General features: G+C 26.3%; 87 protein-coding genes, 15 tRNA genes, 1 rRNA gene, 1 other RNA gene and 1 pseudogene (1 of these 105 running past the window's edge). 32 read left to right on the top strand and 73 right to left on the bottom strand.

Annotated features, from left to right (window positions below; genetic code table 4):
- A protein-coding gene (locus T388_RS0100555; protein ID WP_027120403.1) for a hypothetical protein crosses the window boundary here: on the top strand, positions 1–124 show its 3' portion. 308 nt of this gene lie to the left of the window's left edge; only the last 124 of its 432 coding nucleotides appear in the window; the start codon falls outside the window, past its left edge; its stop codon occupies positions 122–124.
- Positions 125–166: 42 nt separating this feature from the next.
- On the opposite strand, the gene lpdA is transcribed toward T388_RS0100555, so the two are convergent.
- The 10 genes from lpdA to parE all read right to left on the bottom strand — a co-directional run bounded on the left by lpdA (position 167) and on the right by parE (position 13,735).
- Positions 167–2,365: a dihydrolipoyl dehydrogenase gene (gene lpdA / locus T388_RS0100550; RefSeq protein ID WP_036456761.1), complete on the bottom strand. Its 2,199-nt coding sequence runs from the start codon at positions 2,363–2,365 to the stop codon at positions 167–169.
- Position 2,366: 1 nt separating this feature from the next.
- Complete coding sequence (locus tag T388_RS0100545; protein WP_027120401.1) at positions 2,367–3,281, bottom strand: 2-oxo acid dehydrogenase subunit E2; 915 nt, start codon at positions 3,279–3,281, stop codon at positions 2,367–2,369.
- A gap of 16 nt (positions 3,282–3,297) precedes the next feature.
- Positions 3,298–4,296, bottom strand: coding sequence for an alpha-ketoacid dehydrogenase subunit beta (locus T388_RS0100540; protein WP_027120400.1), 999 nt, complete (start codon positions 4,294–4,296; stop codon positions 3,298–3,300).
- A gap of 2 nt (positions 4,297–4,298) precedes the next feature.
- Complete coding sequence (gene pdhA, locus T388_RS0100535) at positions 4,299–5,402, bottom strand: pyruvate dehydrogenase (acetyl-transferring) E1 component subunit alpha (RefSeq protein WP_027120399.1); 1,104 nt, start codon at positions 5,400–5,402, stop codon at positions 4,299–4,301.
- A 245-nt stretch (positions 5,403–5,647) separates the two neighbouring features.
- Entirely contained in the window at positions 5,648–6,748 is a 1,101-nt protein-coding gene (locus tag T388_RS0100530) for a zinc-binding dehydrogenase (RefSeq protein ID WP_027120398.1), read from the bottom strand.
- Between the two features lie 154 nt (positions 6,749–6,902).
- The gene (locus tag T388_RS0100520; protein ID WP_027120397.1) at positions 6,903–7,622 is read right to left on the bottom strand and encodes a ribonuclease HIII; all 720 of its coding nucleotides are present in this window, start codon (positions 7,620–7,622) and stop codon (positions 6,903–6,905) included.
- A 6-nt stretch (positions 7,623–7,628) separates the two neighbouring features.
- Entirely contained in the window at positions 7,629–8,552 is a 924-nt protein-coding gene (locus T388_RS0100515) for a Cof-type HAD-IIB family hydrolase (protein WP_027120396.1), read from the bottom strand.
- A 17-nt stretch (positions 8,553–8,569) separates the two neighbouring features.
- Positions 8,570–9,133: a metallophosphoesterase family protein gene (locus T388_RS0100510; RefSeq protein ID WP_027120395.1), complete on the bottom strand. Its 564-nt coding sequence runs from the start codon at positions 9,131–9,133 to the stop codon at positions 8,570–8,572.
- Positions 9,134–9,226: 93 nt separating this feature from the next.
- The gene (gene parC / locus T388_RS0100505) at positions 9,227–11,806 is read right to left on the bottom strand and encodes a DNA topoisomerase IV subunit A (protein WP_027120394.1); all 2,580 of its coding nucleotides are present in this window, start codon (positions 11,804–11,806) and stop codon (positions 9,227–9,229) included.
- 9 nt (positions 11,807–11,815) lie between these two features.
- Positions 11,816–13,735 (bottom strand): DNA topoisomerase IV subunit B, encoded by a 1,920-nt coding sequence (parE, locus tag T388_RS0100500; RefSeq protein WP_027120393.1) that lies wholly within the window; start codon positions 13,733–13,735, stop codon positions 11,816–11,818.
- A 355-nt stretch (positions 13,736–14,090) separates the two neighbouring features.
- On the opposite strand from parE, the gene T388_RS0100495 reads away from it, so the two are divergent.
- Positions 14,091–17,393: a coiled-coil domain-containing protein gene (locus T388_RS0100495; RefSeq protein ID WP_027120392.1), complete on the top strand. Its 3,303-nt coding sequence runs from the start codon at positions 14,091–14,093 to the stop codon at positions 17,391–17,393.
- Between the two features lie 63 nt (positions 17,394–17,456).
- Here the strand turns inward: T388_RS0100495 and T388_RS0100490 are convergent, their stop codons facing one another.
- The gene (locus T388_RS0100490; protein ID WP_027120391.1) at positions 17,457–18,614 is read right to left on the bottom strand and encodes a CvpA family protein; all 1,158 of its coding nucleotides are present in this window, start codon (positions 18,612–18,614) and stop codon (positions 17,457–17,459) included.
- Positions 18,614–19,204 (bottom strand): peptide deformylase, encoded by a 591-nt coding sequence (def, locus tag T388_RS0100485; protein WP_027120390.1) that lies wholly within the window; start codon positions 19,202–19,204, stop codon positions 18,614–18,616. Before def ends, T388_RS0100490 begins: the two co-directional genes overlap by 1 nt.
- Before the next feature lie 75 nt (positions 19,205–19,279).
- Here def and rsmD point away from each other — a divergent pair, with 75 nt between their 5' ends.
- Positions 19,280–19,828 (top strand): 16S rRNA (guanine(966)-N(2))-methyltransferase RsmD, encoded by a 549-nt coding sequence (gene rsmD / locus T388_RS0100480; RefSeq protein ID WP_027120389.1) that lies wholly within the window; start codon positions 19,280–19,282, stop codon positions 19,826–19,828.
- 44 nt (positions 19,829–19,872) lie between these two features.
- Here rsmD and T388_RS0100475 read toward each other — a convergent pair whose 3' ends face one another.
- From T388_RS0100475 to T388_RS03800, 7 genes are all read right to left on the bottom strand, one after another.
- Complete coding sequence (locus T388_RS0100475) at positions 19,873–20,829, bottom strand: hypothetical protein (RefSeq protein WP_027120388.1); 957 nt, start codon at positions 20,827–20,829, stop codon at positions 19,873–19,875.
- A 53-nt stretch (positions 20,830–20,882) separates the two neighbouring features.
- Positions 20,883–21,971, bottom strand: coding sequence for a DUF3137 domain-containing protein (locus T388_RS0100470; RefSeq protein ID WP_027120387.1), 1,089 nt, complete (start codon positions 21,969–21,971; stop codon positions 20,883–20,885).
- 361 nt (positions 21,972–22,332) lie between these two features.
- Positions 22,333–25,254 carry a GmrSD restriction endonuclease domain-containing protein gene (locus T388_RS0100465; protein ID WP_027120386.1) on the bottom strand — a complete coding sequence of 974 codons (2,922 nt, stop codon included), beginning with the start codon at positions 25,252–25,254 and terminating at the stop codon, positions 22,333–22,335.
- Complete coding sequence (gene dcm, locus T388_RS0100460; RefSeq protein WP_027120385.1) at positions 25,244–26,500, bottom strand: DNA (cytosine-5-)-methyltransferase; 1,257 nt, start codon at positions 26,498–26,500, stop codon at positions 25,244–25,246. The genes T388_RS0100465 and dcm overlap by 11 nt, the downstream gene beginning before the upstream one ends.
- Positions 26,501–27,084: 584 nt before the next feature.
- On the bottom strand, positions 27,085–29,916 hold the full coding sequence (locus T388_RS0100455) for a DUF262 domain-containing protein (RefSeq protein WP_027120384.1): 2,832 nt from the start codon (positions 29,914–29,916) through the stop codon (positions 27,085–27,087).
- A 688-nt stretch (positions 29,917–30,604) separates the two neighbouring features.
- Positions 30,605–30,701, bottom strand: an RNA gene (ffs, locus tag T388_RS03830) — signal recognition particle sRNA small type.
- Positions 30,702–30,783: 82 nt separating this feature from the next.
- The gene (locus T388_RS03800; RefSeq protein ID WP_051586172.1) at positions 30,784–36,666 is read right to left on the bottom strand and encodes a glycoside hydrolase family 84 protein; all 5,883 of its coding nucleotides are present in this window, start codon (positions 36,664–36,666) and stop codon (positions 30,784–30,786) included.
- Positions 36,667–36,843: 177 nt separating this feature from the next.
- Here T388_RS03800 and T388_RS0100440 point away from each other — a divergent pair, with 177 nt between their 5' ends.
- Positions 36,844–37,791: a LacI family DNA-binding transcriptional regulator gene (locus T388_RS0100440; RefSeq protein ID WP_027120383.1), complete on the top strand. Its 948-nt coding sequence runs from the start codon at positions 36,844–36,846 to the stop codon at positions 37,789–37,791.
- Between the two features lie 32 nt (positions 37,792–37,823).
- Here T388_RS0100440 and smpB read toward each other — a convergent pair whose 3' ends face one another.
- The 3 genes from smpB to gyrB form a co-directional block, all read right to left on the bottom strand.
- On the bottom strand, positions 37,824–38,267 hold the full coding sequence (smpB, locus tag T388_RS0100435; protein ID WP_027120382.1) for an SsrA-binding protein: 444 nt from the start codon (positions 38,265–38,267) through the stop codon (positions 37,824–37,826).
- A gap of 78 nt (positions 38,268–38,345) precedes the next feature.
- A complete protein-coding gene (locus T388_RS0100430) occupies positions 38,346–38,660 on the bottom strand; it encodes a thioredoxin family protein (protein ID WP_027120381.1) in 315 nt (104 codons plus the stop codon).
- A gap of 56 nt (positions 38,661–38,716) precedes the next feature.
- Positions 38,717–40,642, bottom strand: a complete 1,926-nt coding sequence (gene gyrB / locus T388_RS0100425) for a DNA topoisomerase (ATP-hydrolyzing) subunit B (protein ID WP_027120380.1) — start codon at positions 40,640–40,642, stop codon at positions 38,717–38,719.
- A 317-nt stretch (positions 40,643–40,959) separates the two neighbouring features.
- Here gyrB and T388_RS0100420 point away from each other — a divergent pair, with 317 nt between their 5' ends.
- Genes T388_RS0100420 through T388_RS0100410 form a run of 3 tightly spaced genes read left to right on the top strand, consistent with a single transcriptional unit; the run spans position 40,960 to position 44,196 of the window.
- Positions 40,960–42,327: a DUF2179 domain-containing protein gene (locus T388_RS0100420; protein WP_027120379.1), complete on the top strand. Its 1,368-nt coding sequence runs from the start codon at positions 40,960–40,962 to the stop codon at positions 42,325–42,327.
- Between the two features lie 56 nt (positions 42,328–42,383).
- Positions 42,384–43,310: an alpha/beta hydrolase gene (locus T388_RS0100415; RefSeq protein WP_027120378.1), complete on the top strand. Its 927-nt coding sequence runs from the start codon at positions 42,384–42,386 to the stop codon at positions 43,308–43,310.
- Positions 43,300–44,196: an HpyAIV family type II restriction enzyme gene (locus tag T388_RS0100410; protein ID WP_027120377.1), complete on the top strand. Its 897-nt coding sequence runs from the start codon at positions 43,300–43,302 to the stop codon at positions 44,194–44,196. Before T388_RS0100415 ends, T388_RS0100410 begins: the two co-directional genes overlap by 11 nt.
- A 41-nt stretch (positions 44,197–44,237) precedes the next feature.
- Here T388_RS0100410 and T388_RS0100405 read toward each other — a convergent pair whose 3' ends face one another.
- Complete coding sequence (locus T388_RS0100405) at positions 44,238–45,182, bottom strand: ABC transporter ATP-binding protein (RefSeq protein ID WP_027120376.1); 945 nt, start codon at positions 45,180–45,182, stop codon at positions 44,238–44,240.
- 14 nt (positions 45,183–45,196) lie between these two features.
- A complete protein-coding gene (locus tag T388_RS0100400) occupies positions 45,197–46,885 on the bottom strand; it encodes an ABC transporter permease (RefSeq protein ID WP_027120375.1) in 1,689 nt (562 codons plus the stop codon).
- 128 nt (positions 46,886–47,013) lie between these two features.
- Between T388_RS0100400 and nadE the strand changes: the two genes are divergently transcribed.
- The 8 genes from nadE to T388_RS03870 all read left to right on the top strand — a co-directional run bounded on the left by nadE (position 47,014) and on the right by T388_RS03870 (position 52,679).
- Positions 47,014–47,787 carry an NAD(+) synthase gene (nadE, locus tag T388_RS0100395; RefSeq protein WP_027120374.1) on the top strand — a complete coding sequence of 258 codons (774 nt, stop codon included), beginning with the start codon at positions 47,014–47,016 and terminating at the stop codon, positions 47,785–47,787.
- A gap of 18 nt (positions 47,788–47,805) precedes the next feature.
- Entirely contained in the window at positions 47,806–48,543 is a 738-nt protein-coding gene (locus T388_RS0100390) for a YebC/PmpR family DNA-binding transcriptional regulator (RefSeq protein ID WP_027120373.1), read from the top strand.
- Positions 48,544–48,559: 16 nt separating this feature from the next.
- Complete coding sequence (locus T388_RS0100385) at positions 48,560–49,612, top strand: ZIP family metal transporter (protein ID WP_027120372.1); 1,053 nt, start codon at positions 48,560–48,562, stop codon at positions 49,610–49,612.
- A gap of 75 nt (positions 49,613–49,687) precedes the next feature.
- Entirely contained in the window at positions 49,688–50,599 is a 912-nt protein-coding gene (locus tag T388_RS0100380; protein ID WP_027120371.1) for an ROK family protein, read from the top strand.
- Between the two features lie 81 nt (positions 50,600–50,680).
- Positions 50,681–51,385, top strand: a complete 705-nt coding sequence (locus tag T388_RS0100375; RefSeq protein WP_169733520.1) for a type I phosphomannose isomerase catalytic subunit — start codon at positions 50,681–50,683, stop codon at positions 51,383–51,385.
- Between the two features lie 82 nt (positions 51,386–51,467).
- Entirely contained in the window at positions 51,468–51,869 is a 402-nt protein-coding gene (locus tag T388_RS0100370; RefSeq protein ID WP_027120369.1) for a hypothetical protein, read from the top strand.
- Between the two features lie 253 nt (positions 51,870–52,122).
- On the top strand, positions 52,123–52,545 hold the full coding sequence (locus tag T388_RS0100365; protein ID WP_027120368.1) for a hypothetical protein: 423 nt from the start codon (positions 52,123–52,125) through the stop codon (positions 52,543–52,545).
- The gene (locus T388_RS03870; protein WP_156930238.1) at positions 52,503–52,679 is read left to right on the top strand and encodes a hypothetical protein; all 177 of its coding nucleotides are present in this window, start codon (positions 52,503–52,505) and stop codon (positions 52,677–52,679) included. The genes T388_RS0100365 and T388_RS03870 overlap by 43 nt, the downstream gene beginning before the upstream one ends.
- Before the next feature lie 608 nt (positions 52,680–53,287).
- Here T388_RS03870 and T388_RS0100350 read toward each other — a convergent pair.
- From T388_RS0100350 to mgtA, 6 genes are all read right to left on the bottom strand, one after another.
- Complete coding sequence (locus tag T388_RS0100350; RefSeq protein ID WP_027120367.1) at positions 53,288–53,863, bottom strand: NAD(P)H-dependent oxidoreductase; 576 nt, start codon at positions 53,861–53,863, stop codon at positions 53,288–53,290.
- Between the two features lie 204 nt (positions 53,864–54,067).
- Positions 54,068–54,919, bottom strand: coding sequence for a MurR/RpiR family transcriptional regulator (locus T388_RS0100345; protein ID WP_027120366.1), 852 nt, complete (start codon positions 54,917–54,919; stop codon positions 54,068–54,070).
- Between the two features lie 199 nt (positions 54,920–55,118).
- A complete protein-coding gene (locus T388_RS0100340) occupies positions 55,119–55,718 on the bottom strand; it encodes a ribonuclease HII (RefSeq protein WP_027120365.1) in 600 nt (199 codons plus the stop codon).
- A gap of 31 nt (positions 55,719–55,749) precedes the next feature.
- Positions 55,750–56,706, bottom strand: a complete 957-nt coding sequence (locus T388_RS0100335) for an MFS transporter (RefSeq protein ID WP_027120364.1) — start codon at positions 56,704–56,706, stop codon at positions 55,750–55,752.
- A 22-nt stretch (positions 56,707–56,728) separates the two neighbouring features.
- A complete protein-coding gene (locus tag T388_RS0100330; RefSeq protein ID WP_027120363.1) occupies positions 56,729–57,643 on the bottom strand; it encodes an RluA family pseudouridine synthase in 915 nt (304 codons plus the stop codon).
- A gap of 72 nt (positions 57,644–57,715) precedes the next feature.
- Positions 57,716–60,415, bottom strand: coding sequence for a magnesium-translocating P-type ATPase (gene mgtA / locus T388_RS0100325; RefSeq protein WP_036456757.1), 2,700 nt, complete (start codon positions 60,413–60,415; stop codon positions 57,716–57,718).
- A 91-nt stretch (positions 60,416–60,506) separates the two neighbouring features.
- On the opposite strand from mgtA, the gene T388_RS0100320 reads away from it, so the two are divergent.
- Positions 60,507–61,592: a M42 family metallopeptidase gene (locus T388_RS0100320; protein WP_027120361.1), complete on the top strand. Its 1,086-nt coding sequence runs from the start codon at positions 60,507–60,509 to the stop codon at positions 61,590–61,592.
- A 50-nt stretch (positions 61,593–61,642) separates the two neighbouring features.
- On the opposite strand, the gene T388_RS0100315 is transcribed toward T388_RS0100320, so the two are convergent.
- The 12 genes from T388_RS0100315 to T388_RS0100260 all read right to left on the bottom strand — a co-directional run bounded on the left by T388_RS0100315 (position 61,643) and on the right by T388_RS0100260 (position 69,290).
- On the bottom strand, positions 61,643–62,179 hold the full coding sequence (locus tag T388_RS0100315; RefSeq protein WP_027120360.1) for a cysteine hydrolase family protein: 537 nt from the start codon (positions 62,177–62,179) through the stop codon (positions 61,643–61,645).
- Positions 62,167–63,000, bottom strand: a complete 834-nt coding sequence (locus T388_RS0100310) for a TIGR00282 family metallophosphoesterase (RefSeq protein WP_027120359.1) — start codon at positions 62,998–63,000, stop codon at positions 62,167–62,169. Before T388_RS0100310 ends, T388_RS0100315 begins: the two co-directional genes overlap by 13 nt.
- A gap of 83 nt (positions 63,001–63,083) precedes the next feature.
- A complete protein-coding gene (gene secDF, locus T388_RS0100305; RefSeq protein WP_036456755.1) occupies positions 63,084–65,669 on the bottom strand; it encodes a protein translocase subunit SecDF in 2,586 nt (861 codons plus the stop codon).
- A 54-nt stretch (positions 65,670–65,723) separates the two neighbouring features.
- Positions 65,724–66,698, bottom strand: coding sequence for a Holliday junction branch migration DNA helicase RuvB (gene ruvB, locus T388_RS0100300; protein WP_027120357.1), 975 nt, complete (start codon positions 66,696–66,698; stop codon positions 65,724–65,726).
- Complete coding sequence (gene ruvA, locus T388_RS0100295) at positions 66,679–67,272, bottom strand: Holliday junction branch migration protein RuvA (RefSeq protein WP_027120356.1); 594 nt, start codon at positions 67,270–67,272, stop codon at positions 66,679–66,681. The genes ruvB and ruvA overlap by 20 nt, the downstream gene beginning before the upstream one ends.
- A 131-nt stretch (positions 67,273–67,403) precedes the next feature.
- A tRNA-Leu gene (locus T388_RS0100290) sits at positions 67,404–67,488 on the bottom strand.
- A gap of 64 nt (positions 67,489–67,552) precedes the next feature.
- Positions 67,553–67,628, bottom strand: a tRNA-Thr gene (locus tag T388_RS0100285).
- Between the two features lie 125 nt (positions 67,629–67,753).
- Positions 67,754–67,829, bottom strand: a tRNA-Val gene (locus T388_RS0100280).
- Between the two features lie 2 nt (positions 67,830–67,831).
- Positions 67,832–67,907 (bottom strand) — tRNA-Glu (locus T388_RS0100275).
- A 7-nt stretch (positions 67,908–67,914) separates the two neighbouring features.
- A tRNA-Asn gene (locus T388_RS0100270) sits at positions 67,915–67,989 on the bottom strand.
- A gap of 107 nt (positions 67,990–68,096) precedes the next feature.
- Complete coding sequence (locus tag T388_RS03610; protein ID WP_051586171.1) at positions 68,097–69,128, bottom strand: glycosyltransferase family 2 protein; 1,032 nt, start codon at positions 69,126–69,128, stop codon at positions 68,097–68,099.
- Between the two features lie 88 nt (positions 69,129–69,216).
- Positions 69,217–69,290: transfer RNA gene (locus T388_RS0100260), tRNA-Gly, on the bottom strand.
- A gap of 126 nt (positions 69,291–69,416) precedes the next feature.
- Between T388_RS0100260 and dnaK the strand changes: the two genes are divergently transcribed.
- The 7 genes from dnaK (at position 69,417) to T388_RS0100205 (ending at position 79,532) form a co-directional block, all read left to right on the top strand.
- Entirely contained in the window at positions 69,417–71,201 is a 1,785-nt protein-coding gene (gene dnaK / locus T388_RS0100255) for a molecular chaperone DnaK (protein ID WP_027120355.1), read from the top strand.
- 1,234 nt (positions 71,202–72,435) lie between these two features.
- Positions 72,436–73,647, top strand: coding sequence for a replication-associated recombination protein A (locus T388_RS0100230; protein WP_027120351.1), 1,212 nt, complete (start codon positions 72,436–72,438; stop codon positions 73,645–73,647).
- A gap of 1 nt (position 73,648) precedes the next feature.
- Positions 73,649–74,608 (top strand): phenylalanine--tRNA ligase subunit alpha, encoded by a 960-nt coding sequence (gene pheS / locus T388_RS0100225; protein ID WP_027120350.1) that lies wholly within the window; start codon positions 73,649–73,651, stop codon positions 74,606–74,608.
- The gene (locus T388_RS0100220) at positions 74,598–75,281 is read left to right on the top strand and encodes a uracil-DNA glycosylase (protein ID WP_027120349.1); all 684 of its coding nucleotides are present in this window, start codon (positions 74,598–74,600) and stop codon (positions 75,279–75,281) included. The genes pheS and T388_RS0100220 overlap by 11 nt, the downstream gene beginning before the upstream one ends.
- Positions 75,281–77,455, top strand: a complete 2,175-nt coding sequence (locus tag T388_RS0100215) for a phenylalanine--tRNA ligase subunit beta (protein ID WP_027120348.1) — start codon at positions 75,281–75,283, stop codon at positions 77,453–77,455. The genes T388_RS0100220 and T388_RS0100215 overlap by 1 nt, the downstream gene beginning before the upstream one ends.
- A gap of 12 nt (positions 77,456–77,467) precedes the next feature.
- Positions 77,468–78,736: a serine hydroxymethyltransferase gene (glyA, locus tag T388_RS0100210; RefSeq protein ID WP_027120347.1), complete on the top strand. Its 1,269-nt coding sequence runs from the start codon at positions 77,468–77,470 to the stop codon at positions 78,734–78,736.
- A 607-nt stretch (positions 78,737–79,343) separates the two neighbouring features.
- On the top strand, positions 79,344–79,532 hold the full coding sequence (locus T388_RS0100205; protein WP_027120346.1) for a hypothetical protein: 189 nt from the start codon (positions 79,344–79,346) through the stop codon (positions 79,530–79,532).
- Between the two features lie 318 nt (positions 79,533–79,850).
- Here the strand turns inward: T388_RS0100205 and T388_RS0100200 are convergent, their stop codons facing one another.
- The 5 genes from T388_RS0100200 to T388_RS0100180 all read right to left on the bottom strand — a co-directional run bounded on the left by T388_RS0100200 (position 79,851) and on the right by T388_RS0100180 (position 84,531).
- The gene (locus T388_RS0100200) at positions 79,851–81,041 is read right to left on the bottom strand and encodes a phosphopentomutase (protein WP_027120345.1); all 1,191 of its coding nucleotides are present in this window, start codon (positions 81,039–81,041) and stop codon (positions 79,851–79,853) included.
- Between the two features lie 3 nt (positions 81,042–81,044).
- Positions 81,045–81,776, bottom strand: coding sequence for a nitroreductase family protein (locus T388_RS03605; RefSeq protein WP_051586170.1), 732 nt, complete (start codon positions 81,774–81,776; stop codon positions 81,045–81,047).
- 35 nt (positions 81,777–81,811) lie between these two features.
- Positions 81,812–82,783, bottom strand: a complete 972-nt coding sequence (locus T388_RS0100190; RefSeq protein ID WP_027120344.1) for a bifunctional oligoribonuclease/PAP phosphatase NrnA — start codon at positions 82,781–82,783, stop codon at positions 81,812–81,814.
- Positions 82,783–83,757 (bottom strand): bifunctional oligoribonuclease/PAP phosphatase NrnA, encoded by a 975-nt coding sequence (locus tag T388_RS0100185; RefSeq protein ID WP_027120343.1) that lies wholly within the window; start codon positions 83,755–83,757, stop codon positions 82,783–82,785. Before T388_RS0100185 ends, T388_RS0100190 begins: the two co-directional genes overlap by 1 nt.
- Before the next feature lie 78 nt (positions 83,758–83,835).
- Positions 83,836–84,531, bottom strand: a complete 696-nt coding sequence (locus tag T388_RS0100180) for a recombination protein O N-terminal domain-containing protein (RefSeq protein WP_027120342.1) — start codon at positions 84,529–84,531, stop codon at positions 83,836–83,838.
- 146 nt (positions 84,532–84,677) lie between these two features.
- Between T388_RS0100180 and T388_RS0100175 the strand changes: the two genes are divergently transcribed.
- From T388_RS0100175 to T388_RS0100155, 5 genes are read left to right on the top strand one after another with little or no spacing between them, the layout of a single operon-like run.
- A complete protein-coding gene (locus tag T388_RS0100175; RefSeq protein ID WP_027120341.1) occupies positions 84,678–84,974 on the top strand; it encodes a hypothetical protein in 297 nt (98 codons plus the stop codon).
- Positions 84,967–86,604 carry a DAK2 domain-containing protein gene (locus T388_RS0100170; protein WP_027120340.1) on the top strand — a complete coding sequence of 546 codons (1,638 nt, stop codon included), beginning with the start codon at positions 84,967–84,969 and terminating at the stop codon, positions 86,602–86,604. The genes T388_RS0100175 and T388_RS0100170 overlap by 8 nt, the downstream gene beginning before the upstream one ends.
- Positions 86,605–86,614: 10 nt before the next feature.
- The gene (plsX, locus tag T388_RS0100165) at positions 86,615–87,622 is read left to right on the top strand and encodes a phosphate acyltransferase PlsX (RefSeq protein WP_027120339.1); all 1,008 of its coding nucleotides are present in this window, start codon (positions 86,615–86,617) and stop codon (positions 87,620–87,622) included.
- Positions 87,613–88,323: a ribonuclease III gene (gene rnc / locus T388_RS0100160; RefSeq protein ID WP_245598346.1), complete on the top strand. Its 711-nt coding sequence runs from the start codon at positions 87,613–87,615 to the stop codon at positions 88,321–88,323. The genes plsX and rnc overlap by 10 nt, the downstream gene beginning before the upstream one ends.
- A gap of 52 nt (positions 88,324–88,375) precedes the next feature.
- Positions 88,376–91,339: an AAA family ATPase gene (locus tag T388_RS0100155; RefSeq protein WP_027120337.1), complete on the top strand. Its 2,964-nt coding sequence runs from the start codon at positions 88,376–88,378 to the stop codon at positions 91,337–91,339.
- A gap of 75 nt (positions 91,340–91,414) precedes the next feature.
- On the opposite strand, the gene T388_RS0100150 is transcribed toward T388_RS0100155, so the two are convergent.
- A complete protein-coding gene (locus tag T388_RS0100150; RefSeq protein ID WP_027120336.1) occupies positions 91,415–92,659 on the bottom strand; it encodes a YitT family protein in 1,245 nt (414 codons plus the stop codon).
- Positions 92,660–92,760: 101 nt separating this feature from the next.
- On the opposite strand from T388_RS0100150, the gene T388_RS0100145 reads away from it, so the two are divergent.
- Entirely contained in the window at positions 92,761–93,588 is an 828-nt protein-coding gene (locus T388_RS0100145) for an HAD-IIB family hydrolase (RefSeq protein ID WP_036456753.1), read from the top strand.
- Here the strand turns inward: T388_RS0100145 and T388_RS0100140 are convergent.
- Positions 93,585–94,316 carry a DNA-processing protein DprA gene (locus tag T388_RS0100140; protein ID WP_027120334.1) on the bottom strand — a complete coding sequence of 244 codons (732 nt, stop codon included), beginning with the start codon at positions 94,314–94,316 and terminating at the stop codon, positions 93,585–93,587. The genes T388_RS0100145 and T388_RS0100140 overlap by 4 nt on opposite strands.
- Positions 94,317–94,528: 212 nt before the next feature.
- On the opposite strand from T388_RS0100140, the gene T388_RS0100135 reads away from it, so the two are divergent.
- On the top strand, positions 94,529–95,569 hold the full coding sequence (locus T388_RS0100135) for a zinc-dependent alcohol dehydrogenase (RefSeq protein ID WP_027120333.1): 1,041 nt from the start codon (positions 94,529–94,531) through the stop codon (positions 95,567–95,569).
- A gap of 163 nt (positions 95,570–95,732) precedes the next feature.
- Here T388_RS0100135 and rpmA read toward each other — a convergent pair.
- The 12 genes and pseudogenes from rpmA to T388_RS0100075 form a co-directional block, all read right to left on the bottom strand.
- Positions 95,733–95,984, bottom strand: a pseudogene (gene rpmA / locus T388_RS0100130) (50S ribosomal protein L27); the annotation flags it as partial.
- A gap of 4 nt (positions 95,985–95,988) precedes the next feature.
- Entirely contained in the window at positions 95,989–96,288 is a 300-nt protein-coding gene (rplU, locus tag T388_RS0100125) for a 50S ribosomal protein L21 (RefSeq protein WP_027120331.1), read from the bottom strand.
- A 162-nt stretch (positions 96,289–96,450) separates the two neighbouring features.
- Complete coding sequence (locus T388_RS0100120; RefSeq protein ID WP_027120330.1) at positions 96,451–96,684, bottom strand: hypothetical protein; 234 nt, start codon at positions 96,682–96,684, stop codon at positions 96,451–96,453.
- 126 nt (positions 96,685–96,810) lie between these two features.
- Positions 96,811–97,227, bottom strand: coding sequence for a large conductance mechanosensitive channel protein MscL (locus T388_RS0100115; RefSeq protein ID WP_027120329.1), 417 nt, complete (start codon positions 97,225–97,227; stop codon positions 96,811–96,813).
- Between the two features lie 78 nt (positions 97,228–97,305).
- On the bottom strand, positions 97,306–97,518 hold the full coding sequence (locus tag T388_RS0100110) for a TM2 domain-containing protein (protein ID WP_027120328.1): 213 nt from the start codon (positions 97,516–97,518) through the stop codon (positions 97,306–97,308).
- 46 nt (positions 97,519–97,564) lie between these two features.
- A complete protein-coding gene (locus tag T388_RS0100105) occupies positions 97,565–98,011 on the bottom strand; it encodes a hypothetical protein (protein WP_027120327.1) in 447 nt (148 codons plus the stop codon).
- Between the two features lie 69 nt (positions 98,012–98,080).
- Positions 98,081–98,911, bottom strand: coding sequence for a nucleotide exchange factor GrpE (gene grpE / locus T388_RS0100100; protein ID WP_027120326.1), 831 nt, complete (start codon positions 98,909–98,911; stop codon positions 98,081–98,083).
- Complete coding sequence (gene hrcA / locus T388_RS0100095; RefSeq protein ID WP_051586169.1) at positions 98,911–99,936, bottom strand: heat-inducible transcriptional repressor HrcA; 1,026 nt, start codon at positions 99,934–99,936, stop codon at positions 98,911–98,913. The genes grpE and hrcA overlap by 1 nt, the downstream gene beginning before the upstream one ends.
- A gap of 173 nt (positions 99,937–100,109) precedes the next feature.
- A complete protein-coding gene (gene rpmE / locus T388_RS0100090) occupies positions 100,110–100,331 on the bottom strand; it encodes a 50S ribosomal protein L31 (RefSeq protein ID WP_027120324.1) in 222 nt (73 codons plus the stop codon).
- Positions 100,332–100,353: 22 nt separating this feature from the next.
- Positions 100,354–100,953: a 30S ribosomal protein S4 gene (gene rpsD / locus T388_RS0100085; protein ID WP_027120323.1), complete on the bottom strand. Its 600-nt coding sequence runs from the start codon at positions 100,951–100,953 to the stop codon at positions 100,354–100,356.
- Between the two features lie 208 nt (positions 100,954–101,161).
- Positions 101,162–101,253: transfer RNA gene (locus tag T388_RS0100080), tRNA-Ser, on the bottom strand.
- A 92-nt stretch (positions 101,254–101,345) separates the two neighbouring features.
- On the bottom strand, positions 101,346–104,084 hold the full coding sequence (locus tag T388_RS0100075) for a hypothetical protein (protein WP_027120322.1): 2,739 nt from the start codon (positions 104,082–104,084) through the stop codon (positions 101,346–101,348).
- Positions 104,085–104,300: 216 nt separating this feature from the next.
- Here T388_RS0100075 and aspS point away from each other — a divergent pair, with 216 nt between their 5' ends.
- On the top strand, positions 104,301–106,004 hold the full coding sequence (gene aspS / locus T388_RS0100070; RefSeq protein ID WP_027120321.1) for an aspartate--tRNA ligase: 1,704 nt from the start codon (positions 104,301–104,303) through the stop codon (positions 106,002–106,004).
- 39 nt (positions 106,005–106,043) lie between these two features.
- Here aspS and T388_RS03600 read toward each other — a convergent pair whose 3' ends face one another.
- From T388_RS03600 to T388_RS0100015, 11 genes are all read right to left on the bottom strand, one after another.
- Complete coding sequence (locus tag T388_RS03600) at positions 106,044–106,787, bottom strand: signal peptidase II (RefSeq protein WP_051586168.1); 744 nt, start codon at positions 106,785–106,787, stop codon at positions 106,044–106,046.
- Positions 106,787–109,456: an isoleucine--tRNA ligase gene (gene ileS / locus T388_RS0100060; RefSeq protein WP_027120320.1), complete on the bottom strand. Its 2,670-nt coding sequence runs from the start codon at positions 109,454–109,456 to the stop codon at positions 106,787–106,789. Before ileS ends, T388_RS03600 begins: the two co-directional genes overlap by 1 nt.
- A gap of 1 nt (position 109,457) precedes the next feature.
- Positions 109,458–111,080, bottom strand: a complete 1,623-nt coding sequence (locus T388_RS0100055) for a CTP synthase (protein WP_036456744.1) — start codon at positions 111,078–111,080, stop codon at positions 109,458–109,460.
- A 194-nt stretch (positions 111,081–111,274) separates the two neighbouring features.
- Positions 111,275–111,350 (bottom strand) — tRNA-Phe (locus T388_RS0100050).
- Between the two features lies 1 nt (position 111,351).
- Positions 111,352–111,428: transfer RNA gene (locus tag T388_RS0100045), tRNA-Asp, on the bottom strand.
- Between the two features lie 4 nt (positions 111,429–111,432).
- Positions 111,433–111,508, bottom strand: a tRNA-Met gene (locus tag T388_RS0100040).
- A 56-nt stretch (positions 111,509–111,564) separates the two neighbouring features.
- Positions 111,565–111,657, bottom strand: a tRNA-Ser gene (locus T388_RS0100035).
- A gap of 1 nt (position 111,658) precedes the next feature.
- Positions 111,659–111,734 (bottom strand) — tRNA-Ile (locus T388_RS0100030).
- Positions 111,735–111,761: 27 nt separating this feature from the next.
- Positions 111,762–111,838, bottom strand: a tRNA-Met gene (locus T388_RS0100025).
- Positions 111,839–111,841: 3 nt separating this feature from the next.
- A tRNA-Ala gene (locus T388_RS0100020) sits at positions 111,842–111,918 on the bottom strand.
- Positions 111,919–111,995, bottom strand: a tRNA-Pro gene (locus T388_RS0100015).
- A 207-nt stretch (positions 111,996–112,202) separates the two neighbouring features.
- Between T388_RS0100015 and T388_RS0100010 the strand changes: the two genes are divergently transcribed.
- On the top strand, positions 112,203–113,045 hold the full coding sequence (locus T388_RS0100010; protein WP_027120318.1) for a Cof-type HAD-IIB family hydrolase: 843 nt from the start codon (positions 112,203–112,205) through the stop codon (positions 113,043–113,045).
- Positions 113,046–113,195: 150 nt separating this feature from the next.
- Here the strand turns inward: T388_RS0100010 and T388_RS0100005 are convergent.
- Positions 113,196–115,343, bottom strand: a 23S ribosomal RNA gene (locus T388_RS0100005); the annotation flags it as partial.

Raw genomic sequence — 115,343 nt, 5'->3', positions numbered from 1 at the left:
TTATTTACTATTTATAAAACATGTAAATGTTATATTCATTGTTCTAGCACTTGTTAATTTATTTATCGTTATTATTTGAGGAACATTACTTTATTTCAATACTCAAAAAATTAAAAAAATATAATTAAAAATCACATTCGCAATGAATGTGATTTTATGATTTTAATTATTTTTTACGAGCTTCGTTTGAAAGTTTTAAACTTGCACTACGTGCAGCTTCTCAAATTATTTCATTATATGTAGGATGTGGATGAATTGTGTGAGCTAATTCATGAACTGTAACTTCTTGTTCCATTGCCAAAGCAATTTCTGCAATATAGTCAGTTGAATGTGGACCAACAATTGATGCACCTAAAATTTCACCATATTCTTTATCAACGATTAATTTAATGAAACCTTCTGTATGAGTTGTAGCAATAGATTTTCCTAAATATTCAAATGAGTATTTAGATGCAAATACATTCTTGCCTGCTTTTTTAGCTTCTTCTTCAGTTAAACCAATAAATGAAATTTCTGGATCTGTATAAATACATCCTGGTATTCCGGCTGGATGATAAGTACCTTTTTCTTTATCACCTAAAATATGGAAAACAGCTGCCAAAGCATGTCCATATGCAACATGGGCTAACATATTTTGTCCAGTTACATCACCAATGGCATACATGCCTTTAACATTAGTTCTTTGATGTGAATCAACTAGAACTACGCCTCTTTCGCCTAATTTAACACCAATTTCAGCTAAACCTTTTGAATGAGCGGTACGTCCTGTTGCAGTAAGAATAATATCTTGTTCTAATATTTGTTCTTTACCATCAACTTCTACATATAATTTTCCATCCTCATATTTTTTAGTATTAGCATTGTATAAAATTGTTGCATCTAATGATTTTAAAATCTTATCTGCTTCAGTTGAAACTTCTTTTTCATTAAATGGTAATAGTCTTTCAGTATTTTGAATAACTGTAACTTTCGCTCCACCATGAGCAAAAACAGTTGCAAATTCTAATCCAATTACACCACCACCTATGATTGTAACTTTTTTAGGTAATTTCTTATCATAATTAATAGCTTCTTCAGAAGTAATTATTGTTCCTTCATCATAACCTTTATCAAAACCAGGAATCATTCTTAATTGATTTGCAGTTGATCCAGTTGCAATAATCATATTTTTTGCACTATATACTTTATCATTAACTTTGATAGTACGAGCAGCAACAAATTCTGCTTCTCCAAATACTGAAGTAACTTTAGAACCCTTCATTAACATTTCAACAGATTTTGAAATTTTTTTAACAACTTCTGCTTTTCTAGCATGCATTGCTTTTCAAGTTTTATCTTCATTAATTTTTATAGAGTTTGCAATAATTCCATACTTTTCAGCATGTTTCATATCCTTAATAACTTCTGTTGTTTTTAACAATGCCTTAGTTGGAATACATCCTGTGTTTAGACATACACCACCTCAATATTTTTTTTCAACAATCATTGTCTTAAGACCTGATTTACCAGCTTCTTCAGCTGCTAAATAACCACCAGGACCTGAACCAACAACTATAACATCAAACTCTTCATCAATATTTCCTGAATATGATTTACCGTCTTCAGTAAATGAAACACCATCGTTTTCACAAGTTGATTCTTGTGAGCAAATTTCTTTTGTTTCTTTAACTTCAACATTATTATCTGGTTGTGAAGGACTTAAAAAATCTAAATTAATTAATTCACTTGAATTTGGGGCATCTCCCACCAAGCATTTTTCTTCCTCTTCAGCTCCTTCATTAGGTTGTGAAATATTTGCCTCTGAACTTGTAGGATTTTTATCTCCTGCATCAATAACGAATATATCTTGTCCAACGTGAATTACATCACCCTCTGACATTTTAATTTCTTTAATAATTCCATCTACTGGACAAGGTATTTCACTTGCAACTTTATCAGTTTCAACAGAGAATAATGTATCACCCTCTTTAACTTCTTGACCTACTTTAACACTAATTTCGCCAACTGTTCCTTCGTGAAGACCTTCACCTATATCTGCAAATTTAAATACATAAAATGATGTTGTTGAACTTGATGAAGTTTTTAAATCTTCATTTTTTATAGGTTCACTAGCAGGAACCGAATCTCCCGATCCATCATCAATAACGAATATATCTTGTCCGACGTGAATTACATCACCCTCTGACATTTTAATTTCTTTAATAATTCCATCTACTGGACAAGGTATTTCACTTGCAACTTTATCAGTTTCAACAGAGAATAATGTATCACCCTCTTTAACTTTTTGACCTACTTTAACACTAATTTCGCCAACTGTTCCTTCGTGAAGACCTTCACCTATATCTGCAAATTTAAATACATACATATTAGTACACTCCTAACACTTCTGGATTTTCTAATAATTCTTTAACACGTGAAGCAAAGCGACCAATTGTCGCACCATCTATTCAACGGTGATCTGCTGCTACTGTTAAATACATAACCTTGCCTGGGACAATTTGACCATTTTTAACAACTGGTTGATCTTCGATAGCACCAACACCAGCAATAGCTAATTCAGGATAATTTATAACTGGAACACCATATAATGAACCAACACTACCATAGTTAGTAATAGTAAATCCAGCACCTTTCATTTCTGAAGGTTTAATTGTTCTTTCTCTTGCTGCTTTAGCTAAACGGTTAATTTCACTCGCAATTGAAACAATGCTTGTGTTATCTGCATTGTTTACAACTGGAACCATTAGTCCAGCTTCAGTATCTACTGCGAAACCTAAATTAATTGAACCTGGATAATCTAAGGTTTGTTGTGCCTCATTATATTTTGCTAAAAATATTGGATAATCTCTTAATGCAATTGCCACAGCTTTTGCAATATAAGGTAAAAAAGTAATTTTTACATTTTCTGCTTTTAAAACAACATCTTTAACTCTTGAACGTAAATTTCATAAGTTAGTCATATCAATTTTATGAACTAAATTTGTATATGCAACATTATTTCAAGAATTTTTCATTGTTTTAGCAATAACTTTTCTAATAGGGCTAACAGGTTCAGAATGAGCGCTAATTACAGGTTTAGCTGAAACATTAATCATTTCATTATTAGCTACTGGTTGAGGAGCAAATGAATTGTGGGCAACTGTTGACCCTGATTTTTGAAAGTTTTGAATATCTGACATTAAAATTCTGCCATCTAATCCACTACCCGGAACAAGACTAATGTCTATACCAAGTTTTGCCGCCATTTTACGAGCAATTGGAGTTGATTTAATTTTTTTCATTTTCTATCAATCCTTTCTAAAATTTGAAGTCCATAACTTCTTTTATTTTTGTTAATATTTTTGATTCATCAACCATTTGAAACATTTCTCCTTTAGCGAGAGGAACTGTAATATCATAACCTGTACAACGTGTCATTGGAGCTTTTAAAAATTCGAAAGCGTGTTCATTAACTCTTGCCATAATTTCAGCTGAAACAGAATATGATTTAACAGCTTCATGTACTACTAGAAGTCTACCTGTTTTTTTAACACTTTCAACTATTGTTTTGTAATCTAAAGGTTTAATTGTTCTTAAATCAATTAATTCAATTGAAGCATTTGGATTTATTGATTTGTATGCTTTAATAGCGTTAATAGAATCAAATACTTGTGCACCATAAGTAACTAATGTTAAATCATTACCTGGAGCAACAATATTTGCTTTTCCAATTTCAACTGTATATTCTCCAGCTGGAATTTCTTGTTTACCAGCACGATAAATTTTTTTATTTTCTAAAAATACAACAGGATCTGGATCATTAATTGCTGCTAATAATAATCCTTTAACATCATATGGAAAGGCAGGTAAAACAACTTTAACACCTGGAACATGAGCATAAATAGCTTCAAGTGCTTCAGAGTGATGTTCCATCGCTTTAATTCCACCACCCATAGGCATTCTAATAACCATAGGAACTGTAAAACGACCTCTTGAACGATTTCTTCAACGCGCTGCATGTGTAAATAATTGTTGCATTGCTGGATAACTAAATCCTTGGAATTGAATCTCAGCAACAGGTTTGATTCCTGCAATAGCTGCTCCAATTGCCACACCACAAATAGCTGCCTCACTAATTGGTGTATCAAAAACTCTTAATTTACCATATTTTTTTTGAAGGTTTTCTGTTGCTCTGAAAACTCCACCTTCAACACCAGCATCTTCACCATAAACAACGATACGAGGATCTTTTGCCATTGCTAAATCAAGTGCATTATTAATTGCTTGAACATTATTAACTGTAATTTTATCAGCCATGATTATTTTCCTCCTTTATTTTTAAAGTGTTGAATTGCTTCTTCTTTTTGTGCTTTAAGATCATAATCTAATTCAGCAAATGTATAATCAAATACATCTTCTATTTTTGTATTGATTGTTTTTAATGATTCTTCATATGCAGCCTTAACTTCAGCCATTTTTCTTGTTCAAATTTCTTCTTTTTCAGCATCTGTTAATAATTTTTTGCTTTTTAGAAAAGCTTCTATTCTATGCATTGGTTCTCATTTTTCTTGTTCTTCTTCCAACTCTTTAGTTCTATAAAGTTTAGGATTATCACTTGTTGTATGTGGTCCTTGTCTTCAAGTTAAAAATTCTACAATAACAGGTTTACTTTCATTACGTGCATATTCAATAGCTTCTTTGATAACAGCATATGATGCTAAAAAGTCATTACCGTCAACTCTAACACCTGCACAACCAAATGCATGTGCTTTTGCTGCGATAGTTGAACTAATTGTTTCTTCACTATTTGGTGTAGAAATAGCTCATTGGTTGTTATTTACACAAAATACAGCTGGTCATTCTTGAACTGCTGCAAAGTTAACACCCTCTGCAAATTCTCCTTCTGTTGTACCTCCATTACCAATAAATGAAACCGCTACTGCTCCTGTTTTATTTACTTTATGAGCAAATGCAACACCTGCACATTGTGAAATTTGTGTTCCAATAACAATATTTACAGGTAAAACATTAACATCTTTTGGAAAGTTGTTTCCTTGTTCTTGTCCATTTCAATAGCTAATTAATTTAACCATTGGAACGCCTAAACGTAACATAGCAGCATTTGAACGGAAAGCAGGTAAAAACCAATCTTTTTTCTCCATTGCCATTGCTGTTGCAATTTGTAATGCTTCTTCACCTAAGTTTGGTGGAAATGTAAGCATTCTTCCTTGTCTTTGTAGTTGAAGCATATAGGTATCTTGTTGTCTTGATAATACCATTCATTCATACGCTTCTTTCAATTGTTCGTCACTAAGAGGACATTTATAATTTTTTTCAATTAATTTGCCATCAACGTCAAGATATCTAATAATTTTATTAGGATCATCCATAACTTTTGTAACATCAACGTATTTATATTTCATAAAATTCGACCTTTCTATAAATAATTTGAATAATAAATATTTTATATTTATTTCATACTAGAAACTAGTTAAAATATTAATATTATATATTTATTATATATTCAAAATTATACTTAATATTTCTTATATTAATGCTTATAAATAAAGTTTGTAAATATTTCCATATTTTTATTTATTTTTGTATACAAAAAAAATCAAAAAGTTACCTTTTTACAACTTTTTGATTTTTAATTATTTATTTGAAATTAACTAACTTTAATTGCAATTTTTAATACGCCATCTTTACGACTTTGGAATAAATCGTATGCTTCCACGATATCTTTGAATTCAAAATCATGTGTAACAAGTTTTGTAACGTCAATTCTTTTATCTTCAATTAATTTCATTAAACGACGCATTCTTTCGCTTCCACCTGGACATAATGATGTTTTAATTTGATGATCACCAAGACCTGCTGCAAAATGTTCTAAAGGAATTACTAAATCCTCTGAATAAACACCAATTGAAGATAATTTTCCACCTGGACGTAAAACTTTTAGACAGTTTTGGAATGTAGCATTTAAACCTAAACATTCAACTGATGCATCAGCCATTCTTCCATCTGTAATTCTTTTTACTGCTTCAACAACATCTTCTTTTGTGAAGTTAATTGTGTGTGTTGCACCAAATTCTCTAGCCATTTTTAGACGATTTTCATCACCATCAACAGCAATAATAGTTGATGCACCTAATAATTTAGCACCTATTGTTGCACATAAACCAATTGGTCCTTGAGCAACTAAAACAACTGTGTCACCTAACACAATATCAGCATTTTCTGAACCTTTAATTCCTGTTGAAAGAATATCAGGACACATTAAAACTTGTTTATCTGATAATGATGCTGGAATTTTTGCAACATTTGCCATAGCATTTTTAACTAAAACATACTCTGCTTGACATCCATCTTCAATGTTACCAAATTTTCAACCAGCTGTTGCTTTGTAACCATAGATTTCGCTATCGCCATCTTGTGATCCTTGACCATATTGACACGCTGCTGAATAACCAGAAGGAGTAATAGCACCTGCTAAAACTCTTTCGCCTAATTTAAAGCCTGTCACATTGTCACCAAAAGCAGCAACTGTACCAACTGATTCATGACCAATTGTTAAATCTTCAGCAACTGGGTATTCTCCCTTTCTAATGTGAATATCTGTACCACAAATTGTTGTTGTAGTAACTTTAATTAATAAGTCATTTGGTCCAACTTGAGGAACTGGTTTTTCCATAAGTTTAATTTTACCTTCAGCTTTAGAATTAAAAACTAAAGCTTTCATTGTTTTAGGTAATTTAATTGATTCCATAAATTTTCTCCTTAAAATATTTTTTATCTTTAATATTATAAAGCATTTTGATTATTATTTTACTAGTTGGATAGTATCAAAAATCATTTAATGATAACATTCTCATATTGCAAAAATAAATCAACTAGTAATCTAAAACTAGTTGATTAAATTATTAAAATAATGTTACTTGTTGAGTATCTTCTTCTAAATCCATTTTAAAACTTTTTTTACAAACATCATTTTTTTGAATATTAGGATGATTTTTAAAAAAAGTTTTTGCAAACTCTTTAACTTTATTTGATGCACCAAGAGGAAAAATAGTATTATATTGTTCATTCATTTTTTTCATAAAATTTAAAAAATATTCTCTAGCCAAAATTGAAGCACAGGCTATTTCTAAACTCACACTTTCACCTTTATAAGCTAACAATATATCGCCTTTGATTTCAGGAAATTTGGCTCAATTATTAGTTTTCATTAAATTTATAAAATATTTTTCAATACTTTTACTATTCGAATATTTATCAATAAAAACAAAATCAATTTGTGAAAGAGTTTTTTGCAATTGCGATATTGAAGATAAATGAGTAAACATTTTTAAATAATTTGCATTGTAGCTTTTATTTAAAACATTATAGCCTTTGGGGCTTAAATGATGAATTGCATATTTTGTTAATTGTTTGATTTTATATGCAATTTCTAAAATTTTAGTATCAGTAATTTTTTTACTATCTTTTACTCCTAAATCAATTAACTTTTGACGATTTTCTCTAGGAATAAAAACTGCAGCTGAAACTAACGGTCCAAAATAATCGCCAACTCCAACCTCATCTACTCCTATGACATTCTTATCATCTAATTTTATCGAAAAGTTATACTCTATAAACTTCATATTATCCTATTCATCAATGTCATCTTTTATATAACGGCGTTTCATCATTTTTTTATAATTATTTGCACTTCTTTGCATTTCTTTTTCTGGATTATCCAAAAATTTATTCATGTAATATCCAACTGCTCCGTCTTTATTAGTTTTTGTTAATCTAACAGTTGCATACTTCTTAATAGGTTCTTCAGCATTTCCCATTGCCACAGAAATTTTAGCAACTTTAAACATTGGAACATCATTAAATCCATCACCAAATGCAATCGTATGTTCCAAATCAATACCGTAATAACGAGATAACAATGACAATGCCCTTCCTTTATCAACTGCAACATTAGTTATATCAAAAACTGGTGTTAATCCCTCTCCTTTTGATCAATATGAAAATTCTCCTAAATCTCCAAATTTAGCTTTTAGATATCTTCTTAGTTCTTCAACATCAGTTGTTGGTTTAACATCAAAGATAATACCTGTTGGTCTCAAAGGTATTTTATTAAAATTTAAACCTACAACAAATTTTTGACTTTCTCGAAAACCAAAAACTCTTTCAAGATCCTTATCTCTTTTTTGAAGTTGTACTCATCCTGGTCCTTCAATAGCTATATTACTAATTTCTTTTTTAACTCTAGAATCTCCTAAAACATACAACATTTCATTAAGATTTAGATATTTTATATAAGGAATAAAATTTTCATCTTTCGGATTATGAATTTGTGCTCCATTGTAGTTACATACAACCGTATCCAAACCTAGTTCTTCATAAATTGGTTTTGTACTTCTTCATGGTCTACCAGTAATTGCACAAATTATATGTCCTTCTTTTTGTGCTCTTTTTATAGCATTAAAAGTTACATCATGAATTATTCCATCAGCACTATTTGCAAGCAAAGTACCATCCAAATCAATTGCAAATAAAAATTTTTGTTTTTTGTTCATTTAACCTACTTTCATATTTAGTCTAAAAATAAAGGATTAAAAAATTGAATATCAACTTTTTGACTTACCACATTATACTTCAAAACGCAATAACTATTATTTGAACCAAACCGAGGATAACTTATAGAACCGGGATTTATTACAAATTTATTCTTTGATAATTGATAACTTAATGGAAAATGCGAATGTCCAAATAGCAAAATCTGTTTTAGTTTGTTATCTTCATTTAAAATTAAACCTTTTTCATACAAATATTGCAATTTATTTTTATTAATTAGAACATCATAGTTACCAATTAAATGACCATGTTCAATGGATAATGATAAAACAGCTTTATTTTTATCTTTAGTTATCATTTCATTATTGTCAAAATAAATTTCATTTTTAGAATTAAACAAACTAAAAAAATCATTATTACCCTTTATATAAAAATCAAAATTAGCTTTTACCCAATCATCATTTAATTCAGTATCTCCTAATGATATAAAAAATGTTTTATAGTCATCTTCATATTCATGTTTTAAAATTTTTTCAGCCAATTCTTTATTACCATGAATATCACTAAGTATTACAAATTTCATTTTTCCTCTTTATTTTTAATAATTAGATTATAAAATATTTTTTAAATTAAAAAATAAAAAATAACTAATTAGACTACAAAATAGAATTATTAGTTATTTTATATTCAATTTTTTTAAAATTTCATCAACATCTAAATCAACTAATTCGTCAACTTGTTTTTCTGCATTTTTGAAAACAGTTTCTTCTTTTTCGCTTGTTTCATCATATTTTATATTTATTTTAATTTGTTCCTTCATTGTTATTTCACTTTTTTTTATTGAAGATCTTATTGCGTTAGGAACTTTTATTTTTGAAAAACCATCATCAGTTTTAGAAATCTTATAATTAACAATTCTTTCTAATATAATTTCATTATTTTCATTTCTTACAAAAACATAATCTTCAATTCCAGTTGATTCAATATCATGAACTAATCAAGGATTCGTTTTTCTTTGTGCAAAAATTTGTTTGCCTAGATTTTTTTTATTAACCTTTTTTATCGAATTAACATTCAATCTTTTAATATACAAATCATTAGCTAACATTGTTATACAATCACCTGGTTCAACTAATGCAAAGGCAGTGATTTCATCAATCGGTGGTAAAAAACAACTTTTGGTTCCGTTACTCTTTGTTCCATAAACCTGAACATCATTTTCTGAATATAGTGATGCCATACCGCGTTTAGTAATAAGTAAAATATCTTTATAACCATTAGACAATTTAGCTCCAATTAATTCATCCTCACCTTTGATTTTCATAGCAGTATATGTTTTATTTATTCTTGAAACTTCAAAATCTTTTAAAATAACTCTTTTTCCTTGGCCTTGCTTAGTAAATAAACACACATAATTCAATACATCGAAATCAGAAACGTTAATAACACCTACTAATTCTTCTCCACTTGCTAGTTCAACAAAATCAGATAAATGGGAACCGTAATCTTTTCACTTACTTTCTTCAATTTTATAAATAGGAACTAAAGCATAATTACCTAAATTAGTAAACAACAACAGATTGTGAATTACATTGGTTTTTGCATAAAAAAGCATCTTATCTTCTTCTTTAATTCCATATGTTAAAAAATCGTTAGATTCAGCTATTCTAGTTGTTAATCTTTTTAAATAGCCATGTTTAGTAACACCTAAATATACTTCTTCCTCTTTAATTAATTCGCTTTCGCTATAGGAAATTTTTATATTATTTTCATTAATAGTTGTTCTTCTAGGAATACTAAATTGTTTTTTTATGTCTTGCAAAATTTCTATTAATCATAAATCAAATTCACTTGAATTATTTAATAATAATTCACAACGTTGAATTTGATTTTCTAATTCTAGCTTTTCTTTTAAAAAAGCCTCTTTATCGGTTTTACTTAATTTATACAATCTCAATTCTGCAATAGCAGTAGCTTGATTTAAAGTAAAATCAAATGTTTTGATTAAATTTTGTATTACACCTTGCTTTGAATTTTCGCTTTGACGAATAATTTTAATAACTTCATCAGTAATTTCTGCTACTTTTAGAAATCCAAAAACAATTTCTAAACGCGCTTTGAATTTCATTAAATCAAATTTTAAAGTTTTAGTTTTAACATCACGTACATTTTTAATATATTCATCTAATAATTGATTCAAAGTTAAAAGTTGAGGTGAGTTATTTTGAATAGCAACATTATTATATGTATAATAAATTTGCATTTCTGTTTTTTGTAATAAATAATTCAAAATTGTATTTTCATTAGCGCTTTTATCAAGAGTAATTAATATACTTATTCCTTCTCTATCACTTTGATCTTTAACTTCTAATAGCCCGCTAATCGCCTCTTTTACAATAATTAAATCAATTGAATGAACTAACTTACTTTTTATAACACCGTATGGAATTTCAGTAATTTCAATATATTTATTTTTTTTGTCCTCATATGTTTTGTATCTACTTACAAGTGTTATTCTTCCTCTTCCGCGTTCGAATGCTTCTTGTATACCTTGTGTTCCATAAATTATTCCACCAGTTGGAAAATCCGGACCTTTAACATATTTAAGTATTTTGGATAAAGAAATATCAGGATTTTTAATTTTAGCAATTGAAGCATCTATTATCTCACCTAAATTATGAGGAGGCATTTCAGTAGCAAAACCTGATGCAATACCTTTTGCACCATTAATCAATAAATTAGGAATTAATGATGGTAATACAGTAGGCTCTTTTTCTGTATCATCGAAGTTAGGAGCAAATTTGACAGTATTTTTTTTCAAATCTCCTAATATAAATTCCGAAATTTGTGATAATCTAACCTCAGTATAACGCATAGCCGCTGCAGGATCATCATCAATTGAACCTACATTACCATGCATTTCTAATAGTGTGTGTCCCATTTTTCAATCTTGAGCCATTCTAACCATAGCTTCATAAATAGAACTATCGCCATGTGGGTGATATTTTCCCATAACTTCACCAACAACTTTTGCAGATTTTTTAAATGGCTTATTATATTGAAGTCCTATTTCAGACATTGAATATAAAATCCGTCTTTGAACAGGTTTTAAACCATCACGAACATCAGGTAAAGCTCTTTGTTGAATAATATATTTTGAATAACGGCTAAAACGATTTGCCATTATTGTATCTAAATTTTCTTTGACAATTTTAGAGACAATTTCATCAAATTTTTTTTCGATATCTTTTTTCATTATTGCCTCCTAATTAATTTGAAAATCATCTTCCATAGTAAATTCCACATTTTTATTTATTCATTCTTTTCTAGGTTCAACATTATCACCCATTAGTGTAGAAATTCTTCTTTCAGCTAATGCGGCATCTTCAATTTTTACTTGAATTAATGTTCTAGATGCAGGATTCATTGTTGTTTCCCAAAGTTGATCAGCATTCATCTCACCAAGACCTTTATAACGCTGAATATCAGCATTTTTGTAATTAGACATTGACATTATTTCATGTAATTCTTGTTCATCTCAAGCATACATAAAATCCTTTTTACTATTCTTTGGTGAAATTTTAAATAGTGGAGGTAAGGCAATATATACATGACCTTCTTCAACTAATTTACGCATATGTCTAAAGAAAAATGTGAGCAATAAAATTTGAATATGAGCACCATCTGTATCAGCATCTGTCATAATTACCACTTTACCATACTGAGATTTTTTAATATCAAAATCATCACCAACTCCAGCTCCTATAGTATTTATGATTGTTGCAATTTCTTCGTTTTTTAAAATTTCAAACAATCTTGCCTTTTCGGTATTAACAACTTTACCTCTTAATGGCAATATTGCTTGATATTTTCTATCTCTACCTAATTTCGCACTACCGCCAGCAGAATCCCCCTCTACTAAAAATAATTCTTTTTCTTCGGGTTTTTTACTTTGTGCTGGTGTTAACTTACCACTCAATATTTGCTTTTCTTTTAATGAATTTCTTGCACTCCTTGCTTCTTGCCTTGCTTTTCGAGCAGCTACACGAGACTCAGCCGCTCTTTTTACTTTATCCAATATTTTTTTTGCTAACGGTTTATTTTCTGTAATTCAAATTTTAAAGTTTTTTGAAACAATTTCATCGACAACGCTTTTAGCTTCTGGTGTTCCTAATTTATCTTTTGTTTGGCTCACAAATTCTAAATATTTTTCAGGTATTTTAACGCTTAAAATAACGGTTAAGCCTTCTCTAATATCGTCTCCGTCAAATGTATTTTTTCCTTTTAATGCCTTTTCTTCTAATGCAAATTCATTAAAAGTTTTTGTTCAAGCAGATTTAAAACCTGTTTCATGAGTACCGCCATCTTTAGTTTTTACATTATTTACAAATGACAATAATGTTTCATTGTAACTATCTGTATATTGAAATCCACATTCAACTTCAATATCTTTTCTAGTTTCTCTAAATGTTTTGATATCTCCAATAGTATTTTTACTATCATTAATAAAATCGACAAAAGCATATAAACCATCTTCATACATGAATTCGTCATATCTATTGTTAATTTCATCATTAAATTTGATTTTTAAACCGCCAATTAAAAAACAACTTTCTCTTAAACGTTCACTAATAGTTTCATAACTAAATTTAGCTCTTTTAAATACATCATAATTAGGTCAAAATTCTACAGTTGTTCCTCTTTTATTTGTATTTCCCACTTCTTCTGTTCTTTGTAAAATAGTTTCGCCACCGTTAATAAAAGTAGTTTCATAAATTTTATGATCTCTATAAACTGTTGCTTTTAATTTTGTACTTAATGCATTTACAACAGAACTACCAACACCATGTAGACCACCTGATGTTTTATATGCTCCTTCATTAAATTTACCACCTGCATGTAATTCCGTAAATACTAATTCCACTGCTGTTTTTCCAGAAGCTGTTTTGCCAACTGGAATACCTCTACCATTATCAGACACAATAACTGAATTATTTTTTGTTAAAGTTACACTTATTTCATTTGCAAAACCAGCAAGAGCTTCATCAATAGAATTATCTACAATTTCTCATATTAAATGATGCAAACCATTAACATCTGTACTCCCGATATACATACCTGGGCGTTTTCTTACTGCTTCCAAACCTTTAAGTTGTTGAATACTTGTTTCATCATATTTTTGCATATTAATATATTACTATTATTTATAGCATTATTAAACAAGAAATTCTAAAAGACCAAAAATTTAATTATTTAAAATTGTTTTTTATTAATTTTGTCATCTTTAGAAATATATTTTAAAATAGCTCTAACATATTCATATTTTATTTTTAAAAATTTATATATAACATGTTTTTATATTCTAGTGATATTACAATGAATATTCACAAACTTAAAGAACAATATTTAGTTTTTTTATAAAAAATAACTTTTTTGCCTAAAAATACAATATATTAGAATTTTTTAATCTTTTTAGTATAATCAAGTAAGTGTTTTATACACTAAAAAATAAAATTAATTTTTATTAAAAAAGGAGAAAAATGAAAAGTAAAAAATTATTACTACTTACATCAAGTATACTAACATCATTACCCATTGTTGTAAGTAGCTCATGTCAGCAGAAAAGTAAAGATAACAAAAAAGAAGAAATAAATAACGAAATAAATCACTTTGCTTCTCTTGTTAATGATATTAATAATATTGAAGAACTTCAAAGTATTTATACAGCTGCTAATAACACATTAATAGGTTTAAGAAATAAAGCCAAAATGAATAATGATGAAAAAACTTTAAAAGAAATTCAATTAGAATCTCTTAATCTTCTAAAAAACATTAAAGTTAAATTACTAGAAGAAATTAAGAAAAATGGTTCTAATAGCGATTCAGCAAATGCTGAAAAATTAAAAACCCTAGAATTAGCTTTAAAAGCAAAAGAAGTAGAATTAGCTGGAATTCAAAACGATTTAAATTCTGCGAATTCAAATTTGGAATTAAAAGATAACGAAATAGAAAGTTTAAATAAAAATATAACTAATAAAATTAAAGAATTAGAAGAATTAAATAATAGCTTTAACAAAATTAAAGAAGAAATCAATAAACTTACATTAAAAAGAAATAATATTAGTGCTAAGGATGCATTAGTTAAATTAATTAATTTTGCTAGCAAAGAATATTTTTCAGCATATAAAGAAGTAGCAAGTAAAGATGATTATGATAGTGCTCAATCACTAATTGGAAAATTAATTGATGGCAATGAAAAGACATTATCTGATATTGAACAATGAAAAGAAAATAATGAGAATTTTAAACACTTCCAACTACTCATTAGATACTATTTAAATAAAATTACAACATATGAAAAATATTTTGAAAATAAAGTAAATGTTGTTGTTAATCATCCAAAAGAAGAATTTATGGATGTATTAATAGATTGAAGAATTCAAGATTTAAATAGAAATATAGCAGAATTAGAAAAAAGAGATGAGACTGAATATCCAAATAAAACTCAAAATATTCAATTATTTAAAGAAGTTAGAGATAGTTATGTACAAATAAAAGAACAATCAACAGATTTTTATTCACAAATTAAAAACTTTTCGAAAGCGGAAGAATTAAACTTATACAAGCATATACTGGACCCATTAAGTTCATTATTAAAAGGATTTAGACAAGAATTTAGATTTGAAGAACCTTTCAATACAACTAGTGAATGACCACTTTATAAAAAAATTATTGACACCGAATTATTGGCAAAAGTAAATGTAGAGGCACAAAAAGTATTTCAGTTATATCAACAATTTTTTACCCTATACGGAAAAAACTTTATTAATTCAGTTTATTATTCTAAACAATATAATGTTTGAAAAGAAAATGTAAATTCTATATTGCACCTTGAAAGAGAAATAGATGCAAGAACTGAAAAAGAATTATTATATTATGTCGAAAAATCAAAAGCAATCTTGGTTGATATGAATAATTTAATTTTAAAAGCAGAACAAAATAAGGAACACTATACAAATTTAGTTACAGAAGAACTTAGAACAAATAAAAGACTTGATAATGGTGATAGAAACTTCTATGGTTATTATTTTGACGAAATTAGAAACAAGGCACTTGACGGTTATGGTGATCCAAAAGATAAAAATTATGAAGATTTCAATAATCAAACAAGTGAAAGAATAGGGAAAATAAGAAGAATGCCTACAAGCACATTCACAGAGGCATTTGATAGATATATTGCATTTCAATTATTGGTTAAAGAAACTAAAGCAATAAAATTCTTTTTTGATTTCTGAACAAATATGGGAGAAGATCCAAAAGAAAGTCCATTAAAAGAATTGTTGGGTATTGCAGGTGGTGCAGAAAAAATACAAAAAAGAATTCAACAACAAGAAGAATATATAATTACCGTTGAAGAATCTCTTAATTTTGTTAAAGATAAATTTAAATTATTAAAACCTGAGTTTACAGGTACTACTCAGCAAGATAAAATTGATTATTTAAAATCACTAGTATCATTATCAAACACATTTAAAACAACATTTTTAAATGCTTTAGAAGATGGTGGAAAGTTATTCTATGTCTTTAGTCCAAATCTAGAAAATTCAATTAAAGAAAAAATTAATAATTATGATGCTAAGGTGTTAGAAGTAAATAATGATGTTGATAATAAAAATGATGATGAATTAAATCAATTAATACAAAATGTAAATCAAAGTTATCAAGAATTAGTTAACGTTCTAGGACAACCTACTGATGGAGAATATATAAAATTATTTGAAAAATTAAATTATTACTTAGTTGATGAAAATTATGAACTTTATGGAGATGATTATGAAGCTAGAATAAATGCAATTAAAGAAAAAAGAGATGCTTTAAAACAATTTTATGTTCAAAATGTCTTCAATACAGTAGAAGAAGTTAGAGCAAAAATAGATTCACTAAAAACTATTAGTGAAGAATTAAATGAACAAGTATTAAGATTATTTGAATACAATGGTGTTTTAGGCGATATTGACGGGGGTAATGGTTTTAAAGATGATTTTAAATTAATTTATAGCACACTAAAAGACAAAATTATAGAAGCTTTTGATAATAAATCAGAAACAAAAGAACAATTAGAAAATAGATTAAAAGAAATTTCTGAATTTGCACAACAAAGTTACAACAGTTTTGGTATTGAAAACGCAGGAACTAAAAATGTTGGTATTGGATTTATTTACAACGATAAAAAAGATCAAGAAACACAATTAGAATCGCTAAATCAACAATTAAGAAATGCTAATAAATTATCTTACGTTGTACCAGGTCAAGAATTATATGTATTAATTCGTTACTTCAATGCTCACAAAAGTGAAGAATTAAAGAAACTTTACTTGGAAAAAAGTAGCCCTGATAAAATTGCATTGAATCTGCTTAATAAAGAAATGGATAAAATATTTGGAAGTGATAAATATGAATTTATCTCAAGACTTTCGGATAATGATATTTCAGTTGAAAATAATAGAAACCCTAGAGATGTTTTAGTTGAGTTATTAGGATTCGAATTTGAATATGGTAAAGCATTATATGAAATGTTTTTAGCAAAAATGAATAATCCTATTGAATTTGAAACCAAAAAGCAAAACCTTATAAGCAAAAGACAAAGTTATTATGAATATTTAAATAATCTAAAAAATCAAGAAATATATGTATCTAAAGGTTCATCTATTAAATTTAACATAGATAAATATAGTAAAAATTATGACACTAAATTTTTACCATTCCATTTAGCACAAATATTTGCAAAAACATATTCAATATATAATGTTTTAGACGATATAAATGAAAAATATATCAAATAAAAAATTAAATTTACGTAAGCAATATACGTAAATTTTTTTATTGAAAATATTAATTATTATTGTCTATTCAAACAATTGAACAAATAATTTAGAAAATATATACGACAATTTTTCTTTATCTGTTGCTGATTTTAAAGGTTTTTTATTTGTATATTCTAATCCAACTTTTTGTGCTGTTAATTTATTCAAACTATTTATTTGGCTCTCTGAAAATGAATTAAAAATTAGTTTTTGATTTGAGTTATTTTTATTCACATTATTTATTGAAAAATTGATGTCTAATATATCAATTATTTGTCCTGTTTGTGCAAAAATTTCCGCTTTAATCTGACTTAATTTATTATAAATTTCAGGATTGTCAAAGCTTATAAATTCATAGGCATTTATTATAATTGCTAATATATCAAACGATTCTTTCGTTTCAGAAAATAAGGATAAATTTTTTTGAAAATTAAGAAAACTCTTATATGATTCTGGTTCAAATATTTTACTTTCGCTTAAATTTAAATTAACATCATATTGATATCCATCATTGTTAGTTTGAATTTTTAAATCATAATTTTCATCATTTGACAATTCCTTAAAAATATCTCTATAAAAATTAGCTTCCGAAGTGTTCAAACTTAGCTTAGCAGCACCAAAAAACCCGGGTAAATATTTAGAAAATCCCTTTGCTGTATTTAAACTTGTAATCTTCATTAATTTATTATTAAAATTAATTGCTTCATTGTTATAAGAAGCAATGCCAATTAAATTGGTTGTTACGACAGCCAATGGAAAAGAAGCAATTGCGGATGTTAATGCACCCGTACCTCTATATAAAAACAATTTTTTTCCTTCTTTTTTTCTTCTTTTAACAATTCTTTTAGAAAAAGGTTTAACAAATAGATAAAATACATTGCTAATAGAAACTAAAGATAAAATAACAATAAACATAATTAAACCCGTTATAGCAGGTTTAACAATATCTACATCTATATTTAATTTGCTTGATATTTTTTTAACAACTAAATTTGAAAATAAAGGAGATACAATAAGAGCAACTATCAAAGATACAATGCTGATTAAAAGTGAGTAAATGCCACCTATTAAACCTCTAAAATATCCGATAATTGCAGAAAATAGAACAATAACTAAAAAAACTATAACTACTAAAAAAGTAGAAAAACTACTAGAAGAAAAATTGTTTCAAGAGTCTACTCTATTAACAAAAAAACTCATTAATTTTCACCCTCTTTAATAATTCTTGAATTATTTTTATCATATCATGGGTTTTTAGTATTAATGTGATCAACAAAAAGTTTTCCATCTAAATGGTCTAATTCATGTTGCGCAACAATTGCTAAATAACCTTGTAAATCAAATTTTTTTGTCTTTTTTTCTCGATAAGAATATGCTTCAAAAACAATTCTATTTTTACGATACACATACCCTTCTTGATTTGGCCATTTCATCGCAACACTTAAACAACCTTCACCATTATGCAATGCCACATTGTAATCACTAGTTGCAATAATTTTAGGATTAATTAAAACATCGTCTATATAATTTGTTTTACCATCTTTATTTGCATATTTTTCGCCTTCATTATAAGTTTTAATATAAAACATTCTTTTTAAAATTCCATATTGAACAGCTGCAACACCGACTCCTGGTTGAAATTGTGTATTAGGTTTTTGACTATCGGTTATATGTCATATCATTTTTTCAGCTAACTCAATATCTTCTTGTTTTAAAGGTATAGGAACTTCTTTAGATTTTTTTCTCAAAACTTTTAATGGTAATTTTACTAACTTAACATCATATTTCATAATATAAAATTATATATTAATAATAAATATATAATAAAATTAGATATATTTTACTAATTATTGAACGGAGAAATTATGTTAAGAATCATTTCAGGAAAATATAGAAGTAGAAAAATTGAACAACCAGATTTAGAATTCACAAGACCAACAACAGATAGAATAAGAGAAGCTATTTTTTCCTCAATAAGACAAAATATAGAAAATAAAATAATATTGGATTTATTTTCAGGAAGTGGAGCAATTTCTTTTGAGGCTATTAGTAATTATTGTATGAAAGCAATAGCTGTGGATAATAACAATAACGCAATAAATATTATTAAAAAAAATGCTTCTATTCTAAAAGCAAATAATATTGATATTGTTAAAATGGACGCATTACAATATTTACAAAATTCTACAGGTAGAAAATTTGATTATATTTTTCTAGATCCCCCCTATGATCAATATGAATTATTAAATAATGCATTGCAACAAATTAAAATAAACAAATATTTGAATAAAAACGGTTTAATAATAGTAGAAACTAATGACAAATCTAAAATTAAGATTCCTGATAAATTTTTGATTCAAAAAGAAAAGCAATATGGAAAAATATTTATTCTATTTATAAGTAAAAATAATTAAAAGTTCAAGAAATATAATTCTTGAACTTTTAATTTCATTCTAATTTAATTTTTTATTAATAAAAATGGAAATCCTTGAAGTAATTTAATTAAATAGATATGGTTTAATAACATATAAACAACATCACTTGTATTCTTAATGTTAAAAAGTGAATTATCTATTTTTATTCATTCATATATTTTTTGATTTTCTTTATCAATGATTAGACCAAATTTATTATTTCCAAGTTTATAATCCTCAAACAATTTTTCAATATCTGCAATATATTTAAATTTAATATTTTCATTTTCACTATAAATATTAAATTTTTCATCATTTTTATAGAAATTACAATTTTTCATCTTAAAAAATACTTCATTTAAACCTGTTTGTGAACCTAACATAAAACTTGAAGAAATATTTATATCATTTAACTTGCCTTCAAGTAAAAGAACTTGTTCTTTTTTATCGGTATTATTGAAACAATCAAATTGTTGTATTTTTCAACTCGCATTTTTATTTTTGTCATTATTAAATAGTGCTTTATGGTAGAAAGAATATTCTTTTTTATTGTCGTTCAATGATATAGAATCATATCATTGAATTTCCACATTATCACTTTCAAAACGAAAATCCAAATTCACTAATTTATACAATTCTTGATACAATTCATTTATTTGCAATTTTTTCAAACCATTTTCAATTTCCATAGCTTTATATTTTTTACTATTAGATGCTGCTAGACCGCTAACAAATAAGAATAAAAGACAAAACCCTAAAAGTATTCAATTTATAACATCTGTTTTTATTTTTCCTTTAAAAAAAGATGTATTTAAACTAACTAAAATCATTAATCCTGCTAAAACAATAGCTATAGTTAATGTAACATATGAAAGAAATTGAAAAGAACGATACAATTTTGAAATTTTATTATCTTTATCAATTTTTGTTAATTTGGCTAAAAGCAAATTGTTAACTTTGTTTGCATTTTCATAAACAAATTTTTTAAAATGTTCTTGCATTTTGCACTCCTTTATTTTTTAATATTATACAAAAATAAAACACAAACTGTGTTTTAAATAAAATATGGCGGAATAGTCATAAAAGAAAATACTCAATATACAGCATATGTATCTCTTATAACATCGTTTGTTACATAATTAATAATTGATGATTTACTAAATTGAATTTTAGGAAAATCTATTTCCATAACATTATTTTTAGGTTGAAATCATGATCTTACTGTTAATGCATCATAATTCATACCAAAATTTCTTACTCCACAATATTGAGATTGCTTAAAATGTTTAAGCATCAATTCCATTGATAAAGGAGTGTAAATCATTCTTGTTTTAATTTGATTATTTGTATACAATTTAAATTTTTTATTAAATTCCTTATTTTCTAATTCTGTATTGTATTTATCTTTACGATTCAAATCACATCTTGAACCTAGAGAAAATGTTAAATTAATATCATCTTTATGTGAATTTAGATATTGTCCTTCACAAAGAAATAATGGTGCATAATAATTTTCATAATGAACATTTCCATCTTTATCAGTTCTTCTTCTCACTCAATGAAAAATAACTTGTTGTACTCATCAACTATTGTTAAATTCATCATTTATAAATTTTGGCATAGAAGCTGAAGAAATATTTGCATCACTTGGAATAATACCTACTCCTGTAGCATAATTAGCTCAATCTAAAATTGGCACGCTTTTTCATTTTTTATAATTTTTTGACATTGCTCCTGCATCTTTTTCTGAATATGAATCTAACATTCTATATCCTAGAGTTTTTAAACAAATATCAAAAATTCCTGCATTATTCAAAGCTTCACTAATTGTTGATTGCATCTTTTTCTTTTTTGAAATAAACATTAAAACAAAAATAACACACAATAAACCCGAAAAAAATACAAACATTAATAGAATAAAAAAACTTTCTGCTGATTGTAAAACTAAAAGCAAAAAAATAATTCCTAATATTAATGCAATAATCCCAGATACAAGTGAAATAATAAAATAGATTTTCAACGATTTATATAATGAATTTTTACTCAAAACCTCGTTGCATTTTTGAGTAACTAGTTCTTTAACCTTAGATTCATTTTCATTTCTAAACTCTTCAAAAGTTTTCGATTCCTTTGTTCTTTTCATTTGTATTACTCCTCAATATTTAAATAATCATTATAAATAATTATATATACTAAAAAATTAAATTCATTAATTTTGTATAAAAAACAAGTGCAAATCAAAAGTGAGAACTTTTATAATTTTTTTGATATGAAAAAATATCAAATTAATTCAAGAACAAGTTGTTAACTGAAGAAGGAATTTTTAATAAAAAATAATTGAGGATTTTAATAAAAAATTGATTAATATTATTGTTTTACTAACCCACATACATTAGCTAAATCTATTTCTCTTCATAAAATTTATCATGATGAAATCGAATAAAAAAAATTCAAGTTTACATAAAAAAATGTGTTCTTGAATTTTTAATTATTTTTATTTGCTATTAATCTTCTTTTATTTTATACATTTTGTAAATTAGCTCTATTAGCTGTTCATTTCTATTTTTTATTTTTGGCTCATCAATAGATTCTCAATTGCAAACATTGTCTAATAAAGGTTCATTAGATTCATTATTTGAATATCCATAATATAAACAATTGTCTGATGTAAATGCCTTCTTATATTTATCATTTTTTTCTTTAAAGGTTTTTGCTCCTTGAGTTGAGTTGCCTTTCTTAGAAACTAGCATTCCATTTCCAATTAATTTGACATACTCAACACTAATGTTGTCTAAATCTTTTTTGGCTCTGTCTTTTGATTCCATATGTTCGTATGAGTATTGTATATCACCGAAGTAATCATTTTTGAATCTTTTTGCCTTGTGCAAATCTAATTCATATTTAGGTACCATTTTTAAATTATTATTTAAAAACCATTGAACTCTTAATAATATTTGTGTGTATTCGTTATTAGTTATTTTTACTGTGTCAATGTCTTTTGTATCATAACCATATTGTTTCATTAAGTCAATATACACTTGCTTGTTTGAACTTTGATCAAGGCGAACAATTTTTTGCATGTTGTTAATTTCGCGTCTTAAATTTTGGGCATTTTGAGTACAGTTGTTTTTATTTTCTAAAATAGCTTTAGCTAATTCAAACATTTTTAAAGATAGTGACTCACCACTAAAAAATGAGGTTTTTCAAAAGAAGTTAAATCTCTCTATTTCAAACAGTAATCCTTGAACCAAATTAAATACTTCACTAGTTTTGCCCCCTCTATAAGTGTTGCTAAATAAATTAAATCTTTCTAAAATTGCCATAACAACCGGAATAAAAATAGTTGTTTTACCATTATTTATAATAGCTTGTATATGTGGCATTAAAGATGATAATATTTCTTTGTTATTATAGTGTATATTTAGCTTTTCTAGTGTCTTATTAAATGTGAATTTACTTTTTGAATGATTTGGTTTAGTATACAATAGAGATACTTTTCTTGAGAAATTAATAAATGTATTTAAAATTTCCTCCGCTGAATAATCTTTTCTTTCAAAAGACTCTATTATTTCATTACACATTAAATATACTTTAGAAAATTTAGTTGCGACTGTTTTTGCTCCAACATAATATTTACCATTAAAGAAGAATGATAAATTTCTTGCAAAGTATTCTAATTGTTTTTCTCCTTTTTTTCCTTCAAATTCTAAAGCAAAATCATTTTCGAACTTATTCATTAAATCGCTAACTTTTTTGCTTGTTTTATCTTGTTCTTTGTATTTTTTATAAAACACATTGTAAAATCTACTTTTTAATAACTCAATATCTGTTAAAGGTTTTGAAAGTAAGTTTAATTTTTGGTAATACAAGAAATCTCGATCCGTTTGCATAATCGTAGTTACAATACAAAATCTAGTTAAAAAAGTTTCTGTGAATTTTTCTAATCACATTATCCCTTCTTCTTTGTTAGCATTAATTTTTTCTTTTAATGTGTCAATAATAAATATGTAATTTCTTTGTATTATTTTTTCTTTGTCATCTTTGACATTTTTAAACTCTTCAATAATTTTTTCTTTATCGTCAGAAAATAATAATTTTATTTTTTTGTAAGATACTGAATCTTCTAAACTTTGAAATTTAGATATAATTTTGCAAACACCATTATTGTTTTTTTCAAAAAGACTATATAAAAATTCTTCCCTTATTCCGTATTTAGCAAGTAATTTATATAAAGCAAAACAAATCAATAGAATAGTTGTGGTTCTTTGTTGACCATCAATAATTTTGTGAAAACCAGAATTTACATTTCTCTTTTCAAAAGAAAGTAAAATAGAACCTAAATAATAATAATTATCTTCATCTTTATCGATAAATTCATCTATATCATTAATTAGCGTCTCAATATATGCTTCATTTCAAACATAGTTTCTTTGGAAAATAGGAACATTAATTTCTCAAGTATCTCTAATCTTTTGAAGATATTCAAAAATTGAATATGCGATAGAACTAAAGCTTTCGCCTTTGTTTTTAAGAGATAGAAAGTTGAGATTAAGTTCTCTATTTATGTCATCACTTATAGCGTTATAAGCAATATCTCTGTTTTCAATTATTTCATCTTCTCTTAATAACTTTTTAAACCCTTCTAATTCGTTTTGGATATCGTGAACATTTTTATCATCTTCTAGTAAATATTCAACAAGTTTTTCAAAAAATGTAACTTGATCATCGATATTGCTTGCATCTGAATAATCAATAATCATGCTCATAAAGCTAGAATCTCCTAATTTTTTAGCAAACAAATACAATAATGATGCTGTTGTTTCGAATTCATTACCTGTCTCTTCTTCATCTAGTCTTTTTTCATTAATTACATTCTCATCATCATTATCATCAAAGTCATCATCATTCGTTTTTTTGATAATAAATTTAATAAATTGTTTAAATTTTTTAATCTTGTTTACAACTTCATCAACAATAGTTCTTTTAAGAATAGGGTGTCAAATTGATAAATCGTTTGGTTCAACAATGTTTAGAATTTTACCTTTATAATTTATTATGGCATTGAACATATCTCTTGATAGTGCATAATTGTTCTCACCTTCACTTTTTAATATTCCTAAATATTCATAAATTTCTAAAAATTGTCTTTTTGTGGCTAATGCTGTAGTGCTTGTTTCATAAACTTTCAAATTGCCATTATTAAAATTGTATTGAAATTCCATTTCTTTATTTGCTTCATTTTTAATAATTGGCTTATTAGGTGTGTATTTTTGGCTAATATATGTAACAAAATCTGAACTTTGCATTCATATATTTATACCCTTATCTATATAAGTTTTAACATTTGTTCCTATTTTTCAAAAATCAAAGACATTTGCATTTTTTACCATTTTTTTAAGTTTATCTACAGATATTTTATTTTCCATTTTTTACTCCTTCGTCTTGATTTACATCATTAATTTTTTTTATTGTTTCTAAAATACTTGTTAACACATTTACATCAATTGAGTTACCAGCTTGCCTATACAAATGCGTATTGTTTACTAAATTTTTCGATTTTAGAACTTTTACTTTTTCGTAATCTTCATCGTTGAATCCCATTATTTTATATGCTTCTCGAGCTGTTATGAAACGATGATTTAGCTTCCCTTCTATTGAGTTTTCAAATTGTATTACTCCACTATTTGGATTTCTATCTTGTTTAGTTGTAAGCGTATTAATTTTTCAATTTCTCTTTTGTTGTATATCTAATTTATACAAATGATTATTTTCATTTACCATTTTTATTCTAGATGGTGTGTTGTTCATTAAGGCATCAATTGATTCATCAACTCTTGCGTTTTTTATATCAAATATTCTTAGATACTCACTTTGTCTATCTTTTACAATGTGTTTTTTTCCTATTTGCTCTACAAAGTTAAAGAATTCTTGATCATTGGTAAATGGTGTTTTGATGTTCTTTAAAACACTGATTGCAAATACTCTTTCTCTTTCTTGCAATGAACCATGATGGCTTGCATTAAAAACAGCTGTAAAAGTTTTGTAGCCTTGCCTATCTAAAAATGATTTTCAAATTTCATATTCAGATTTATATTTTTTTACTAATGCTTTAACATTTTCAAGCAACAAATACTCAGGTTTATTATTCATATTTTCTAAAATTCGGCCTATTTCCCAAATTAAGTGACTAGTTGACTCAGAATTAATAATACCTTTTGATCTACCCATATTTGCCACGCTAAGTCCTTGACATGGAAATGAGTAAGTTATTAAATTTACACCTAATGATTCTATTTCTTTAGGATTTATTTTAGTTATATCACAATAATTATTCATAATTAGTTCACTAACTATTAAGTATTTTATTAACTCATTACTATACTTTGAAATATTTTTTACCGGTTTCTTAGAATCAACTGAATAAGTTTTATTTTTTAGAAATTCTAATTGTTGTTCTTTTGTTAATAAATTGTGTTTTGTGAGTATTTTTTGTATTTTTTCTACTGATAGGCCATGATGAATTGCCGAATATACAATATTTGCACGAATATCTCAATCACTTGTTGCTACTACTTTAAATATCTTTCTTTTTTCTCTTTTGTTAATATTATCGATGCTTCGTTTTTGTGCTCCAATTCCTGAAAATGCTTCAAATACCTTTATTGTCTTCATCTAGGCACGAAAAAAGGCACAAAATTTGTGTCATTTTGTGCGATAACTTTCTTTATTATTTTCTTTTAGGAATTTAGAACACTTTATATATATATATATATATATATATATAATTATAAATGCATCTAATTAAATTTCTATTATATGTTGTATTGCTCATATATCCTGCCTTCTTTAACAAATAATAAAATTAATCAAACATTGTGATTATTTATTCGTGTCTAAATTATAAACAATAAAATTTGAAGTAAAAGAATTTTTAAAAAATGCAAAAATATGTGTCAAGTGCAAATCAAAATATAAAATTTTTTTTACCTTGGTTTCATGCTTTACGATTAAATAAATTTATCTTATTTAAGGTTTTTGTCCATTTCTTTGAGAACCATAGATTTTTAACTTTCAGTTAGTTTAGAAAAACTTTTACCATCAAAATTGTTTTTTGAGAATTCATCAGCTCATGATTTTTGTTTCAATGAAAGTTTTTTATATTTATATAACTATTGCTACTATAAACGATAAAGTTCTCAAAATACTTATTAAAATATTTTGATTAATTCAAAATTTTAAATGTTTTATCCTTCTCCTTATTCATCACTATCTATGCCATACATATCTGATAATAATGTGATTATTTTATTAGTTCTAGTCATAATTTTTTTATTTGTTATATTTTTTCACTTTTGAATATTTACTAAACAATCTTTATAACCAACATAAAGAGGATTTTTAACAAGATTATTTTTATAATCTTCTTGCTTTCCGACAAAATCTTTATCTTTAATAGTTGCATTTAATTCTTTATCTATTGGCAAGCCATTACCTATTAAATTAATGTAGTTTAATGTCACATTTCCACCCTGCTTACCTCTGTTGGTAGCTTCCATATGTTCATAGGTATTAGATGTTGTATAGAAGGTATAATAATCTTCTAATTTACTACTTGAATCTAAATCAAGAGATTCAATGGATAAATCATTAGTTAGATATCACATAATCCTTTTTAATAATAAGTTGTACTTTTTATTTTGTGAATTATTTGATTCTGTGTCGTTAGCAACCTTATAAACTTTCTCAAGTTCCTTTTTCAAAGTTTCTTTAAAAGTTTTTTTTGGGATTTTATGAAAAACATTAAGTGTACTTTTAAACATCAATGTTTTTAATTCTTGAATTGACATATTAGGTTTTTTATAGAATATTTCTGCAAGTTTGAAAATTGCTTTACTATAGGATCTTGCATCAAAAGCTGTATGAAGTCAATTAAAATGTCATTTTTCTATTACAAAAAGTAAATTTGCAATATTTGAAAATACTTTTGTTGGTTTTGCATTTAAGGGTTCCTTATTAAACAAATTATGCTTATCTAAAATTGCATAAACCAATGGAATATAAGTTGTATACTTTCCATTTTGAACAATTATGTCTATATGAGGTATTAATCATTTTATGATGCGTTTTTTATCTTCATCAATCTTCAAAATATCTAACTTATTTTGAAGATTATTAATAACATTTTGCGTTGTGTGAAGTATCAAAATAATTGTTGCAAATTTAACAAGGTAATTTAATATGTCAGCAGCTTTTTTGCCCTCTTCCATTTTTTTATTTATTGCATCATCTATGTAAATAAATGTTTTAGATAATTTGCTATATTCCTTATCCGGAAGATCAAATTTAAACCCATTTGAAACAAAATGATAATTTCTAGCGAGACAATCCATGTATGAAGAAGTTTTTGCACTTTCAGATGAAAATTGTTTTTCGAATTTTTCCTTAAAAGTATTCATAAATTTTTCAATAGCATTTCTACTTAGGTTTTCATCGCAAGCAATACCATATAATTTACTTTTGAGTAATTCAATATCTTCTAAAGGCTTAGTTAATAGATTCATTTTTTGGTAATATAAGAAATCTTTTTGTGTTGTTGTTGTAATAAGAACAATTCTAAATTTTTCTAAAAAAATATTTGTATAGTTGATCAACCATTCATCATCATTTTTATTTATTTTAAGATATTCAGATAATTTTTCATATATAGATAACAAATTGTCGTAAATTATTTTTTGTTCTTTATTAGAACATTTTTTAAAAGTATTGGCTATCATTGTACTATCACCTGATAAAAGAACATCAAAATTTTTATAAGATTCAGAGTTTTTTATTCCGACAAACTTTTTGATAATTTTTGTAATTTTAACTCCATCACATTCTTGATCAATTTCAAACATATCACAAAGAATTTTTGGAACTTTTTGATTTTTATTTAAAAGAATTTTATACAAAACAAAAGAAACTAAAATTATAGTTGTTGTTCTTTGCTGACCATCAATAATTCTATATGCGTTAATATCAGAATCTACTGGTTTAGAGTGCAAAATTGTTCCAAAATAATAAAAATCATCTTGTTTGTTTTCAATATAATTTTTGATATCTTCTAAAAATGTGAATACGTATGAATCGCCTCATGTATATTTTCTTTGAAAAATAGGAATTTCTATTTCTCTTCTCTCTATAATTTCTTTTATATATTCATATATTGACAAATTTTTTACAGAAAATTTAATATTTGGATTTTCTTCTTTTTTATAAGGAATAATTAATTCTTTTGAAACTGTTTCGTTTTCAGAAAATAAAACACTTTTTGCCATTCTTACTAAATCTACATCTAAAAGTTGTTTTACATCATTTAGAATTGAATTAAATTTTGTTGTTGAAAGGCCTTTAGTTGCTTCTTCCATTTTATTTATAATTGTTCAAAAATTTGAATATGTAAATACTTTTTTAGTAAAAAATGAATTTATTTCTTCGATATAAACATTGTCTTTTGTTAATTTTGCATAGCTATATAAAAAAGAAGAAGAAATAGAAAACATTTCACTTTTACCATTTTCAATTTTAACTTCGTCTATTCTTTTATCATCAAAATCATCTTCTTTTGATACAAGTTTTTTTAAAAATTCAATCCACTCATTAAATCTGTTTTTCAAATTTTTAAAAACATTTATTAAAAATTTTTGTTCAAATTGATCACTATTTGTTTCATCAAATGAATTTTTTATTATTTCTAAAATTTCTTCTGAAAGAAGATAACGATCGTTATTATCGTTTAATTTATTTAAAACATTAAAATAGATGTAAGTTTTTAAAAACATTATTTTTGTTTTATTTCCATATCCTTTAGCTGTATAAACTTTTAAAGTTTCGTCTTCTCTTAATGTTGGATTTTCAAAAAATCAATTCTTACCATCAAAAACAACAATAATATTTTTTTCGTCCTTGTTAATTATTAAATCTAAAAAGTTGGGGTTTTTTACTCATTCAAAAATACCATTCGAAAAAAATGTATAAAGGTCAGTATGGATTATTGAAGGATTTAAAATTCTTGAATTTTCTATTCTTTTTTTATTTTTTTGATTCATATATTACTCCTTATTTTTTTATGAAAAATTTCATTTTTGTTTTAGATTCAAATGAATATGAAAAAAGAACTATTATTTCAAATAATAGTGCTATTAATAAATTATGTGGAATCAAAAAACAACTTACTAAAAAGTAAACTAGATTTATTACTTAGTATATATATATATATATATATATATATGTGTGTGTGTGTCTAATTAAACTTCTGTTATATGTTGTACATTTCATATGTTCTACTTTCTTTAACAAATAATAAAATTAATCAAACATCTCAATTATTTATTCGTGTTTAAATTATAAACAATAAGAATTTAAAGTAAAAGAATTTTTAAAAAATACAAAATAGAGGTGTGTCAAGTGTAAAACAAAAGTAAGAACTTTTATAATGTTTTTAATATAAAGAAATACCAAATTAATTCAAGAATAAGTTATCAATCAAAAAAGAAATTTAAATATAAAATAATTGCAAATAATTTGAACAAATCGATAAATAAAATAAGTAAAAAAATAATGAAAAAAGGATATAGAAAAAACCCATCTCGTAGAATTTTGAACCAAATGAGATGGGTGTATTAGAACTATGGTTCCTATGGAATTATAATTTTTTTATGTAAATTTTAAAAGTGAATTTAAATATAAAAAGTTCTTACTTTTGTTTTACACTTGACAAAATCAAATTCATTAATTTTATATAAAAAAGTCAGTAGACATAACACTTCTCGATGTGGCTGCTCCATTTCTGTCCTGACCAGATTACAAGGTTATTATTCTACTAACATTTAAAATTATAAACAAAATATGAAAAATAAATACCAATTAATTTATTTTGTAAAAATTTTGTGTCAAGTGCAAATTTAAATTAAAATTTATTTTTTCTTTTTAAAATACAAGAAAATTGTTACACCTAAAACAAATATTATAGCTACAGTAGTTCCTACAGCGATATAAATTGTTCTATTTTGAGATTTTTTTGCATTTTCGTATTCTTCTTTTTTAGTGTTCTTATTGTCAATTGCATCTCTTGTATCTTGAAGTGCTTTATTAATTTTTTGTTTTGCTGCTTCAATATTATTTGGATTGTAATTTTGATCAACAATTGCTTGTTGTTCAGCAATTAAAGTTGCAAGATTTTCAGCAAGTTGTAATTCTGTATCTTTAATTGATTCTTTATATGCAATGGCTTGCTCTTTTGCTAAAGCAAATTCATTCTTTTTATTATTAATATTTTCTTTAATTGAATTTAATAATTCTTGAAGGGCTTGCGTTGCACTTTTAACTTCTTGAGGTTCAACAGCGCTTTCATTTACTATTTGATTTTTTTGATTAATTAAATCAATAATTCTTTGCGCATCCTCTGAATTTGATGCCGCAATTATGTCTTTATAGGCTTCGGCTTCTGATTTTTTACTTTCATAAAGTGTTTTTTCAGAGCTGACAAGATTATTTTTAAATGAATTATTTTTCTCTACTAAAATGTTTTTAGCTTCTTCAATTTCATCAATTGTAACATTTGAAGAATTAACAACTTGGTCTTTTTGTGCAATTAATGTTTCAAGAGCCTGAACCTCTGTTGGGTAATCATTTTTATATTTATTAATCGTTGCATTTAGAGATTCTTTGGCATTTTCGTATTCTGTTTTTTTAGCATTTTTAATTTCACTAAATTTAGAATTGTATGCAACAACTAAATTTTGAAATTCAGATGGAATAATTCTATCGTCATTAGAATTCGCAATTTTATCATCATTTGCTTTGTTTTGAATTTCGTTAACTATTCCTTGTAATTCACTATATAAAGTCGAATCTAATATTGAAGAATTTAAAGTATTAAATTCTCTTACTTTAAGTTCTGCTTTTTCTCTTGATTGTGTTGAATATACTAAATTAGATTGTGTTGAAATTATTAGAGATTTTGCTTCTTCAATCTCTTCTGTAGTCAAATTATTTGCATCCTGCAATAATATTTCTGCATTTTTAATAGCTACATCATAAGAAGAATATGTAACGGTTGTATAATCATCTGAATTTGATTTTTTGGTATTAACAAGTTCACTAAGTTCTGCAATATTACCTTTAATTTTAGGATTATCTATAATAATTCTCAAAGCATTGGTTATTAAATCAATTGATTCTTTTGATATATATTGACTATCTCTAACTTCTTCTGCATATTGTTTAATTTTTTCATATTTTGTTTTATAACTATCTAATCATTGATCTGTATCAGGTGTTCTAGATATTTGATTTTCTAATTCATTTTTATCTCCTGGTAAATGATTAACTTTAGATAATACTATTTCAGATATTTCAGGAATTTTATTAGTTCATGAAATCTTTAATGATATTATTTTTTTATTAGTTGGAAGATCAAAACTATTTATAGTTTGAGAAAGTTTTCCTAAAACAATATTTTCTACATTGTTTGATGATTCATCAAACAATTCTGCAATAACTTCCGCAGAAGAGACATCACCATATTGAATTATTTTTACGACTTTAAGATCTTGTGAATCTTGGATTTTATATGAAATATGTCCATTAGCCGAACTGCCTTTATATGTTGTGTTAAAATCTTTATCAATCATATTTGAAGGTAATTTATTAGGTTCTTCTATGGTTCCAGAAAAGTAATTTGATGTTTCTTTTGAAATGTATTCTCCATTATTAATAACAATTTCATTGAACATAATTGCTCTATTTGGATAATTAGCTAATATTTCAAATTTAATGTATCTAGCATTTTGATTTAATTCATCAGAACCAACATATCTAACATTTGGATAGTTACTATCTACATTTCAAAGACCTAAACTTACTAGTGTTCCTTCTCTATTTGAATCAGTTGTTGAGTCTCCAACAACAAAAGCCTCGGTTCATATATTTCCATTTTCTGATAACAATACTTTTGCATCTCTTAAATAATCTGAATGATTATCATTTGAATATATTCTTAATGAGTTAATATTAATTGTTTTTCCAAGATCAAAAACAAATTCATCTCCTTTTTTTGGATTTCCACCAAATTTAATAGTGGTATTCATATTGCTATCAAAGGCAGCACCATTTTCTCTTGTATCACCTCAACCATTATTATTTTCTATTGTAGCATTAACTAATGTACCAAACGCAACATTTGAAGCAATAGTTAAATCAAATTTTGAAATATCAATTGTTTTTTGATCTGCCTCCTTATTTATTATTCTTAAATATCTGAAGCTCTTGTCTGCTAATTCATCCATTGAAGAAACATTATTTCACACTAATGAATTATCAGAATATTGAATTGTTAAACCACTAAATGATGAAGAGTTAAGTTCTACCTTTTCGACTGGTAAAATATCACCTAAATCGTAACCAAAATATTCGTCTTGATTTAAAATAATTCCATTTTGAGGTTCAAAACTAAAACCACTTGAAGATTTAGTAGCTTTTAATTCTTGAGAAGATTTGTTAGTATAAACATTTTTAGAACTAGTTCTAGTTTTTTCAATAACAGAAAGTTCTTTTATTTTTCATCATGTTCTAGCATTTGATGTACTTGTAACTCTTAAAGAATCAACATATGATATAGTTGAAGGAACATCAAACTCGACAACGCCTCCAGCTCCAGTAACAGTTTTTATTTCTTGTCAATTATTATTTCCGCCTAGTGAAACCTCAAATTTTAGATTACTCATTTTATCACCAGAATCTGCCTGTACAAATTTAATATGACTTAACTCTAAAACTTTATTGAAGTTTACTACTATTCCGTCTCCAGCACGTATATTTCCTTGACCACTTGTTCCACCTGCAATTCATGCATAAGTTGTTTCATCGCCGTCAGTTATATATCTAAAATTGTTGTTTTTGGCATTATCATTAATACTACTATGATTTGGGATATGTGAGTTGCTGCCTTTTGCCTTACCAATTACTGGTTCATTATTATAACCAGTTACTTTAATTTCTCCTACCCGTCATCAAATTCTTTTGTTTTCTTTATTTATAACTCTAATTTTATTTGTTAAAACTCTATTTAACACAGTTTGTTCTAAACTATTATCTAAATTACCAAATTTTTTTCATTGATTATCATTATTATCAAAATATTGAACTTCACCCTTATTAATGACATCACCATGTTGCGAATTACCTTGACTAAGATATACGGAAGTAACTTCTTTTATCTGATCTAAAATAAGTTCAAAACCCGCACCATTATTAGTACGTGAACCATCACTAGAAATTCAATACTCGGTACTGATATTATCATCAAGAAGATTACTTGTTGAACCATGATGAGAACGAGAACCATTACCAACTAAATTAATTTGTGAAATAGTAATTGTATCATCATCAGTGTTGATTGTATAATCTTTATTAATATGGAATGCATTTAAAGTAAATCAACTATCATCTCCATTGTCGGCTGTTGAAATTAATCTAACACCCAAAACCCCAGAAATATTAATATCTCTTTCATCTATTTCTCTAACTTGATCTCTAGGCATTTCATAATTTTTACCAGGAATATCATTTCAATTAGTTCCATCAGTTGTATATTGCAATTTTGAATGATATAAATGATTTTTACCATTTTCTTGTTTAATATAAATGTTCTTTAATTCAATTGGTTTTGAAAATTTAACACCAAAATAATCATTATTTTTTATAATATTTGAACCATCTTTATATCTTTTTCATTGAACTGTTGTTGATGAATTTAAATTAAATAAATCATTTGGATTTCCAGAAGTAGAATTTATAAAAGAATTAGAAATAAAAGTAAATCTATTTCTTGTTTCATCTAAAACATCTTGTTGTAAATTACCTACAAAGTTTCCTAAAAAATTGATAAAAGGAGTTATGTGTTGTGGACCAACTTCTGCTCTTTCCATATGATCAACGTAATGAAATTTATGATTTCTAGAAGAAATTAAATTATTTCTTCCTCTATTATAATTTTCAATCGCATCAATTGTGTTACCAATTTTAAATTCTTTAAGAGATTCTAAAAAATAATTTGCTGCAGATGTAATATCTTTTCAAGCATCCAATCAATAAATAATTTGATCTCTTATTCTTGAATCTCCCGGATTATTTCTATATGTTTCTTGAGCTTTGTATAATATTTTAAATTCATTAATTAACAAGTCAATATCTTCTACTTGATAAGTATTGTTATTTAATTTTTCTCTAAAAGTGTTTAATTTTTCTTTCAAAATTGATGACTCTTCCAATTTAACAACACGACTATCCATTTTTTGATTAATCATGTGCTTCGAAAGTTCTTTTAAAGCAAGAGAAGCAAGAGTATCGTATGAAGATTTTGAATCAACATGTTTAAATGATGCATTATAAGCTTTGTCTGCATCATCTTTACTTTTTCAAATATTTCATGTATAGTCTGCATTTCCAAAAATAGCCACTTTTGAAGGTTCTGATTGTTGCATAGGATTTAAAACAACACCTTCTAAATTATTTGGGTTTACAGAAGGGTGTAAAAATTTATCATATCCACCCATAATTAAGTGAGATTTTGAATTATCAGAACAAGGTCAATTTATTCATAAATAAGGAGCTCTTCCCGCATTAGTAGTAAAAGAATTCGTAAAATTAACTGATGATTCTCCTCAAACTCTTCCACCAGTTACCAGAATTTGAACTTCTGGTGGATAATTTTTGTAACTACTATTGTTTCCTCAACCTCCATAATCAGTAGGACAAAAAGCTAGAGTCTCTTTTAAATCTGGATATGTTTGTTTTTGTTCTTTAATTCATGCCACCATATCTGTAAGTAATTTAACGTAATTAGAACCACCAACATCTCTAGCATCATCTGCTAAAATTGCAATTTGTCTAACCCCAACTTCTATTGCTTGTAAAAACTTAGCTTGTAGTATTTGTAAGTCGTTTTGATAATTAGATTCTGTATCAAATCTAATTGGTCTATGCATAAACGGATGTAAAGCAAAAACAAATCTACATTTAGAATTATTTCCAGCCTTTGCTAATGGCTTAATAAGTCTATCTAATTCCTCTTGTGTGTATAATGTTCTTCATTCTCTATTGTGTTTGGGATCATCTTTTGGCGCGTAAAAATAAGAATTTAATTTATAGTAACCACTTCATTCCATTAATTTTGAACGGTCTTCTACACTTCAAGGATTACCATAGTAGCCTTCTATAAAACCACGACTTTTTACATCTGCATAATCTTCAATAGTAAATTCTCGTATACTGCGTGAAATTTGATTAAAAATATGATACAAGGTTGTCAAGCCATAAAATGTTGAATCATTGTCTCTACCATAAACAGTAATAACATTGTCATTATTATCTAAAACATACGAATCTGTTTTTTCAAATAGATTCGCTGTTGAAACACCATTTTTTATATTATTATCAAAATAATTATCAACAAAATTATCTGCATTATCTTTTGTACCAATAATTATATTTGTCATATCCCGTTTTATTTCACGAGATTCAGAATAAGACAAATGTTTAAGATTCATTATTTCTTGCAATCTTGCTTTTGTTGCTTGATCAATACCTTCTTCAATAATAAAATTAATTTTAGAAGTAATTAAATAATCTTCATCTCTATAAGCAACAGTATGAGGATTTGGAAAAATCTCATATTCCTTATATTTATTAGTTGGTGTGCTATTTGTTGCTCCTGATGCACTAATTATTGCTGTTAGAGAACCCAACAAACTCATTCCTGATAAATTAGTTATCAAATTCTTAACTATTTTTTTCATTCTTCTCCTTTTTATTTTTAAACATTAAATTCGCATTATATTTTAATTATAAATATAAAAAGGCCGCCTTATGAAGAAACAATTTAAACATAAAAATAAAACAATGAAATTTAAAATTATAAATATCTTTTATTGTGGAAAATTTTCATATTAATTTTTTTTATATATAATTAAACTATGAAAAACTTCTCATATAAAGATATCTCGAAACTAGCTGGAGTTTCGATAAGCACAATTAGCCGTTATTATAATGGAGGATATGTTAGCAAAGCTACTAAACAAAAAATTACTAAAATTGTAAAGGAACATAATTACTATCCAAATCATGGAGCTCGTTTAATAAGAGGCAGAGATAACTCTATTTTTGTCATTGCTCCAGAATGATTTGAAAGTGCATACACACATATTATGAATGGTATAGAACAGGGCGCTAAATTACATGATAAAAAAGTTTTAATTACCTATTCATCAAGTAATATTGAAGAATATATTGAATCAATTAAATATGTATTGTCTTGAAAACCGGGTTCAGTTGTCTTTTTTTTACCAAGTGATCCATCTAAAAAAATTGTAGAATATTTAAAACAAAATTTAGGAGACATACCAGCAATAATTTACGGCCAAAATGAAGAATTATTTAATTGCATTACAATAGATTTTGAAGACGCGTTTGAAAAATTAACAACACGTTTTGTTCATTTTATTGAAAAAGGCCAAAAAATTATTTATGCTGAGGATGGGAAATTGAATGAAGAACAAAAAGAAGCTAGACTTTCTGGATTTAAAAAGGCATGTAAAAAACTTAATATTGAATACGAAATATGTACTCTAAAAAACAAAGATCCAAAACAAATACATCAATTTTTAAATAATTTAAGATTAAATAACCATGTAAATGTTGTTTGCTCAACCCATGAAGTTTTTGTTAGTTTAATCTCTTCGCAAGATAAAAATTTAAGATTAACAGATATTGGTTGACTTTCAATATTCGATTATCAACATAAATATAAAACAAAAATATTTTTAGATTATCCTGAAATAGGGCTAATTATGGAAAAAATATTATTTAACAATATTATTGATGGAACTATGGAAAGTAAAATTATTAAACCAAGAATTGTATAAAAACTACGTAACCCAAAATATACGTAGTTTTTTTATAAATATTTATTTAAAACCTTTTTGATGTACTTTTCATTATCTTTTCTTTTAATATCTTCACGCTTATCAGACTTATTCATTCCAATAACAAGTGCAATTTCTATTTTTATTTTACTTTTATTATTAAAATAAATTTTTGTTGGTATTAATGTTCCACTAGGTTGTTTTTCTAACTTATGCGCTAAACGAAGCAATTCGTTTTGATGCATTAAAAGTTTTCTTTCTCTAGTTTCATCTACTTTTAATAACATATATTTGCTAAATGAAGCATTACATAATCATAATTCGTTTTTTCTAAAAAAACAATATGAATTAGTTAAATTCACAGTATTTGCTCGAGATGATTTTACTTCTCAACCTAATAAAGAAATTCCACATTCATGTTTCTCTATTATTTTATATCCATGCAATCCTTTTTTATTTTCACTTATAATTTTCATAATTTTAATATTATAAATTATTTAATTAAATATATCCTTTTATAATTATGAATAAAAAAGATAGAAAAATCTATCTTCTTATTTTTCGTGATTAAACACTCTTGTTTTAAATGCTTCATATGGTACAAAACCCATACCCTTTTCAACAATTGTGTTATCTTTAATAATCATTCATGCTGGAATACTTGAAACACCTTTTTCCACAGCAAATTCTTTGTCAATATCAATATCAACACGAAATACAGGAATATTATCTTTTTCTGCCAATTCTTCTAATGTATTTTTGAACATTTTACATGGAGGACATCATTGCGCATGAAAAACTAAAACATGTAAACCTTTTAAATTAGATACTAAATCTAAATATTCTTCTTTTTTAACGTCTTTTAACATTTTTTCTCCTTACAAATTAATAAAAACTATGATTTGGAATTATAAACAAATAATTATTAAAAATCTATATTTTTAACATATTTAGCATTTGATTCAATAAACTCTCTTCTAGGTAATACTTCGTCACCCATTAAAGTTGTGAATACTCAATCAGCTCTTGCTGCATCTTCTATTTGTACTTGCAACATTTTTCTTGCAGAAGGATCCATTGTTGTTTCTCACAATTGAACAGGGTCCATTTCTCCAAGCCCTTTATAACGTTGTACATTAATTTTTACATTTGGATTAAGTTGAGACATAATTTCTTCTTTTTGTTCATCATTATAAGCATATTGCACAAATTTATTTTGTTGAATCTTATAAAGAGGAGGTTGAGCAATGTAAATAAAGCCATACTCAATAAGAGGTCTAAAATATCTATAAAAAAATGTCAATAATAAGATTCTAATATGAGCACCATCGACATCAGCATCAGTCATTATAATGATTTTATGATATCTCAATTTATTTATATTAAATTCATCCCCAATTCCTGTTCCTAGAGCTGTTATCATTGCTAAAATTTCGGCATTAGCAAAAACCTTTTTAGGTTGATTTTTTTCAACATTAATAACTTTACCACGCAATGGTAATATAGCTTGTGTAACACGATCACGACCCATTTTTGCAGAACCACCTGCAGAATCACCCTCAACAATATATAATTCACTTATTTCAGCATTCTTACTAGAGCAATCTGCTAGTTTTCCTGGTAACGAGCCTGTATCAAATACCGTTTTTCTTCTTGCTGCATCGCGTGCTGCTAAACCTGCTAAACGTGCTTTTTTAGTAAAAATTGTTTTTTGAACAATTAATTTTGCTTCAGTAGGGTTTTCGTTTAAAAACCTTTCAAAACTTTCAGAAAATACCTTATTTACAGCCATTCTCGCATCTTTATTACCAAGTTTGCCTTTTGTTTGACCTTCAAAAATAGGATTTGAGTGTTTAACAGAAATAATTGCAACAATTCCTTCTTTTACATCTTCTCTTGATACTTTATCATCTTCATTTTTAATAAGTCCACATTCACTACCATAATTGTTTAACAATCTAACTAATGAATCATAAAAACCGCTTTCATGAGTACCACCCTCAACAGTAATAATATTATTTGCATATGAAACAACATTGCCAGTGATTTTATCGTTATATTGAATTGCCACTTCTACTTGAACCGGAGTTTCTCCTTGTAAAGAATATTCTCCCTCTGCATAGATAACTTCATCATGAATTAGTTTTTGTCCTGTATTCATTTCCTTAACAAAATCAATAATTCCACCCTCAAAATAATATTCCTCAAAAGTTTCATCTCTTTCATCACGAACAGAAATTCTAACACCTTTATTTAAATATGCAATTTGTTTTGCGTGATCTAAAATAACAAATTTATCAAATTTATTTTTTTCCATAATTGAAAAATCTGGATGAAATTTAATTTTTGTTCCTGAATCATTTAAATCAGTATTTCCAATAACTTTCAATGATTGAACAATTTTTCCACCATTATTAAAATGAGCATAATGAATTTTTCCATCTCTTTTTACTCATACTTCTAAATCATCACTTAATGCATTAACAACTGAAGCACCCACTCCATGTAGACCTCCAGAAACTTTATAACTATCGGAATCGAATTTACCTCCAGCATGTAACACCGTTAAAACTGTTTCAACTGTTGATAATTTTGTTTTTTCATGAATTTCTACAGGAATTCCTCTACCGTTATCACTAACTTCAATATAACCATCTTTTGTAATTATTATTTCTACTTTATTAGCATAACCTGCCATACATTCATCAACAGAATTATCAACTATTTCTCATATTAAATGATGTAGTCCTTTTATACCTGTTGTGCCAATATACATACCGGGTCTGACTCTAACAGCTTCTAGTCCTTCTAAAACTCTTATATTCGAAGCTGAATATTTTTGATTTGACATGTAACCTCCTCTATTGGGTTTATCTTAATATTAATAATATTAAGATTATATCACAAAAATTATTTTTCAATTGTGTTTAAAAAATGAAAAAAATATGAAAAATATTATAATAAAATTAAAAATATTATTTTACCATAATTACTGTTTTATAAAATAATTGGTAAAAAGAGATAATTGAACTATAAATAAATTTTAAAAATATGTTATCATTATATAACTTAAATTTGTATTAACTAATCAATTAAAAAATTTATTGTAAAAGTAATGTTTTTATGACTGCAAAGTCGTTTTTTTATCTTTTTTAAAAGGAGGGTTTTATGGAAGAACATAAAAATAATAAAGAAATGCAAGAAATTCTTTCAACTCATGAAGCTTTCGTTAATGATGAGAATGAAATTGAAGAGGGAAATAAAAAAAGTAAAACAAGAAGCAAAAAAAAGGTTGTTGAAAAAAAACATACACATTATAGATTAACTAAATTATCTAATTTTGTATTAAAATTGTCTAAATTCTATGCTCCAATGCCCATGTGAAAACTTGGTTTAATTACCGGTGGTTTGGCGGTTTTATTTGGAATAATAAGTGTATTTTTCGTTAAAAACCCTGGTATTTATAATTTTGGTTTAGCCGCATTTGGCCAATCAATTGCACGTTTAACAAATGTATTACTAAGAAATTCTTCTAATATAACAAAACCAATTTATAACATAATCGATAATGCTTTATTCTGGATTTTATATCTATTTTTAAGCATACCTTTATTTATTTTTGGGTGAAAAAAAGTAGGGAAAGTTTTCACAATATTAACTTTAGAATTTTTAGTTGTAAGTAGTTTAATTTCATTTGGAATTGGTCAAATACCGGGTGCTAATGATTTTTATATTATTGGAAATTTTGATCACCCAGAATTTAGTAATAATTTAAAAAATCAAATAGCTAATAATTTATGACAAGGAAAAAATCAATTGTGATCGTTAATTCCTATTCAATGAAATGATGGTGGCAATATAATTGCACAGATTTTATTTTCAGTAACATACGGATTTATGTTAGCCTTTTTCTTTGCTGTAATAGCAATAATTGGGGGTTCAGCCGGAGTTACAGGTATTATAGGCGAATACATGTCTGTTGTAAAACATAAAAACTTTGGCACTATAAATGGATATATAAATATTTTTATTATTTTTATTTCTGTTATTGTTGGAACATATTTACCTGGAAGTTTATTAATAAAGGATTTAAAAGGTATTTCAATAAACTCATTAACAACTAATCAAGCCGAAATAACTAGTTTTAACAATTTAATAAATCTAAAATGAAAACCACCTTTATATTTTTCGCCGAATTTTATTTCAACATTTATTTGTAATTTTGTTTTCGTTGCTTTTTTAAATAGATTGTTCCCACGTTTTAAAATTGTACAATGTAAAATATACTCATCACATATGACAGCAATTAGAAAAGCTATTGTAAATGATAAAAAAACAATTAATAGTTTTACAATAACTGTAGGTGAAAGTGGATATAGCGGACATTCAACTAAAGTATTTTCATCTATAACATTGTATAAACAAATACCTAGATTGATAAAAAGAATTCGTTCAGTAGACAAAAACGCTCTAATTACAATAAGCAATATTGCGTCGGTAGATGGTCAAATTTATATACCAGATGATAAATTTTAAAAGCTTTTGCTTTTATTTTTTATTACTTTTTTAGATATATTAATATAATTAAAATTATGAAATTAAATTATATAGATTACAAAAATTATAGAATTCCTATTTATATTGAGGATAATAAAGTAGATACAACTTTTTTATTTTGTCATGGATTAAATTCAAGCAGCAATTTTATACAAAAAATGCTTAAATATAAGCATGATTATAATGTTGTTGCAATTAATTTCCCAGGAAGTAGATTTTTTAAATCAGTTAAACCTGAAGAAATAACATTAGAATGATGAATTGAAGCCGCAGAACAAGTTATTAATCAAATTAAAACAAAAAACATCATCGTTGTTGGTCATTCAATGGGAGGCGGTGTTGCTTTAAAATTAGCTAAAAATCCAAAAGTTAAAAGAATTATTATGATGTCTACCATAAATCCCAATATGGTAAATACCAATTCTTATTCCATTTTACAAAAGGTAATTTCACCTAAAGGAAAGATGTCATCAATCGTAGGCAAATTTATCACTAATTTTACTTCTAAATTTAACAAAACTAGAAGATTAAATGAAAGTTTTTCTCGTTCAGGTGCTTGATTTAATCTTTTAGAAAAGTATATTCTAAATGAAGAATATATGAAAGAACTAGATAAAGATTATAAAAAATATGCAGATAAAATTATTTTTATTATTGGAGATAAAGACAATATTATAGGAACAAAATACTTTTTAGAATATGCAGAAGAATTAAATGTTCCTTATTTTGTTGTAGGTAGAGGGCACTCTCCTGCTAAAAGTGATCCAAAAAGATTAGCTGTATATTTCAATCGATGAGAAATGCCTAAAAAAAGACATTGATGACAAGGATTTGTTAAATTTAAAAATAAAATTTATGAGGCAACAGATAACAAAAAAGATTCAGATGAAGATATAGAATTGATAGAAGCTGTAGAATTGGTTGAGACATTAAATCAAGGTGGAGAAAATAATGGATTATAATCAATTTGAAATTCAATTAAAAAAAACTTTAACTACCAATAATGGACCTAAATTATTAATGAAATTAATAGATGCTCCTTATCGTTATATATCATTATTAAATCCATTTAATTTTAAAACGAAAATGGAACAATCTTTTCTAAGAACGCAAGAAAATACTTATTACAAATTTTTAAAAGAAATTGCGGAATATTTTTTAATACAATATCAATATGAACTTTTGGACAATAATATTCAAATTCATCGACCTATAAATGAAAATGAATTTGAAACTGTTAAATTAAAACCGCAATTACTTTTCACTGATCAAGAAAAAAATTTAAATGTTGTTTGAATTAAAAAAAGGGATACTTATTCAGCAAGCAAAGCGGTTGAAATATTTGAAAAATTTGTACAAAATATAAAAGATATTCAATTTGGATATAAAGAATATAAAATCAAAGGTTTTATTTGATTTATTGACAATGAATTTCATTTAAATGAAAACTACTATTTATCTCAAATTGATTCTAATTTAGATCAATTAAATCTAAAAATTGTATATTCATCAGATTTTTTAGCACATTTTGATCACAAAAGTGACTGAGAACAAATTGAACAACATATGTATAGTTTTAAACAAAAAGACTATAATTTCTTATTAGAAATGCCTAATTTAGATACAGATTCAGAAACATTAGAGTTTATGATTAACATGAGCAATTCATCATGAGAAAAACTAATATCTAATGATGATATTTATTTAAATATTAGAAACAAAATTTTTGATCAAAGAAACGAAAATTCTAATTTTTTTAAAGCTTTAAAAATAAGAAATATTAAAGAAACAGCATTAGATGAAGATGATTTTAAATTGAAAAGAATGCAATTTGAAAATAATAAATAAAAAAAATTATGTGTTTGGATTTAATTACACATAATTTTTTATTATTCTCCTTGTGTTACATTAAAATAGATGTCATTGAGAGACATTTTATAAACTCCAATAGATTTATAAGACAGATTATTTTGTAAAACACTAGAAACAATATTGTCAAATTCTTTATCATTACATTTAATTAAGATATTAAAATCGCTAACCAAATATTTAATTTTACTATTTTCATTTGATTGAAGATTTTTAACTAAAAGTTCTATTTTATCGATGTCTTCGGATTCTATTCTATAATTAAATTCTTGATTTTGTTCAATTTCTTTAATAGATTTATTCTCTTTAACTTCGCCTAATTCCAAAACTGTAAAAGAATCTATATATTGTGCTAACTCTGTAAGAATATGACTAGAAATAAATATTGTGATTCCTTTTTTATTAATTTCTTTAAGATTCTCATATAATTCAACTCTAACTTTAGGATCTAAATTAGCAGCAGGCTCATCCAAAATTAATATTTGCGGATTGTGAATCAATGCTTGTATAAGTAATATTTTCTTTTTTTGTCCAGATGATAAATAATTACCTTTCTTCATAAAAATTTCTTTTGGTATATTAAAACTCTTTAATCATGTCATAACTCTATTCTTTGCTTCATATTTAGAAAGACCAGAACACTCAGCCATAAATAACAAATATTGTAAAACTGAAAAATTTTTTGGAAATGTTGCTATTTCAGGGACATATCCAATGAAACGTTTAAATTCAATATTTTTAAAAGAAATATTGTTAATCAATATTTCACCTTCTACATCAGGATAAAAACCTAATAGTGAACGGAAAAGAGTTGTTTTACCAGCACCATTCGCGCCTATAAAACCATGAAAAGAACCCTTTTTAACAGTAAATGAAACATTTTTTAAAGCATGTTTTGTAGAACGTTTTTTGTCTTTAAAATATTTATTTACATTTTTTACTTCGATTGCAAAATTATTTTCCATATTATCACCTTTTTCTAAGAATTAAATGATTTCTTTTCATAAAGTTTAGAGCCTAAAAAAGTTAATCCAATTGAAATACTCAAATATAAAATAATAACAAAATACCAAGGATAGACTTTATAAGCAATCTTTTTTACTAATTGCCCAGAAGAAATGTTTACTAATTCATAAAAACCTATATTTTGTGAATTTTCTAAAGTAAATTCATAAAAATTTGGTGAAATATTTTGATTATTTTGTTGAATTGTATCTAAAATTATTTGCTCGCTAATTAAATTTAATAGATCATTTGTAAAAGAATAAACACCTATTTGACTCGTTGAATTTATTTCATGAACAAAGTCTGAATAGTTTGTAGCATTAATTAAGTTATTATAATAATTTTGAGTTTCTGAGGTTAAGTTAGTAACATTAATTTGTTTAATAGCTTTTGACATATATTCAAAAATTATTGATTCTAGATTTTGTGCTATTACTTCTTTTAAATTATTAAAATATTGTAATCTTTGATTTTTTGTAATTAAACTATCTTTAAATTCAACATATTCATTTGAAGATATAATGTTTTGTTTAATTTGATTTATTTTCGTGTCTAATTTGCTAATCAGTTCTTTATAAACCTCTTTATTCAACATCCCATAACCTAAAAAATTTTCTATAGAACTATCTAATTTGTAATTTTCTACAACGAGATTGCTTGCTAAAGATTTTAGCATGTCTTCTATATTGTTAGAGACTTTTCTATTGAAAAGAAGAATATATGGATTATTATTTAAATCATATATTTCACTCTTAGAAAATTCTTTTTCATCAACTTTTTTAATATAAAAATTTGTATTTGTTGCAGGTATAGAATTTTGAATATTCATCTCAATCATATCAATAGAAAAATATGTAAAAACATTTGTGAAATGAACAAATTTTAGTCAATTAGTTGCATTTAAATTATATTTATATATATCTCCTTGTGAAATATTCGCATTGTTAAGTAATTCATAATTACTTTCAAAACCTTTCAACTTTAAATTTCGTTTATTTAGTGATGATAAATTATCTAGATTATCAAGTTTTTTATTTATCAAATAATTATTTGTAACTCGTATATTGTTTCTAGGCAAAGAATATTCAAGAATATTTACCAACATACCACTTGTTATAATTGATGAAATAATCAAAGAAGATAATCCTTTTCTAGAAATCTTTGTATAAAGTGCAGAAGTTAAAGAAACTATAAAAATTGTAATAATTAACATTGTAATGGTTGAAAAAACTAAGAATTTCCAAATAAATAAAAACGTAACTCATTTAATCTTGAATGAAAAACTCAATATTGTAAATGGAACCAAAATAATTAATATATTTGGTAATAACGAAAATAATAAAGCTGTAAGTCAACTTGATCAATACATTTGTTTTCTTGACATAGGTTTGGAAAACATAACATATTCCAAACCTTGATCCTTAAATATACCAAATGTTTTAGAAGAAATAAGCGATGACAAAATGATAAAAGATATAATTTGTTGTAGTATTGTTGAATATGTATAAATATTAGTAATTTTTGACTCTGAAATATCTGTATTATCAGTTAGAATCACACTTAATGATGCAATTATAGCAAACAAAAATAATATTACACTTATAATTCAATTCGATTTATCCTTAACAAAATTAAATCATTGTAATTTAAATAATGTTTTCATAGAACCTCCCGTATATAATAATTTTTAATAATAAAATTATAGTATTATTTGATGTTACTTAAAAGAAAAAATGGAATTTTGTACTATTATTTTTATATAATAATAAAAGCAATAATATAGGAGTATTTATGAATCAAAAAATAGTAAAAAATAGTTTATTTAAGGATAATAAAATGATTATTAAATACATTAAATACCTAGTTGAGTGATTGAAAGAAAAAGTCAAAAACGCAAATTGTAATGGCTTAATATTTGGAATATCTGGCGGCATAGATTCTGCTGTAGTTGCAGCATTGTGTAAAAAAGCTTTTCCGAATAACTCGCTTGGTGTTATTATGCCAATAGACAATATGGAACATGACATAAATGATATTAACCAATTAGTAAATAATTTGAAATTAAACACCAAAAATATTGATTTAAAAAATAGTTTTGTTGCATTAACAAATGAATTAAAGGATATTGATGATAGATTAGCAATTAGTAATATTAAACCTCGACTAAGAATGACAACATTATATGCCTTAGGTCAACAAAAAAAATATTTAGTTGTTGGAACAGATAATGCAGCAGAATATTTTATTGGTTATTTTACAAAATATGGAGATGGCGGTGTAGATTTATTACCTATTTCTCATTTGTTGAAATGTGAAGTTAAAGAAATGGCTAAATACTTAAATATACCTGAATCAATAATTAATAAAAAACCTTCGGCAGGATTATGAGAAGGTCAAAATGATGAAGACGAACTTGGTATAACATACTATGAAATTGATAACTATATAATGGGAAATTATGATTTAATTACACCTGAAAATAAAGAAAAAATGATAAAATTACATAAGTTTTCTCAACATAAAAGAGACAAAGCTTATCAACCTAAAAAAATAAACGAAATATAGAAATAGAAGGAGATAATTATGGCAGGACATTCACATTGAGCAGGAATTAAACATAAAAAAGGAGCTAACGACGCAGCAAGAGGAAAAATATTTCAAAAAATGTTTAAAGAAATATATGTTGCAGCAACAAGTGCAGGAGGACCAGACCCTGATAGCAATCCTGCGTTAAAACTAGCAATATCAAAAGCAAAAAGTAAAAATATGCCTAAAGCAAACATTGAAAGAGCTTTAGCAAAAGCAAAAGGTGATGGAAAAGATAGTTCAGCATATGTTGAAACTTTATTTAATGCAACAATTACAGGAGGAGCAACATTTTTAATACAAACATTGAGTGACAATATGAATAGAACTAAAAGTTCTATGACTGCGCACTTTAATCGTCAAAATGCAACTCTAGGTAAAACAGGACAAATACCTTTTCAATTTGATCATAAAGGAGTTTTAGAAGTTTCAAAAAATTTAATTGATGAAGATTCTATAATGATGTTTGCAATGGAAAATGGAGCAGAAGATTTTGAAGTGAACGAAGAATCTTATTTAATAACAACATTACCTGAAAAATTTTCTGACTGTAAAAATTCTATTGAAGATTCTCTGGGAATAACAGAATTCATGCAATGCGAAGTAACATATATTCCTAATTCAACTGTTGTTTTTAATGGCGAAAAGGCCAAAAAAATTCAAGAATTTATTGAAAAATTAGAAGATGATGATGATGTACAAGAAGTATTTCATAATATCGAATTTGAGGAATAATTTGTAGAAAGAACAAATGGAAAAATTTATTAATATTTTAAAAAGTGGAGCGATATATTTTGGTCAAAATCCTCAAGGATGAGAGCAAGATTTTTTTGCTAGACTATACTTTGTTATAATAGCATCATTTGTAATGCTATTTATTCCTTTTTTAATCACTTTAATTTTTCCTTTTTTAAAAAAAGACACATTAAGTAAAAAAGGAAGTGTTATTTTATATGCTTTTGTAACTGGATTTTTTATAACAATGGCATTATTTGGTTTTTTAAGAGAATCACTGGAAAAAAGTAGTTTAAGTGCGAAAGCCGAAGGTTTTTCTGGATGATCGTTATATGGTTGAAATATATTATTAGTAGGTGGTGGATTAACCGCGGGTTTATCATTTGGTTGATTTTTAAGATTTATTGTAAAAAAAGCAACTTCATCTAAAATAAAAGAAGATCCAAAAGCATCATTATATATTCATATTCATGATTTATCGCATGATCATGAGCATGAAGCTCATGATCACAGCAATATAGCTTTAAATCACAAAATAAGTCACAAAGAAGTAACAAATAAAAAATCAGATACCAAATTAAAAATTGTCGCCTTGTTATTATTATTAACTCATAGAATTCCCGCTGGATTTTTAATAGGCTATAGTTTTAATGCTTTTTTTACAACTGGGGCTCAATTTGGAGCATTAAATGCAGCTTTTTTAATTTCTTTCATTTTACATTTAATACCTGAGGAAATAATTTTTTATTATCGCCAAAGAGAAATGGGAATTTCAAAATGAAAAGCAGTATTTAATTCATTTGCATCACTTTTATTATTTATACCGCTCATGTTATTAGGAATTTATTTAGGAAAATACATAAATCAAATATGACAATTAAGTGCTTTTGTTCAAGCAATGATATCTGGAACATTTTTATTTACAGCAATAATTGAATTTTTACCAGAAATTAATCATGCTCATCATGATAAAAAATTTATTAAAAAGGTTTTATTTGTTTTCTTACTGGGTATTATAATTTGTGCAACAATTTTATCATTTCATGATCATGGAACGTATAATTTTTAAATGAACAAACAATTTTAATTTATAGCTAGTGTTTTAAAAACTAATAAAACACTAGCTTTTTAATATAATTTATTTATGAAAAAAAATGAAAATAAAATATTTGCTGCTGTAGATATTGGCGGTACCAATACACGTTTTGCTCTTTTTGATAAAAATGGAAAAATAGCAATTAAAGAAAAAACATTATCATCACATGATAATGTTTATGAAACTTGTGATTGAATTATAAATTTATTAAATAAATACGAAGTTAATTATTTGGCTCTTTGTGTTCCCGGACCTAGTGATTATGAAAATGGCATTATATTAAATTCACCCAATTTAAAAGGTAGTTGATTAAATTTCAATATGAAAGAATATTTGTTCAATAAATCAAATTTAAAAGATATTATTTTTGAAAATGACGCTAATGCAATGGCATTTGCTAATCATAAAATAGCTAATATTCCAAATAATGAAATTAGTCAATTTTTTACAATAAGTACTGGTTTTGGTGCTGGTTTGATAATCAATGGCAAAATTTATCACGGCAACAAATACTATGCTCAAGAAATTGCTCAAATGCCAATTAGTAGCAAACCATTTTTAGGAGAACACCATTTTAAAAATGATTATGCACTAGAATTGCATTGCTCTGGCACCGGAATTAAAATTAAATCTAAACATCGAGGTGTATCTGAAAGCGCAAAAGAAACTTTTGTTTTAGCAAAAAACGGAAATAAAGGAGCAAAAGAAATTATTGACAACGCAATAGATACTTTAGCAAAACTAATTGCTACAGATTGTGCTTTATTAGCACCTAATCACTTCTTTTTTGGGGGTAGTGTTGCTTTGTATAATCCTGAATTAGTTTATCAAGCAATTGATAAAGCAAAACAAATGAGTGATATAGTTCATTTTAAAAATATAACTTTCGAATTTGACAAATTGGGTGATGATAGTGCTTTATACGGTTTATATTTTCTAATAAAAGACAAAAATAAATAATATAAAATGAAAAAAATAAAAAGTATAATACATAAAAAAATATGGGGATATGAAATATGACTTCATTCTCCAGTAAAAAATATGGAAACAACATATTTTGATACCAATAATAAAACCACAAAGGGATTATTAATCAAAATATTATATGCAAAACTACCCTTATCGATTCAAGTTCACCCAGATGATAAATTTGCAAAAATATTAGAAAATGAACATAATGGAAAAAGTGAAAGTTGATATATTTTAGAAGCAAATGAGCAATCAAAAATTGTATTAGGTTTAAAAAACTATGATTTAGAGAACATTAAAAATACTATTGAATTTAATTTATGAAAAAATTTATTATCTGAAATCAAAATAAATAAAAATGATTTTTATGATATACCTGCAGGATTAGTTCATGGATTAGGAGTTCCAGGAGGCGCAGAAATCAAAGTTATTGAAGTTCAACAACCAAGCGATATCACATATAGATTTTTTGATTATAATAGAAAAAATAATGATGGATACTTAAGAGAATTACACATTAATAAAGCTTTAAAAGTTATCAAAAATATCAAAATAAATTCAACTTTGAAAATAATAAAAAATCCTAATAATGGTTTAGTTTCATATAAAAACCATTATTCTATACAAACTCCTTTAAATAAACAATCTGAAATATTAAAGGCCTGAAATAATGGTTATTTGATAACTTATAATAATCAAGAATATTGTTGTTATGAAATCGAAAAAGGTGAATCCTTTTTAAAAAATTCAATATTTTTTGTTGAAACAATAAATTAAAAAACATTCTATTAAGTACAAAAATTCTAAATATTTTTGTTAAAAGAATGTTTTTTAATACTTAATTTTTATTTATTGTCAAGTGCAAATCAAAAATAAGAACTTAATCGGTGAATCAAAAGTAAGAACTTTTATAATTTTTTGGATATGAAAAAAATATCAAGAAAATTCAAAAACAGATTATGAATTGAAGAAAGAATTTCAATATAAAATAATTGCAAATAATTTGAACAAACCAATAAATTGAATAAGTAAAAAAATAGAATTAAGTTGGCGAATGGTTAAAAAAATGAAATACGATATTTTAAATAAAAACAATCAATTTAAGAGACAAATTTCAGTAAAAGATGTCGATAAATTAATAATCAAATATTATGAACTTTCAAAAAAGGTATTCAAAAATAAAGTTGATCATGATATTACACTGAACTATTTTATGAATTTTGTATTGAAGATGAAACTAAAATCACTCTTTTTTAAATAACTTATTTTCTCGCGGTTTTTGAACGAAATTTATGTCTAAAAAGAAGTGAAGTGAAGCAAGAAAAAAACTGAGAAATTTAAAAAAGGATCAAAAATAGCAAATATTTAAAAGATATAATTAAGCTGAATAAGAGTAAAGAGAAAGCTGTCAAAAAAGCTAGAAAATGTAATAAAAAAAATCTAAATTTGGTGAAATTGTTGAAATCGATGTATGTCAACATGAGTGAATGAATGGTTAAAAATCACATATTTATGTGGCTGTGGACGCATCAACCTCAAGAATTTTATCTCTTCATATTGAAAAAGAAGAAACAAATTTAGGATATATGAAATTACTTGAAGATATGTTTAAAACATATGGTAAAACAAAAACAATTCGTTCTGATAAAAGAAAAACTTTTTGAAGATCTGATTTAACAGATACACCATTAAAACAATCATTAAATGCAAAATGTATTGAATTAGAATCTTCTAGCATAGATATTTTTAAGCCACATGTTGAACGTGCCAATGACTCTTTACAAAAATTTCTTCCAGCACATCTTTATTTACTAAAAATTAATAATTTTGAATCTTTTATAAAAAACAAAAATAGAATAATTGAAACAAAAAATACTATCTATATAAAGAAAATTTGTTTGTTAAAGCAAAAGATGATGATTGAAAACTATTCTTAACAATTAAAAGAAAGATTTATGCTTCTAAAGTTCAATTTAAGAATCAATTTTATGTTTCAATTAATGAAGAAGGTCAACGAGAATTTATATCTTCTGATGATGATGTTCAATTCATAATCAAGATCTCTGGATAGCTGTGCTTTTTAATAAATTATAAAGAATATAAAACGGAAATTTTAAGTGGAAAAAACTTAAACGATTTTCAAAAATTCTGTATCCAATTCAAGTTTGACTCTAGTCAAAGTTATGTTAAAGAAATATACAATTGAAGAGAAAGAAGTTGCTCATTTTATATTATGATCAGCGATTTAGTTGATCAGTTAAATCGTAAATTAATTAAACCTAATCCTGATGACCAAACACTAAAAAAATTACAATTCAAAATGACGAAATTATTAAATTTTTCAACGAATGAAGAAAGGATATAGAAAAAACCCATCTTGTAGAATTTTCAAAGTAATGAGATAGGTCTAAACAGAACCATAATTCCTATGGAATTATAGTTTTTTTTACATAAATTTTTAAAGTAAATTAAACATAAAAAGTTCTCGATTTTGTTTTGCGCTTTACATTTTTACTTTTTTTATACTTTTTTATTAAATTTATTTTTTCATTTGTTTTAAAAATTAAATTTTCACGATAAATCTTTTAACAGTTATTTATTCTTTTATTTTTAAAACAACTAAATTATTATTTTTGCTTTATTAAATTTAAAAAATATGATTTTAATTTTCTGATTATTTTAAATTTTTGAAGCTATTTTTTGAATTTTCTTAAAAACTTTTTTCTTTTGTAAATCATTTTTGAATTTTAATGAACCTACTATATATGTTTTTTTAACTTTAATTCCACAAAAATTTAAAATACATTTTTTTAATTGATTAACACCGGGTTGTTTAAATATATATTTATACGCTCATTTTGGACTATCACAAGTTGTTAAAATATGTGCTGTTTTGTTTATTAAATACTTTTCTCATAAATTACTATTTTTTTTAAATTTAAAAGCTTGTCCAGGTAAAAAAATTCTATCAATAAAACCTTTCATTAAAGCCGGAAAACCCCCTCATCATACAGGATGAATAAAAACTAAATGATCAGATTCTTTAATCAAATATCAAGCCTTTTTTAAATCTGGTTCTAATTCCATAATTGTTTTATACCCGTTTTTCAAATTTATTTCGAAATCTAATTCTCTAAGATTTAAAATCTTAACTTGATTATTTTTTAAAACTGATTCTTCATAATAAATTTTTGCAATTTTTTCATTAAAAGAACCGAGAATTGGGTCACAATTTATTATCAATATTTTTTTCATATATAAATCCTCTATTCTCTTAGTGTTTTTTCTCCATTACTTTTTTAGATTTTTACTATGAAAATAAAAAATCAATCATTTCTTCATAATAATCTAAAAATATATTATTTTTTATCATACTCATTATTTCATCAATATTTACTCATTTAAAGTCTTCTACTTCTTTGTTTGGAACTTTTACTAAAAAAGAATGTTTTTTAATACTTAATTTTTATTTATTTTTGATCATTCATAAATAATTTTTTTAGAATTATTTAATTTTTCATAATTTTTTGGATCTATTTCTAAAATTGCCTCAAATAATAAATCACCAATTAAAATTTGAGCAATTTTACTACTTAGAGGCACTAGAATATGTTCATCATGTATTTTTCTATAACGCAAATAAACATCTATATCTCCTAGTGATTCTTCTTCATTATTTGAAGTTATAACAATTGTTTTTATATTCTTTTTTGTTGCCTGATTTAAAATAAATTTCGCTTCATTGGTTTGTAAATTATTTGAAAATATAACAATTAAATCATTCTGTTTGATATTTGCTAAACTTGGAAAAAAAATATGAAATTCACTAGCAAATATTACGTTTTTTCCAATTTTTAAAAAATTAGATGCTAAATCTATTGAAGCTCTATGAGATGCACCAGAACCATGTAAATATATTGTGCTCGATTCATTGATAAGTTTAGCAGCTTCAACAATTTTTTCTAATAATTCCTCGTTATATGTATTATCTAAAGCATATTTATGAGATGCTGCAATTAATTTATAATTATTAAACCTATCATCTTCACTTCATGAAATAGGGTACTTTTTAGAAAAATTACTTAATACTCTGTTAATTGAAGCTATAAATTCTCTATAATCTTTATAACCGTATTTTCGAACAAAACGCGATACATTTGCATTAGATGTATTGCTATTAATAGCTAATTCTTGTTGTGAAAAATCAAAAAAATCTCCATTAAATGTGTTGATAAAATTCAATACTTGACGTTCTTTTTTAGTTAATGGAATATTATCATCAAGTATTGGGCGTAAAACTTTTTTTGTCATATATATACCTCTAAAATATTTTGTCTTAAATTTAAAATTAAAATAGGAAATTATTTAGAGCTACACCTACCAAATTGATTTATTCTATTAAAATAATAGTAAGAAAAAGAAAACAATAAATATTTAAAATTTATAAAATTTCAATAATTCATATTTTCCTTTCATGATTTACAAATAAAAATCTCATTATTAATTATAACTAGATTTTTAGTATTTTTTGTACATTTTTATATGATTTTCTATGTTCATTAGTTATTCCAAATATTCTCATTTCTTCTTGATGCTGTTTTGTACAATAACCTTTATGTTTTGCAAAATCAAAATTTTTATATTTTTTTGATAATTCAATCATAATATTATCTCTTGTAACTTTTGCTAATATAGATGCTGCCGCAACAGTAATAGCTTTTTGGTCACCCTTTATCAAATTAATTTGTTCATATTTTAATGTTTCAATTTTTTCAAAGTCAGTTATTAATAAATCAGGTTGACATTTTAATTTATTTAAACAATTCTTCATTCCTATTCTTGATGCTTGTTTAGGATTAAATTCATCCACTTGTTTTGGAGAAAGAATTTCAATATGGTATTCAATACAATCAGATATTATTTGATCAAAAGCAATAATTCTTTGCTTAGCACTTATTTTTTTTGAATCATTTATATTATCATTTCTATAATTTTTAGGAAACACGACGCAAGCAATAACTAACGGTCCTGCGCAGCATCCACGTCCAGCTTCGTCGAAGCCAGCAATTATTTTATATTTATTTTCCAATTTTTGTTCGAAATTAAGCATTTTTAAATAACAAAAAATTTACCGAAGTAAATTAATTGTTATCATCCTCTTTATCATTATTTGAATTTGATTCTTTAGATTGCGAATCATCACTTTTCTTAACATTTTGTTTTTGATCATTTATATCTAAAATTAAATTTACAAGTTCCTCTTTAGACATTTTTTCATAGCCATGAATATATAATTTTTGGGCAGCTAAATATAATTTTTCATTTGGTAATTTTATTAATTTATCAAAATTATCTTTTCTTTGTTTTGATTTTTCATCGACTATTTCAGCCTCTTCAACGTTATTTTTAGTATTATTTGAATCATTTTTCTCATTATTTTGCGATGGATTAAAGCCAAACAAATTGTTAAAAATATTATTTTTATCATATTGTTTCATTTCTTCCTCAAATCTTTTCAATTGTTTTACTCTTTCAACATTTAAAAAAGCAAATTTAATATATTTCATTTGTCTAACAAATAAGAAATAAAACAAAATAGTTAAAACCGCAGTTAGTGAAGAATAAATTTTATAATAAACCTCTTCCATTGATATTGTTTGAGGATGTATTAAAACTCTAAATGATCAAAATAATCAAATTATTTGAAAAAATGTATAAACACCATAAACAGCAATTGGTCAATTGTACAATTTAATAAAAGTTTTAGATTTATAACTTTTGCTAATGCCAATTATAAAATATACTAACATAGCTATTGCTGCAAAAACAAAAATAGAACTCCATATTACAGTGCTATTAAAAACATATTGCAACTTATCAATATCTATTTTGCCACTATTATCAGAAAACGCTGCACTATTAGCTTTTTTTCAAATGTTGTTTAAAGCCAATGGAAATAATCAATTTAAAATTGCTACAATTGTTAAAAAAGCAAAGGCAAAAATGGAAGCTATAATAAATGGTCTAAATCTCTTTTTTTCCATTGCTCATAATTTCTCACCATCGGTGATTTTCATAAAATCTTTATTGTAATTCATATTTACTCCTAAAATATTGTAATTATATATTATTCATTAATTGAGAAAAATCATAATCCGCTATATCAAATTCTTTTGGAACATCGGCATACACAATAATTTCTTTTTTAGAAACTGGATGTATAAAACTCAATTTGTATGCATGAAGCCTTTGATTATAATCATCAACTTTATGACCGTATATAGGATCTCCATATACTGGATTTTTAATGTGTGATAAATGAACTCTAATTTGATGTGTACGACCAGTTTCTAAATCACATTGAATTAGTGACATTGGTTTTTTTTCTAAATAAAAACTTTTTAAAACATTTACATATGTAATTGCCTCTTTGCCATTTTTGTGAACTGTCATTTGTTTACGATCAGAGTGATGTCTTTCAATAGGTAAATTTATTTTTAAATTTTTGTGTTCAATAAGGCCTTCGCAAATTGCAACATAACTTCTTTTTATTTCATGTTTTTTCAACATTTCAGATAACAAAATATGCGTTTCATTATTTTTAGCAACAATCAATAAACCACTAGTATCTTTATCAATTCTATGAACAATGCCAGGTCTTAATAAACCGTTCTCATTGCTCAATGTTTTAAAATGAAATAATAAACCATTTACTAATGTATCATTGATATGACCTGGTGCTGGATGTACTACTAAATTTGTTGGTTTATTGATAACAACCAAATCTTTATCTTCATAAACAATATTTAATGGAATATCGACAGGTTTTATATCCATTTCTTTATCTAATAACTTAATTATATTGATTGTTCATCCTTCTCTAACAATATAATTAGGTTTATGTACCGGAATATTATCATTCAAATGAACGGCATTTTGCAAAATTAATTGTTTGGCATCATTTCTAGATAAATCACTATTGTCAGAAATATATTTATCAATTCTTTCCTTGTATTTAACTTCTAATTTAAGCATATCTAATATTATATATAATAAAGTTAAAAACAATCATTAATAAAAAATCAGCTTAAAAACTGAAATTTTAATTTATAAAAGTTCTTTGTATTTCTTAATATAAAATTTTTTAATTATTAAAGTAAGCGAAATATATAAAACAATTGAACAAATTAATAACAAGTAAAAATATGGATGAAGTGGTTTAACATTAATAGCTGAATTAACAATTGGTATATATGGCGTTAATGTGACTAATAAGCTACCAGTAATTGAGAAAAACACTAGTACAAAAGAAGGTCTTGATTGAATAAAAGGAATTTTTTCTGTTCTAATAAAATGAATAACTAAACTTTGTGTTCACATTGAAATAATAAATCATCCGGTTTGAAATAAAACTTGAAATTCTAAATCACCTACACTTAATGATGGATATAAATTTGGTATAAAAACAAATCTTAAAACAATAAAAGCTAAAACATCCACAATTGATGAAATAGGTCCAAATCAAATCATAAATTTTAAAATACTTTTCGTCTTTCATTTGTGGGGTTTATGTAAAAATTCGCTATCCACTTTATCTCATGGAATAGAGCCGCATGCTAAATCATATATTAAATTTAAAAATAGAATTTGTACAGCCATCATCGGAACAAATGGCAGCATTAAAGCTGCTATTAAAATACTAATGATATTACCAAAATTACTACTTACTGTCATTTTGATATATTTATTCATATTAGCATAAGTTTTACGTCCCTCAACAATACCAACATCTAATACATTCAAATCTTTTTCTAATAAGATAATATTTGCACTTTCTTTTGCAATATCTACTGCTGTATCAACAGATATAGACACATCAGCTGCTTTCATAGCTGGTGCATCATTTATACCATCTCCCATATAGCCAACAACATGACCTTTTTTACGTAAAGCATTGATTATGCGAGCTTTTTGATCAGGACTTAATTTTGCATAAATATTATATTTATTAACAATTTCTTCTAATTCCTTATCTGAAATTTTTAACAAATCTTTTCCTAACATAATTTTATCTGATGGAATTCCTACTTTATTGCAAATAGCTTTTGTAACTCTTGCATTATCACCTGTTAAAATTTTTACATCAACACCATGATTATGTAAATTTGCTATTGCGCTAGCAGTTGATTCTTTTGGTGGATCTAAGAATGCTAAATAGCCAATTAAAATCATATCTTGTTCATCATCAATACCAAATTTTTCAACATCCTGAGGATTATGTTTTCTAGCTACAGCAATAACTCTCATACCTTGATCATTTAAAGCATCTACTTGTTTTAAAACAGTTTTAATCATTTTATTGTCTAAATTTATTATTGAATTTTTATATTCAACTTTAGAACAAATATTTAAAACTTCTTCTACTGCTCCTTTTGTAATCATAAGAATTTCATTTTCTTGAACATTTTTTACAACAACAGACATCATTTTTCTTTGAAAATCAAAAGGTATCTCATCAATTTTTATATATTTATCTTCAAGAGATCTTAATTCAATTTCAGTATCAGATAATTCTTCTGTTTTATTTATAATTGAAATATCTAAAAGATTTTTTAATCCAGTTTGATAAAAACTATTTAAAAAGCCAAATTTTAGGACATTACTATCCTCTTGTCCATCAACATCTAAATGGCGTTCCAAAACAACTTGATCCAATGTTAATGTACCTGTTTTATCAGTACAAAAAACATCCATAGCTCCAAAATTTTGAATTGAATTTAAACTTTTTACAACAGTTTGCTTTTTAGACATGGAAATAGCACCTTTGGCTAAAGTACTAGTAACAATCATTGGCAACATTTCAGGAGTTAAACCAACAGCTACACTTATTGCAAATAATAATGCATTTAATCAATTTGTACTACTTTTTAAATCTTTAAATCCAATAATCAAAAATACTAAAGGAACTACAACAATCATGATTTTAATTAAAAGTCATGAAATTGAACTTATGCCTTTTTCAAAATCTGTTTTTGCAGCTTTTTCATTAATTTTTTGTGCTACTTGTCCCAAATATGTTTCATTTCCCGAAACAACAACAACAGCTTTTGCTGAGCCCGAAATTACATTGGAACCCATAAATGCTAAATTGGAACGATCTGTGATATTCATATCTACTTCAGCATTATTTAAACTAGAATACTTTTCAATAGATTCACTTTCGCCAGTTAAAGAACTTTGACTTACAAACAAATCTTTGGCACTGATGATTTTTACATCGGCTGGTATTATATCTCCAGCGGCTAAAATGACAATATCGCCTACTACTACTTCTTCCAAAGGAATTTCATAAAAAATACCATTTCGTTCAACTCTTGTTGTTGTTTGAACTAACTTGACTAATTTTTCCGCACTCGCACTACTTCTAGTTTCTTCAACAATATGCAAAATACCACTTACAATAACCATTGCTAAGATAATTATCATTGTTGATGGTTGTACTCTTTCATTATTTTTTCAAGGTAAAATGATATCTGTTACCATTGAAATCAATGCTAAAATAATTAAAATTGATGAAAAAGGATTAAAAAATGAATCAATAAATCTTTTTAAAAAAGTATTATTTTTCTTTTTTATGAGTTTATTAAAACCGTACTCTTCCTGATTTAATTTTATTTGCTCTTCATTTAAAAAACCTTTAGAACTTGTTTTGTATTTTTTAAATAACTCTTGATTAGAGGAATTAGAAGCTTCAATTAATCTTAGTTTTGCTAAATCATTATTAATATTTTTATTTTGTTTCTTCATTTTTCCTCCTATTTTTTAATATAAAATGTTTATAATTAATTAATTATATAGAAATTAAAACATTATTTAAATATAAAAAAGAGGTAAAAAAATGAAAAACTTTGAAAAATTAGCTAAAAGATTAAAAGAATATATGTCTATTGAAGCTATGAGTAGATATGAAGAACCCGTTGTTGATGCATTAAAGAAAAATACAAAAAGTGAAAAACTAGAATTTTCAAGAGATAATTTTGGTTCTTTAATTATCAAAAATAAGACGACATTAAAAAACGCTCCAAAAATAATGATAGCGGCTCATATGGATGAAGTTGGTTATTTAGTTAGAAGCATTGAAGAAAATGGTAACTTACTTGTTTCTGTTGTAGGCGGAGTTTGACCTGCGGCTGTCATTGGTACAAAAGCTAAAATAGTTACAAATAAAGATAATAAAACTATTTATGGTATTTTTGGTCATACATCAATTCATATTATGGAAAACAAAAAAATTCAACAAGTTCCCCAAACTAAAGAATTATTTGTTGACTGTGGATTTATGAGTAAAAAAGAAGCAGAAGAATTTGGAATTGAAATTGGAGACAGAATTTATATGTCTGGTGAATCACTTGACATGCCTAATAATTTAATTGCTGGAAAGGCAATGGACAATAGAGCCGGAGTTACTGCGATTGATTTTGTTGCAAACAACATCAAAGATTTAGATTTGAAAAATGAAGTTTTTTTAGTCGGTACTGTTCAAGAAGAAGTTGGAACTAGAGGTGCTAAAACATCTGTTTCAATTATTAAGCCTGATATTGCTTTTGCAATTGATACAGGAGCTAGTCATGATACAACAGGATGTATTAAAGGAACACCTGTTTTAGGTAAAGGTGTTGCATTGTTAGTTCAAGATAGAGCTGTTTTGACTGATCCGAAATTAACTGAAATGTTAATGGAAATAGCTAGAAAACACAAAATACCTGCTTATAAATATATTGCAGAAGGTGGAGGAACTGACGGAGCTGAATTACAATATGGAGAAGGTGGAGTACCAACTATAACATTATCAATTCCACAACGTTATTTGCATTCTCCAATTGGTGTTTGTTCGTTAATTGATATACAAGCTGCAATTGATTTAATAACTGAATTTATTAAAGTTTTTGATGATAAAAAATTACAAGAATTAAAAAGAAAATAAAATTTCATACTTAAATAAAAATTGACACATAAATTATGTGTCTTTTTTAATTATTTAAAAGTTCTAATTTCAATATTAGCATTTTTCATCAATTTTAAGGCAAAACTATGATATTCGTCATAACTATGACTTAAGCTGTCAAAAGTACTTACCAAATTCTGAAATACTATAATAGGTTTATCAATATTTTTAAAATTAAAATAGCTCTTTAAAGATAAAACAAATTGCAAAATACATATATCGGTACAACAACCAACAATTTCAAATTCATCATAATCATTATATATTTCTGTATCTAAAGCAAAAAAACTATTTGTTGTATTTTTATCGATTCTATTTTTACAATATGGCTTCAACTCATCAATAATTTCTGATTCTGAACTATTTTTTAAACAATGAATAGGATATGAATTCATTTCTAAATCAAGTTTATCATGTGCATCACACAAAAAATAATTATCATGTTGAATATTTTTTATCAAATATTGTTTTATAGATTTAACAATATTATTGATTCTATTAGAAGCTAATGGGCCTTCAGTACAAAAACCATTGATCATGTCTATAACAAATATTAATTTTTTCATTTCACCTCAGGTACTATATTTATTGTTATTATTTCATTTAATTCTTTGTCTAAAGAATTTAATTTTAAAACAACTGCATTAAATTGTGGTTTATTGCCTGAAACTTGAAATTTAGAAAAATCACCATATCTCATTTTGCGATAAACCTCTTCAAAATTAGCTCCAATAGCACTATTATATGGTCCACAAGATCCAACATCAGTTATATAACAAGTTCCATTCGGCAAAACATGTCCATCGTTAGTTTGAACATGAGTATGAGTTCCACAAAAACCATCAACCCTTCCATCTAGATAAAGTCCCATCACATATTTTTCGCTTGTTGTTTCACCGTGAAAATCAATAAAATGAAAATCCGTTTTTTCTTCATATTTAATAATATTGTCAATAACATCAAAAAAATTATTTGCATATTCTTGAGATCATGGTGAAGACAATTTGTTAAAAGTTATACCCATTAATGATGTTACGCGTAATGTAATATTTGAATTAACTCTATATATTAAACTTCCTAAGCCAGGATAACTCTCAGATATATTTGCCGGTCTTATCAAATCACCATTATTAATTATTTTAAAAATCTCTGGTTTAGCTCAAACATGATTACCTAATGTGAATAAATCTACTCCAGCCTTTTTCATTATTTTATAGTCATTTTCTGTTAAACCCTTACGACCAGATACATTTTCACTTTGTGCAATAACTACATCTATAAAATATTCCTTTTTTAATTTAGGTATTCACTTTCTAATTATTTTTATTCCAGGTTCTCCAAAAACATCGCCAATAAATAAAATGTTTAATTTTTTATTTTTTTCCAAGGTTGTACCTCATTCTACATATTTAATTTATATATAATTATAGATAATAATATAAAAAATTGAACACAATGTGTGTTCAAATCTTAAGCTATAAAATCATTAATACCTTGAAATGTTTGTTCTGATACTCCTGGTAAATCTCAAAAATGATTTTCAGTACGTTTTTTAATACCTTTTTGTCTAATTAACTCAAATTTTGTTCATAATCAAGTACAAATAAATATTGAACTATATGCACCAATAGCTAAACCAAAAATCATAACAATATTAAATGATAGATCAGTCGCATTTCCAAAACTTAATAAAACTAATACAGTTGTAATTGTTGTTAATGAAGTAAATATACTTCTTTTAATTGTTTCCACCACAGCTGAATTTGCAATCGATTTAATTTTATTTTTGTCTAAAATCATATTATGATAATCATTAGTTATGGTTTCTCTTATTCTATCAAAAACAACAATTGTATCGTTTATTGAAAAAGCAATAATTGATAATGCTGCTGCTACTATAATAGGAGATAACTCGAGTCTAGCTATTACAATAAAACCAATCGTCATTGCCACATCATGTAATAAACCTATAATAGCAGCTAATGAAAATGTTCATTTTAATCTTATTAATGTATATAAAATAATTCCAACGAAAGAAACCCCAATAGCAGTTAATGCATTATTAACTAAATTTCTTGCTTCTGTAGAACTAATTCCATAACTTATAATAGATAAATTAGAATTAAATGATAGTAAATTATTTTTTATTAATTGAATATTGCTATTTAAATCTTGAGTAGTTTTAATAACAACATTAAATGATGTTCCAGCTGAATCAATTGATACAACATTTGTTACAGATTCAGGGTTGTTAATACCTAAATTAGCATGATTAGATATTATATAATTTTTAATATTCTCAGCTGTTGATTTATCAAGAATAACGCCTAAATCCTTATTACCACTAATAGTAACATTGATTCCTCCTTGAAATTCCATTGAACGATTAAAACCTGCTCAAAATTCCTTATTTATAGAGGCAAAAATAGTAAATACTATTATGGAAATAAAAATAAATAATAAGGAACCCATAATAAATCATTTCGCATGTTTTACATAATCGAAAGTTCTATATTTAGAATTCATTTTAAGATTATTAATTTTATTTTTATGTAATCCTAGTAATCAAAGTCTATTGTCAAAAAAACCAGTTCCTACAATAATGGCACTTACAACTCTAGTAAAAAACAGCATAACAACTAACGTAAAAATAACTGAAAAAACTAAAGAAATACTAAAACCCCTTACAACTCTTGTTCCGAAATAAAATAAAATAAATGAAACAATTAATGTTGTCAAATTAGCATCTACGATTGATGACAAAGTCATTTTGTTAGAATTTTTTATAGATTTTTTAAGTTTTTCTCCGTTATAAATTTCATTTTTGAGCCGCTCAAACGTTATTATATTAGCATCAACACTAATACCTATACCAATAATTAATGCTGCAATTGTTATTGGTGAATATTCACCTCTTAAAACTGTAAACATTAATAATGTGAGAAATATATATAAAGCAATAGAAATAGTGCTTAGTGCTCCAAGTAAACCGTAATTAACAATCATAAAAATTGAAATCAAACTAAAAACAACTAAACCTGCTAATAATGCACTTCTAAATGAATCTCCAGTTCTAGTAGATGAAATATAGTTAGATGATAAAACAACTAAGTCATATTTAGAACTACCAAAATTGATATTCGCAGCTAATTTCTTTGCCTCAGTATCTGTAAAGTTACCGGTTATATTGAATTTAGATCCATTCAACGGTCTATTAACACTAGCTAAACTAATTAAATAATTTTTTGCATTAAATTCATGCTCTTTTAAAATGTTTGGTTTTTTTAATTTTTCATCATACGTCTTATTATTGACATGAACGAAATTAAATGGATTTTCACCAGATTCAATTCAAGCCTTATGTTCTTTTTTTGCAATATTATTTACTAAATCATCTAAATTCAATCACATTAAAATAGTTTTAGAATGATTAACAACATAACTTGTAGCTTTTGTTCACTCAATTTCTGCGTCCGAATTTGCAAGTTCAATAGTTACAGCATAATTATTTGAACCATTTTGTTGATTACCGAAACCAAATGTTGCCCCGTCTGGTTTTAATGGCGGTATATACTTGTCAATATTGTCATAATCTATTTTTGCACCTTCAACAAATTTCCCATTAACAAATAATGGCATCATATTAGGATCTGTTAAAACTAGTGATGGTTTACTAGAAATAATTTTTTCAAATTGTTTACGTTCAGTATCATTTAAATCACCATTTCTAGTTATTCTAATTTTTCCTTCACCTTCAACAGCAACATTGGTACCATTAAACGCAATTCCTCCAGTTAAACGATTGTCTAAAGCTGAAGCAACAGTATTTGCAAATTTATCATCGATTTTTTCGCCATTTTCTTTCTTAATTTCAACCAAAAATTCAACACCACCACCATATTCAACGGATTTGTTTACATTTTTAGAAATGTAAAACAAACTGCCAAATACGATTGCAATAATTGTTGAAATAATAGTTATTGCAGCAATAACCCATCTTTTTCAATTGGTTAGACTAAACATTTTTTTAAAAAAAGTTACTATTTTATCTCACATAATTAGTTTTAATTATATATTATGATTATAATTTTTATATTAATTTCTCATATTTTAATCCATAGTATTTTTGTTATTTTCAATATTAATTTTTATTAAATAATCTATTCCTTCATTTGTGATTTTTCTACCCCTAGGACCTTTTAAAATTAATTTTAAATATAAAAGTAGTGGCTCTATTTCATATATTAAATTTTCTTTTGGAAAGTTCAATATCCCAACTAAGGAATCTAATGAAGCGAATTTATCTTCAAAAGTCTCATTCAATACCTTTAAATATTCTATATGTTCTCTGCCCAACCCAAGATCATATAATTCTAAATGTTTAAATGTTTTTCAAACGCTTTTCATACTAATATTTTTTTCGTTGTTAGATATCGAAAAATCATATATACGTTTAAGTAAATGATTTGCAACTCTCGGTGTTCCTTTTGAATATTTAGAAATCGTTAAAATTACATCTTTTTCTGAATTTATTTTTAAAGCTTTTTCACTATTTTTTAAGATATTAACAATATCATTTACTGAATAATTATTCATTCTCGCTTTAAATCCAAATCTATCTTTTAAAGGCTGACTTAATAAATTTATTTTTGTTGTAGCCCCAATCATTGTAAAAGGATTTAAATTCATTCTCATAACTTTAGAATTTCCTTCTGGACCTATTATTAAGTCAATTTTGTAATCTTCCATAGCACTATAAATCAACTCTTCAACATTTTTATTAATACTATGAATTTCATCAATGAAAATAATATCTCCCTTATTAATATTTGCAAAAACTGATAAAATATCTGATTTTTTTTCAATTAAAGAACCTTGTAGGTAATGAATTTTTACTTTTAGTTCATTAGCTATTATTGTTGCTAGGGAAGTTTTTCCTGTTCCCGGTGGCCCATAAAATAAAATATGATCTAGCGTCTCTTTGCGATATCTTGCACCTTGAATCATTGTTTTAAGTGTAATAACTAGTTTATCTTGACCTATAAATTGATCAAAATTAAAAGGTCTAAGTTGTGATAGGCTCATAATTTTGTGACATTAATTTTATAGCTTCTTCAATCATTATTTCAACATCATTATTTTCTTTGATTTTTTGTAGAGCATTATCAATTTGTGTTGTTTTAAAACCTAGCATTTTCAATGTAGTTTTAACCTCAGTAAATTTATCAATATTTTTTACTGCTTCTTTTGTTTTTTTAGCATCAATCATTTTTGTTCATTTATCTTGTAGTTCTGCAATAATTAGTCTTGCAACTTTAGGATTTAAATATGGTGTTTCAATTAATGCTTCAAAATTTCCCTCTGAAATATATAATGCTATTTTTTCTCAACCTTGATTCAAAATATTAAATGCAACTTTAGGTCCCACACCATTTAAAGATATTAAATCTATAAATAGCAAACGCTCTTTAAAATCCTTAAAACCATATGTAGCTTGATAATAATCATTTTTTATTTCATATAAATAAAGTTTTAATTTACTTTTTGATTCAAATCTCGCATTATCTGCAACAATTAATGAATAACCAACTCCTTGTGATTCAAAAATTAAATTCGAATTATTTTTATAAACAATTTCGCCAATTCTATATAAAATCATTTTTCCTCCTCTTTTAAAAGTTCCACAATATTTTTTATATTTTGTAAAAAAACATGTAAAAAGAGGAAAAAAATATTAAAAATAATAAAAAAATATCCAAAAAAGGATACTTAATAGTGTTTTTAAACATTTGGTGCGCGGGGAGGGACTTGAACCCTCATGCTATAAAGCACTAGAGCCTAAATCTAGCGTGTCTGCCAATTTCACCACTCGCGCTTTTATGCTACAAAAAGGAATTGCACCTCTAAAAGAAACTCTTTTCTAACTATAGTTAAGCATATGGTGCCGCCTATAGGACTCGAACCTACGACCTACTGATTACAAGTCAGTTGCTCTACCAACTGAGCTAAGGCGGCCTAAAATTGCTTTATCATTATACAATGTTTTTTATTTTTAAAAATAAAATTTTTATATTTTTAAATTAGTATACATAATTTATAAAATAAAAAAATAGCATAAGCTATTTTGATGTTTACACAAATGGTGGAGAATAAGGGGCTCGAACCCATGACCTCCGCCTTGTAAGGGCGATGCTCTCCCAACTGAGCTAATTCTCCAATGGTAGTCTGTACGGGAATCGAACCCGTGCGTGCATGGATGAAAACCATGTGTGTTAACCGCTTCACCAACAGACCATAAATATGGCGCCGATTACAAGGATTGAACTTGTGACCAACTGGTTAACAGCCAGCTGCTCTACCGCTGAGCTAAATCGGCAATTTGTAAATATGCTATACCATTATAATATAAAAAAAAATAAATAAAATAATTTTTTACATTTTTTTAAAAAAAATAAATTTACATCTTGGTTCACAAATTACAAATTAATATTTATTTAACAATTTATTATTATTTTTTAATTTATTAAAATTTTTATCAATATCTCTTTTAATTTTTTTATACATGATTTTTGATATTAGATTCAAATCTCTCGGATCTGATGAAGGATATTTTTCTTTAAATAAAATTATTTTTTGTGAGGCATAAATTAAAAATCTTCTTTTTTCTTTTAAATTTACTAATTTTAATCAACCGTCCACAATAAAATAAAAATATAATGTATATCAAAATTTTAATAATGAATATTCACTATCATCTTTTAAAATATTCGATTCTTTAATTTTTATTATTGTTTGATCCAAAGTTTCATAAACTGCATCTATTTTTTGTTCATAATTAATAATTTTTGTAGAAAGAGAGTTTTTTCTAATACAGTAATTAAACAACGGTTTAGATAAATATTTATATTTAGGCTCATCTAAAAACAAAAAGAACAAAAATCTAATATCTTCATAAATTTTTTGATCGAATTTAGCATTATATTTGTTACATATATTTAAATAGTATTCTCTTTTTATAACTTTTGCTCAAGGAAAAGTAGGGTTTTTAAAATATGTATCTCTAGGACAATTATGATTTACTGACTTTCTTTTTGGAACAGTAGGCAAGCTTATAAGAATATTTTTAAATAAATTAAATTTCATTCGATAATTAATAGACATTAAATCAAAATCATCATTCAAATTTTCAATAATATATTTAATAGTATTTTTTTTCATATAATCATCATCATCAATAAAAAGAAAATATTTACCACGTGCTTGTCTAATCAAAAAATCTCGATTGAAACCAATTCCTACTTTTTCATGATAATCTTTTAAATCAAATACTCTTATTCTTTTATCTAACTCTTTATATGCATTTAAAATTGATAATGTATCATCTGTTGAATAATCATTTAATAAAAGAATTTCAATATCTTTTGATTTATTTTTTAAAACACTATTTAATGAAAACCTATTTAATTTCCCAATATTATAACAAGGAATAAGAATACTAATGAGTGGTTTATGCATATATAACTCCTAAATTCAAATTTACATAATTTTACAACAAAAAACTAAAAAAATAGCGTCAATCGCTATTTTGGTGAATTTAATCAAATGGAGCAAATGAGGGGAATCGAACCCCCATTACCAGCATGGCAAGCTGGAATTTTGCCATTAAATTACATTTGCATCTAGGGTTGCTTTACTATTATAAATCATGTTTTTAAAAAACAAAAAAAATTAGCACTTTTTTATACTGAGTGCCAAAAATAGTGCTAAAATATATTCATAATAAAAATTTATGGAGGTGCCAATATGGCTAAAGAAATAATAATTGGTATCGACTTAGGAACTACTAACTCTGTAGTTTCAGTAGTTGATAACGGAAATCCTGTTGTACTTGAAAATTTAAATGGAAAAAGAACAACTCCATCTGTTGTTAGTTTTAAAGATGGAGAAACAATTGTTGGAGAAAATGCTAAAAATCAAATTGAAACAAATCCTGACACAATTGCTTCTATTAAAAGATTAATGGGAACTTCAAAAACAGTTAAAGCTAATGGAAAAAACTATAAACCAGAAGAAGTTTCAGCAATTATTTTGGAATATCTTAAAAAATATGCAGAAGCAAAATTGGGTCAAACAATTAAAAAGGCTGTAATTACAGTTCCAGCATATTTTGATAATGCACAACGTGAAGCAACTAAAATTGCTGGTAAAATTGCTGGATTAGAAGTAATGAGAATTATTAATGAACCTACTGCTGCAGCATTGGCATTTGGTTTAGACAAAACTAAAGATGAGAAAAAAGTATTAGTATTTGACTTAGGTGGAGGAACATTTGATGTTTCTGTTCTAGAATTAGCTGACGGAACATTTGAGGTATTATCTACTGCCGGAGATAATAGATTAGGTGGTGATGACTGAGATAATGAAATTGTTCAATGATTAGTTAATAAAATTAAAGAAGATCACAAAGTTGATGTAACAGATAACAAAATGGCAATGGCTCGTCTAAAAGCCGCTGCCGAAAAAGCAAAAATTGATTTATCGAGTTCATTGGTTGCTCACATATCACTGCCATTTTTAATCTTAGGTACAGCAGAACCTATTAATATTCAAACAGAATTAAAACGTAGTGAATTTGAAAAAATGACTATGAAATTAGTTGAAAGATGTCGTAAACCAATTGAAAGAGCACTTGAAGATGCTAAATTAAAATCAACTGATCTAGATGATGTTTTACTTGTTGGTGGTTCAACAAGAATCCCCGCAGTTCAAGAATTAATAGAAAAAATTCTTAATAGAAAACCAAATAGAACTGTGAATCCAGATGAAGTTGTTGCAATGGGTGCTGCTATTCAAGGGGCTGTTTTAGCAGGAGATATTAATGATGTCTTACTTGTAGACGTTACTCCCCTAACTTTAGGTATTGAAACTGCAGGAGGAGTAAGTACACCATTAATTCCACGTAATACACGTATTCCTATTACAAAAAGTGAAGTATTCACTACATATGAAAATAATCAAACAGAAGTTTCAATTAGAATTGTTCAAGGAGAAAGACCAATTGCATCAGAAAATAAAATGCTTGGACAATTTAATTTATCTGGAATTAATCCAGCTCCAAGAGGTGTTCCACAAATAGAAGTAAGTTTCAAAATTGATGCAAATGGTATAACAACAGTTTCTGCAAAAGATAAAGAAACTCAAAAAGAACAAAGTATAACTATTAAAAATTCTTCTAAACTTTCTGATGAAGAAGTTGAAAGAATGATTAAAGAAGCTGAAGAAAACCGTGAAGCTGATGCAAAAAGAGCTGCTGATATTGAATTAGTTGTAAAAGCAGAATCAATGGTTTCAAAATTAGAAATGTCAATTGAAGAAAATAAAGACAAATTAACAGAAGAACAAATTAAAAAAACTAAAGAAGAAATAGAAAAAATTAATGGTTATATTAAAGACAAAAAATATGATGAATTAAGAAAAATGATTTCAGAATTTGAGGCTTTAATGGAACAAATGGCTAAAGCAACAAAAAATTCACAAACTGAAAATAAATCAACTGACGAAGAAGAAGCAACATTTACAGAAGAATAACAAAAATAAAAAAACCGTGTTTGTTTATTACATACATGGTTTTTTTATTTTTACCATGAATTTTTCTTGCAATATAAAATAAAAAAATTATAAAAGTTCTCAATTTTGATTTGCGCTTGACACTATGAATTTTTCTTGCAATATAAAATAAAAAAATGTGAAAAATAATATAATTTAAGTACAAGAAACTTTTATTACTCATATATAAAGGAGAAAAAAGGAATCACTTCATTATCTGGAAAATATTATATTAAAACAACGAAAAAATGCTCGTAGTGAATACTTGAATAAGAAGAAGGTGAATATGATTAGGGAGGTTACTAATGGAAGTTAAAAATATTTATGAATATGTTTGCTTATTAAAAATAAAACACAAAAAAACATGAAACATATTGAGAATCATTTTTTATATATATTTTTTATCAGTGTTTTCATATATATTTTTTGCTGGTTCTATCCTTCAAATACTTAATAAATTTCCTTTCGAACCTTGATTCCTTTTGTTATTTGGAAGTTTAGTTATTATTTTTGGTTGAAGGCTAATATCAGAATTTATACTGTATAAAATTTTAAAAAAAGATATTTGGGAAATTTCAAAAAAAATAATAAAAATTTATACAATATTAAACTTTAGTTATTTTTATCGCAAAAAAATATTGAAAAATTAAATTATGTCATATAGTGAAAAGTTTAAATTAGCATCAATGTTTACAAATGAATTACAAAAAAAGGAATCATATGAACAATCTACAAATATCAAATTATTTTAAAAAAGTTAAAATAAGAGTAAAAGCACCAATATTTATATTACTATTAGTAATTTTCGGTGTAGGTTTTCTTGCATATTTTATATTTCTACTTTTATTTTTAATTTCATATTTTGACTATAAAGAAATAATAATTCCAACTTGTTGTTTTGCATTTTACACATATTTCTTTATTTTGTTTTTAATTTATATTTTAATAGGTATAAAAAAATCATTTAAATCAAAATTATTACCATACTTATATTTTTTATTTCTATTTAAATACAACAAATTAAACCTATTAAAAAAAGTAGAAATTTCAAAAGAAAAACCTCTATCAATTTCAATCTCAGATTCTTCAGAATTACTGTATTTAATTAATTAAATTAAAAAACTGCTAAAATGCAGTTTTTTAATTTTGGGAATTTTTAAAATTTATATAAAAAATAAAAAATTTTATTGCTTTTTAGAATAAAATTAGATACGTTATGAAAAATTTAGCTAACGAACTTAGGCCAAAAAAATTACAACAAATTGTTGGGCAAGAACATATTAAAAAAATACTTTCAGAAGTTGTTAAAAAAAGAATGACAAATAGTTTTATTTTCTTTGGAGAACCAGGTATAGGTAAAACCTCAACAGCTATTTGCCTAGCAAACGAGTTAAATCTTTCATATTCTATATTAAATCCAGCAGTTGATAACAAAAAAGATCTAATGAAAAAACTCGATGAAAATCAAATTATTATTATCGATGAAATACATAGATTAAATAAAGATAAACAAGATATTTTGCTCTCTTACCTAGAATATGACAAAATAATAATTTATGCTACAACCACCGAAAACCCCTACTTTAGAGTTAATCCTGCATTAAGAAGCAGAATGCAAATACTTCAATTCAACAAACTTACAGAGGATGAAATTCTTAAGGGAATTAAAGAGAATATAAATAAAAATCTTTTTAAATTAAAAATAGATGATGATGTTCTTTTAGAATTAATACGATTTTCTAGTGGAGATTATAGATCCTGCTTAAATAACTTACAAATGCTTTCGTTATTAAAAACGGAAGAAAAAATAACCAAATTAGATTTAAAAAAAATAATACCTAATATAAATTTCTATAGTGATATGAATTCTTCTAGTCATTACAATAATTTATCTGCGTTTCACAAATCATTGCGTGGGAGTGATGTTCATGCAGCACTATATTATGGTGAACTTATATTAAAAACGGGCGATTATCTAGGATTATTTAGACGTTTAAATGCCGCGGCATATGAAGATGTAGGATTGGCAGACATTAATTTACCAATTCGAATTGAAGCAGCATTTCAAGCTGTTGAAAGATTAGGGTTTCCTGAAGCAAATTTACCAATATATTACATAATAATTTCAGTTGCATTAGCTCCTAAAAGTAATTCAGTGTATAAATCAATGAAACAAACTCAAAATTTAATAAATAGTGGACAAATATATGATATTCCAAATCATTTAAAAGATGCTCATTATAAATCGGCATCTAAATTAGACTATGGAATTGATTATAAATATCCTCATGATTATAATAATCACTATGTAAAACAAGAATATTTACCAAAAAAATTAAAAGATATTAAATTATTTTGCCCAAACAAAACAGATAATAATAAAATTTCTGAATATTATGAAATGATTAAAAAATGAAAGGAAAAATAACATGAATAAAGAAATATTTGACAAAATTAATAATTTAGAAGAATTAAAAATGTTGAAAAACAAACTTTTTTCAAAGGACAGTGAATTATTTAAATTACAACAAGCTATAAGAACTGCAAAACCTGATGAAAAAAAAGACATCGGTTTTAAAATAACTGAATTAAAGAACCAATATGAAAAAGAATTTAAAAAAATTGAAGAAAGAATTGAAGATAATAGAGTATCAAAAATTGTAAATAATGAATTTATTGATGTCACAAAACCGGTTCAAAAAATAGGATCACTACATCCAATTACAATAATTGAAAATAGACTTAGAGATTGATTTATTAATAACGGATATTTTGAATCTAAGGGTGGAGAAATTGTCAATGATTTGTATAACTTTGAAAGATTAAATATACCAAAAGAACATCCTGCTAGAGCTATGCAAGATTCCTTATATTTTGATGAAAATATATTATTAAGAACACATAATACAGGAATAACCGCAAGAGACTTGGAAAAAAATGCTAATAAAAAAATGAATAGTTTTGCTATAGGAAAAGTATATAGAAACGATGAGGATGATGCAACACATAGTCATCAATTTACCCAATTAGACTTTGTTAGTGTTGGAACAGTAAGTTTTCCAAATTTAATATGAACATTAAAATCATTATTAAGTTATGTTTTTGAACAAGAATTAGAAATTAGATTAAGACCTAGTTATTTCCCTTTTACAGAACCTAGTGTAGAAGTTGATATATATTATAAAGATAAATGAATTGAAGTTTTAGGCGCAGGAATGTTACATCCAAACGTTTTAAAAATGGCGGGTTATGATATTAAAAAATATAACGGCTTTGCTGCAGGAGTTGGAATTGAAAGGTTAACAATGATTAAGTATGGAATTAAAGACATTAGAGAATTTTATAGAAATGATTTAAGAACACTTAATCAATTCAATTATGAAAAATAGTTTTATTAGTTTTTTTAATAATGAGAGCAAAAAAGATTATTTTATTAATATTCAACAATATTTAAAAAAATTAGATGAACAAAATATTATTTATTATCCTAAAAAAGAAAATATATTTACATTTTTGGATTATTGTGAAGTAGAAGAAATTAAATTGATTATTCTCGGACAAGATCCATATTTCTTACCAAATCAGGCTGATGGTATGGCTTTTAGCACAAATGACACAAAACCACCAAGAAGCTTAATAAATATTATAAAAGAATTAAAAAAAGACTATCCAGATTCAAAAATTGAAACATTTAGTTTAAAATCTTGAGCTAAACAAGGAGTATTATTGTTAAATACTGCTCTAACTGTTGAACATAAAAAACCAAATAGTCATAAAAATTTAGGTTGAAATATTTTTATTGAAAATTGCATTAGGTTTATACTAGAAAAAAATACTAATGTAATATTTGGAATATGAGGAAATCAAGCATTTAATTTTTTAAAACCTATTATTAATGATATGAATGTTGATGAACGCTTAATAATTAGAACAAGTCATCCTTCGCCACTATCATATTCAAAAACCGAAAACAGTTTTAAAGATTCAAAGTTTTTTATTAGAGTAAATGCTTTACTAAAAACAAATAACCAAATTAACTTTGATATAAAAAAGGAGCAATAATGATTATTACATTAAAAGAATTAAACAAATTTTTACCAAATAAAGTTTTAGATATTTCTATTGAAAAGGCAATAAATAATTTAGGATATGAAGTTGAAAGTATTACACCTTTTAGTGATGTAAAAGGTATTAAATTTGCAAAAGTTTTAGATGTTTATAAGAATACAAATTCAAAAAATTTAAATGTTGTTAAGTTATTGACTAATACTGGAGAAATTACTATCCAAACAGTAGCACAAAATGCTAAAAAAGGCTGTGTAACAGTTGCTTTTGTTGAAGGAGCACAAAAAGGTAATATTGTTTTTGGATCTAAAGAAATGGCAGGAATTAATTCACAAGGAATGCTATCCGGTTTTTCAGAATTAGGATTTGATTCTTCCAAATTGCCATTTAATAAAGATGATTTAATTATGCTAAATGAAAATATTCATTTGAATTTAGATCCAATTGATTATTTTGAATTAAACGATTATATTATCGATATAACAACACCAGCAAATAGAAGCGATACAAATTCATATTATGTCCTAGCAAGAGAACTTGCTGCATACTATAAAACAGAATTCAAATGATTTGAAACAAATAAAACCCTTTCGCCAAAAATAAAAAGTAAAATAAAAGTAAAAACAAATGAAGCTAATGCCTTATCATTAATAGAAGCTAAATTGAAAAATACAATTTCTCCACTAAAAGATATGCTGTTTTTAGCAAAACATTCAATTGAAGCTAAAAATAATTGAGCAATTAATTTAACAAATATGACTATTTTGTTAACGGGTGCTCCGTCACATGTATATGATTCGACTAAAATAGGTAATAAACTAACTTGCTCTACATTTTCAGGTGATATCGAAATATTAGGTAACAAACAAGTTAAACTTGATAAAGTTTTAGCAATTCAAGATGAAAATAAAGTAATTTCGTTGGCATGTGTTATGGGTTGTGAAAATTCGTGTGTAACGGACAAAACAAAAAATGTTGTTTTTGAAATAGGTTGTTTTGATAACAAGAAAATTCGTGAGGCTGCTAAGCAAATAAAAATTGATTCAATCTCATCTATTCAAGGCGGAAAAAAAATAAACATTGAAATGTTAATATTGGGCATGAAATATATACAATTCAGATTAAATCAAGAAGGTCAATTATTTAGTCAATTTATAAACTTGCCTAAAAGTAAAAAAGGAAATTCAATATTACAAAATAGAAGAAAATTAGCAACCTATGCAAATTGTGATTTAAAAGATTTAAAAAAATTCAATGATGTTGAAAATGCTTTGAAGTCAATTGGATTTAAATTTGACAAAAATAGAGTTATTGCTCCAAATTACAGACAAGATATTGAAAACTTTGAAGACATTATTGAAGAATATTTTAGATTTTACGGTTATTCAAACTTTAAGCCTGTTGAAACTTTATTAAGTCCATACAAAGTAGATTATAGAAATATAAATAAAGATTTAATACAATCTATGGGATATAAAGAAGTAAGAACTTTTACTTTAACCAATTCAGAAAATAATAAATTAGATCCATTTAATTTTAATAAAAACATTAAACTAAAAACATTTGTTTCAAAAGAAAGAGAAGAAATAAGAAATTCTATAATAACATCAATTATTGAAGTTGCTGATTATAATTTAAAAAGAAAAATTAATAACTTAAATTTATTCGAATACGGTATGATAAACAACAATAAATTTGTTTATGGATTGTTAACAAATACTAAAAATTTTTATCAATTAAAACAAGATGTTTTGAATTTTTTAAAAGTAGAAAATTTAAAATTCATACCATTTAAAGACAATAAATTTATTCATCCTAATGTATCTGCTAAAATTTATCATAATGAAACTTTTATAGGATGAATAGGAAAATTACATCCTAAATATAGTAATTTAAATGTTTTGGTAGCTGAATTTTATGATATTAATTCAACCCCTTTAAAGGAATTTCAAGAATATGATTCAAAACAATTAAAATATATTGATTTAACATTTGAATTGAATGAAAAAGACAACATTGGTTCAAAAATAACTGAAATTAAAGAAATTGCAAAAATTTATGAAATTAATCAAATTGATGAATTTCAACACAATAATAAAAATAATATCACCTTGAGAATAACTGGTGAAAATAATGAAATTGAAAAAATCAATAAGATTTTTAATAAATAAAGAAGGTAAAACATGTATAAGAGAATTAAATTAGCAGATAAAGAAATAGAAAAAGCCATAAACAATGAAACTAAACGTCAAGAACAACATATCGAATTAATTGCAAGTGAAAATTATGTTAGTAATGATGTTCTTAAAGCTGTTGGAAGTACTTTAACCAATAAATATGGAGAAGGTTACCCAGGACAAAGATATTATGGTGGCTGTGAAAATGTAGATATTGTCGAATCATTGGCAATAAATAGATTAAAAAAATTATTTAAAGTTAAATACGCAAATGTTCAGCCCTATTCTGGCTCAGTTGCAAATGCTGCGGCTTTAGCAAGTATAGCCAAACCAGGTGATAAAATAATGGGTTTATCACTAGCCTCTGGTGGCCATTTAACACATGGTTATAAAATAAGCTTTAGTGGTATTTTTTACAATAGTGTTTCGTATGACGTTGATAAAAATGGATATTTAGATTATGAAGAAATTAAAAAATTTGCAATTAAGGAAAAACCGCAAGTAATCATTTGTGGGTATTCTGCTTATCCTAGATTAATAGATTTTAAAAAATTTAGAGAAATAGCTGATAGTTGCGGTGCTAAACTAATGGTAGATATTGCTCATATAGCAGGTTTAATTGTTGCAGGGGTTCATCCTTCTCCTGTAGATTATGCAGATATTGTTACATCAACAACACATAAAACTCTTAGAGGAGCAAGAGGCGCAATAATTATGACTAATAATGAAGAAATTGCAAAAAAAATGAATAGATGAGTTTTCCCAGGTTATCAAGGCGGTCCGTTATTCCATGCTATTGCAGGTAAGGCAGTTGCATTTGGCGAAGCCCTTAAACCTTCATTTATTCAATATGGAAAAAATATTGTTAAAAATGCTAAAATATTCTCTCAATATTTTTTAAATAAAGGTGTAAAAATTGTTTCGAATGGAACTGATAATCACTTATTTACAATCAATGTATATGATAGTTATGGAATCACAGGAAAAGAAGCTGAAAAATTATTAGGTGAATTTAATATAACAGTAAATAAAAATACTATTCCTTTTGATTCTCAAAGTCCTATGATTGCATCAGGCATTAGATTGGGAACTGCTGCTATGACATCTCGTAATTTTACAAAATGAGAAGAATTAGCAAGTATAATTCATGAAATTTTATTAAATCATCATTTAATTTTACAAAATGACGAAATATACTCTCAAAAAGTTAAATTGATAAAAAAAGAAATATTAAAATTAACAAAAGAATTTCCAATTATTACTCAATATAATTAATATATATTCCCGAAAATCGGGAATATATTTTTTTATTTTGTAAATCATAAATCATTAAAACTTTTCTGTATTATTAAACTTAATGACTTTTATATTTTGGTTCGTTACTTCCATATATTCCTCAATCTTAAACTTAACAAATTGACGAACTATGTTTATATTTTAAACTATTCCTTCTGACTTAACAAACAACATATTTTTATACATGTCTTTTAAGACATAGTATATAAAATGTTAGTATTATTAAGTCCTTTAGATTATGACTTCATATTTACATAGTTCGTCAAGTATGATTAATATTATTCCTTATGAACTCTTTCAATAACGAACCCAAATGCTTAAATTAGTTCGGGAATATATTATAATTAATATGTGGAATTAAATATGCAAGTTCACGAGAAGAGCTGAACTGCTTTCCCGGTGTAGTCTTATGGCTACACTTTTTTTATTTTATAATATAGTTATGAAAATCCCGACTTATCAAGACTTAAATATAGATTTAAAAGCACTCTTATGGCGTTTTAAACTTGTTTCTTTCAAACAATGACAAGATATATGTCAAAAAGAATTTTGTTCGAAATTAGGGGCATTTTAAACACGTAATAAAATGCATACCAAAGATAACTTTAGTAGACTTTATCAAATTCTTTTTTATTATGGTTTTATCAATTTTAGAAAAGAACATAAATTCAAACAATATTTGGAAGCTAAAAATTTTATTGTATATACAACAGACTTGGTGAAGGATGCGGTTCTTGACATTGATCTAATTGCGTTAAAAGATAATCAAAAATAATTCATTCAAGTTAAATCAAACAATAAATTTGCTAATTTAAAACACATAAATCAATTAAATGGTATATCTATTTTAGCTTTTTACAAAGCTGATAAATGATTGTTTATCAATACAAAAACTAAAAAAGAACACAAAATTTAAATTATCATTTATAAAATTTTATGTTTTTATTTATTTGTTTCTAATTAAATTAGAAAAGTTTTAATTTTTTTAATTGAAACATACAATGTAAAAATTTAAAATACTTGTGTATTTGGGAATATAATTAATATAAAAAAGTTTACATTTTGTTCGATGTAAACTTTTTTATATTATAAATTATTTTAGTTTAGAAAATATATCTTCTCCAGTCTCTGTAACAATATCAACACCAAAATTTTTCGCAACAATATTTCCTGTTGTTCCTAATCCATTAACATCATCCAATACTTTAGGATCTTTAAATAATTTAGAATAAATTGTTAATGGTAAAAGTTCTCTTGTATGATTAAACCCTGGATAAAGTGGGTCGTTACCATGATCACTTGTCATAATTAATAAATCATCTTCTTTTAAAAGTCTTACTAATTTAGCTAATTTAGAGTCTAATAATGCAATGTTATTTGCATACCCATTAACATCTCTTCTATGTCCATAATGTGAATCAAATTGAACTAAATTGGTAAAAATAAATTGATTTTCTGAATTTTGAGCTGCTAATTCAATTGTTAAATCCATTGCATGAGCATCTCCATCAGAATGAATAGATCTCGAAATACCTTGGCCCACAAAAATATCATTAATTTTACCAATACCTATAACTTCAACGCCCTTTTTTTGTAATTCATTTAGAATCATTTCTCTAGGTTTATTAGCATAATCATGTCTATTAAATGTTCTAGTAAATTTGCCGACCTCTAAACCGACAAAAGGTCTAACAATTATTCTTCCAACATTTCATTCAGGTCTAGATGAACATATTTTTCTTGCCGCTTCCCCATAACGATACAAATTATCTAATCCAATTCATTCCTCATGAGCTGCAATTTGTAAAACTGAATCCATTGATGTATAAACAATTATAGAACCATTGTTTTTTTGTTCCATTGCTAATTCGTCGATTATTTCTGTTCCTGACGAAGCTTTATTTCCAATTATTTTTCTTCCATCAAATGCTTTTTCTAATTCTTGAATCAAATCATCAGGAAAGCCATTTTCAAAAAAAGTTGGAAAAGGTACATTTGTTTTAATACCCATCATTTCTCAATGACCCGCCAATGTATCTTTCGCATTTGATACTTCTTGTATTCTAGCCATGTAAGCCAATGGTTTTTTTACATGATAATTACCCTCTAAAGTTGTAATATTTCCAATTCCCATTTTTTTTCATGTATCTATAAAAAACATTGCGGATTTTGAAGCTGACAAAATGGTATTTGCACCTTTATCACCAAATGTTTTTTGATCTTTGTCAGGACCTATGCCTAAACCGTCTGTTACAATCATAAATATTCTTTTAAATTTTGCCATTATTTATTTCTCCTTACTATTTTTTTCTAAATTTCAGCATTTTTTAATTACTTGATCTGGTTCTTCTGTATTTCTACATAATGAATTGTAAGCACTTGTAAAATAATCATTTGGGATACCTAATTTATTATAAAAATTTTTGAGATTATCATTATACTCATTTGCATTTTCTACTAATAATTTATAATCATATTTTTCAAAAAATGTTGTTTTTTGTTTAGGTTTTAAAATTTGTGATTTTTTTAATGGATAACCAATAGTTATTCCAATAATGGGTAAAGCTACTCCTTCAATTTTAAGTAATTGAGAAATTTCTTCAATATGACCTCTAACTCCCCCAATAAAACAAGTTCCTAAACCCATTTCTGTTGCAGCATCTTGAATCATTGTTGCAGCAATAAAAGAATCTCCAGTGCCTACTAATAAAGAATTTAAACCTTTATCATAATTTTCATGATTTCTCAAATCTAAAATATAATTTAGTCTATTAAAATCTGCTAAAAATAAAACAAACATTGAGCAATCTTTTATTTGATATTGATTTGTAATTTCAGAAAGTTTTTTTAATGTTTGTTTATCTTCAATAATTATTGAAGAGGACATAAAAAAATTATTGCTTGTTGGCACGTTTTGTAAAATTTCAATAAATTTACTTTTTTCTTCTTTTGATAGTTTTTTATCACATGTATATTCTCTTACAGAAGATCTCATTTTATTATTTTTTATAAAAGACATAAATTTCCTTTGTTATTTATAAATTTATTTAACAATTATTTTTGATGTTCAAATCTATCAACTTCTTTATTGCAATCTTCAATAAGTTTATCAACATCTTTAAACGAATTAATCATTGCGCCAGAAGCTCTTTCGTGTCCGCCGCCACCTCATTTAAGTGCAACATTTCTAACGCATGGGCCGTTAGAACGAAATTCAACTCTAATTCTTCCATCTTCTTCTTCGTTGAATTGTACTCAAAAAGGATAACCTTTTAAATTGCCAATTAAATTAGGTCTTACCACATTGTTGGGTTTTTTATTTAATTCTAAAGTTTCCTTTAATGTTATTGTTGTATAAGCTACTCTACCGACTGTTTTTAAATTTTTCATCAATAAAGCTTGTAATTTTAAATCGCTTAATTCCGTTTGTGCTAAACCTGAAAAGATTTTTTCTGATTCCAAACCATTTTTATATAAAAATGATACTAATTCGTGAGTTCTCGCAGAAGTATTAGAGTAAGAAAATCTGCCACTGTCTGTAACAATACCTAAAAAAATAAAATTAGCTGCGGAAGAGTTTACCTTTCATTTATTTTGAATGGCTAATTCTGCAATCATTTCAGCGCCTGCTATTCTTGAAGAATCTACTCATCTGGTTACATTATGTAAATCATCTTCATTTGGATGATGATCAATTCTAAGTGTCTCAGGAAAAAGATTTTTATCTAAAATTTCCCTAAATTCAATTCTTTCTTTATAATTTGCATCAACAACAATTCCTAATGAATTACTTAGAATTTTGTCACTTGGTATATCATCAAAATCGAAAGTTAAAAAATTTTCAAAAATGCCTTTATTATCGCCTAATACGTATATTTTTTTATTGGGATAATTTAATTTTATTAATTCTCTTAAACCAAATTGACTTCCTAAACAATCGCCATCTGGACGTATATGATGAAATATGACAATACTATCATATTTTTCAATCAATTTGGTTGCATCATTGTAAGTACCTATTAACATTATTTACTTCCTTTTTCATATTCAAAAATTGCTTTATTTAAGTCATCAAGAACATTATTTATTTGATCTCAACTATTTAATGTTATTCCTGCTGCATTATCATGGCCTCCACCGCCATATTTTTTCGCAACAACATTCACAAGAGGACCATTAGAACGCAATCTTCCCCTAATTTTTCCGTCTTCTAATTGAACAAAAAATGCTCAACATGAATTATCATCTATATTAGCTAACTCATTAACAAAAATTGCTGCTTTTAAACTATCAAAATTAAATTTTTTTAAAATTTCATTAGTAACTAAAAAATATAAAACTCTTCCACTCTTTTTAAAGTTGCTTAAAATTTCACCAATAAATTTTAAATCAATCATCGATCTTTTGCTCAACTCTTGATGTATTTTTCAAGGTTCTAAATTACCTTTTTCATACAAGTGTGCTACCAATTTATGAGTTCTTGAAGATGTATCAGGATATAAAAATCTACCACTATCTGTATTAATTCCTAAATAAATATGCTCCGCTGCTTTTTTAGAAATAATTCATTTTGCATCCTTTGCAATTTTTGCAATCATTTCTGCTGCTGCAACATAGTGTTCATCCACTCATAAGTAGTCATATTTAATATCACTACCATTTGGATGGTGATCAATTCTAAGTGTTGCTGTCATTTTATTTTCTAATAATAAGCTTGAATCCTGAATTCGATCACTTGATGAAGCATCAACAACAATTCCTAATGAATTTTTAAAATCAATTGTATCAATTTCATCAAAATGATAATTCATAAAATCAAATGTATGAGCATTATCACCTGGTGTAAAAACTTTTTTATTAGGAAAATTATCACGTATTAATTGTGCTAAACCAGCTTGGCTACCTAAACAATCACCATCTGGACGTATATGATGAAAAATAATGATATTATCATATTTTTCAATAGCTCGTATTGCTATTCTACTTGTTCCTTTTTTCATTATTATCTCCTTATATGCATATGTTAAATAAATTGTATTTTTAATTATATATAATTATTAGTAGTTAAATATTTATTTTTAATATTCTTGCTCTCAATTTATATAAATACCGTTGTCCTTTAAATAATGCAATAATTCTAAATAAATTTTGTTATTAACTTGTGGTATACATATTTGCATATAAGTTTTTAAATTTTGAAATAAATAATATACACTTTTTAACTCTTTTGTTCATCTTTGTTTTTTGGCATGTAAGGCACATAAATAACCACCAATATAAAATTCAAAATCACATAAATTTCCTGGACTATTACATTCCACACAACTCTCAATATTAGGTTTTAATCCAAAATAATAGAGACTGTTAGCAATTAAATATGTTAATAAAAAATCATTATATCCTTTACCTAAAAATTCAAAAGTTTCTATATATGTATTAATTATGTTAACGGCATTAGAAGTGAAATTTTTAAGAAATTTAGTTGCTTTTGCAACATAAACTAAATTAAATTTGTTTGAATAATCTATTTCATATAGTAATTTTGCTTTTTTCAATTTGTTTAATTTATTATTTAATCTAGCTTTAAAATACTCGATTTCAATTAATGAACCTACTTGTAAATTACTTTTATTTTTACTATTACCCTTATTTATTCCCATTGCTAATAAACTAAATACACCATTTTTTCCTAAAACAGTTATAATTCCTGCATTTTCATCATTTGAATAATCGTTAATATCTAACAAAATTACCTTTTCAATTTTTTCCGCCATTTTTCTCCTTGTACCTAATTAGAACTATAATTTAAATTTTAATATTATTATTTATATAGATACAAAAAAAATTTATTTTGATAAAATACTAAATGCAATATTATTTTTTACTTCTACTTAGAGAAAATAGAGAAATGAGGCATAAAATGAATCAAGAACAAGTACTTAAATTGTTTGTTGAAATTTTGGAATCAACTCCTGGGGTACACAGTATTTGTAAAGACAATAAAACGCAACAAAGTGTTTTGAGTTCTGGGATTTTAAAGATTGAACAAATTAAAAATAACATTTGAAATTTTAGTGCTACAATAGTTGTTTTAAAAAATGCAAATTGTAAAGCAATTATAAATTCAATTAGTTCTTTATTACGTTATGAATTGAAAAAAACAAAACAAAAAATTGGCAAATTAAACATATTTATTGGGGGATTAACAAATGATTAAGAATATAGATGGAAAGATATATGCTGAATTAATAAAATCTGGAGCAAACAATTTAATAAATTCTAAAAATAAAATCGATGCTTTAAATGTTTTTCCAGTCCCAGATGGAGACACTGGAACAAATATGTCTTCAACAGCGCAAGCAGCTGTTGAAGCATTAATTAAACAAGATTCAAAAGATTTATCAGAAGTATCACAAATTGTATCTAAAAATATGCTATATGGCGCAAGAGGTAATTCAGGTGTTATTTTAAGTCAAATTTTTAAAGGTTTTGCAATTGCTTTTGAGAATAACAATAGTGTCGATGTAATTGGTTTACTTAAAGGTTTTAAAAAAGCAACTGAAAAAGCATATTCATCAGTTTTAAAACCAGTTGAGGGAACTATTTTAAGTGTAATTAGAGAAACTACTGAAGAATTAGAAAAAAATATTACTTCTAAAACATCATTTGAAGAATTTTTTGAACTTGCTGATAAATTTTCTCGTGTAGCATGCAATAATACGCCTAATAAATTAAAAATTTTGCGTGAAGTTGGAGTAACAGATTCTGGTGGAGAAGGATTACAAACTATTATTAATGGTATGTACCTTTATACATTAGGAAAACCAGTAGAAATTTCTAATGATGATTCAGCAGATATTAATTCATTTATTAAAAGTGATGAAGTATATGATGGCGAATTTGGTTATTGTACAGAATTTATAATCGAATTAAAAAATGTAAAGGAATTTAATAAAAAACAATTTGAAAAACAAATTTCTAAAAAAGCAGGCTCATTAGTTTGTGTTCAAGACAACGAAATATTAAAAGTACATGGTCACACTTTAAAACCTGGAGATTTATTAAATTATGGCCAAAAATTTGGAGAATTTATCAAAATTAAATCTGAAAATATGACTCGTCAAGCTTCGGAAAGTAGAAACAAAAATTTAATTATTAATTCAAATAATGAAGAAAATAATGAAAAACAATTCGAATGTGGAATAGTATCTTGCAATTTAGGTTCTGGACTTATTGAAAAAATGAAAGAATTTGGATGCGATGCTATTATCGAAAGTGGTCAAACACAAAATCCTTCTGCACAAAATATAATTGATGCAATCAATTCTGTAAATTCTAAAAATGTATTTGTTTTACCTAACAATTCAAATATATTTTTAGCTGCTGAACAAGCGGCTCAAACAATTGTAAATAAAAATGTGTTTATTATACCTACAAAAAGTCAACTTCAAGGAGTATCTGCAATTTTAAATTTCAACAAAGAAGCAAGTGCTAAAGAAAATAATGAAATTTTAAATGAAGCAATAAAATTAATTACAACTGGTCAAGTAACACAAGCAACAAGAAACACAAAAATTGATGGTATAAAAATTAAAGAAGGTGACTTCATAGGAATTAAGAATTCTAAAATAATCACAGCACAAGATTCATATATTAAAGCTGCTAAACACCTTATCAAAAAAATTATTACAAGTGATCATGAATTAATTACAATTTATTATGGTAATGATTCATCTGAAGCAGATGCAAATGAATTACAAAATTATATTCAAGCACATTATGATGCCGAAGTTGAAATTATAAATGGAAATCAACCAAATTATCACTTTATAATTGGTTTTGAATAAGGAGAACTATATGTTTAAAATAGCTTTTGATATTATTGGTAATGATAACGGGATAGAAGCTGCATTGGCAGCCTCTTTATCTTTTATTAAAGAAAATGAAAATTATGAAATTATATTAGTAGGTCCTAAAACAGAAATCGAACAATACTATAATTCTAAAAAAATTGAAATTCCAAAAAGAATATCTATTGTAGATAACTCAACAAACTTTACTGATGTAAAAAATATTAGACAATCATTACATGAAAAAACTTCTATGATGACAGCAATAGATTTAGTTATAAATAACGAGGCACATGCTGTTTTATCATCAGGGGATTCGGGAATGTATTTGGCTGCTTCTACTTTTAAATTTAAGAGATTAAAAAATGTTAGTAGAGCAGCATTTATGCCTTTAATGCCAACTATTGTTGGAAGAAAATTTTTATTATTAGATGTAGGAGCAAATTTAGAAACTAAAACAGAATATCTTGTTGAATGAGCAAAAATTGCAAATTCATTTGCAAAAGTTTTTTTAAAAACTGACACTCCTAGAATTGCTTTATTAAACATTGGTGTTGAAGATTATAAAGGTTTAGAAATAACCAGAAATGCTGATAGCATTTTAAAGCAAAATAAGAATATTAACTATATTGGTTTTAAAGAAACTAGAGATTTATTAGAAGGCATATGTGATGTTGCGGTAATTGACGGATATGGCGGTAATTTAGTTCTTAAAAGTTATGAAGGAGCTGTTTTAAGCTTTAAAAAACTAATCAAAAGTCAAATAATGAAAAAAACTATTAGAAAAATTGGATATTTATTCTTAAAAAATGCATTTAATGATGTTTCGAAAATTATGGATTACAGAAATGTTGGAGCTGCCTGAATAGCAGGTGTGGATGGAATAGCAATAAAAAGTCATGGATCTAGTGATCAAAAAGCTTACATGGGAGCATTAGAACAAATTAAAATTGCATTGGAAAACAATATTTTAAATCAAGTGAAAAAAGATTTAGAAGGTGAAAATTGTCAATAAAATTAAAAAAATACGATTTTAATAGCATTGAGGATTTTTTTAAAGAGTTTGATATTATTCCAAAAACTCTAGCAATATATAGAAGAGCATTTACACATCCATCATTTATAAAATCAAGAAATAAAGAATATACGAGAAACAATAATTATCAAGATTTAGAATTTTTAGGAGATTCAATACTTCAATTTTTATCATCCGAATACATTTTTAAAATGTATAAAAAATTAGATGCAGGACAATTAACTCTAATTCGTTCAAAATTAGTTTGTACAAATTCTTTAAATGAAATAAGCGATAAATTATGTTTTAAAAATTTTTTATTCACAGGACCCGGACTTATGCATAACGAAGTCATAAAATCAAATAAGGTAGGCGCTGATATATTTGAGTCATTTATTGCAGCATTATATCTTGATTTGGGAATAAAAGCAGTGCAAAGTTTTCTTAAAAAAACATTATATTTGTATGCTGAAAATTTAGAAAATACAAATTTATTAAAAGATTCAAAAACTATTTTTCAAGAATATATACAAAGTTTTTCAAAGCAATCTGTTACATATAAAACCACAACAATAAACCAAAATCATTTTTACTCTGAAGCAATTCATGATAATCAAATTTATGGTTATGGTTATGGCAAAAGCAAAAACAAAGCTGAAGAATCAGCAGCAAATAATGCTTTAGAAAAATTAAAAAAATAATTATAAATGTTATAAATTAATAATTATAATTAAATAACTAAGGAGGATTTGCATGAAATTAATTAAAGTTGAAGCACATGGTTTTAAATCATTCGCTGATCCTATATGCTTAAAATTTGATGGTGGTGTAGCAGGAATAGTTGGACCTAATGGTTCTGGTAAATCAAATATAAATGATGCTATAAAATGAGTTTTAGGTGAGAGAAGTGCTAAGGAATTACGCGGAGACAATATGTCAGATATTATTTTCGCGGGTTCTAAAACAGCTAAACCAATGGATAAAGCATCAGTTACATTAACATTTGATAATAGAGATGGTTTAAGTTCAATACCACATGAAATAATTTCTATTAGTCGTGTACTTGAAAGAGGCTCTGGAAGTAACCAATACTACTTAAATGGTGAAGTTTGTTTACTTAAAGATATTAAAGACATAGCTATGGAAAGCGGAATTGGAAAAAGTTCATTAGCAATAATTAGTCAAGGTACAGTTAGTGATATAGCCGAAGCAACAGCAGAAGAAAGAAAAGCAATTTTTGAAGAAGCTGCTGGTGTTTCAAAATATAAATTTAGAAAAAAAGAAGCATTAAGTAAATTAGCCAAAACTCAAGAAGGTCTTGAAAAAATTCGTTTAGTAATTGCTGAAATAGAAAGAAAATTAGTTCCACTTAGAAAACAAGCTGAAAAAGCCAAAATTTATATTGCAAAAAGTGAAGAATTAAAAAGTGTTGAAGTAGGTTTGCTAGTAGATAATATTGAAATTTTTGGAAAAAAATATGAAGAGTTGAGCATAGAGCTAGAAGGTGTTAACGAAACTAGAATAGATTTAGAAAGAAGAATTTCTGAATCAAATGCCAAAATCAGTCAAAAAACTCAATTTAAAACTGAAGCTGAAGCTGAATTAAAAGTACTTTCAATTGAATACGAAAATCTAAAAGAAAGAATAAATAAAATAACCATTTCAATGGCAAGAGCTAATGAAAGAGAAAGATTAATAGCTGAAGGTTCTATTGAAGCAAATAAACAAGAACAAATTATCGCTTTTAAAACATTATTAAAAAATCATGGCAATAGAGTTCAATATTTAAACAAGGAAATTGATGGTATAAAACAAAAAGTTATTGAAAATCAACAAACGATTAATAAATACGACGATGAAATAAATACAATTAACATAAAATTGAACAATAAAAAATCTGCCTTATTAAAAGTTGAAACTCATTTAAATTTATTAAAACAACAAAAAGAAAATAACTCTATGCTTTTCAAAGGCACTAAGACTATTTTGGAAAATAAAAACTATTTTGGAAAATCTTTAAAAGGAACTGTTGCTAACTTATTCAAAATTGAAACAGATTATGTAGCTGCAATAGATAGTATTTTGACTAATGCTGCACAACACTTAGTTGTTGACAAATCAGAAACAGCTGTTAAAGCCGTTAATTTCCTAAAAGAAAATAATGGTGGGAGAGCAACATTTATACCATTAAGTTCAATTCAACCAAAATTTGTTAGAGATGATCATTTATTAGCTATACAAGGACATCCTGGATTTGTTGCTGTTGCACATGAACTAGTAAACGTTGAACCTCAATTTGAAATATTAAAGAAATTTCTTCTAGGTAATGTAATAGTTGCAACTGATATTGAAAGTGCAAATAAAATTTCTAACATTCTTGAAAGACGTTATATGATAGTTTCATTAGACGGAGATACAATTCGAGTTGGTGGTGTTATTATGGGTGGTGTTAAAAGCACTGCTCAATCACTATTGGGTTTTGATGAAAAAATTAAGGAATTAGAAAATTTACTTCCTGGTATGCAAGCAGCTGTGCAAGCAGATGAAACTAAAATGAATGAAATTAAAAATTATCGTCGTGCATGCTTGGACTTAGATGGGCAATGAAAACAACAAATTGCTACATTAACAACTCAAAGAGTAAATGAACAAACAATGTTTGATGATTTAAATATAAAATTAATGAATATATCTAAAGAAACATTCAAATTGGAAGATAAGGGTGTATCTATTGCAAATGAAGAAGCTAATTTAGAAATCTTAGAAAGTCAAAAAATTTCTATCGAAGCACAATTTAGAGCTAAAAATGATAGAGTCGAATCTTTAGCTGCTGATATTAATTCAACACAACAAACACAAAATGATTATGAATCAACATTAAGAAAATTATTAAGTTCATTTGCCACAAAAATGGCTGATAAAGAAAAATCAAAATTATTACTAGAACAATCAAGAGAACGTTTAGCTAGTCAATATAAAATGACTTATGAATCAGCATCTAGTTCATTTCACTTAACAATGAATAGAGAACAAGCACAAGAAATTGTTAGAGATTTAAGAGAAGAAATTGATAAACTAGGAAATGTTAATTTAGAATCTCTTGAATTACTTGTTGAAGAAGAAACACGTTACAATAATTTTGCTGAAAACGAAAAAGAATTAACACAAGCAAAAGAAACACTTGAAAGTGCTATTTCTGATATGGATAAAATCATTACTACTCGTTTATCAAACATTATTCATGATGTAAATGATGAGTTTAATAATGTTTTTGCAAGTATGTTTGGCGGCGGTAGTGCAAAACTATACTTTACTGATCCTAAAAACATTTTAGATTCTGGTGTAGAAATAGAAGCTCAACCTCCCGGAAAAAGTATTAAGAATCTTAAATTATTCTCAGGTGGAGAAAAATCTTTAATAGCTATTTCATTATTATTTGGTATTTTAAAAGCTCGTCCATTACCATTATGTATTTTAGATGAAGTTGAAGCTGCGTTAGATGAAGCAAATGTTGTCCGTTATGCAGAATATTTACAACAATTAAAAGAAAAAACACAATTTTTAGTAATCACACACCGTCATGGTACAATGAGTCGTGTTGATAGTTTATTTGGTGCGACAATGCAAAATCGTGGTGTTACAACATTCTTCAGTATTCAATTAGCTGATGCTAAAAAATTAGTGGATGATGAACAAGTTGAATATCAAGAACAATAAAATAATTAAGCAAGTAACATTACTTGCTTTTTTTACAAATTAAAAATAATAAGTGAAACCACTTATTATTTTTAATTAATTTTCATCAACATATTTAGTTGCAAACCTGCCATATATGTTATAAACAGGTTTTATTTCAATTCACACATTTTCATCTAAATGTTTTAAATCTCTAGTTATACTTCTTGTTTCTAACAACAACATAGTTGATTCTATTTTATAAACATCTTGGCCTGTATAACCACTTGTAGCTTTGTTTATAGAATATGCGTGTCAATACTTTATTTCTTTTAAATAATCAAGAACTAATTCTGGATCCTTGGTTGAAATACTCATAGTAACTTTTTTATATTTTGGATAAATTATAGCTATCAAGCCATTAACTATAAAAATATAAATAATTGTTGAAAATTCTCTCATACCAATAATATTTCTTTGTCCCAAATCTTGAGTGTAGTCCATTGAATATAATAAATTACCATTTGAATCGTATGTCATTTTACTTTGTAAAATTTCATTAAGAGTTGGTTTATGCGGCACAGCAAAAGCAAAAATAATTAGAAAAATAAATGTTGTTGTAAATGAAACAACCATTAACATTCTAGAAATACTTTTTTGTTTTTTTGTTGAATAATAATATGCAATTATGTCTGTTCCACCAGTGGAGCCACCAAATTTTCATGCTAAAGCAATCGAAACCCCCAACAAAACCGAACCAATAACACCATTAATAAAAATTGGTCATGAGGATGGATTTTCAAATTCCTTGAAAGTAGTTATTCCAGTTATTGAATCGGTTATAGAAACTTTTAGAGTTCTTTCTCAACCTGGTACAACATTAAAAAAGTGATGTATCCAATTTAAAACAACTTCCTGAGTAAAAATAGCATTTGTAACAATTTGAAAAAACATGAACATAAATGTTAAAAAAACAAATCCACGTTTTATTCTTCATCCATATATAGCAAATAATGGGACATTACATACTAAATATAATAAGGCAAAATATTTACTAAATTTTTCAGGATCAAGTAAAGTTATTAACATAGGAATTCCAGATATACCGCTTGGAATTGTTTCACCTTTTTGTAAAAAAGCTATTGCACCAAAATTAAAAATTATTGCTGACAATAAGATAAAAAAAGTTCTTTTTAAATAAAGAATTATTCTCCGTTTTTTTACTTCCTTCTCTTTTCGATTTTCATGGTCATAACTATATTTACCCATTTCCAATTTTTTAATTTCAATTTTTCTTTTCTCACAAGTAATAGATTCACAAATTACTTCACTTTTTTTTATTTCATTTTTTTGATGTTTCATAAGCACTATTTTATATTAATTATTATTATTAAATATATATTTTTTATTTTTTTTATAAAATTGTATTTATTACGAAAGATTGTATAAAAATAAGAGGTATTATGAATAAACACAAAATATTTGCTTTTGATTTAGATGGAACATTATTAACATCTGAAAACGTTGTGCACCCTTTCACTCAAGAAGCTTTATTATTTTCTCAAAAATCTGGGAACTTTAATGTTATTTCAACAGGAAGAGGATTACAAAAGACGTTACCTTTACTTAAAACAATCAAAGGTATTGATTTTTTAATTTGTTCAAACGGTTCTTTATTTTATGATGTTAAAAATAAAAAATGAGTTTCATTAGGCAAAATAGATAAATCTGTTTTAGAGCTAATGCATAAATATTGTGAAACACATGATTTAATATTAAGTCTTGATACACCTAACTTTACTGGAACATGAATGAAAAATAACAATTTTCCACATTGAATGAAAGAACAAGCAATCATGGATATGAATTTAAGTAACTTTTGTTCATATCAAAAATTACTTGATGTTGCAAATGATTCAAAAAACATAATTTGTCAATTAGCAATAAGAAATCCGCTAGAATTAGCAAATAAAACTACTTTATACTTTAAAAATAAATTACAAAACAAATATAAAGTGTTTTTAACCAATACTATTTATACTGACATTAATAGTTTAAATACCTCAAAATGAAATGGACTTGTTGAGCTTGCAAATTATCTAAAAATAAACATAAATGAAATTTACACTTTTGGGGATTCTGGCAATGATTTAGAAATGATACAAAATGCATATCATGGATACTGTATGGAAAACGGTACACAAGATGCTAAAAATGTAGCTAATCATATTATTGGAAATAATAATTCTGGAACTATTGGAGAAACAATATACAAAATTTTAAAAAACTAAAAATTTACAATTTCAGCAACATGTGTAACTAAATTTGCACCCATCTTTATTAAATAATTATTCCCATCATCTAAGTTAGTACCTGGATAACAACAAACATCTTTATTTAAATTATTAAAAACGTTTGCAATGTTTAATATTCCTGAATCAATTGAACAATTGTATATGATTAATTTATTAGAAATGAGTCCTGTTAAAACATTTCTTTCTTTAAAACGCTTATATTTCGCATGAGTATTTCATGGGTATGGCGAAATATATAATTCATTATTTAGATTACCGTAATCTTTTTGAAATTCATGTCCAAACGGTAATACAAAAATTATCGGTCTATTAATTTTGCGATAAAAATCAATAAATAATTGATCTAGATTTTTAAAATTATTAGTTACTAAAACAGTGCTTTTGGCAATTTTTGGTAATGAATTATTAATATAACTAAAAACGGTTTTATTTGCGTCTTCTCCTGCTAAACAAATGGTATTTTTATTTAATAAATCAATATTTCCTTTATAAAAAAGAACATAAGGAACATATTTTACTTGTTTTATTCTTTCAGGATATTCTTTATCTAAAACTGTAATGAAATTAATTTTATTTTCATTTAAAAAATTTATAGTATTTTCTATTTCTTTATCGCTAATTTTTTCTTTATTTTTTAAAGCATTATAAATTTTGAATACATTGCCTTCATATTTAAATGCCAAGTAAACTAATAAATTATTCATAAAACCTCCATTCACTTTTTTCTTATAAAAATCAAATAACTATTTAAAAAAATGAACAAAATTATTAAAAATGGTAATCTTTTCTTTTTTTGACTAATTTATTTTTTAAATATTAAAAAAACCAATTTAAAAGTTTTAAAATAAAAATATGGAATAATCTTCCATAAATTTATTACAAACTTTAAGGAGAAGAAGAAATGGTTAAACAAACAATGAAAGCATTTGTTGTAGAATCACCTAAAAATTGAAGTATTAAAGAAGTAGAAATTCCTACTCCTAAATACAAAGAAGTTTTAATTAAAATGGAAACATCGGGAATATGCCATACCGACTTGCATGCTGCTAATTATGACTGATTAGTTGAACCTAAATATCCTTTAATTCCTGGTCATGAAGGAATTGGAATTGTTGAAGAAGTTGGTGAAGGTTGCACAAGATTAAAAAAAGGAGATCGTGTTTGTTTGGCTTGATTACATGATGCATGTGGACACTGTGAATTTTGTTTACAAGGCGAAGAAACATTATGTCCAAATCAAAATATGTCAGCCTATACTAAAGATGGTTCATTTGCTGAATATGCAATTGGACACGAGGATTATGTTGGAATAGTTCCTGAAAAATTAGACTTAATTACTGGAGCACCTGTTGTATGTGCTGGAGTAACAACATATAAAGCAATAAAAAGAGCTAATTTAAAACCTGGAAATTATTGTGCTATTATTGGTGTAGGAGGTCTAGGGCAATTAGCAATACAATATGCTAAAGCTATGGGTTACCGTCCAATAGGAATTGATTTAACAGACGAAAAATGTGATTTAGCAATTAAATCAGGAGCAGAAGCTGCTTATAATTCTAAAAAGGATTCAGATTTTGTAAAGAAAATTATTGATTTTACAAATGGAGGAGTTCATGCTGTTATAAATACATCTGTAGCAACTAAGGCTGCTGAACAAGGGATGGAAATGTTAAGAAGAGGCGGACGTCAAGTTCTTGTTGGATTACCTTCAAAAGATAAATTAGGTAAAGATAATATTAATGTTTCAGTATTTTGAACTGTTCTTTTTGAAAGAGAATTGGTTGGTTCAATTGTTGGAACTAGATTAGATTTACAAGAATCACTTGAATATGCAGCTGATGGAAAAGTTAAATCAGAAGTAACAAAAATTGTAAAACTAGAAGAAGTACCTGAAATTTTTGAAAAATTACAAAATGGAGATTTTTTGGGAAGAGCTGTAATAGATTTTAGAAAATAATTAATTTTAAAAAACCCGTATATTAACGGGTTTTTTATGTTTTAAATTATTTAGAAGTTTTTTTTGCAGCTGGTTTTTTTGCAGCTGGTTTTGTTGTTTTTTTAACAGTTACATTTTTTTCAACTTCTGGTTTCACTGTCACAACTTCTGGTTTTCCAACAGTTCTTGTTGAATATACAGAGGCATATGTACGATTTCTACGTTTTTCAAATTTTACATATCCTGTTATTAAAGCATAAAGTGTATCATCATTTCCACGTCCGCAATTTGTACCTGGAAAAATTTTTGTTCCTCTTTGACGGAAGATAATTGATCCAGCTGTACAAAATTGACCATCACCTAATTTAATTCCTAGTCTTTGACCGCGACTATCACGACCGTTACGGGTTGAACCACCGGCTTTCGTGTGTGCCATTTGACTATCCTACAATCTTTGTAATTTCAACACGTGTATAAGGTTGACGGTGTCCTAATTTACGTTTGTGGGTGCTTTTTGCATTATGACGATATACTACTATTTTTTTTGCTTTGCCTTGTTTTTGGATGATTCCTTCAACTTTGGCTCCTTTAAGATATGGTTTACCAATTTTTTCATTAACTAGTAAAACTTTGTCAAATAAAACTTTTGAACCTTCTTCACCTTCAATTTTTTCGATGAAAATAGTTTGTTTTTCTTTAACTAAAATTTGTTTGCCTCCAGTTTCGATAATAGCTAACATGCTTTATCCTCCTGAATTTTGTGGCTCATCCTAGAGGTGATGTATAAACATACTTAAAAAACCTGTTCAGAATGGTTACAAAAGTAACTTTCTAATTATAATTCAAAACCAATTAATAAAAAGAGATTTTTTATTTTTACATATACATTTAATAAATGCCCACTAATAAGCTAAATAAATAGATTTAATCTGTGATTCTTTTTTTGAAGCATCATTTCATTTTAGACTGCTATCTTTTGTTTTTATTTCTCCTGATGTAGACATAAACATTTTTATAATATTGCTAATAGCACTTACTCCTGAAATAACCATCGGCGCCAATGATAAAAAGACTGACATAGATCCTCCATAAATATTAGCTTGTTCGTCTTTAGTTAATTGCCTCATATTATGCATATCCACCCCTCCTTTCATAAATTGGTTTATTAAAAATTTGCAATAAAACAAAAAAGAAAAAAATTATTCTTTTTTGTTAAAAAATACAAAAAACAAGGCCTTTCATCCTTGTTAGTAATTAAAAATTTATTTTTTGTTTAATTGGCTTAATTGTTCATTTAGTTTTTTAAGTTCATCTAAAATCAACTCTTCATTTGTTGGTTTTGCTGGCTCTTCTAATTTAGGTGGGTTTTTACGAAGCTTTCTTTGTTTGTGCATGTTCACAAAAATAAAAACAACTCAAAGTCCTACAAATATAAATAATGCAACAATAATAAATGAAATTAATGCTGCTAAGAATTTACCATATAGAATTCCATATGCACTTAACCCTTCAACACTAGATTTTCCAAATGCATTTGCAATAGCAGCCATAATAATATCATTTGCAAATGACTTAACAACTTCATTAAATGCAGCACCTAAAAGTAAACCTATTGCCAACATGAACATATTGCCACGTTTTACAACGCTTCATGCGTCTTTTCTTGCTTGTTTAATCATGGTTTTACATTATAATCAAATAAATAAAAAATACAATAAAAAAATAATTGCGATTGCTCAACAATTATTTCATAAGTATTATCATTCAGAAATGAATGCTCCTGTACTATCTTTCATTTTACCTACAACAGCCAAAATAAAATCTATCAATAGTCAAAGTAAAATTCCGCCTCCAGTTAGTAATTTAAAAATGCCTAATAACACTCTTCCTGCATAAAATCTATCAACACCTAAAAATCCTAAAAAAAATGATAAAAGCACTAATGCTGTTCTACTTTTTGTTGATTTCATATATCCTCCTTCACAAATTTATTGACATTACTCAATAAACAGAAAATTAATTTTCTTTTATATTGTTATCTATATTTATTGGTTCGGTAATATCATTGTTTTCAGGTATAAATGGATTTTGTTCTATATTAGATTTGCTTTTTAAAATTAAAATTAGACCAATTATTGAACAAAGTGGAACAAAAAAACCCACAATAATTAAAACAAATGATGTTCTTAATTCTTCAAAACGAGAAATTTCAACTAGAGTTAAAATTTTATATACAAAGCTTGTAATAATAATACCTATTAAAACTAAATTAAAAAATAAAAGTAAACCTGTTGTTGGTAATATTGATAAAATAACTTTAGAATCCGAATTATTATTATTACTTACTGAAGTGGTTAAATTATAAAATGTAATCGATATTGATAAAAATTTTATAACTATTAAAACTATTGTAATAATTGCTAATATTAAAGCAATTTTTGCATATTTTTTTGCTTTTTTCATTTTATTTTTCCTCTCTTATTACATAATGCCAATAACTTAATTATATTAATTTTTAATAGAAAATAAATATTATTTAATTTTTTGAGTATTTTTTCTTTTTTTCTTTTTAGGTTTATTTTTTTGTATTTGTTTTGTATTTTTCGAAACAACAACCAATGCAGGTTTAATTAGGCGGTCGTAAAGTTTAAAACCAATTGAATTAACTTTCAATATACTATTTGGTTCAACCGTTTTATCTTCAATTACTTCGATAATTTTAGAAGTATCTGCATTAAAAATTTCTCCAACCTGTGGTTTTATTATTGAAACTCCATGATCTTTTAACACAGAATCAATCATTCCTATTACCATATCAAAACCCATTACATAATTTTGAACTAATGGATTATCACTATTTTTACCAGATTCACTTGCTACTTTTAAAGTAGTATACGGATTTAAAAAATCATCTAAAAATTTTTGTAAAGCAAATTTTTTTTGTTTGTCAATTTCCTCTTGTGGTACCGTTAGCCTTTCAACAACTTTAGAATCAGCTAACTTTTTCATTTCAATTTTCATTGCCAAAATATCTTGAACACATTTAGCATAATTTAATTTTAATTGTAAAAATTGTTTTGGTTCATATTCTTGTAAGTCTAATACAAATTTTACATTTTTATCCTTAACTTTTTCATCTGAAAAATTTTGATCAAATTGATAATTAAATTCATACTTCAACATGTATTTTTTATTAATTAAATTTGAATCGAAATTAGGTAAGAAAGAATTAGAACCTAAAATAATATCCACATTTTCTTTTGAATATAAATCAATTAAATGATCATTTTCATCAAAACATTTTATATTAACTTTAATTCCATCGCCTTCTAACAATTTTAGTTTATTAAAATCTGCAATCATTACTTTTCTCCTTTATTAGCAATTAAATCTTCTAGCATTTGAAGAGCTGTCAAGCCTTTTTCATAATTCATTCTTTTAGAACCAACCAATGCTATTTCTTTTATTTTGCCATCATATGCTATTTTTTTAGTAATAAATGTACTATTATCATTTCTTATTGAAATCTTTATTGGATCATCATCATTTGTGTTTGCTTCAATGGTTTGCCAAATGCTTTTTGTTTCAATTAAATTTAATATTTTAGTTAAATCTGGACGAGAAATATCGTCAGCCAAAATAATATTGCTTTTTCCATAAACAATATTTTCATTTTTAAGTTCAAAATCAAAAATATTGTTTACAAAACTTTCCATTATACTTTCATAATTTTTAACAACTTGCGATAGTATAGGTTTAAGTGATTCCGCTGTTGATTTTAATTTTAAAATAGGTATATCAATTAACCTTTCTTTAAAGATTCTAATCGATATTCTTAAATCTTCCATATTAACTTTATTTAAATCTAATGTAATGGTTTTATGTGTTACCTCGCCATAACTTGTAACCAATATTATAGTTCCTTCATTTTTAGTTAATGGTACAAGTTGAATGCTCTTAAGCGTTGCGTCTTCGTTAGTTTGACTCGTTATTAATGTTAAACCGACAGCTTCACTAATTGCATTAGCTGCTTCTTGAATAGTTGCATCAATATTAACTCTACGTTTAGCAAACAAATCTTTAACTCTATCTCTTAATTTATCAACATCATGAGTCACAATATTATTTGCATAATATTCATAACCTTTATTTGAAGGAATTCTTCCGCTAGAAGTATGAGTTTTTTCTAAAAAACCTAATTTTTCTAGTTCATTCATTATGTATCTTACTTTTGATGATGAAATATTTAAATTATATTTTTCTACCAAATTGTTACTCCCAATTGGGTATCCTTCTTCAATATAACTTTCAACAATATATTTAAATATATTTTGTTTTTCCTCAGTTAATATTTGTTTATTATCTACAATAATTTTATTTTTTTTCATAATTATAATTATATATGATTTTTAACATTCCAAATATGAGAGTGCTAAAAATAAAATTTGCTCTATTATGCTTTTTTATAGTATTTTTATTTAAGAAAAATATTTTTAAAAATTTATTTATTCGTAAAAGTGCTAAAAAAATTCTCCTTTAAAAAGAGAATTTTAAATTTGAATTATTTTTTTAAATTTTTTTGTGCTTTTGCAAGACGTTGATTAAATTTATCAACCATACCTGTTGCTTTTGTTTTTGTTCTGTCACCAGTATAAACTACATGACATCCTGAACAAACATCAACTGAAATAGATTTTTTAGTTGTACCAAATGTAAATTTTTTACCACATGTTGAACATGTTGTTTCAACTGTGTTATATTGTGGGTGAATATTTTTTTTCATAATATATTTCCTTCTTTAACTATTATTTTGAGTAAAATTCAACAATAAAGTTTTCTTTTACATTTGGATGGATTTCATTTCTTTCAGGCATTCTATCAAAAGTCAATTCAAAATCTTTTAATGTTAATCAAGCAGCAGCTTTAATATCTGACATATTAGCTACTATTTGAACATTTTTACGTGATTTTTCTTTTAAAACAATTTTATCACCAGGCTTAACAATCATTGATGGAATATTAGCTTTATGACCATTAAGTGTAAAATGACTATGACTTACCAATTGTCTTGCTTGTCTTCTAGTATTTGCAAAACCAGCACGATAAATAACATTATCTAAACGACTTTCTAATAATTGTAATAAGTTAGTACCTGCAACACCTTTAACTTTGATAGCTTGTTCATAAGCTTTACGCATTTGTTTTTCGTTAAGTCCATAAATAAATTTAACTTTTTGTTTTTCATATAAGTGTTGACCATAGTCAGATAATTTAACACGTTTATTACCATGTTGACCTGGAGCATAAGTACGTTTTTTGCCTTTAGCAAATTCTTTACCTGTTTCTAAAATTGAGAAACCATAACGACGTGATTTCTTAAATACAGGACCTCTATATCTCATAATTTCCTCTTTCTGCATAAAACATCAAAAGGGTTGATCTCTATACAAAACAATAAAGTTCTAATGATTTCAATTTTGCAGCAAATCTACTATCAACTCAATACGAAACATTATTTATTCTGCATATGAACAACTGCTGTAATATGCCTTTCAATTATATATTAAAAGTATTTTTATAGAAACATCTTTTTGACAAAAAAGTATAAAAAAATGGCGGAACAGAGAGGATTCGAACCTCCGCGGGTATTGCTACCCCTACAGTCTTAGCAGGACCGCCTCTTCGACCGACTTGAGTACTGTTCCATTTAGCAATGCTTATTATAGCAATTTTTTGAATTTAAAAAAACAAAAAACCTTGTCTAATGACTTTGGTTTTTTGTTTTCATACTAAATTATTAAATAGATCTAGATACTAAAATAGATTTTGTATCTGAAGGATCAGTTTTACTTGTTACTTTTATTACAAATTTAAAACTACCCTTTGTATATAGAGAAACATTTGCAATTAAAAATGGAGTTTCAAATTCATATATAAAATTACCTTTATCTTCATCATATCCTGGAACTAATGCACCATCATTTTTAATCATTTTAAAGAATTCTTTAGCTCGTTCAGCCGGTGATAAGGAATTAATTGTGTTTTTGATATCTAATAAATCTGTTCATCATGAACTAGAACTACTTAAATTATTAAATACGTAATCACCTATTTTAGTATATTTTCCAACATTTTTTACTAAAACTTTTTGAGTACTTTTTTTACCACTTTGTTTATCTGTTACATCGATAAACAAATTTAAATATTCTCTTTCTCCAAAATTTTCTTGTAATAATCTAAATTTTGAAATAACCGTAAGTTTTTCATCATGTAAAATATCATAAAAATTGTCTATATTAATATCTGGTTGTTTAAGCATATTAGCAATTGTTGATGCTAATTTTTTTCTAGTGTCATTATTTTCTGCATAAGGTAGATAACGTAAATAATTATCAAATATAAAATTAACATTTCCTAATTCTTTATTTTCTTCATTTTTATTAAATCCAATAAGAGTTATATTTTTAATTGTTTTTTCATTAGCATCATTTTTAGAAGTTTTAACCAAATTTAATGTTAATGAACCATTTGAAACATTAGCCATTGAGTTTTCTAAATCAAATGAATAATCATAATTTTCATCTAAATTAAGGGTATATCCAAATGAATTAAAATCATAATCATTTCTATATGTTAATAAATATTTACTATTTATATAATCCAATTGATCTTTGAAATTAGTTTTTTCTTTTAGGTTATCTAAAGCTTCTTGAGCGTTGTCAAAAACATCGCCTTTTAAAAGAGTGTTTATTTCGAATTCATTATTAAAAAATGTTTTTATTCAAAGATTATTAGTACCATCACCAAATCCTTCAAAAACAATATTTTCAGTTTTGATTTCGCCTGTTACATTATTAGTTTGAATAATAGGTATAGTTAATGTTCCTTTTAAATCATTAGCAATAATATTATTTTTATCTAATTCAAAAGATAAATAATAATTGCGATTTTCTAATGCTTCTTTCATTTTGGCAAAATCAAATGAATAGTCTTTATTTTGATAATCAAATTCGCCTTCAGTATATACATATTTCTTAAGAACTTCAAATTGTTCTACAAAAGTATTTTTTTGCTCCATTTCATGGATTATAGTATAAGGTTTTGTAAATTGCCCAATATCATTAATAAAATTCGGACTGGATTCTTTAGCTTTTAATGCACCAGCATATTTTTGAAAAGCCACTCCATCAATTACAAAATCTGTTGCTCAACCATTAATTCCGAATGATACATACTGTGTTTGATTTGTATTTAAATCTAAAACTCTTAAGTAGAAATGCACATTGGTAATTCCATGATCATGTGATTTATTAAAATCAAATTGAATTGTATATTTTGATTCATCTAATTCACCCTCTATAACCATATAACGCTTCATAAACTCTAATAATTGAGCAGTATCATTATTTACTTCTTCTGCTTTTTGTCTACCTAATTTTAGAAAATCAACACTAGTTATTGATTTTCCTGCTGCGGTTAATTCGGGTTTGAATAGTAATGTTCCATATTGTCTAGAAATTTGATCATTTCAGCCATTAGCATGATCATCTGAATACAATTCGTTATTATCACCAATACCTTTTATAACTTGTGAAATTCATTCAATTTCTCCAGTTTTTTTATTTTGACGACCAAACACATAATGAATTTCATGAGGATGAGCATGAGTATCATTAGAAACGATATAATTGTACTTATCATTATCTAATGTATATTCTATATCCACATATTCGTTTAATAAATTTAATTGTTTTTCAAATGTATCTTCTGAACGAATTTTAGCTGCTAAATCATCCGAGCTAATATTTTTAGCTTTGTCAGATAATGCAATACCTTGAATTATTAATGTTCCATTTCAAAATACTTGTTTTGCAAGATCAGAAAATTCGTGTTGAGTGGAATCATATGTATTATTTTTGCTTAAATCATTAATTACATAATAATAAGTTTTAGTTTTACCATCTTGAGTTTGGTCAATAGCTACTTTACAAATAACTTTTTTAGTTCCTTGTTTCTTATCATTAAATTCTGATTTTTCTTCATTAAATTCATAGTTAATATTAGAATCATATGTAATCTTATTAGTAGGTTCAGGAGAAGTAAATTTATTGATAAATTCAACTAATTCATTATTAGATTTATTTTTTAAATTTTCGTGAATATATGAAGGAAAGTAACCATAACCTAAATAATTTGCTTGTAAACTATAAGACTGTAATTCTAAAACTTTATTATCAGAAACAATTTTGGCATATTTATTTTGTAAATCTTGTAAAGCTTTTGTTAATTGTTCAGATGTGGCATTTGGATTTTTTCAAACCTTGTTTGCATCTTCTAAAGCATTATTAAACATTGTTTCTAAATCACTAGAATTTCATTGTACATTCATATCTAAATATTCATTAATTTTAGATTTTAAGTCACTTTTAGCTTTTATTAATTTAGGGTTTTTTGAAGTTGCACATGCAGCAGAAGCAAAAGCAACACTTAAAATTGATATACCTGCAAAAGGTATAATAAGTTTTTTTATTTTCATAGTAAAAATCTTTCTACATTTATTATTTTAAAAAATTATCTTATATGTACCAAGCACAATTGTGTCTATCTTGGATAAAAACATTATATATCAAATGATAAATTTTGTAAATTAGAAAGTGGAAAATGTTATTTTTATATCATTTTTAAATGATAAAATATATTTTATATGCAATATTACTTAGAAAATTAATCAACAATAGACTGAAGGTATAAAATGAAATCAAAATATATAAAAAATAATCAACTTAGAAAAAATGATGTTGGAAAAATAGTAACACTACATGGTTTTGTTGCTAATAAAAGAAGATTTGGTGAATTAACATTTATAGATCTTAGAGATAGATATGGAATTACACAATGCGTTTTTAAAAAGGATATTAATATTAGCAAAGAAAGTGTTATTGAAATCACAGGCGAAGTTATTCTTAGAAAACAAAGCAATCCAAATATTGAAACTGGAGAAATTGAAATAATGGTTTCTAATTACACTATTTTTTCTGAATCTAAAGAAGAATTACCATTTCAAATTAGAGATGATATAGTTGTAAATGAAGATTTAAGAATGAAATACAGATTTTTAGATTTAAGAAGAAAAAAAATGATGAATAACATAATACTAAAAGATAAAATTATGTTTGCTATTCGTGAATTTATGCATAAAAATGAATTTATTGATATCGAAACTCCTATGCTTGCAAAAAGCACGCCTGAAGGTGCAAGAGATTTTTTGGTTCCTACACGTAAAAAAAATGAATTTTGAGCACTTCCCCAAAGTCCACAACTATTTAAACAAGTTTTAATGATTTCTGGATTTGAAAAATATTACCAATTTGCACGTTGTTTTAGAGATGAAGATAGCAGAAAAGATAGACAACCCGAATTTACACAATTAGATATAGAAACATCATTTTTAAATGTAGAAGATTTTCAAAAATACATTGAACAATTATTTGTTCACATATTTAAAACAATTAATATTGAAATTAAAGTACCTTTTAAAAGAATAAAATATTTTGATGCTTTAGAAAAATATGGAACAGATAAACCAGATTTAAGGTTTGATTATACAATTAAAACTATTCCTTATTTTTGTTCTAATGAAAATTTCGACATTATAAATAAGGCAAATTGCAAAAGAATGTTATTTGTAGATACGCTTATAACTAAAAAAGATTTTAAACATTTAGAAGAAATTGCTAAAAAAAATAAGGCAAATATCTTATTTTATTTTGTTTATGAAAATGAACAAATTATTCACACTAATTTTGCAAAAAAAGTGCCTGAAAGTATAAAAGAATTAGTTAATAATAACAATAATAAAAATGGTACCTACTTCATTGTTGCCAACACGTATGAAAACGCCTCACAAGCATTAGGAGCTGTAAGAGTTGAATTAAATGAATTGTTTAATTATGCAAGAAATGAATTTAATTTATCATGAATTACTGACTGACCTATGTTTGAATATATTGAAGAAGAAAATAGATGACAAGCAGCACATCACCCTTTTACTCAATTTGACCATAAAATAGATGAATTAGATAAAATGGAATTAAAAGATATTAAGGCCAAATCATATGATTTAGTATTAAATGGTTTTGAATTAGGTTCGGGTTCTGCAAGAATTTTCGATCAAAAAACCCAACAAAAAATGTTTGAGTTAATAGGAATGGACAAAAATACTCAAAAAAATATGTTCGGATGATTTTTAGAATCTCTTGAATATGGTGTTCCACCGCATTGTGGAATAGGTTTAGGACTTGATAGATTGATGATGATTTTAACTAATGTAAAAACAATTAGAGATGTTATTGCTTTTCCAAAAAACGCAAAAAGTCAAGATGTATTTACTGGAGCACCCAATGAAGTCATTAAAGAACAATTAAATGAATTACATTTAAAAATAAATGAAAAATAAAAAAATAAAAGCTTACTCCTTTTAAACGAATGTAAGCTTTTATTTTTTAAATTCTTTTCATTTACTTCTAGCTATTTTTTTAAACTTTCTTATCATAAAATTATTTTTTTGATTTTGAATAAAATGAAGTTTCATTTCTTTGTTATTTATTAATTTTTTCTTTTCATCTTTTTCAACAAAAATGGAATAAATTAAATTTAAAGCTATTAGAATACAAGCTGTAATTATATATGTATCTGCAAAATTATATGTACCTAAAACTCTTCCTCTTCATCTTTCAATAAAAGGCGTTCATATAATATCTTTTACTTTTCCTTCAAAAATAAAACGATCTAGCATATTGCCCATATCACCAGCCAATATAAAACCAATAACAATTAATACAAATAAATTATCTGTAAATAATGGCACAACTAAAATAGCTAACATAATAATTACACTTATAATTTGAATAAATACAATTACTGATTTTGTTTTAAAAGGAATAATCGTAACTCCATAATGATAGACGCTACGAAATCCAATGAAACCATAATTAATAGTCTTACTTGGATCCAATTCTCATGCACCTTTTGCTGAATTAAAAGGCGAAACTTCAAAAATAAACGTTTTTGTAAGTTGATCAATAAGTAATAAAACAATACATACACTCAATAAAATTGCGTATTTTACAAATAAATCTGAAGGATTTTGTTTAATTTTTTGAGATATTGTTTGCTTTATTAAATCAATTTTTCCTCAAAACCCTCTATTAGGAGATAAACCATTAACTTCTCTACTCATTATTTTTTATAAACCACCTTATGACATAAAGGACAAACTTCATCTTTTATTTGTGATGCAAAAAAATGATTTCAACAACGTGCACATTTAACTGAATCAAAAACATCTACCTCTGTTTTTGAACCAAATTCGATAAGACCAACCATAAATAATTGACGTAAATCTAATGACTTAATAAAATTACTTTTTGTATTTAATGTCAATTTAGCCTCATTCGTTCTTTTAATTTTTCCTTCTTTAATAGCTTGTTCTAATAAAATATTAACTTCATCACGTAGTTCGAAAAATTCTTTCCATTGTTCAAAAATATTATCGTCAACTTCCTCATAAGTTTTAATATCCTCTAAATGAACAGATTCTTTTTTATCCATCTTATTAAAATGAAAATATGCGTCTTCTGCAGTAGTTGGCAATATAGGAGCAATTGCTGTAATTATAAATTCTACTATTTCATAAATATTAGTCAATGTCATAATACGTTCAGAACTATTAATAACATCAACATATAAAATATCTTTAGTTATATTCAAATAAAAACTAGATAAATCAATAACATAATTATTTAAAATTTTAACAACACTTAAAAATCTAAATTCATCATATGCTTTTAGAACATTCTTTTTAATTTTTTCTAATTCAGCCTTAATATATGCATGAACACCAGTTCTTTCAACTGATGGATCATAAACAAAATCATTTAAATTACCTAATAAAAATTTAATAGTATTTCTTATTTTTCTATAAATTTCACTATTTTGATTCAAAATGTTGTCGCTTATAGAAATGTCATTTGTATATTCACTATTAGCTGCTCATAAACGTAAAATATCTGCACCATACTTGTTAATAATTTTTAAAGGATCAACAACATTTCCTTTGCTTTTTGACATTTTTTCGCCTTTTGCATCTAAAACAAAACCGTGACTAAGCAAATTTTTATATGGAGAAACACCAAAATAAGCAACAGAATTAATTAATGAAGAGTTAAATCAACCTCTAAATTGATCGCTTCCTTCTAAATATAAATCATAAGGAGGTTTTAAATTAGGTTCAATTTCAACTGCTAAAGAAGTAGAACCTGAATCAAATCAAACATCCATTATATCCATTTCTTTTGTATACCCTAAATTACGATATTTTTTAGGTAATAAATCATCTGCCTCTTTTTCTCATCAAATATTAGCACCATTAAGTTCAATTAAATTTATAACATGATCAAAAATATCTTCTTTTAATACTGGTTTATTATTTTTATCATAAAAAATAATTAAAGGAACTCCTCACGTTCTTTGACGACTGATAGTTCAATCATTACGATCTTTTATCATATTTAATAATCTTTTTTTAGCTCAATCTGGATATGTATTAACTTTTTCTAACTCACTTAATATTTGTTCTCTTATTTTATCTATAGACACAAATCATTGAGGAGTTCCTCTATATAAGATTGGTTTATGTGTTCTTCAATCATGTGGATATGAGTGTTTAATTTTTCCATCATATAGTAAGGTTTTAGTTTCTTTTAAATCTTCAATTATTTGTTTATTTGCTTTTTCATAAAATTGACCTGAATATTTACCACCATCTTCATTGATTACACCATCATCTTTAATATGCATAATCATTTTTAAAGAATGTTTTATTCCAATTTGAAAATCGTCTTCTCCAAATAAAGGTGCCATATGAACTAAACCTGAACCTGATTCTAAAGTAACATGATGTCCATAAACAATTGGACATTTATTGTTATTAATAGGTGATAGATAAGTACAATTTACTAATTCGCTACTATTGAATACTGAAACTATTTTATAATTTTTTCAACCTAATTGTTCTGTAACTTTTGTAACAAGTTCCTCAGCAATTATAAAAAATTTATTATTATATTCAATTCTTGAATATTTAAATTTTTCTCCAACTGCAACACCAGAATTAGCAATTAATGTTCATGGTGTTGTTGTCCAAATAATTAAATAATCACCATTTAAAATTTTTTGACTTTTTAAGTTATCGACTATTTTGAAAGATACAAAAATAGAAGGAGATTCAACATCTTTGTATTCAACTTCTGCTTCCGCAAGAGCTGATTGACTAGATGGAGATCAATAAACAGGCTTTAAGCCTTTATATATAAGTCCATTAAATACCATTTTTTTAAATAATTTTAATTGGCTAGCTACAAATCCCGGTTCCATTGTAATGTAATATTTTTTAAAATCACTAAGCATTTGCATTTTTTTAAATTGCTCTGCTTGTTTGTGAACTTGTTCTAATGCATATTGTCCAGCTTTTTTTCTTAATTCTAATGGTGCAAGAGTTTTATAATTCAAATTTGCATCCTTAAGCATTTTATGTTCAATTGGGAGACCATGAGTATCTCAACCTGGAACATATGGTGAATAATATCCTCTCATTGATTTGTAACGAACAATAATATCTTTAAGAATTTTGTTTAAAGCATGTCCAATGTGCAAATTTCCATTAGCATATGGTGGACCATCATGCAAAATAAATTTAGGATTATTTTTATTTTTATCTAAAACCTTGTTATATATATCTTTATCCAATCATTGCTGTCTAAATAATGGTTCTTTTTTAATTAAATTTGCTCTCATTTCAAAATTTGTTTTGGGCATATTTAACGTTTTTTTATAATCTATTTCTGCCATATTAATTCTCCTTCTTATTATTATTTTTAATAATTGATTTTAAATATGAATCAAATAATTTATTTGATGTTAAAACTCTTGTTGTGAATTCAGGATGGTATTGAACACCTAAAAAAAATGGATGATTTTTTACTTCACATATTTCAGCTACATTTTCATCAGGTTTATAACCACTAAATATAAAATCATTTGTTTGCAATTTATTTAAGAAATCATGATTTACTTCATATCTATGTCTATGACGTTCATAAAATATATCATTTCCATAAATTTTATTAGCTAATGTTTTTCTTTTAGTTTTAATTTTGTCCTCACCTAAACGTAATGTTCCACCTATTGGTTGTTTTTCACCATTTTCATAAAATGGAGTTAGAACAAATGTTTGAGAATTGGTTTGATTGTCAAACTCCTTGCTATTTGCATTAACATAACCCATTCTTCTAGCTTGCTCAACCACCATTGCTTGAAAACCTAAACAAATTCCCAACGTTGGTATTTTTTTATCACGGCAATAGCTAGCTACCATAACTTTCGCTTCAAAACCTCTTCTGCCAAATCCAGGCAAAATCATTACGCCATCATATTTTTTCAATTGAAAGTTAATATTTTTTTGAGTTATATCATCCGCATTAATTAAATCATATTCCAATTCTACATTTTGATGAACAGATGAAATTTTAAGGGATGAAATTATTGAAAGATATGCATCTTCTAAGTCAGTATATTTACCTACCAATAATAATTTTATTTTATATTTTTTCTTTGCCAAATACTTCTTAACAAATAATTCTCATTGAAGAAACTTAGAATCGTCTACTTTTTTTGTAATTCCAAAATGTTTATAAATAATTTCTAAAATTCCTTGTTCCTTTAAATAAAGTGGAATTGAATAAATATTTGCCTTGTCAGGAATATTAATAACTTGTGATGAATCTAAAAAACTTGATTCTGCAACTTTATCTATTATTTTATTGTCTATTTCACCTTGAGATCTTAATAATAATAAATTAGGATTAATTCCAAAACTTCTTAAAGAAGCAATTGAAACTTGTGATGGTTTAGATTTGTATTCATGCGAAGCTGTTAAATATGGAATAAAAGCCAAATGAGCAAATAAAACTAAATTAGGATACAAACTTGCAAATTTACTCATTGCATAAATATATGGACTACTTTCAATGTCACCAACAGTTCCTCCAATTTCAATTAATACAAAATCAGGTTGCTTAGTTTTGGCAATATTTTCAATTATTGTAATTATTTCATTTATAACATGTGGTACTATTTGAACAGTTTTACCACCATATTCACCATTTCTTTCTTTTTCAAATATCTTAGTATAAATTCTACCGCTTGTATAATTGCTTTCTTTTGATAAGGAAACATCTATAAATCTTTCATAATGACCCAAATCTAAATCCGTTTCACCACCATCTGCAGTAACATAAACTTCTCCATGTTCAATGGGTGACATTACTCCAGGATCAATATTTAAATAAGGATCTAATTTTAAAGCAAAAACACTAAAACCTTGAGCCTTTAGTAAATTACCTATACTTGCAGAAGTTACTCCCTTACCTAAACCTGAAAGCACTCCTCCAGTTGTTACAATAAATTTTGTCATTATATCTCCTAACTTAATTATTATTAATATTTATATTAATAATATTATAAAATAATACTATTTTTTCAAAAAAACCATTATTCTTTATTTATAGTGCTGTTAAAAAATGACAAAAAACACTTATTTTTATATTAAATGAAAAAAATAGAAAATAAAAAAACTTCGTATAAACGAAGTACATTTTCAAAATGATATGGTGGCTCCGGCAGGAATCGAACCAGCGACACACGGAGCTTCAATCCGTTGCTCTACCTACTGAGCTACAGAGCCATGGCGGTCCAGACGGGAATTGAACCCGCGATCTCCTCCGTGACAGGGAGGCGTATTAAACCACTTTACCACTGGACCATATTGGTGGCGGAGGTTGGACTCGAACCAACGACCTCAGGGTTATGAGCCCTGCGAGATACCGACTTCTCCACTCCGCGAGATGTTACATTTTGAATTTTATTTTTGGGTGTTCCTAGTTGTAATTAGGAACAAATGGCGGGTGATGAGGGATTTGAACCCCCGCGGGCCGTGAAGCCCCTGCTAGTTTTCAAGACTAGTCCCTTCAGCCAGGCTTGGGTAATCACCCATGGTGGACCTAACTGGATTCGAACCAGTAGCCAACCGGTTATGAGCCGGTTGCTCTAACCGTTGAGCTATAGGTCCTTAAACAGTTAGATTTGTTTCCAAATATGGTAGCGTCGATGAGAGTCGAACTCATGACCTTCCGGGTATGAACCGGATGCTCTAACCAACTGAGCTACAACGCCAAATGGTGGAGGATATGGGATTCGAACCCACCACCCCCTGCGTGCAAGGCAGGTGCTCTAGCCAAATGAGCTAATCCCCCTGGTGAAGAAGACAGGATTTGAACCTGCGACCACTACGTCCCAAACGTAGCGCTCTGCCAAGCTGAGCTACTTCTCCTGATTTTCAATCCTTTACTTGTATAAAGGCAATAATAATTATAGCATAATGTATTATAAATAAAATCATTATTTAATAAATATTTTTACTATTATTTTGTTGCTTAAAAAACTATTTTTTAGATATATTGGTAAAATTGATTTTTATTTCTTTATATTTTATTTATTTTTTTATAATTTAATTACTATATTTGAAAGGAAATCATCTATGAATTCAAAATCAAAAATTACAAAAGAAATATTTGACAAACTGGAAACATTTGTTTTTGATATGGATGGAACATTATTAAATGATCAAAAATATCTAATAAGAGAAAACATTGATTTTATAAACAAATTACATAAATTAAACAAAAGAGTTATTATAGCTACTGGTAGACCTATTTTTACATTGAAGAACTATTTAGAAGAATTAAATATAAAAACTCCGATTATATGTGCTAATGGTGGTATTATTCACGATAACAAAAGTTTTAAAGTAAAAGATTTTTTCCCAATTGATAAAGATGAAGTAAAAATAATATTTAATTTTTTACAAGAAAATAATTACACCTTCTTTATTTATACATCAAAAAAAATGTTAGGTTTCAGAAAAGATAAAAGTGCTTTGTTTAAAGAAAGAAATTATAAAGAAATTTTAAATAAAAATGAATATCAAGAAGATGTAAAACTTGATTCATTTATAGAAGAAGGTGTTTGTAAATTTTTAATTAATTTTAAAGATGACAATGAAAAAATTCAATTAAAAAATATGGTTGATAATTTAAAAAATGCAATTGGTTTAATATCTCAAAAAAATTTATTTGATATTATTTCCACAAAATGTTCTAAAGGCAATGCTATAATTGCATTATCTAAAAGCTTAAAATTTAACTTAGAAAAAACTATATCATTTGGAGATGCAGACAATGATATAAGTATGTTTAATATTACCAAGTACTCGTATTCACCAGCAAATTCAAGCAATAAGGCAAAAAAATATTCAACATTTCATAGTAATAAAACTAATAATGAAAATTGAATTGAAGAAGCATTTAAATCATTTATTTAATAAATAAAATTTTAAAAACACAAACAAAAATAATGTTTGTGTTTTTAAAATAAAAAAATGCCTTTCGGCACAAATTATTCTCTGAAAACTGAATAGTAATTATTTATATGTCATATATACGGTTCATTGAAATGTCTAACAATACACATTACTTTTAAACCGTTCGATTTATTAGTATTGGTCAGCTCAACACATTACTGTGCTTACACCTCCAACCTATCAACCTCATAGTCTATAAGGAATCTCAAGGGAATACTTATCTCTGAGGAGGCTTCCCACTTAGATGCTTTCAGCGGTTATCCTTTCCGTACTTAGCTACCCAGCTATGCTCCTGGCGGAACAACTGGAACACCAGTGGTACGTCCACTCCGGTCCTCTCGTACTAAGAGCGGCTCTCATCAATATTCCAACGCCCACATCAGATAGGGACCAAACTGTCTCACGACGTTTTGAACCCAGCTCGCGTACCGCTTTAATGGGCGAACAGCCCAACCCTTGGAACCGACTCCAGCTCCAGGATGCGATGAGCCGACATCGAGGTGCCAAACCTTGCCGTCGATGTGATCTCTTGGGCAAGATAAGCCTGTTATCCCCAGGGTAACTTTTATCCGTTGAGCGACTGCCATTCCACAATGTACAGCCGGATCACTAAGTCCTGCTTTCGCACCTGCTCGACTTGTAAGTCTCACAGTCAAGCACACTTCTACCTTTGCGCTCTACATACGGTTTCTGACCGTACTGAGTGTACCTTTGAACGCCTCCGTTACTCTTTAGGAGGCGACCGCCCCAGTCAAACTACCCATCACGCACTGTCCTCCTACCTGATTATGATAGCAAGTTAGAAACTCAATATAACAAGGGTGGTATTTCAAGGATGACTCCACTGTTACTAGCGTCCCAGTTTCAACGTCTCCCACCTATCCTACACATGTTAGACCAAATTTCAATACGAAATTGTAGTAAAGCTCCATGGGGTCTTTTCGTCTTGATGCGGGTACCCAGCGTTTTCACTGGGACCATAATTTCACCGAGTCTAGTGTTGAGACAGTTGAGAGATCATTGCGCCTTTCGTGCAGGTCAGTATTTAGCCGACAAGGAATTTCGCTACCTTAGGACCGTTATAGTTACGGCCGCCGTTCACCCGGGCTTCATTTCAACGCTTCGCATAAGCTAACGCATCCACTTAACCTTCGGGCACTGGGCAGGCTTCACCCCCTATACATCACCTTGCGGTTTAGCAGAGAGCTGTGTTTTTGATAAACAGTTGCCCCTCATAATTTACTGTGACCTATGTGTTACCATAGGTGCCCCTTCTCGCGAACTTACGGGGTCATTTTGCAGAGTTCCTTAACACTAGTTTTCTCGCTCGCCTTAGAATACTCATCTTGGGGACGTGTGTCCGTTCTCGGTACAGGTTTCCATATATTTAAAGTTTAGAAGCTTTTCTAGGAAGCGTGAACTCATCTAATTCGCTTGCGCTATGCCACTCCTCCCGGTTATGAATTACGGATTTGCCAATAATTCCCAGTTGAAGTTTACCCCACAATCCAGTAAGTGGTAAGACTATCCTTCTCCGTCACTCCATCACATATATAGAAAGTACAGGAATATTAACCTGTTGTCCATCGATTACGCTTTTCAGCCTCACCTTAGGACCTGACTAACCCTGGGTGGACGAACCTTGCCCAGGAAACCTTCCCCAATAGGCGTCGTAGATTCTCACTACGAATCGTTACTCATACCGGCATTCTCACTTCTTAGCGCTCCACCAGTCCTCACGGTCTGACTTCATTGCCCTAAGAACGCTCCTCTAACGTACATAATTGTACCCGTGGCTTCGGTATCGTGTTTTAGTCCCGTTAAATTGTTGGCGCAAGATCTCTTGACTAGTGAGCTATTACGCACTCTTTAAAAGATGGCTGCTTCTGAGCCAACTTCCTAGTTGTTTATGAAATCTCACAACCTTTCTCACTTAACACGATTTTGGGACCTTAGCCGACGATCTGGGTTGTTACCCTCGCGAGCCGGGACGTTAGCACCCCGGTTCCGACTGCATGACAGTACACAATGGTATTCGGAGTTTGATTATAGTCAGTACCGCTAGGCGCGGCCATTCCATATTCAGTGCTCTACCACCAAAGTTTAACATCACACGCTAGCCCTAAAGCTATTTCGAGGAGAACCAGCTATCTCCAAGTTCGATTGGAATTTCTCCGCTATTCACAAGTCATCCGGGCACTTTTCAGCGTACTACGGTTCGGTCCTCCACTTGGGATTAGCCAAGCTTCAACCTGCTCA

The sequence above is a fragment of the Mycoplasmopsis lipofaciens ATCC 35015 genome (assembly GCF_000686585.1).
Classification (GTDB): Bacteria; Bacillota_I; Bacilli_A; order Mycoplasmatales; family Metamycoplasmataceae; genus Mycoplasmopsis; species Mycoplasmopsis lipofaciens.
Note: the sequence above shows the minus strand (reverse complement) of the source record. Positions and strands in the feature narration are given on the sequence as shown.